Source organism: Nitrospira sp. (genome assembly GCA_005116745.1).
GTDB lineage: Bacteria > Nitrospirota > Nitrospiria > Nitrospirales > Nitrospiraceae > Nitrospira_D.
The window spans coordinates 119930-224316 of the sequence record SWDS01000007.1; the positions used below are offsets into that span (position 1 = coordinate 119930).

At 55.0% G+C, this 104387-nt stretch carries 108 protein-coding genes, 1 tRNA gene and 1 pseudogene; 61 read left to right on the forward strand and 49 right to left on the reverse strand.

From position 1 onward, the window contains the following. Positions 1–590: 590 nt before the first annotated feature. A pseudogene (locus tag E8D52_11350) lies at positions 591–1808 on the reverse strand (IS256 family transposase). Here E8D52_11350 and E8D52_11355 point away from each other — a divergent pair. Next, the gene (locus E8D52_11355; GenBank protein ID TKB67858.1) at positions 1807–2394 is read left to right on the forward strand and encodes a hypothetical protein; all 588 of its coding nucleotides are present in this window, start codon (positions 1807–1809) and stop codon (positions 2392–2394) included. The pseudogene E8D52_11350 and the gene E8D52_11355 sit on opposite strands and share 2 nt — an antisense overlap. Before the next feature lie 159 nt (positions 2395–2553). Here E8D52_11355 and E8D52_11360 read toward each other — a convergent pair whose 3' ends face one another. Next, entirely contained in the window at positions 2554–4728 is a 2175-nt protein-coding gene (locus E8D52_11360) for a radical SAM protein (GenBank protein ID TKB67859.1), read from the reverse strand. Positions 4729–4792: 64 nt separating this feature from the next. Further along, entirely contained in the window at positions 4793–5146 is a 354-nt protein-coding gene (locus E8D52_11365) for a flagellar biosynthesis protein FlgC (GenBank protein ID TKB67860.1), read from the reverse strand. A gap of 211 nt (positions 5147–5357) precedes the next feature. Here E8D52_11365 and E8D52_11370 point away from each other — a divergent pair, with 211 nt between their 5' ends. The 3 genes from E8D52_11370 (at position 5358) to E8D52_11380 (ending at position 8640) form a co-directional block, all read left to right on the forward strand. Then, on the forward strand, positions 5358–7292 hold the full coding sequence (locus tag E8D52_11370; protein TKB67861.1) for a response regulator: 1935 nt from the start codon (positions 5358–5360) through the stop codon (positions 7290–7292). Positions 7293–7362: 70 nt separating this feature from the next. Further along, positions 7363–7935, forward strand: a complete 573-nt coding sequence (locus E8D52_11375; protein ID TKB67862.1) for a hypothetical protein — start codon at positions 7363–7365, stop codon at positions 7933–7935. Positions 7936–8433: 498 nt separating this feature from the next. Then, entirely contained in the window at positions 8434–8640 is a 207-nt protein-coding gene (locus E8D52_11380; protein ID TKB67863.1) for a hypothetical protein, read from the forward strand. Between the two features lie 258 nt (positions 8641–8898). Here E8D52_11380 and E8D52_11385 read toward each other — a convergent pair whose 3' ends face one another. The 4 genes from E8D52_11385 to E8D52_11400 form a co-directional block, all read right to left on the reverse strand. After that, complete coding sequence (locus E8D52_11385; GenBank protein ID TKB67864.1) at positions 8899–10764, reverse strand: transketolase; 1866 nt, start codon at positions 10762–10764, stop codon at positions 8899–8901. Between the two features lie 176 nt (positions 10765–10940). Beyond that, positions 10941–11555, reverse strand: a complete 615-nt coding sequence (locus tag E8D52_11390; GenBank protein ID TKB67865.1) for a fibronectin type III domain-containing protein — start codon at positions 11553–11555, stop codon at positions 10941–10943. 267 nt (positions 11556–11822) lie between these two features. Further along, entirely contained in the window at positions 11823–12671 is an 849-nt protein-coding gene (locus E8D52_11395) for a sulfite exporter TauE/SafE family protein (GenBank protein ID TKB67866.1), read from the reverse strand. Between the two features lie 6 nt (positions 12672–12677). Further along, on the reverse strand, positions 12678–13112 hold the full coding sequence (locus tag E8D52_11400) for an Rrf2 family transcriptional regulator (protein TKB67867.1): 435 nt from the start codon (positions 13110–13112) through the stop codon (positions 12678–12680). A gap of 189 nt (positions 13113–13301) precedes the next feature. Between E8D52_11400 and radA the strand changes: the two genes are divergently transcribed. From radA to E8D52_11445, 9 genes are read left to right on the forward strand one after another with little or no spacing between them, the layout of a single operon-like run. After that, positions 13302–14663: a DNA repair protein RadA gene (gene radA, locus E8D52_11405; GenBank protein ID TKB67868.1), complete on the forward strand. Its 1362-nt coding sequence runs from the start codon at positions 13302–13304 to the stop codon at positions 14661–14663. Further along, entirely contained in the window at positions 14647–15519 is an 873-nt protein-coding gene (locus E8D52_11410; protein ID TKB67869.1) for a hypothetical protein, read from the forward strand. The genes radA and E8D52_11410 overlap by 17 nt, the downstream gene beginning before the upstream one ends. 6 nt (positions 15520–15525) lie before the next feature. Beyond that, the gene (tsaB, locus tag E8D52_11415; protein TKB67870.1) at positions 15526–16317 is read left to right on the forward strand and encodes a tRNA (adenosine(37)-N6)-threonylcarbamoyltransferase complex dimerization subunit type 1 TsaB; all 792 of its coding nucleotides are present in this window, start codon (positions 15526–15528) and stop codon (positions 16315–16317) included. A 9-nt stretch (positions 16318–16326) separates the two neighbouring features. Further along, positions 16327–16842, forward strand: a complete 516-nt coding sequence (gene rimI, locus E8D52_11420; GenBank protein ID TKB67871.1) for a ribosomal-protein-alanine N-acetyltransferase — start codon at positions 16327–16329, stop codon at positions 16840–16842. A 48-nt stretch (positions 16843–16890) separates the two neighbouring features. Then, positions 16891–17130 carry a V-type ATPase 116kDa subunit family protein gene (locus tag E8D52_11425; GenBank protein TKB67872.1) on the forward strand — a complete coding sequence of 80 codons (240 nt, stop codon included), beginning with the start codon at positions 16891–16893 and terminating at the stop codon, positions 17128–17130. A 46-nt stretch (positions 17131–17176) separates the two neighbouring features. After that, complete coding sequence (gene tatC / locus E8D52_11430; protein TKB67873.1) at positions 17177–17953, forward strand: twin-arginine translocase subunit TatC; 777 nt, start codon at positions 17177–17179, stop codon at positions 17951–17953. 44 nt (positions 17954–17997) lie between these two features. Beyond that, on the forward strand, positions 17998–19029 hold the full coding sequence (locus tag E8D52_11435) for a hypothetical protein (protein TKB67874.1): 1032 nt from the start codon (positions 17998–18000) through the stop codon (positions 19027–19029). A gap of 20 nt (positions 19030–19049) precedes the next feature. Beyond that, a complete protein-coding gene (locus E8D52_11440; protein ID TKB67875.1) occupies positions 19050–19562 on the forward strand; it encodes a peptidylprolyl isomerase in 513 nt (170 codons plus the stop codon). Between the two features lie 17 nt (positions 19563–19579). Beyond that, positions 19580–20320 carry a hypothetical protein gene (locus tag E8D52_11445; GenBank protein TKB67876.1) on the forward strand — a complete coding sequence of 247 codons (741 nt, stop codon included), beginning with the start codon at positions 19580–19582 and terminating at the stop codon, positions 20318–20320. Between the two features lie 79 nt (positions 20321–20399). On the opposite strand, the gene E8D52_11450 is transcribed toward E8D52_11445, so the two are convergent. Continuing rightward, entirely contained in the window at positions 20400–21275 is an 876-nt protein-coding gene (locus E8D52_11450) for a polyprenol monophosphomannose synthase (protein TKB67968.1), read from the reverse strand. A gap of 429 nt (positions 21276–21704) precedes the next feature. Here E8D52_11450 and E8D52_11455 point away from each other — a divergent pair, with 429 nt between their 5' ends. After that, positions 21705–23057 carry a hypothetical protein gene (locus tag E8D52_11455; GenBank protein TKB67877.1) on the forward strand — a complete coding sequence of 451 codons (1353 nt, stop codon included), beginning with the start codon at positions 21705–21707 and terminating at the stop codon, positions 23055–23057. Positions 23058–23077: 20 nt separating this feature from the next. Here E8D52_11455 and E8D52_11460 read toward each other — a convergent pair whose 3' ends face one another. After that, the gene (locus E8D52_11460) at positions 23078–23938 is read right to left on the reverse strand and encodes an NAD(+) kinase (GenBank protein ID TKB67878.1); all 861 of its coding nucleotides are present in this window, start codon (positions 23936–23938) and stop codon (positions 23078–23080) included. Between the two features lie 267 nt (positions 23939–24205). Here E8D52_11460 and E8D52_11465 point away from each other — a divergent pair, with 267 nt between their 5' ends. The 16 genes from E8D52_11465 (at position 24206) to E8D52_11540 (ending at position 40882) form a co-directional block, all read left to right on the forward strand. Beyond that, on the forward strand, positions 24206–26632 hold the full coding sequence (locus tag E8D52_11465; GenBank protein ID TKB67879.1) for an ATP-dependent Clp protease ATP-binding subunit: 2427 nt from the start codon (positions 24206–24208) through the stop codon (positions 26630–26632). Positions 26633–26740: 108 nt separating this feature from the next. After that, a complete protein-coding gene (gene tsaD / locus E8D52_11470) occupies positions 26741–27844 on the forward strand; it encodes a tRNA (adenosine(37)-N6)-threonylcarbamoyltransferase complex transferase subunit TsaD (GenBank protein TKB67969.1) in 1104 nt (367 codons plus the stop codon). Between the two features lie 107 nt (positions 27845–27951). Beyond that, on the forward strand, positions 27952–29550 hold the full coding sequence (gene hflX, locus E8D52_11475; GenBank protein ID TKB67880.1) for a GTPase HflX: 1599 nt from the start codon (positions 27952–27954) through the stop codon (positions 29548–29550). Positions 29551–29571: 21 nt separating this feature from the next. Next, complete coding sequence (gene nth, locus E8D52_11480; protein ID TKB67881.1) at positions 29572–30237, forward strand: endonuclease III; 666 nt, start codon at positions 29572–29574, stop codon at positions 30235–30237. Then, entirely contained in the window at positions 30234–31112 is an 879-nt protein-coding gene (locus tag E8D52_11485) for a YicC family protein (protein TKB67882.1), read from the forward strand. Before nth ends, E8D52_11485 begins: the two co-directional genes overlap by 4 nt. Positions 31113–31120: 8 nt before the next feature. Further along, positions 31121–31825, forward strand: a complete 705-nt coding sequence (locus E8D52_11490) for a guanylate kinase (protein ID TKB67883.1) — start codon at positions 31121–31123, stop codon at positions 31823–31825. Then, complete coding sequence (locus tag E8D52_11495; GenBank protein ID TKB67884.1) at positions 31785–32204, forward strand: DNA-directed RNA polymerase subunit omega; 420 nt, start codon at positions 31785–31787, stop codon at positions 32202–32204. The genes E8D52_11490 and E8D52_11495 overlap by 41 nt, the downstream gene beginning before the upstream one ends. A gap of 18 nt (positions 32205–32222) precedes the next feature. After that, positions 32223–33452 (forward strand): bifunctional phosphopantothenoylcysteine decarboxylase/phosphopantothenate--cysteine ligase CoaBC, encoded by a 1230-nt coding sequence (gene coaBC / locus E8D52_11500; GenBank protein ID TKB67885.1) that lies wholly within the window; start codon positions 32223–32225, stop codon positions 33450–33452. Positions 33453–33460: 8 nt separating this feature from the next. Then, the gene (locus E8D52_11505; protein ID TKB67886.1) at positions 33461–34201 is read left to right on the forward strand and encodes a tetratricopeptide repeat protein; all 741 of its coding nucleotides are present in this window, start codon (positions 33461–33463) and stop codon (positions 34199–34201) included. Between the two features lie 107 nt (positions 34202–34308). Further along, entirely contained in the window at positions 34309–34806 is a 498-nt protein-coding gene (gene aroQ, locus E8D52_11510) for a type II 3-dehydroquinate dehydratase (protein TKB67970.1), read from the forward strand. A 46-nt stretch (positions 34807–34852) separates the two neighbouring features. Beyond that, entirely contained in the window at positions 34853–35413 is a 561-nt protein-coding gene (efp, locus tag E8D52_11515; GenBank protein TKB67887.1) for an elongation factor P, read from the forward strand. A gap of 68 nt (positions 35414–35481) precedes the next feature. Next, positions 35482–35973 carry an acetyl-CoA carboxylase biotin carboxyl carrier protein gene (accB, locus tag E8D52_11520; protein TKB67971.1) on the forward strand — a complete coding sequence of 164 codons (492 nt, stop codon included), beginning with the start codon at positions 35482–35484 and terminating at the stop codon, positions 35971–35973. A 43-nt stretch (positions 35974–36016) separates the two neighbouring features. After that, the gene (gene accC, locus E8D52_11525) at positions 36017–37357 is read left to right on the forward strand and encodes an acetyl-CoA carboxylase biotin carboxylase subunit (GenBank protein ID TKB67888.1); all 1341 of its coding nucleotides are present in this window, start codon (positions 36017–36019) and stop codon (positions 37355–37357) included. Positions 37358–37561: 204 nt separating this feature from the next. Further along, entirely contained in the window at positions 37562–38815 is a 1254-nt protein-coding gene (locus E8D52_11530; protein TKB67889.1) for an efflux RND transporter periplasmic adaptor subunit, read from the forward strand. Positions 38816–38935: 120 nt separating this feature from the next. Further along, positions 38936–39646, forward strand: a complete 711-nt coding sequence (locus E8D52_11535) for an ABC transporter ATP-binding protein (GenBank protein ID TKB67890.1) — start codon at positions 38936–38938, stop codon at positions 39644–39646. Further along, the gene (locus E8D52_11540) at positions 39647–40882 is read left to right on the forward strand and encodes an FtsX-like permease family protein (protein TKB67891.1); all 1236 of its coding nucleotides are present in this window, start codon (positions 39647–39649) and stop codon (positions 40880–40882) included. A 25-nt stretch (positions 40883–40907) separates the two neighbouring features. Here E8D52_11540 and E8D52_11545 read toward each other — a convergent pair whose 3' ends face one another. The 6 genes from E8D52_11545 to E8D52_11570 form a co-directional block, all read right to left on the reverse strand. Continuing rightward, positions 40908–42107 (reverse strand): DUF3391 domain-containing protein, encoded by a 1200-nt coding sequence (locus E8D52_11545; GenBank protein TKB67892.1) that lies wholly within the window; start codon positions 42105–42107, stop codon positions 40908–40910. 102 nt (positions 42108–42209) lie between these two features. Next, positions 42210–42767: a RusA family crossover junction endodeoxyribonuclease gene (locus tag E8D52_11550; GenBank protein TKB67893.1), complete on the reverse strand. Its 558-nt coding sequence runs from the start codon at positions 42765–42767 to the stop codon at positions 42210–42212. A 9-nt stretch (positions 42768–42776) separates the two neighbouring features. Then, the gene (locus tag E8D52_11555; protein ID TKB67894.1) at positions 42777–43217 is read right to left on the reverse strand and encodes a hypothetical protein; all 441 of its coding nucleotides are present in this window, start codon (positions 43215–43217) and stop codon (positions 42777–42779) included. A 15-nt stretch (positions 43218–43232) separates the two neighbouring features. Beyond that, positions 43233–43430 carry a helix-turn-helix domain-containing protein gene (locus E8D52_11560; protein ID TKB67895.1) on the reverse strand — a complete coding sequence of 66 codons (198 nt, stop codon included), beginning with the start codon at positions 43428–43430 and terminating at the stop codon, positions 43233–43235. Positions 43431–43536: 106 nt separating this feature from the next. Beyond that, the gene (locus E8D52_11565; GenBank protein ID TKB67896.1) at positions 43537–43878 is read right to left on the reverse strand and encodes a zinc ribbon domain-containing protein; all 342 of its coding nucleotides are present in this window, start codon (positions 43876–43878) and stop codon (positions 43537–43539) included. A gap of 3 nt (positions 43879–43881) precedes the next feature. Further along, positions 43882–44697 (reverse strand): ComF family protein, encoded by an 816-nt coding sequence (locus E8D52_11570; protein TKB67897.1) that lies wholly within the window; start codon positions 44695–44697, stop codon positions 43882–43884. Between the two features lie 147 nt (positions 44698–44844). On the opposite strand from E8D52_11570, the gene E8D52_11575 reads away from it, so the two are divergent. Both E8D52_11575 and E8D52_11580 read left to right on the forward strand, forming a co-directional pair. Then, entirely contained in the window at positions 44845–45543 is a 699-nt protein-coding gene (locus tag E8D52_11575) for an ABC transporter ATP-binding protein (GenBank protein TKB67898.1), read from the forward strand. Beyond that, positions 45543–46469, forward strand: a complete 927-nt coding sequence (locus E8D52_11580; protein ID TKB67972.1) for a dihydroorotate oxidase — start codon at positions 45543–45545, stop codon at positions 46467–46469. The genes E8D52_11575 and E8D52_11580 overlap by 1 nt, the downstream gene beginning before the upstream one ends. A 2-nt stretch (positions 46470–46471) precedes the next feature. On the opposite strand, the gene E8D52_11585 is transcribed toward E8D52_11580, so the two are convergent. Then, positions 46472–46750, reverse strand: a complete 279-nt coding sequence (locus E8D52_11585; GenBank protein ID TKB67899.1) for a response regulator transcription factor — start codon at positions 46748–46750, stop codon at positions 46472–46474. Between the two features lie 144 nt (positions 46751–46894). Between E8D52_11585 and E8D52_11590 the strand changes: the two genes are divergently transcribed. Beyond that, positions 46895–49510, forward strand: coding sequence for an FtsX-like permease family protein (locus tag E8D52_11590; protein ID TKB67900.1), 2616 nt, complete (start codon positions 46895–46897; stop codon positions 49508–49510). Positions 49511–49548: 38 nt separating this feature from the next. Here E8D52_11590 and E8D52_11595 read toward each other — a convergent pair whose 3' ends face one another. The 3 genes from E8D52_11595 to E8D52_11605 form a co-directional block, all read right to left on the reverse strand. After that, positions 49549–49908: a DUF3703 domain-containing protein gene (locus E8D52_11595; GenBank protein TKB67901.1), complete on the reverse strand. Its 360-nt coding sequence runs from the start codon at positions 49906–49908 to the stop codon at positions 49549–49551. Positions 49909–50561: 653 nt separating this feature from the next. Further along, a complete protein-coding gene (locus E8D52_11600; protein ID TKB67902.1) occupies positions 50562–52112 on the reverse strand; it encodes a hypothetical protein in 1551 nt (516 codons plus the stop codon). A 524-nt stretch (positions 52113–52636) separates the two neighbouring features. Continuing rightward, positions 52637–53014 (reverse strand): DUF1566 domain-containing protein, encoded by a 378-nt coding sequence (locus E8D52_11605; GenBank protein ID TKB67903.1) that lies wholly within the window; start codon positions 53012–53014, stop codon positions 52637–52639. A 352-nt stretch (positions 53015–53366) separates the two neighbouring features. Between E8D52_11605 and E8D52_11610 the strand changes: the two genes are divergently transcribed. Beyond that, the gene (locus E8D52_11610; GenBank protein ID TKB67904.1) at positions 53367–54923 is read left to right on the forward strand and encodes a glycosyltransferase family 39 protein; all 1557 of its coding nucleotides are present in this window, start codon (positions 53367–53369) and stop codon (positions 54921–54923) included. A gap of 435 nt (positions 54924–55358) precedes the next feature. On the opposite strand, the gene E8D52_11615 is transcribed toward E8D52_11610, so the two are convergent. From E8D52_11615 to E8D52_11625, 3 genes are read right to left on the reverse strand one after another with little or no spacing between them, the layout of a single operon-like run. Continuing rightward, positions 55359–55718, reverse strand: a complete 360-nt coding sequence (locus tag E8D52_11615; GenBank protein TKB67905.1) for a hypothetical protein — start codon at positions 55716–55718, stop codon at positions 55359–55361. A 22-nt stretch (positions 55719–55740) separates the two neighbouring features. After that, positions 55741–57132 (reverse strand): FAD-dependent oxidoreductase, encoded by a 1392-nt coding sequence (locus E8D52_11620; protein ID TKB67906.1) that lies wholly within the window; start codon positions 57130–57132, stop codon positions 55741–55743. Next, positions 57129–58268, reverse strand: coding sequence for a glycosyltransferase family 2 protein (locus E8D52_11625; protein TKB67907.1), 1140 nt, complete (start codon positions 58266–58268; stop codon positions 57129–57131). The genes E8D52_11620 and E8D52_11625 overlap by 4 nt, the downstream gene beginning before the upstream one ends. 454 nt (positions 58269–58722) lie before the next feature. Here E8D52_11625 and E8D52_11630 point away from each other — a divergent pair, with 454 nt between their 5' ends. Together E8D52_11630 and E8D52_11635 are read left to right on the forward strand one after the other, a co-directional pair. Then, complete coding sequence (locus E8D52_11630; protein ID TKB67908.1) at positions 58723–59205, forward strand: hypothetical protein; 483 nt, start codon at positions 58723–58725, stop codon at positions 59203–59205. Further along, positions 59133–59993, forward strand: coding sequence for a site-specific integrase (locus E8D52_11635; GenBank protein ID TKB67909.1), 861 nt, complete (start codon positions 59133–59135; stop codon positions 59991–59993). Before E8D52_11630 ends, E8D52_11635 begins: the two co-directional genes overlap by 73 nt. Before the next feature lie 17 nt (positions 59994–60010). Here the strand turns inward: E8D52_11635 and E8D52_11640 are convergent. Beyond that, positions 60011–60086 (reverse strand) — tRNA-Met (locus E8D52_11640). 134 nt (positions 60087–60220) lie between these two features. Between E8D52_11640 and E8D52_11645 the strand changes: the two genes are divergently transcribed. Next, on the forward strand, positions 60221–61084 hold the full coding sequence (locus E8D52_11645; GenBank protein TKB67910.1) for an SDR family oxidoreductase: 864 nt from the start codon (positions 60221–60223) through the stop codon (positions 61082–61084). A gap of 120 nt (positions 61085–61204) precedes the next feature. Here the strand turns inward: E8D52_11645 and E8D52_11650 are convergent, their stop codons facing one another. From E8D52_11650 to E8D52_11665, 4 genes are all read right to left on the reverse strand, one after another. Next, positions 61205–61648 (reverse strand): hypothetical protein, encoded by a 444-nt coding sequence (locus E8D52_11650; protein ID TKB67911.1) that lies wholly within the window; start codon positions 61646–61648, stop codon positions 61205–61207. A gap of 49 nt (positions 61649–61697) precedes the next feature. Next, the gene (locus E8D52_11655) at positions 61698–62879 is read right to left on the reverse strand and encodes a hypothetical protein (protein TKB67912.1); all 1182 of its coding nucleotides are present in this window, start codon (positions 62877–62879) and stop codon (positions 61698–61700) included. Between the two features lie 79 nt (positions 62880–62958). Further along, positions 62959–63177 carry a hypothetical protein gene (locus E8D52_11660; GenBank protein ID TKB67913.1) on the reverse strand — a complete coding sequence of 73 codons (219 nt, stop codon included), beginning with the start codon at positions 63175–63177 and terminating at the stop codon, positions 62959–62961. Between the two features lie 350 nt (positions 63178–63527). Next, positions 63528–64250, reverse strand: coding sequence for a chlorite dismutase (locus E8D52_11665; protein TKB67914.1), 723 nt, complete (start codon positions 64248–64250; stop codon positions 63528–63530). 219 nt (positions 64251–64469) lie between these two features. Here E8D52_11665 and E8D52_11670 point away from each other — a divergent pair, with 219 nt between their 5' ends. Both E8D52_11670 and thpR read left to right on the forward strand, forming a co-directional pair. Then, the gene (locus tag E8D52_11670; GenBank protein TKB67915.1) at positions 64470–65759 is read left to right on the forward strand and encodes a competence/damage-inducible protein A; all 1290 of its coding nucleotides are present in this window, start codon (positions 64470–64472) and stop codon (positions 65757–65759) included. Then, positions 65756–66355, forward strand: coding sequence for an RNA 2',3'-cyclic phosphodiesterase (gene thpR, locus E8D52_11675; protein TKB67916.1), 600 nt, complete (start codon positions 65756–65758; stop codon positions 66353–66355). The genes E8D52_11670 and thpR overlap by 4 nt, the downstream gene beginning before the upstream one ends. Before the next feature lie 47 nt (positions 66356–66402). Here the strand turns inward: thpR and E8D52_11680 are convergent, their stop codons facing one another. The 6 genes from E8D52_11680 to E8D52_11705 form a co-directional block, all read right to left on the reverse strand. Next, complete coding sequence (locus E8D52_11680) at positions 66403–66942, reverse strand: ankyrin repeat domain-containing protein (GenBank protein TKB67917.1); 540 nt, start codon at positions 66940–66942, stop codon at positions 66403–66405. Between the two features lie 212 nt (positions 66943–67154). Further along, positions 67155–68381, reverse strand: coding sequence for a hypothetical protein (locus E8D52_11685; protein ID TKB67918.1), 1227 nt, complete (start codon positions 68379–68381; stop codon positions 67155–67157). Positions 68382–68516: 135 nt separating this feature from the next. Further along, complete coding sequence (locus tag E8D52_11690) at positions 68517–69587, reverse strand: alkene reductase (protein TKB67919.1); 1071 nt, start codon at positions 69585–69587, stop codon at positions 68517–68519. Positions 69588–69667: 80 nt separating this feature from the next. Next, on the reverse strand, positions 69668–69922 hold the full coding sequence (locus tag E8D52_11695; protein ID TKB67920.1) for a cytotoxin: 255 nt from the start codon (positions 69920–69922) through the stop codon (positions 69668–69670). A 17-nt stretch (positions 69923–69939) separates the two neighbouring features. Continuing rightward, positions 69940–70194 (reverse strand): hypothetical protein, encoded by a 255-nt coding sequence (locus tag E8D52_11700; GenBank protein TKB67921.1) that lies wholly within the window; start codon positions 70192–70194, stop codon positions 69940–69942. Next, positions 70191–70391, reverse strand: a complete 201-nt coding sequence (locus E8D52_11705; protein ID TKB67922.1) for a hypothetical protein — start codon at positions 70389–70391, stop codon at positions 70191–70193. The genes E8D52_11700 and E8D52_11705 overlap by 4 nt, the downstream gene beginning before the upstream one ends. Between E8D52_11705 and E8D52_11710 the strand changes: the two genes are divergently transcribed. The 4 genes from E8D52_11710 (at position 70312) to E8D52_11725 (ending at position 72716) form a co-directional block, all read left to right on the forward strand. Further along, on the forward strand, positions 70312–70659 hold the full coding sequence (locus tag E8D52_11710) for a hypothetical protein (protein TKB67923.1): 348 nt from the start codon (positions 70312–70314) through the stop codon (positions 70657–70659). The genes E8D52_11705 and E8D52_11710 overlap by 80 nt on opposite strands. Before the next feature lie 195 nt (positions 70660–70854). Next, positions 70855–71571 (forward strand): hypothetical protein, encoded by a 717-nt coding sequence (locus E8D52_11715; protein ID TKB67924.1) that lies wholly within the window; start codon positions 70855–70857, stop codon positions 71569–71571. A gap of 560 nt (positions 71572–72131) precedes the next feature. Continuing rightward, on the forward strand, positions 72132–72416 hold the full coding sequence (locus tag E8D52_11720) for a hypothetical protein (protein ID TKB67925.1): 285 nt from the start codon (positions 72132–72134) through the stop codon (positions 72414–72416). Then, positions 72417–72716: a type II toxin-antitoxin system RelE/ParE family toxin gene (locus tag E8D52_11725; protein TKB67926.1), complete on the forward strand. Its 300-nt coding sequence runs from the start codon at positions 72417–72419 to the stop codon at positions 72714–72716. Positions 72717–73060: 344 nt separating this feature from the next. On the opposite strand, the gene E8D52_11730 is transcribed toward E8D52_11725, so the two are convergent. Further along, positions 73061–73402: a PilZ domain-containing protein gene (locus tag E8D52_11730; protein ID TKB67927.1), complete on the reverse strand. Its 342-nt coding sequence runs from the start codon at positions 73400–73402 to the stop codon at positions 73061–73063. A gap of 204 nt (positions 73403–73606) precedes the next feature. On the opposite strand from E8D52_11730, the gene recA reads away from it, so the two are divergent. The 15 genes from recA to E8D52_11805 all read left to right on the forward strand — a co-directional run bounded on the left by recA (position 73607) and on the right by E8D52_11805 (position 89593). Continuing rightward, entirely contained in the window at positions 73607–74725 is a 1119-nt protein-coding gene (gene recA, locus E8D52_11735) for a recombinase RecA (GenBank protein ID TKB67928.1), read from the forward strand. Beyond that, entirely contained in the window at positions 74703–75230 is a 528-nt protein-coding gene (locus E8D52_11740) for a RecX family transcriptional regulator (GenBank protein TKB67929.1), read from the forward strand. The genes recA and E8D52_11740 overlap by 23 nt, the downstream gene beginning before the upstream one ends. Next, on the forward strand, positions 75227–77860 hold the full coding sequence (gene alaS / locus E8D52_11745; protein TKB67930.1) for an alanine--tRNA ligase: 2634 nt from the start codon (positions 75227–75229) through the stop codon (positions 77858–77860). The genes E8D52_11740 and alaS overlap by 4 nt, the downstream gene beginning before the upstream one ends. 4 nt (positions 77861–77864) lie before the next feature. Next, a complete protein-coding gene (gene ruvX, locus E8D52_11750) occupies positions 77865–78446 on the forward strand; it encodes a Holliday junction resolvase RuvX (GenBank protein ID TKB67931.1) in 582 nt (193 codons plus the stop codon). Next, positions 78361–79443: an endolytic transglycosylase MltG gene (gene mltG, locus E8D52_11755; protein TKB67932.1), complete on the forward strand. Its 1083-nt coding sequence runs from the start codon at positions 78361–78363 to the stop codon at positions 79441–79443. Before ruvX ends, mltG begins: the two co-directional genes overlap by 86 nt. Before the next feature lie 3 nt (positions 79444–79446). Continuing rightward, the gene (deoC, locus tag E8D52_11760) at positions 79447–80124 is read left to right on the forward strand and encodes a deoxyribose-phosphate aldolase (protein ID TKB67933.1); all 678 of its coding nucleotides are present in this window, start codon (positions 79447–79449) and stop codon (positions 80122–80124) included. Between the two features lie 153 nt (positions 80125–80277). After that, positions 80278–81435, forward strand: coding sequence for a phosphopentomutase (locus E8D52_11765; GenBank protein ID TKB67934.1), 1158 nt, complete (start codon positions 80278–80280; stop codon positions 81433–81435). A gap of 34 nt (positions 81436–81469) precedes the next feature. Beyond that, entirely contained in the window at positions 81470–81931 is a 462-nt protein-coding gene (locus E8D52_11770; GenBank protein ID TKB67935.1) for a RidA family protein, read from the forward strand. 255 nt (positions 81932–82186) lie between these two features. Continuing rightward, positions 82187–82522, forward strand: coding sequence for a hypothetical protein (locus tag E8D52_11775; protein TKB67936.1), 336 nt, complete (start codon positions 82187–82189; stop codon positions 82520–82522). Beyond that, entirely contained in the window at positions 82519–83358 is an 840-nt protein-coding gene (locus E8D52_11780; GenBank protein TKB67937.1) for an HDOD domain-containing protein, read from the forward strand. The genes E8D52_11775 and E8D52_11780 overlap by 4 nt, the downstream gene beginning before the upstream one ends. After that, positions 83355–84353 carry a diguanylate cyclase gene (locus E8D52_11785; GenBank protein ID TKB67938.1) on the forward strand — a complete coding sequence of 333 codons (999 nt, stop codon included), beginning with the start codon at positions 83355–83357 and terminating at the stop codon, positions 84351–84353. The genes E8D52_11780 and E8D52_11785 overlap by 4 nt, the downstream gene beginning before the upstream one ends. Before the next feature lie 83 nt (positions 84354–84436). Beyond that, on the forward strand, positions 84437–86155 hold the full coding sequence (locus tag E8D52_11790; protein TKB67939.1) for a hypothetical protein: 1719 nt from the start codon (positions 84437–84439) through the stop codon (positions 86153–86155). Beyond that, positions 86155–87153: a hypothetical protein gene (locus E8D52_11795; protein TKB67940.1), complete on the forward strand. Its 999-nt coding sequence runs from the start codon at positions 86155–86157 to the stop codon at positions 87151–87153. The genes E8D52_11790 and E8D52_11795 overlap by 1 nt, the downstream gene beginning before the upstream one ends. 132 nt (positions 87154–87285) lie before the next feature. Then, positions 87286–87717 carry an IS200/IS605 family transposase gene (gene tnpA, locus E8D52_11800; GenBank protein ID TKB67941.1) on the forward strand — a complete coding sequence of 144 codons (432 nt, stop codon included), beginning with the start codon at positions 87286–87288 and terminating at the stop codon, positions 87715–87717. Between the two features lie 58 nt (positions 87718–87775). Then, complete coding sequence (locus E8D52_11805) at positions 87776–89593, forward strand: efflux RND transporter permease subunit (GenBank protein TKB67942.1); 1818 nt, start codon at positions 87776–87778, stop codon at positions 89591–89593. Between the two features lie 15 nt (positions 89594–89608). On the opposite strand, the gene E8D52_11810 is transcribed toward E8D52_11805, so the two are convergent. The 12 genes from E8D52_11810 to E8D52_11865 all read right to left on the reverse strand — a co-directional run bounded on the left by E8D52_11810 (position 89609) and on the right by E8D52_11865 (position 97435). After that, positions 89609–89815, reverse strand: coding sequence for a hypothetical protein (locus E8D52_11810; protein TKB67943.1), 207 nt, complete (start codon positions 89813–89815; stop codon positions 89609–89611). A 271-nt stretch (positions 89816–90086) separates the two neighbouring features. Beyond that, on the reverse strand, positions 90087–90626 hold the full coding sequence (locus E8D52_11815) for a YaeQ family protein (protein ID TKB67944.1): 540 nt from the start codon (positions 90624–90626) through the stop codon (positions 90087–90089). A gap of 16 nt (positions 90627–90642) precedes the next feature. After that, positions 90643–90873 (reverse strand): DUF2132 domain-containing protein, encoded by a 231-nt coding sequence (locus E8D52_11820; GenBank protein TKB67945.1) that lies wholly within the window; start codon positions 90871–90873, stop codon positions 90643–90645. A 221-nt stretch (positions 90874–91094) separates the two neighbouring features. Continuing rightward, positions 91095–91406: an HNH nuclease family protein gene (locus tag E8D52_11825; protein TKB67946.1), complete on the reverse strand. Its 312-nt coding sequence runs from the start codon at positions 91404–91406 to the stop codon at positions 91095–91097. A gap of 238 nt (positions 91407–91644) precedes the next feature. Then, a complete protein-coding gene (locus tag E8D52_11830; GenBank protein ID TKB67947.1) occupies positions 91645–92166 on the reverse strand; it encodes a hypothetical protein in 522 nt (173 codons plus the stop codon). Between the two features lie 150 nt (positions 92167–92316). Next, positions 92317–92550, reverse strand: coding sequence for a hypothetical protein (locus E8D52_11835; GenBank protein ID TKB67948.1), 234 nt, complete (start codon positions 92548–92550; stop codon positions 92317–92319). Positions 92551–93258: 708 nt separating this feature from the next. Continuing rightward, a complete protein-coding gene (locus E8D52_11840; GenBank protein ID TKB67949.1) occupies positions 93259–93771 on the reverse strand; it encodes a sel1 repeat family protein in 513 nt (170 codons plus the stop codon). A 182-nt stretch (positions 93772–93953) separates the two neighbouring features. Continuing rightward, on the reverse strand, positions 93954–94169 hold the full coding sequence (locus E8D52_11845) for a hypothetical protein (GenBank protein TKB67973.1): 216 nt from the start codon (positions 94167–94169) through the stop codon (positions 93954–93956). Positions 94170–94419: 250 nt separating this feature from the next. Next, positions 94420–94977 (reverse strand): rhodanese-like domain-containing protein, encoded by a 558-nt coding sequence (locus E8D52_11850; protein ID TKB67950.1) that lies wholly within the window; start codon positions 94975–94977, stop codon positions 94420–94422. 51 nt (positions 94978–95028) lie between these two features. Continuing rightward, complete coding sequence (locus E8D52_11855) at positions 95029–95700, reverse strand: hypothetical protein (GenBank protein ID TKB67951.1); 672 nt, start codon at positions 95698–95700, stop codon at positions 95029–95031. A 525-nt stretch (positions 95701–96225) separates the two neighbouring features. Next, a complete protein-coding gene (locus tag E8D52_11860; GenBank protein ID TKB67952.1) occupies positions 96226–96834 on the reverse strand; it encodes a hypothetical protein in 609 nt (202 codons plus the stop codon). 151 nt (positions 96835–96985) lie between these two features. After that, positions 96986–97435 (reverse strand): hypothetical protein, encoded by a 450-nt coding sequence (locus E8D52_11865; GenBank protein ID TKB67974.1) that lies wholly within the window; start codon positions 97433–97435, stop codon positions 96986–96988. Positions 97436–97814: 379 nt separating this feature from the next. Here E8D52_11865 and E8D52_11870 point away from each other — a divergent pair, with 379 nt between their 5' ends. Together E8D52_11870 and E8D52_11875 are read left to right on the forward strand one after the other, a co-directional pair. Further along, on the forward strand, positions 97815–99116 hold the full coding sequence (locus E8D52_11870; GenBank protein TKB67953.1) for a hypothetical protein: 1302 nt from the start codon (positions 97815–97817) through the stop codon (positions 99114–99116). Positions 99117–99137: 21 nt separating this feature from the next. Continuing rightward, complete coding sequence (locus tag E8D52_11875) at positions 99138–99725, forward strand: LemA family protein (GenBank protein ID TKB67954.1); 588 nt, start codon at positions 99138–99140, stop codon at positions 99723–99725. A gap of 232 nt (positions 99726–99957) precedes the next feature. Here E8D52_11875 and pyk read toward each other — a convergent pair whose 3' ends face one another. From pyk to E8D52_11890, 3 genes are all read right to left on the reverse strand, one after another. Further along, positions 99958–101397, reverse strand: a complete 1440-nt coding sequence (pyk, locus tag E8D52_11880; GenBank protein ID TKB67955.1) for a pyruvate kinase — start codon at positions 101395–101397, stop codon at positions 99958–99960. A gap of 466 nt (positions 101398–101863) precedes the next feature. Continuing rightward, complete coding sequence (locus E8D52_11885) at positions 101864–102856, reverse strand: PilZ domain-containing protein (GenBank protein TKB67956.1); 993 nt, start codon at positions 102854–102856, stop codon at positions 101864–101866. 435 nt (positions 102857–103291) lie between these two features. Continuing rightward, on the reverse strand, positions 103292–103633 hold the full coding sequence (locus tag E8D52_11890; GenBank protein TKB67957.1) for a metal-binding protein SmbP: 342 nt from the start codon (positions 103631–103633) through the stop codon (positions 103292–103294). Positions 103634–103785: 152 nt separating this feature from the next. Between E8D52_11890 and E8D52_11895 the strand changes: the two genes are divergently transcribed. Continuing rightward, positions 103786–104262 carry a hypothetical protein gene (locus E8D52_11895; GenBank protein TKB67958.1) on the forward strand — a complete coding sequence of 159 codons (477 nt, stop codon included), beginning with the start codon at positions 103786–103788 and terminating at the stop codon, positions 104260–104262. Positions 104263–104387: the final 125 nt, after the last annotated feature.

Sequence of the window (104387 nt, forward strand, 5' to 3'; positions counted from 1 at the left end):
TATCCCTCAAGGTGAAAGTCCTATGACGTCAATCGCGTCGCTGGAATCGTGATGTACGCCTAAACAAGTCCGATCGGTCACAAGCTGTGCAACCTCATGTGAGTCCCTTCAGCAAAGAACGGACCAACCAGCAAAGAACGGACCAACGATGAGTTCGCAAGAACTACGTACATCCCCAAGCATTGTGTTGTTCCCAGAGATAGAGATCTCGCGAGGTGAATCTTTTTCGATTCAGGGAGTATCTAAATGGATTCACCGTTTGCCTCCGAACTACTTGCCTCCCACGATGATGCTTCAGTCCTCAGGCTCCTCAGACGCATTCGCGGAACTGGTCGCACTCAATCGCGGCGGGATGGTAGCGCCGGAAACGGAGCAAAGAAATAACTCGTTGGTTTAGGGAAATTGAGATCTGTCACGGGGTGCAATAGACTCTATGCTTCAGTAGGGCCAACTGGTGCATCGGTGAGTCTGGGATGGCAGATGTGGATGGGGCTTGGAGCTACCGTCAAGAGGTGTGTAAATAAGTTTCAGGCGGCGGTCCTCTCCGGTTGATGGTTCATGTCATTCCTCTCCTGTCCTGACTGCAGCACGATCCCGTCCTTGAACGTCATGCCGGATGCTACCAGTGGCAGCAGCTCTGGCGCATTGAGTTTTCTCCACGACGTCTCGGCCACCCGGAGCATTTTCCAGATGATGGCCTGAGCGCCCTCCACGCGTTTGTAGCGGCGGGATGCGTCTGTTCGGAGCCGGACGGCCGCGAAGGGCGATTCCACGATGTTCGTCGTCCGTAAGTGGCGCCAATGCTCGCGCGGAAATGCGTAGAAGGTCACCATCCGCTCCCAGTCCCGGAGCAGCGTCTCCACAGCCTTCTTGTCCGTCTTGTGGTACGTCCGCACGAACGCATCGCGCAGGCGCTCGCATTCGACCTGCGTCTCGGCATACGGCATCGCCTTGAGCATCTCGGCCGCCTGTGGCTGAGTCTTCTTCGGCAGCGCATCGAGGACATTGGTCAGTTTGTGGTTCCAACACCGCTGTTCTGCACCGGTCGGATGGGCCTCACTCAAGGCTGCCCAGATCCCGAGATGTCCGTCGGCCACCGTCAGCTGCGGGAAGCGAAGTCCACGGCGCTTGAGATGGCGCAGGAGCGTGAGCCAGCTTTCCTTACTTTCACGCTCACCACTCTCGCAAGCCAGCACGAGCTTCTCTCCTGTGGTGAGGGCACCCACGATCGTGAGGAGTGCGCTCTTGCGATCTGCGATGCCCGCTTTCACGTAGAGGCCATCGGCCCACCAGTAGACGATCTGCACATCCGACAGGTCCCGTTGCCTCCAGGTTGCATATTCGCTCTCAAAGCGGGCCTTCAGCCGCTGAATCGAGCTCGCTGACAGCGGTGCGCCCTCCCCAAGCAGCCCCCTCAGCGCAAGTTCGAAATCCCCGCTTGAGAGCCCATGCAGATACAGCTCCGGCAGCACCTCACCGACTTCCCGGGTGCGGCGCATAAACAGTGGCAGCACCTTGCTCTCAAAGCGATCCGTCAGATCACGAACGCGCGGGCGCCGGACTGTGATGGTCCCGTTCATCATCGTGAACTGCCGAGACTTCCCGTAGCCGTTTCGACTCCCCGCAGGCGGGTCGACCGAGGGCACCGCGTCTCGGCGTGCGTAGGGGGCACGGCCGAGAAACGTGGTCACTTCCTCCTCCAGTAGGTGCTGTAGCTGGGCCTGAATCTTCTCTCGCGCCCACTGCTCCAGCGTGTCGTACCCGACTGCCCTTGACTCGATCGCCTTATTGCGGTTCCTCTCTCCCATGGTGGCGTATCCTTTCCCCTCGGCGGCAACCGAGGCGTTGGTTGATTGCTCAACCGAAAGGCTACGCCGCCTTTCTCCTATTTCCACACCTAAAGATGATACCTCTATCCATCAAAAAGATGGCGCGGGGTCCCCCACGTTGGGACGCAGTGATTTCACCGGGGCGACCGTCGACCTCTTGGTGGAAAAGCTGATGCCGAACAACATGGGCGTGTTCACGTTCAATGCGGAATTCAAGCGGTACTGGGCCAACTATGGGGCCGGAGCCACAGCCGGTGGCGATTGTTTCTGTATGTTCAATGGCCATTCCTGGACCGTGTACGGGTTGTACCTGATTCCTCATGAGGTCGGGATCGGACGGTTCCAGCCCTATCTGCGGTTCGTCAGTATCGATCCGCTGTATAGCTCCCTGCGACAGGAGTGGGAGTATGGTGTGAACTACATCATCTCCGGCCACAATGCGCGCATTTCGGCATATGGCCGGTACGGCGATTTGGAAACCAAGGGGCCATTCAACAACTTTGGGCCGAATGCGACCGGCAACAAGATCGATTCGTTCCACGTCGCCTTGCAGCTGCAGTACTAAGCAGCTGCACGTAAACGAGAAGGGCTCTTCTCAACCGAGGGCCGGAATCCACCTGCTGGGTTCCGGCCCTTTGTTTTATCCTCTCCATCATGCCGCCCCATGGGGATACTGTGGAGTTAGAGTTTTGGTGTAAGCAGGCGAATAGAAAGAAAAAGAGCGCTATACAAGCACGAGGCCTGCGGCTCGGATCTTTTTCCACGAAGGGGTGGCCAGGAAGGCGTTGAACGTCGATTCCGTGCCGGGAAACCGTTGGCAAGCCTCACGCATATGCGGATAGGACTGACATGGTTGTTGCGGGGTTGCGTCTCTCATTAATTGCTCCAACCATCGAGCCTCTGGTGCTCGGAGCGTAATGATGTGATTTTTTCGGTCACTCGCCAAGGTGAGTGTTGCGCGTTTTCCGATCGGTTCACAAATCACGGCTCCACCGAGCCAGACCACACGCCGTTCTAAGTCTGAATGGTCATCGCTCATCCGATTCTTGAGCAAGCGTCCGACCCATGTGGAAGGTACCTGAGGGCGAGGGGCCTCATACTCAAACCACTGACGGACATCGAGATCGAGTCCTCGCCGTTCAAGATAGTTCAAGAGTGATCGTCTGAGCCCTTCACCAAGCCAGGCCGGTGTTTCCGTATGGTCATCGTGATGCAGAAGGTCATTCTCGGCGAAGCCTCGAAATTCAGGCCCGAGAATGCGCACGCCATGGGCAGAGGGATCCAGCCCCACTGGGCTGTGGGCCGTGACCGTGAAGCGATGCCAAAAGGCTGATTGAAGGAGATCTGCTGCGACAAGTTGGCGGACTCGTTCGAGTGAATCGACGGTTTCCTGAATCGTCTCCGATGGACACCCATACATGAGATAGGCGTGGATCAGGATACCGGCATCCTTGAACCCGGCAGCGACCAGTGCGGTCTGATCAACGGTGATGCCTTTCTTCATGTTGTCCAAGAGGCGGTCTGATGCGGCTTCGAGCCCGGCTGTGACGGCAATGCACCCAGAGGCGGAGAGAAGGCGGCACAGGTCCGGTGAAAAGGCGGTCTCGAACCGGATATTGCCCCACCAGGTAATAGACATCCGTCGTTCCAGGAGGGCGAGAGCCAATGCCTTCAGTGCGGCAGGTGGAGCGGCCTCGTCTATAAAGTGAAACCCTGTTCGTCCCGTCTCGGCGACGAGTTGTTCGATCTGCTGGATGAGCCGTTCTGTCGGTGTCATTTCATAGCGACTGATGTAGTTCAGTCCCACATCACAGAACGTGCATTGCTTCCAATAGCAGCCGTGTGCCACGGTCAGTTTATTCCAATGGCCTTCCGACCAGAGACGATGCATGGGGTTGGTGCTGTCCAGAATGGTCAGGTAGCGATCCAGTGTCAGGCCTCGATAGGTTGGACAGCCGATGTCGTTCATCGTGAAGTCGCCTGACGAGGGATCATCCGCATAGATCACATGATCGTTGTGGCGATACATCGTGCGGCACAGCGATTGGCGCGGACGCACGCCGGACAGATGTTCAATTAAGGAGAGGAGCGGCCGTTCACCGTTGTCGAGGGTAATAAAGTCGACATAGTCGAACACTCGTGGGTCAGTAACCCGGCGCAATTCCGTGTTGACATAGCCGCCGCCGATGGCTACCGGCAGATCAGGGCGGAGCTGTTTGAGTGCCTGTGCGATGCGGAATGCCCCATAGAGATTACCTGGAAACGGTATGGAGAGACCGATGAGCGTGGGGTTGACTCGGTTGACGTGTTCCCAGAATACATCTAGCAGCCATTCATCCGTCACACTCGGTGGTTCCATCAGGGCAGCGGCGATGTGATCAAACGATGAGGCGCTGCGCCCGATCTGCTCGGCATAGCGGCTCAAGGCGAAGTGTGGGGTAATCGTGGCTTGCACCAAATCGGTCAGGTCTTCGAGGAAAAACGTCGCCCATTGTTTGGCTCTATCCTCCACTGACATTGCGCGCGCGAATTTCTTGCGCCCTCGGAATCGTGGGCCCTGAGGCAATATTCCAGGTTGAATCAAGTACGAAGCAAGGTCGGGGAGTTTGCCTTGTAAAAAAGCGACGACCGGTCCGATCATGTCCACGTAGGAGTGTTCGGCCCTCATCATGGCGATGGCTTCCCTGGGAAGGGAGCGTTCCAGGCCGTGCAGTTGCCGGAAGATATGTCCTAGTCCTTCGGGACTGAAGAGGCGCAGCACCATCTCGATGCCGAGATCCGCCTGCTCAACGGCAATATTGCGAGACTGAAGAAACCCAGTTAGGTAGGCAGTCGATGGGTAAGGGGTGTTGAGCTGAGTCAAAGGGGGGAGCAATAAGAGGACATGGGGAGACGCCATGGGCTCGACATAGCATAATGATAGCCGTGAATGCTATGCCTTGAGCCCATCGGTACGATCCCTGCTACTTCTTGATGTCCAGGATACTGCCGAGTAGTGCATCTCCTGCTCGTAAGGTTTGGAGGTTTGCTTCAAAGCTCCGTTGAGCTAGGATCTGCTGCACCGCTTCTTCGCCAAGATCGACATTCGAGAGCTTGATCGTGGTTTGATTCCCACCGCTGTCGCGAAGAACCGTTGGGCCGGAGGAGTCATCTTTCTCGACCACAGGGAGGACCCCACCACTAGGTATTTCCACGAAATCCGTTTGGGATTTCTTAAACCCGTCGGTATTGACGTTGGCGACATTGTGCGCAACGACCTCAATCTGCTTGCCGAAGGCTGCTAGGCCTGAGAGTGCCGTGTGTATAGCGGATATCATAGACACCTCCGTTGGATGACCTATTACGCCCCGTCGAGAGTCTTATCGGTTTATCCAGGAGGAACTTAAGCTGTGGAGTGGTCTGTGTATCAACCGATATGAACCGATGCCATCCCATACCGTACTCCAGGAATCGCGTCCATCTATACTACAGGCGCACCCCTGTTCGACCGATAGATTGGAGAACTAGAACAATTCGGACTCGCACAATATGTCTGTCTATAAGACCCCAACCTCTGATTCCAGATCCAAGACTCGGCAATCACATGTCTTGGTGGGAGAGGATACTAGCCTGATTCTGGAAGCCGTTCAGGATGCCATCTTCTTCTTGGATCAGGACAATCGAACTCTATTTCTGAATTCTGTGGCCCAGCAACTTGTTGGGCAAACACGCGATGTGATTGGACTGGGGTTTCACGATCTTATTGGATGCTTCACATCAGGCGAGAGTGAGGCGGCCCAGTGTCCATTCACTCGGATGGTGAATACCGGCGAGCGTGTCGTGATCCCTTCTCACTTTTGGGATCGAGAGGATGGTACTCAGTTTGAGCTCTCGCTCTCGTTCTGGCCCAGAACCCAACAGGGCGTGCTAGTCGGTGGCATGGTCATGGTCCGTGATTTGACCACTGCCATGGAGATTCAGAGAGATGTACAACGCGCCGCACGGCTGGCTGAGGATGCGCCGAATCCTATTGTGGAGTTTGATGCGACGGGTGCCATGCTGTATGCCAACACCGGCATGCTCAATGTAATGGCTCAATGCGGGCTACTCGAAGCCGGGATTGAAGTGATGTTTCCAGCTGTACTATCGGCCATGTTGCAAGAATGTCTCACGACCAATTCCGCTCTATTGCGGGTTGAACATGTCGTGGCTGAACGGGTTATCGCCTGGTCGCTTTTCCCCCTGGAGGAATTGAAACTTATTCGTGCCTATGGGCTTGATATCACGTCTGATGTGGCCTTGCGTCGAGCGAAAGAAGCAGCTGAAGAGTCGACGCGGGCAAAGGGTATCTTTCTGGCCACGATGAGCCATGAGCTTCGAACTCCGATGAACGGAGTACTGGGGTGCACACAGCTCCTTAAAGACACATCATTGACCGACCAGCAGCGGGAGCTCATCGAGACGATGCATCGCTCCGCGGATGCGTTACTGACGCTGGTGAACGACATTCTCGATTTTTCAAAAATTGAAGCCGGCAAGATGACGTTGGAAGTGGCCGATGTGAACCTGCGATCACTGATCTGTGACGTGACAACCTTAACGGAGGGGATGGCCTCCAAGAAAGGTCTCACCGTTTCAGTGCAGATCGATCCTGATGTACCAGAGGAGTTCCGCGGGGATCCGATCAGGTTGAGACAGATCCTTTTCAATCTTGTTGGGAATGCGATTAAGTTTACCGAACGAGGATGGGTGACGGTCACAGTCTCCTTGAAACGGGAACGGACGGAGGGATCGGACTCAGTCGTTCTGCAGTGGCGCATTCAGGATACCGGTATTGGGATGACGCCTGAACAGCAGGTACGCCTCTTTCAGGCCTATGCACAAGCCGATGCATCGACTACAAGAAAATTTGGTGGAACCGGACTTGGTCTCATGATCTGTCATCAGCTTGTCCAGCTGATGGGCGGTGCCATTACGGTCGAGAGCTCGATTGGCCATGGCAGTACATTTGCTTATACCACTAATCTTTTGCCCTCGATACATCGGGATACCTCCGCATCTTCTTTGGGACCGGATCAAGGCAGTATGGGAGAACAGGTTGGACCTCTGCGAGTACTGGTTGCGGATGATAATGAGATCAATCAAGTGGTGGCCTGTAAATTTTTGCAGAAACTCGGTTGTCATGTCGAAATTGCCCGCACGGGCCGTGAAGCAGTGGAAGCAATCACTCGAACAGTGTATGACGTCGTCCTGATGGATTGTGAGATGCCGGAGATGGATGGGTATGAAGCCACGCGAGAAGTTCGTCGTCGTGAGGAAGGGACACCGAGCCATCTGCCCATCATGGCCCTCACGGGGCACACCTCCGCTGAAGAAGCACAGAAGTGTCTCCAGGCCGGTATGGATAGGATTCTGACGAAGCCTGTGACGCTGACCGCACTCCGAACGAGTCTTCACGACCTATCGCACAACGCGGACTCCTGATTCCAACTGGTCCTGTCATTTCTTGTCCTTTGCGGTAGACTCTATCGGCCCACTTCGGTACAGTAGCGTCATGAATTCCAATCCGGCATCCGATCGATTTTTGCTCTTTAGCGATTTTAATTGTCCGTTCTGTTATGCGCTGCACGAACGGTTGCATGACTTGGGTTTGATCGACCGGTGCGAGTGGCGAGGAGTGCAGCATGCGCCGCAGTTACCCCGTCCCATGAAGCCGTGGGATGGCTCGTTGGGGGCGGAGTTGCGGCACGAAGTTGCGATGGTGCAGCGATTGGCGCCGGGATTGCCAATTGCATTGCCGCCTGGGAAGCCGAATACCCTGCCGGCGATTGAGCAAGCGGTTGCGCTCTTGCGAAAGGATCTAGGGTACGGGATGGACTTTGTTCAGCGAACCTACCGTGCCTTTTGGTGCGACGGTCGAGATATTTCCGATCCGCTTGTGTTGAAGCAGTTGGCGGGAGAATATTTCACTGACGATATTGATGGGGAGAACCAGCTCGTTGCGCAGAAATGGGAAACAGCTTGGCATGCAACGGGTCAAAATGGAGTTCCCCTCCTCGTATCTCCGGATGGGGATTTGCTCGTCGGGTGTGTCTCTCAGGAGCAGATTCGACAGTTCTTCACGTAACAGCTTGATGCTACGTCAAGAGTCAAGCGGTTATACCCCTTGAGTTCTAACTCCAAGTGCATCACGGCAGGCCCGAATGGGCTACGGTGTTGTCATGCGAGAACACGGCGATACACACTTGATGGCTGAAGACCGTGACACCGTGAGTCTTGGCCTGCCCCCCATTCACACTCCAAACGATGGCGCGGATCTTGGGCCGAGCGCCCTTCACCGTGAGCCACGAATACGCCCGTAACACGACGCGGGACTGTCCCTATCGGGCCTGCACCGCTCACACGCAGGCCGCCACCCAAGCCCCGTCAACCGCGGTGGGCGTGCACACTGATGGAGTCTTGGCGGTGGCCGTATGTCCAGCCATATCTGGTGCAGGGCTGCTCGCCTGAGCACATTGCTGGGCGGTTTCAGCGCGCGTATCTTGACGACATGCGCGCGCATCTCTCGGCTGAGACGATCTAGGCTGGGCTGTCAGTGTTGCCCCGCGGCACGCTAGTGGAGCGGATGACGCACCTAGCCCTTCCGGTTCGGATGGAGGGGACGGATGCGACGAGTGCCCGCCAGGGCGTTACGAAGACACTCTGGCACGTGCCCGCCGCACTGCGCAACACGCTGACGTACGATTGGGGCAAAGAGATGGCCGAGCACGAGCAGGTGGCCCAGCGGCTCACGATCCAGATCTTCTTTGCCGATCCGTACAGCCCTTGGTAACACGGCACCAACGAGAATACGAATGGCCAGCTGTGCCAGTTTGGCCCACGGGAACGGACTTGTCGGGCTACACGATGCGTGAGTGGAACGCCATGGTGCATCGCCTGAACACGCGCCCACGAACATGTCTTGACTGTGCGACGCCCCTGGAATTCTCTGCGCAGCTACGCCATGATTCACCCGTCGCACGTGGAACGTGAAACCGCCCGGTATTGAACTCGCTCCAATAAATCATGGTCGCTCGTTCTAGAAGACCAGTTACTTGGTGATCCGCTTCGCTGCCTCGACAATGGATCGCACGCCGATCCCGTAGTGATCCACGAGCTCTTCGGGTTTCCCGCTGTGGGGAATTTCTCGAACGGCGAGTTTGTGGACGGCGATGCCTTCGGTGCTGACCGCGCTGAGGACCGCATCACCAAGGCCTCCATGGGCATAGTGATCTTCTACCGTGAGGATTTGGCGTTGGGTTGCGCGGCCACTCTCTACTAAGGTGGTTCGATCAATGGGTGCAATACTATAGAGATCGATGACACGGACGGCAATCCCAGCTACTTTGAGTTGATCATGGGCTTTGAGCGCTTCAAACAGTGTGACGCCTGCGGCTACAATGGTGAGAACATCTGATGCGCTCTCCCGGATGATTTTGCTGCCACCGATGTGGAATCGTTCATCCTGTCCATAAATCACCGTGGTTTTCGGCCTTCCCGCACGGACATAGACCATCCCTTTGTGTTGCGCGGCGGCTTCGAGTAACCGATAGGTCGAGTTGCCATCCGAGGGATAGAGCACCGTCATGTTCGGTTGCACGGCCATCATCGCGATGTCTTCAAGCCCCATTTGTGACGGGCCGTCTTCGCCGATGCTCACGCCGACGTGTGTGCCGACGAGTTTGATATTTGAGCCGCTGATGGCGGCCATGCGAATGAAATCGTACGCACGGCTGAAAAAGCAGGCAAAGGTGGCGGCAAAAGGGATCTTGCCGCATGCAGCCAGACCGGCAGCGGCTCCGACCATGTTCTGTTCTGCAATGAAATTCTCGAAAAACCGATTGGGGAATTTCTTGCCGAACTTGTCCGTATAGGTTGAGTTCTTGACATCGGCATCCAGCGCAACGACCAGGGGGTTGACCGATCCTAAGGCTTCCAGTGCCGCACCAAAGGCCTCACGTGTGGCGACGGCATCGCCGATTTTGTAAGGCGGTGGCGGGATCGTGCCGATGGTGACGGGAGCGGCGCTTGGAGCGGAAGGTGTGTGGATCTGAACGGCGGCACCGTTCGGACTCAATTGTTTGGTGAGCTCATCAATCGCCTTCTGAGTTTCTTCGCCTTTCTTCAGCGGTTTACCGTGCCAGTCTGGTCTGTCTTCCATGAACGAAATACCCTTGCCCTTAAATGTTTGGGCGAGTAACACGGTGGGCCGTCCTTTGGTGCGAGCGGCCTCATCGAAGGCCTTCAGGAGCGCTGAGAGATCATGACCATTGACGACCATCGCATGCCAACCGAATCCGGCCCAGCGGGAACGGTATGCGTCCATATCGTGCTGCAACATCGTGGGATCGCTCTGGCCAAGCCGATTGATATCGACAATAGCGCAGAGATTATCTAACCCGTGCTGCCGTCCGACCTCGGCCGCTTCCCACACCGAGCCTTCGACAGATTCACCGTCTCCCATCAACACATAGGTGCGGTGATCCAGCTTGTCGACGAACTTGGCATTCAAGGCAATACCGACCCCAACCGAAAGTCCTTGTCCTAGTGAGCCGGTGGCCATATCAACAAATGGCAAGCGGGGCGTGGGATGTCCTTCGAGGTCAGACGTGAGGGTACGTAACTTTAAGAGATCGCTTGTCGGAAAGAGCCCGGCTTCAGCCCACGCGGCATAGAGTAGTGGAGCCGCATGTCCTTTTGAGAGGATGAAGCGATCGCTGTTGAGTGCTTTAGGATTCTGAGGATCGTAGCGCATGACGGAGAAAAACAAGGCGGCCACGATATCGGCAGCTGAAGCACAGCTCGAAGGGTGGCCGCTGCCAGCCTCACTGGTGGCTCGCACACTGTTGATGCGGAGTTGGGTTGCCTTGTTGTGTAAGGCGTTGAGTAATTCAGGCGAAAGAGCTAAAGCGGCCATGGACGATCCTTTCAGGATAGAGATCACAACGCGCGTAGGTGTTGGTTGTACGCTTCTGCAGAAGTCGCTAGGGCGTGAGGCTAACAAATCAGCGAGTGGAGGTCAATGAAGAGATGCGCTCCCCTGGCAAGATCCAGGGGAGCGCTGAAGTAGTGATGCCTCAGTGCGCGGTGTGTTTAGCCTTGGGCTGGAGATGAGATCATGAGGACCTCATTTGAGCAGGGACTTTCTGCTTCGCCTTCTTCGCCTCCAAAAGCACTAATGGCAAAGAAATAGGGCGTATTTGGCTCGAGCCCAGTAATAATAGCTGGTGGAGCCTCGACTGATTGACTTGCCTCATAGGAGCATGAGCCTGGTTCTCCGGAAGATTCCTTCCCATAATAGACATGGTAACCGGTTACTGTGGGATCAGGGTTTACAGCCCAGGTCAATCGCGCGGTGGCATCGGTTGGATTCAAGGGTACGCCTTCTCCCTCAGGGCCTGCCACAAGAGGTTCAGGATTTGGCTCTGCAATCTCGCCCGGGAAGGGTTCGATTTCTGTAGGTGCTTCAGAAATCGTCGGATCGTCCTGTTCATTTGCAGCGGTCTCTGTAGAGGGAGTGTCGGCCTCTGTCTTCTCACTCGGTTGATTGTCCGTCGGTGTAGAGAGAGAGGAAATGCTCGGTCCACCCTGTCCGTTGTCGCTACACCCGGCAAGTGGGAGAACGATGGTGCTCAAAGATAACAAGGAGACCAATGCGATAGTGAGATTTCGGAGAACCTGGATAATCGAACGTTTCGGTCTTTGCATATGAAATGCTCCTCACTCATGAAGTGCGATGTGGCCAGCTGGCTTCAGTCAACTAGCAAGTCCACTAAGGACAATGTCCTGCGTATAAAGCAACTGCTGTGCCTGTGATAATTCTCAGATAAATTATTACTAATCAAATAGTTATATATTTTCGAACAATAGAAAATGCTAGGTGTGAATGGTTCACCCTTCAGGTACCTACAACAGTCATAGCCAGGTAGGTTTTTCCAGTCACCAAACTACCGTGCAAAAGACTAATGGGAGATATTAAGAAGGGATCAGTCGGGGATCTGGGCGATCTCGGAAAAATCGAAACAGCAGGTAGCCGTTTATCAGGACTACGATCGACAAGATGCTGTAGGTTGTTAGGGTGGACACAAGATCTAACTCAACTAACACTCGAGACAGACCAAATCCTACTATCAGCCCGTCGAATGCCATGCAAATGCGCCGGAAGGTTTCAGGATCCATCAAACGGATCAGATAGGTACCGAGAGGAATTCCGATAATGACGCTGGGAACGATATAGGGAATAATTTCCATGCTACCAGCGCTGTAGAAACCGATAAACCCGTAAGCAATGGCTGTGAGTGAAGACTCTGTCAGGCGAATGATCCCCAATGCCGCACGGAAGTCTTGTTTTGGATAGCCTTGATTGTTAAAGAGGAGAGCCAAGGGGGGGCCGGAAATTGTCGTCAGGGAATAAAGGGTACCGAGCCCCACCCCAAATGGTACGCCGATAGCTTTTTCAGCACGAATTGGTTTCCGGATGCCCGCTGCCTGGAGAAGAATCAAGGGCAGCAGAAAAAGATAGGTGACGAATTTAATCCAGGCTGGCTGCACCAAAAAGAGAAGATAGCTGCCAATACCCACTCCGACCGCCAGGCCACCAAGAATTGGGGCAACGCGCCAGAAGACATTGGGGATGCTCTTCCGATTGATGAAGAGAACATACGCGTTGATGACGAGTTCGATAAGTACGAGGGCTGGGTTCAAAATGCGATTGGTGAAAAACAAGAGGGCGACAGGAACCGTAATGGAGGAGAAACCGTACCCCAACGCGCCGTTCGCTGTGGCAGCAACAAATGTAATGAGGACAAGAACGATTACGTCCATGAGTGTTTAGCCTTTAGGATGGCCGGCAGCAAAGTCGGCAAGCGAATAATGATCAAGGATCCCAGCAATCGCATCGCGGACTGTGCCCATTACGTGCTGTACGGGACAACGCGTCTTATTCGCATAGGGACAATCGCTGCATTTTTGGTACGCCGTCTTGCTGACGCAGCCGATTGGCGCCAGCGGACCATCCAGGATACGTATGACTTGACCGAGGGTGATATCGTTCGGCTGTTTAATCAGGTCATATCCTCCGTTTACCCCACGTCGGCTGGAGACGAGTCCAGCTCGTTTGAGCGTGAGAAGAATCTGCTCCAAGAATTCAACAGGGATGTGCTGGCGATCGGCAATGTCGCGGCGCTGTAACGTGGTCTTTTCGTGAGCGAGCGTGAGCTCCACCAACGCCCGGAGGCCGTATTCACTTTTCTTTGAGAGTTTCATAATCTAGATTTAGTTTATCAACATTGATTACAATAGAGTAAGCCGCAATGGTTCGTCAAGGTCAAAGTTTCCGAGATGAGCGACCTTCGGTAATCTCACATTTATTCCAGTATCTACTCCCAGCTTTTATTCCCTCCCTGCATCCATTAAGATAGGCGGCGGTTATCTTTCTCCGGCACGAGGCCATTTTTGAAATCCAAGATAGTCTTTTCTTGCCAAACCTGTGGACATCAGGCGCCACGGTGGCTCGGCCGCTGTCCTGACTGCGGCGGCTGGAATACGATGAAAGAGGAGCGGCAAGCGGCGACCGGAAAAGGTCGTCCTGCTGCGATGAAGACAGCTCAGCCCAAGGCCACGCCCATCGGTGACATCGAAGTCGTGGGAGAGGATCGTCGGCTCACCGGGATTGGTGAATTCGATCGAGTTCTGGGAGGTGGAGTCATTCCGGGCTCGGTAATTTTGATCGGGGGCGATCCTGGAATTGGCAAGACGACGCTGCTCTTGCAGGCCTTGCCACGGTTAGCGACAAAGGCAGCGCCGGTTCTCTACGTTTCCGGAGAAGAGTCTCCCCGGCAGATCAAGATGCGTGGGCAACGGCTGGGTATTGAACATCCCCATCTGCTGATCTTGGCTGAAACCTCCCTTGAGCAGATTCTGAAAACGGTGCAGGAAATTGAGCCGGCCGCAGTGGTGGTCGATTCGATCCAAACGGTGTATACGGAACAAATTACCTCCGCTCCCGGTAGCATCAGCCAAGTTCAGGAAGTAGCTGGACAGCTCATGTGGTTTGCCAAGAGGGCTGGTGTGCCGGTTTTCATCATTGGGCATGTCACGAAAGAAGGGGCGATTGCAGGGCCACGGTTGCTGGAACATATCGTCGATACAGTGTTGTACTTTGAAGGAGATAAGGGGCACAGCTACCGGATTCTACGCGCCGTGAAGAATCGTTTTGGGTCGACGAACGAAATTGGGGTCTTCGAAATGAAGGATGTCGGACTCGAAGAGGTGAATAATCCATCGGAGTTGTTTCTGGCGGAACGTCCTCAACGGAGTACCGGGTCGGTGGTTGTGTCGAGCCTCGAAGGGACGAGGCCGATACTGGTTGAATTGCAAGCGTTGGTTTCCTCAACCACCTATGCGATGCCCAAGCGAATGGCGAACGGGGTGGAGGTCACTCGAGTGTCGCTGTTGCTCGCGGTCATGGAGAAACGGCTGGGGGTACATCTTTCCGGACAGGATGTGTATGTGAATATTGTGGGAGGGATGCACGTCGACGAGCCGGCGATTGACCTGGGGATCGTAGCCGCTGTCACATCGAGTTTACGGGAAATGCCTGTCGAGCCGAGGACGTTACTGTTGGGGGAGGTCGGTTTGGGTGGAGAGGTACGTGCCGTCAGTCAGGCTGAACTGCGTATTCGTGAGGCCGCGAAGATGGGGTTCAAACGGTGCATTCTGCCTGAACGAAATCTGGCGAAGCTCGATCCCATCGACGGCATGGAGCTCATTGGTATTCAGGAAGTGCGAGAGGCATTGGATGTGGTGTTGGCGTAGAAAGCGCGAAGCAAGCGGCAGACCAGGCTCGATGCTCGCGCACTGTATTGTCGTTTGCATCGCGATCTTTATGTTGGCTGGTTGTACTCTCATCACATCAAAAGACGAACCACTGCTCAAGCAGGTGACGGCGCAGGAATTGACGGCTCTTTTGCGCCATCGTGAAGCTGCTATCCAATCCCTGAAGGGATTGTTCAGCGCGAAAGTGCGGGGTGGGCTCATTCCCATTGCCTCACGAATGGAGGGCACGGTCTACTATCGTCGTCCGAACGCGTTGCGGCTGAGAGGATTTACTTCTCTTGGAAACGAGCTGTTCGACCTTGTTCAAGCGGATGATCTGTACAGGCTCCGCTTGCCTTTGGAGGGAAAGATCTATACTGGTCACCAGTCCGACATGAAAGATGCAGGGAAGCTGGCTCGATTCTCTCAGCTGAGTGTTTGGGCGGTCGGTGGCGTGTTGGGGACGAATGCCATTGCTAGGGATGAAGTGGTGAAGGTCGTGGAAGACAGAGGCCGATATCGTCTCGACGTCTATGCGCCAGCAACCGGGGGAACGAGCCCCTCGCGTCTGCCGATCCGCCACCTCTGGTTTGACCGCCGACTTCTCGTAGTACAGGAAGAGTGGCTTGGGTCGAGCGGGGAGGTCGAGGCGACGATTCAGTATGATGATTTTAGGCCGCTCGAGGAGTTGAAAAGTATTCCAGCACAAGCCATCGGCGATCAGGATGTTCGGCTATTTCGCCCGTTCAGGATTTCTCTCGAAGATGGTCGCGGACAAGGCTCTGTGCAAGTCATTTTCCACGAGATGCATCACAATCACGCGATACGGGCAGAAGACTTAGGTCAGATCTCATAATTGTCGATGAAGATCCTTGCGGTTGAAACAGCCACGACGTGGCAGAGTGTCGCGATTCTTGAAGACGACTGCATTCTAGCGATGCATGAGCAAGAGGCCGGTGGTGCGCAGGGCTCCCTCCTTTTGCCCACGATCGATCGATTGTTCTCTCAGTCCGGATTGCGGCTTGGCGATCTCACTGGTCTTGCCTGTTCGATCGGGCCAGGCTCGTTTACCGGTATCCGAGTGGGTATTGCCACGTGCCTAGGACTTCGGGGAGCCACTGGTCTTCCTCTCACGCTCGTACCGACACTGGAAGCCATGGCGAGGAATGTTGACGCGGCAACCGTTCCCGTCTGTCCAATACTGGTCAGTCGTCGTGGGGAAGTGTACTGGGCGATTTTCCGTTGGACAGGGAATGGGCAATTCGATCGTGTTGTCAGTGAACAGGTTGGCCCCCCAGGAGCCCTTGCGCAGAGTCTCACCGAACCTACATTGGTATTCGGGGCTGGCTGGTCGTCGATGGAATCAGAGATTCGAGCGGCATTGCCTGTATCGGTCACTGTGACGGTGGGATCACACGACGTCTTCAAACCGTCGGCTATTCACGTTGCGCGCATCGGGCTGGAACGACTTCGATGTGGTGAAATTGCCGGAGATCTGGTGATGCCGCTGTATGTCCAGCGGACCGAAGCAGAAATCCAATACGAACGGTCTGGAGGTGTGTCATCTGTTGCGAGACGCCGACAGCGGGTTGAAACTAAAGTTGCCGAACGATTGGCTCGTGGGCGTCGGCGGTCGGATCGGCAGGATATGTGAGCCGCTACGGTGATGTCTGAATTCCAGATTTTCCCAGCGACACCGGATGTGTTACCGGATATTCTTGCTTTGGAAGAGGCTTGCTTCTCATCCCCGTGGACGCGCAAAATGCTCGAGGCTGAGTTAACAAACAATCAATTTGCACATTTTCTTGTTGCAAGGTGGCGAGAGGAGTTGATACCACAGGCCGAACCCACGATTATCGGGTACCATTGCTTCTGGATTGTCTTTGAAGAGCTGCGATTGATGAATTTGGCGGTACGAGAGTCGATGCGGAGAAGAGGGGTTGGAAAAGCGCTTGTCACCGAAGCCCTTCGTCTGGGATTAGAACAAGCGGCTACTCGAGCCGTCCTCGAAGTCAGAGCCTCGAACGATCCAGCGTGTTCTCTCTATGCTCGTCTAGGTTTTCTCAAGATTGGTCATCGCCCTCGTTACTACACGAATCCCATTGAAGATGCCGTGCTGATGGAAATGCATCCGCTCGTGATATCGAGTGGCCAGCAGCTGGCAAAGGTTTTACCTTAGGGAGGTGGATCAGCTTCAATAGAGTCAATTTAACCAGGAGGTGTCGTTATGTTGACGGAAGATGCGATTGTTGAACAACTTCGCCACTCCAACACCGAATTTCGCGAACTCGAAGCGTCCCACCATCGCCTGGACCTTGAACTGAACGAGCTGCAGAAGCGCCATGTCTTGACCCCGTCGGAAGAAATCGAGAAAAAGCGGATGCAAAAGGAAAAATTGGTGAAGAAAGACAAGCTTGCAGAACTGATTCGTCTCCACCGTGAGCACAGGCTCGAACCGGCGCGGTAGATAGGTTGATCGGCCACCGATTCTGCAGGCGGCTGAATCTGTCGATATGGAACAGGCCATTCATCCGCTCGCCTCCCACATCCAAGGCGTCAAGAGACGACTGATCATCATTGGTGCGACGGTCTTGGGTGCGCTGGTGCTGACCTTCTCTTTTTCCGCTGAAATGGTGGCATGGCTCAACCGGCCCTTTTCAAACCAACTGGCTTTTTATGGCCCAACGGAGGCGCTGTTCGCTTCGATCAAGGTGTCGTTGTTGGCAGCCCTCATTCTCAGTTTGCCGGTCATTTTCTATCAGTGTTGGAAGTTTATCGAGCCCGCTCTGTTGCAGAAAGAACAGCGCTGGGCGATCCCGTTATTCATGGTGGCTGGGGGGCTGTTCGCGGTAGGGCTGGTCTTCTGCAATGTCGTGATTTTGCCGCTCGTGATCGATCTGTTCGTGAGTTTCGGACTCGATCGTGATATCACTCCGCAGCTGAGCGTGGGTACCTATATTGATTTTAACGTGAAATTTCTTCTCATCTTTGGCTGTGCGTTTGAGCTACCCTTAATCATGAGTCTTGTGGCAATGACTGGAGTGGTATCAGCGGACATGTTCGCTCGATACCGCAAACATGCCATTTTGTTGTGTCTCATTGTCTCTGCCATCGTGACTCCTGATGCCACGCTCTTTACCATGCTGTTGATGGCGGTTCCGCTGATGACGCTGTATGAGATCGGGATTCTCGGCGCTCGAATTTTCGGGCGAAAGCCGGACTCAGGGGGGATCGATTTGCCGCTTGACCCGGATCTGCCGATGAATACCGCTGGAACGAGGCTACGATGAGGCATCGGACTGTAAAGGCTCCGTGCATTCGCACGATGGTCTCTGTGATCGCAATGTGGGGTGCTTTTTTCTGCCTGGGCGGCGGGGAGAGTCTCCAGGCTTCCGATCCGCTGAGGATTGCAGAGACTTCGACGGCCTCGGGGCCATCTGAACAATCTGCAGCCAGCGTGCAGGCTCTTGTGATAGGGAGCGATGGAATTCTCTATGCCGGATCCTTCGGGCATGGGATTTTTCGAACCGTGGATCGAGGCGCGACGTGGGCTCCAGTAGGGGGTGGCATCACTGATCCATTTATCTTGAGTTTGGCCTCCGCGAAAGACGGAGCCGTCTATGCCGGTACGTTTCGTGGTGGAGTGTTTCGCTCACGAGACAAAGGGAACAGCTGGCAGCCGGTGAATGTGGGGCTCAAACGGCTTGAGGTCAAGTCCTTATTAGTGGTGGACCACGATCTGTTTGCCGGTACTGGAGATGGCGTGTATCGCCTGCATGGCTCCGAGGATCGTTGGACGCCTGTGACGTCTGGGTTAGACGATATTCTCGTTCATGCACTCGCTCGCTCTGCCGATGGAACCTTATTCGCAGGGACTTCCGGTCAAGGTCTCTTTCGGTTTAGCCCTCGCTCTACTGGTTGGGTACGCATGCGGCATGGATTGAAGGACCATGAAGGAATGATCGAAAATTTCATTCGTGTTCTCGTCATCGATCAGGATCAAAGTATTTTGGCTGGCACGTTCGACGGCGGAGTCTTTCGTAGTACCGACGGCGGACTCACGTGGCGACCAATCAGCCGGGCCCTGCCTAACGACTCTATCCGGGGTGTTGTATTCAGTGACGAAGGAGTCGTCGTGGCAACCGGGAATGGAATTTTTAAGACCATCGATAAGGGCAAGCAATGGATTCCCCTCAATAAGGGCCTGACGAGCCTTGCGGTGCAAGTGTTGATCGGATCGGGTGATAAAGGTCTCTACGCGGGGACGAGTTCCGGGGTGTTTCGTAGCGACGATGGCGCCTCCTGGATAGCCGTCAATCAGGGGTTGGAGGTAGGAATCGCGCCCCCGCCATTTCTCTTTCGCTAAACTTAGAAAGGACGACTGTAATGGCTGAGATAGGCGAGAAAATACGGGCAACAATAGCCGTGACAAGTAAGGGACAACCCATGGGAGAAATCGTACTCAGGTTTTTCTCGGATGTGGCGCCTGGTCACGTTAATAACTTTATGAAGCTTTCCAAGGATGGGTTTTACAATGGGACGACGTTTCACCGTGTTATTCCTGGGTTTATGATTCAGGGAGGGGATCCCAACAGTAAGAATTCAGACCGGTCATCCCACGGAATGGGTGGACCTGGTCATAAAGTAAAGGCGGAGTTTAATAGTACGCCACACAAGCGAGGTATTGTCTCGATGGCCCGTTCGAACGATCCGGATAGCGCTGGATCACAGTTCTTTATTTGTGTCGCAGATGCCAATTTTCTCGATTGGCAATACACGGCCTTTGGGGAGGTGGTCAGCGGAATGGAGGTAGCCGATAAGATTGTCACGATGAAGCGTGACGGGCAAGACAATCCGCTGGAGCGAGCCGAGATGACCGTCACGATCAGTGAGGGGTAACAGAGAGGGAGTAAGAAGTGAGCTGTAAGGAGACCCATAATCGGACAGGGTGGATCATTGCCGGCCTCCTCACTGTGTGCTCTATCCTATCGGCCGGTTGTGCCGCTCCGCATGTGCCAGCGCGAATTATTTACGAGGATCCGGTCAATTTTGTACGATTGGAAGAGGACTCGGAAGTGCTCGCGGAATGGCCACCGAGTCACCATACGCATCCGTTTATAATCGAACCGGATAAATTGCGGACGATTTTGTCGGGTTTGAAGGTGCAGGAGCATTGGATTGCGCTGCAGCGGTGGATGCGGGGGGAGTCTCCCTTGGTTCCAGCCTTCACGGAGGAGGAGTTGGCTCTCTTGTCTATGCGTCTATCCGAGGCGCTGGCTGAGGCGAAGGACAACGAACGAGTGACCTTTTATTTGAGCCAGCCGCAGACCTTCGCTCGGCGCATTATCACGACGGGTGGATTCTACGTTCATGGGACGGAACTGCACATTATTCTGGGGAATTGGAAAATTATTTACGGCATCCCGGCCTATGGGATGATCTATGATCGGCGTTATCCGATGCGACCGACCGCCGCGAAAGGCTTTGATTTAAGGTTTGAACCAGCTGAGGCCGTTGTTCCGATGAAGAGTAGCCTGCTGGATGGGATTTTAGCTAATTCTAAGGACGAGCTCATCATCGATCTGACCAAGCTTGATCCACCTGATCCAGAGGTTTCTCTTATTCGATCGTGCTTGAATCATGAGTCTCTGTGTTAGTACCAGCAGGTGACACGGTTCACGCTCGACTTGATGCAGGCAGCGTTTGCTGGAAGACTCGAAAAATGAAGCGAACGTCTTATCGACTGCTTAGGCCAAAAAGATACATATGGGGTACTTCCATTAGCGCTTCGGCGATGGACTGCCAGCCGAGCTTGCTTTGACCTTCAATGCGATCACAAAAGCGTATGGGTAGCTCATCCACATCCGCACCCAGCTGCATGGCCCGCCAGGCGAGCTCCACTTGAAAGATGTACCCTTTTGCTCGGACGGTAGCGAGGTTCATCCGCGTCAAGAGCTCACGACGATAGCAGCGGAATCCTCCTGTCCAGTCGTGGATGGTCGAGCCCAGGAAGAGGCTGACGTAGCTATTCCCGCAGCGAGAAACGAAACGACGGCGGGCGTTCCAGTTCTCGGTCCCGCCGCCAGGCACGTAGCGACTTCCGATCACCAGGTCGGCAGTGTGGCTTCGGTGTACCAGGCGGGGTAGGTCCCAGGGCGCATGGCTGAAGTCACAATCCATTTCAATGATGAGACTATAATTCCGCTGCAGTGCCCACGTGAATCCCGCGAGATAGGCTGGCCCAAGTCCTTCTTTGTGTGGCCGGTGCAGGACGTGTACATGCCCATATCGACCACTGAGCTGATCGGCTAATTCTCCAGTCCCGTCTGGGGAGTTATCATCAACGACTACGATATCAGCGACAAGATATTGACTGATTGCCCGAACAAGCGCCTCAAGATTGCCGCGTTCATTGTATGTTGGGAGGACAATGAGAATCGATTGTTTGAAATCGAACGGTGAGTCGGGGATGAGAGGTGTACCTGCCCCCACTTGGGAATATCCTAGAGACTGGTTTTCAGTAGAATGAATAGCAATGCGTGCGCTGTCAGCGCCACGGGTGATTAGCGCTTCAGCGAGTTCAAAGTTGGGTACAGCGTAGGCTTCATCCATGCCCAGCTTCCGGAGAGGCGTTGCACCATCCTCCTTTCCGATGTGATGGAAATGTATGAACGGTGGGGGAGTTTCATCGAACAGCGGAGCGATTGATGGGCTACTGGACATGGCGTTGTTCAATGAATTGTTCGCCTAGGGCATGGCATAGTATGGTGAAGGTTGACCGGTCTGCACACGAAAGATATGAGAAATAGTGGGTGTACGATCCGTGACGCTAAAGAAGAAGTGGTGGAACGACAGAGGACTCTCCTTGTTGAAATCGGCGGTATTCTAGTCGAGAGCAGAGAGGTGCGCAAGAAGAGATTCAGTCAGCTATGTCAGAGCGCTGGTTACGCGTTTTGACAGTGCGGGAACGGCTATGCTACAGTCCGCGATCCGTTGATATTGCAGGCTTTTCTATCGCTTAACCTCTGAAGGAACACTGTTATGAGCGGGACACAGACGCACGTGATTGTTGTGGCAGGAGCAGGACCGGCTGGGCTGGCTGTTGCCAGCACGCTCTCGAAAGCCGGCCACGAAATCATTATTCTCAATCGTGATATCAAATTCGGTGGATTGGCTGAATACGGGATCTTCCCCTCTAAGCTGAAACTCCGCGGCGGGCTCAAGAAACAGTACTGGGAACTTCTTCAGCAGAAGAACGTCCATTATTTTGGGAATGTCTCCATCGGGACCGGAAAAGACCTCACGGTCGAAGATGTGCGCGAGCTGGGTGCGAACGCGGTGGTTTTCACGATCGGTGCGCAGGGGACCAAGGCCATCGGAGTCGAGGGGGACTCTGCTCAGGGCGTGTTTCACGCAAAAGATGTGGTCTATCACTTCAATCGTTTGCCGGGCTTTGGCGACCGTCCATTTGAAATGGGACAACACGTCGCTGTGATCGGGGCGGGAGATGTGATGGTAGATATCGCCCACTGGTTGGTCCGCTACAAGAAAGTTGCGAGGGTCACGGCCATCGTAAGACGGGGCCCCGTGGAACGTAAGTACAATCCAAAAGAGATCCGCAGCATTTGTGCCAACATGGACCTCGAGGGGATCAAAGCTGAGTTTGAGCGCATCAAGGACCGTCTTGCCAAGGTTGGCCAGAATCCCGATGAGGTCTTGAAGGCGCTCACAGACGAATTTACCAAATGTGAGGCGAAGGCATCCGAGACAAAGATGGGCTTCCGTTTCCTTGCGTCGCCGAAGCGTATTCTGGTTGACGGCAATAATCGGGTTCGTGGACTTGAAATGGAAGAGAACAGACTTGATCCGAAGGGTGAGGATACGGTTGCAGCGGGCTTGAAGGCGTATTACGAGTTTCCTTGTGATTCCGTTGTCTTTGCCGTCGGCGACAAGGTAGATGAGACGGTTGGTCTACCCTATAAGAATGGCATGTTTACTACCAACCCCAACAAGACTAGTAATGATCCTGATGATGCGCTCTTCCAGGCCTACGATGAATCTGCAGGCAAGGTGATGGACGGCGTATTTTTGGCTGGTTGGGCTCGAAAAGCCAGCGAGGGCCTCGTCGGCGTCGCAAAGCGCGACGGAGATTGGTGTGCAGAGGTGGTTGAACGGTACCTTGCAACTAAGGCGGGAGAGGGAGACGCCAACATTGTTCTGGATCGCTTGCACGCGCGCTTGCGGCAACGTCAGAGTCGCCCGGTCGACGTGAATGGGTTGCGGGCGTTGGAGATGGCAGAACACTCATTCCTCGAGAAGTCCGATTGTATCGGGGAGTTCAAGTTTTCAGCCAATCAGGAGATGCTCAATTATATTGAGCAGAGGAAAGTGTGAAGTATCGGGAGGCTTCATCTTCACGCATGTCCCCATTTGAGTTTTTCCCGCAACACTTCGTAGTAGTGACTTTCTGGAAATCTGATCAATTGGGTCCGATAGTCTGAAGTTTCAATGACTGCGGTGTCTCCTTGTGTGATGGAGACACCGACCTGCCCATCAAGTGTGGCCATCGATCCCTCATCCTTACTCGTGAGCGTCACTTCAATGACGACGTTGCCCGGTACGATTAATGGGCGATGCGTCAGTGTGTGTGGGCAGATTGGCGTCAGGATGAGCGCCTGCAGGGCGGGGTTCATGATAGGCCCTCCGGCTGAGAGCGAGTAGGCTGTTGAGCCTGTCGGTGTGCCAATGATCAGGCCGTCCCCTCGCAGATTCGTCACGAACTGGCCATCAATGGCGATGTGGAGTTCAATCATGCGAGCCAGGGTCCCTTTGCTGATGACGACATCGTTGAGTACGATGCCTCTCGCAACGGTTTCCCCATGCCGATGGACGTGGGTGGCCAGCATCAGTCGTTCATCAAGAGTAAAATCGTTGGCAAATACCCGTTCGAGGGAAGGATAGAGGTTGTCCAATCGGACTTCCGTCAAGAAGCCCAGGCCTCCCATATTGACACCCAAGATGGGAATGCTCCGTTCTGCTGCGAGCCGTGCAGCATTGAGAATAGTGCCGTCCCCTCCGAGCACCAAGAGAACATCGGCTTTCTGAGCCAGTTGAGTCTTGGGAATTCCTCCGACCTCGTTCAAGAGTGCTGCAGATATAGTATCGAGCAAGACATCAATGTTACGGGCACGGAGCCAGGCAGCCACGCCGAGTAGCGTGTCTCTTACTTCGGGGAACTTGGGCTTGGTTAAGATTCCTATGCTTTTACTTTTCATGGATACCAGGCATATGGTTGGGCAAAGAAGGAGTGTGATTGTATCGGGATGCTGATTTTCATGTCAACGGAAAGTCCATTGAGGTTCTGGTCCTGTTGACACAGCAGAACAAGAGAAGGGATAGAAGTGAGGTGGTCTTCAACGCGCTGTCTTGTTCTCCACTCAATCTTGACTCTCAATCATACTGTGGTTAGAATCACAACAAGGTTTTTCAAGGGGTTTGCTCGAACGCGGCCAGGAGTTTCTACTCTCTGAGAAGGAGGCAGGATGTTCGAACGATTCACGGACAAAGGTCGAAAGATCATCATCCTCGCACGCGAGGAGGCCGAGCGGCACCAAAATGACTATCTAGGGACTGAACATCTCGTCCTGGCCATCCTCCGTGAGTCTGATGGCATTGCCCTTATGATTCTGAAAAAGATGGGGCTTTCTACTGAGCAGATCAGGTTGGAAATCGAGCGAAATCTGCCCGGTGGTGGAACGACGATGACGTTTGGGGAAATCCCATTTAGCCCACGCGTGAAGAAGGTCATTGAATATGGTGTTGAAGAGGCTCGCCTGTTGGGCCACAACCACATCGGTAGTGAACACCTGCTTCTTGGACTGTTGCGGGAAGAAGAGGGGATCGGTGGGAAAATTCTTCGGAGTTTGGGCGCGAATCTTCTGACGGCGCGTCAGCTGACCGTCACATTTTTGCGGAAATCTGCTCCACGTGAGCGTGATCGAAAGAGCAATACCCCGGCGTTGGATGAGTTTGGCCGTGATCTGACACAGATGGCTCAAGAAGGTCAATTGGACCCGGTGATTGGTCGAGCTGATGAAATCGAACGTGTGTTGCAAATTCTCAGTCGGAGAAGTAAAAACAATCCCGTCCTTATCGGCGAGTCTGGTGTGGGAAAGACCGCGATTGTCGAGGGACTAGCTCAACGCATCATTCAATCTGAAGTTCCTGACAACCTGCTCTCTCGTCGGGTCATCGCCTTGGATCTAGGGTCGCTCGTGGCAGGCACAAAATATCGTGGACAGTTTGAAGAACGCCTCAAGGTGGTCATGAAGGAGATTGTCCAAGCGGGCAATATCATTATCTTCATCGATGAACTTCACACCCTCGTTGGGGCTGGGGCTGCGGAAGGGTCTATTGATGCTTCCAATATGTTGAAGCCGGCCTTATCGCGCGGCGAGATTCAATGCATTGGGGCTACGACCTTGGATGAGTACCGAAAGCATATTGAAAAAGACGGTGCCTTGAAACGGCGATTCCAACCCATCCATGTTCAGCCGCCCAATCTCGATGAAACGGTCCTCATTATCCAAGGGCTTCGGGATCGATACGAAGAGCATCATGGAGTGGAAATCACGGAAGATGCCATTGTTGAGGCTGTGAAGTTGGCGGATCGGTACATCACCGACCGGTTCCTTCCGGACAAGGCGATTGATTTGATCGACGAAACGGGCTCGCGTGCCAAACTTCAGACCTACGCCCTCCCTTCTGAATTGAAAGCAATGGAGCAAGAGCTGAAGAAGGTGTCGCGAGAGAAGGAGCTCTCGATCTCCATGCAGAATTTCGAAGAGGCCGTACGGCATCGTGAGGAAGAGGAGCGGCTGCGCAAGCTGCTCGACGAATCGAAGCGAGAATGGAAGAAGAATCAGGAAAAGAACAAGCCTGTGATCGGTAAAGAGGATGTCGCCTATGTTGTCTCAAAAATGACCGGTATTCCGCTCTTTAAGTTGGAAGAAGAAGAGTCCAACAAGCTCTTGCGCATGGAGGAGTTTCTCCATAAACGAGTCATCGGTCAAAATGAGGCGATCTCTGCGGTTGCTCGTGCCATCCGTCGTTCTCGTGCCGGTTTGAAGGAAGCCAAGAAGCCCATTGGCTCGTTCATCTTTCTCGGGCCCACAGGTGTCGGAAAAACGGAATTGGCCAGGACATTGGCAGAGTTTCTGTTCAACAGCGAAGATGCGTTGATTCGTGTCGATATGTCTGAATACCAGGAAAAATTTACAAGTTCGCGGCTCTTCGGTGCGCCTCCCGGCTATGTGGGGTATGAAGAAGGAGGGCAGCTGACCGAGAAAGTCCGCCGTCGGCCTTATTCTGTCGTATTATTCGATGAAATTGAGAAGGCGCATCCGGATGTGTTCAATGTTCTCCTTCAAGTATTAGACGACGGCGTGCTGACCGATAGTCTTGGACGAAAGATTGACTTCAAAAATACGGTTGTCATTATGACGTCCAACATCGGGACGAAAATGATTCAGAAGGGTGTTTCTCTTGGTTTTCAGAGCACAGAGGGCGAAGCCGCGCGTCGGAAGAAGGAAGAAGTACTCGGAGAGCTTCGGAAGTCGTTCAGTCCAGAGTTCCTGAACCGGATCGACGAAATCGTGATCTTCCATCAGCTGGAAAAAGAGCAGCTCTACAGCATCTTGGATATCCTGCTCCGTGAGTTGAACCTCCGCCTATTGGATAAAGGGATTGAGATTGAGGTCGATGATGAAGTCAAGCAATGGCTTATCAAAGAGGGTTATGAGCCGTTGTACGGAGCGAGGCCAATGCGTCGGGCGATTCAACGTGCCATCGGTGACCCGCTCTCCGATGAGCTCATCAGAGGACGCTTCAAAGAAAGCCGCAAAGTGAAAGTGGTTCTGCGGGATGGAGCCCCGGCTTTCATCGAGCAGGAGGCCATGGCTGGAGTCTAGTGCCCTTTGTGATCGTTCACGTTCCCAGGCAATCGTGAGCGGCCTCTGTGGCGGATCGCTGCAGGGGCCGTTTTGTTATTCAATCCCATCTGGTCCATTCGTAACGAGATGTCTTCCTTCCCCAATCAGCCTGGATTTCAACCTGCGACTCAATGGCGTCCGTGCCCGGTCCTTGGAATCGAGTCTTCATGCGATGAAACAGCTGCTGCCGTACTCAGTTGTGCCGGAGAGGTGCTTTCCAACGTTGTATCTTCACAAGTGACCGTCCATGAAAAGTTCGGAGGCGTCGTTCCAGAATTAGCCGCACGGGCCCATCTTGGGATGATCAATTTGGTTGTCGAAGAAGCCTTGGCGACCGCCCACGTCTCAAAACATGCTCTCGGTGCTGTGGCCGTCACCCAGGGACCTGGATTGGCTGGGGCGCTTTTAGTGGGAGTGAATTACGCCAAGGCCTTGAGCTACGGCTTGGGGATTCCGATCGTCGGAGTCAATCATCTGCAAGGCCACATCGCCTCCGCATGGCTTGCCGATCCGACATTCCCGTTGTCCTGCATTGTGCTGGTTGTATCGGGTGGCCACACTCATCTCTATCGCCATGAAGTCGGTGGTCGGTGTACCCTGCTGGGACACACTCGCGACGATGCCGCCGGTGAAGCGTTCGACAAGGGAGCCCAAATGCTTGGCTTGGGGTATCCAGGTGGACCGGCCGTTGATCGAATCGCACGTTCCGGAGATCCAGAGGCCATTCGATTTCCAAGATTCCACCGGGCAAAGAACAGTCTTGAGTTCAGTTTCAGTGGTCTGAAGACGGCGTTGTTGTATAAGCTACGAGAAATGGATGGTTCTCTGCGACCTGATCAGACCGCCGACTTAGCGGCCAGTTACCAAGAGGCTATTGTGCAGGTCTTGGCCACGAAGGCTTTTGTAGCCCTCAGGCAGTCAAACCTGACTGCGCTTGCAGTTGTAGGAGGGGTTTCAGCTAATTCACGGTTGAGGGTTTTGCTGAGCGAGCGTGCGGCACGTGAAGGCATTCGCCTATCGTTGCCGGCTATCGAGTATTGCACCGACAACGCTGCCATGATTGCCTCGGCGGGGCACCAGTTGCTGATGAATGGAGAACGACCATATGCAGATCTTGATATCAGCCCGACTGAGAGATTCGAGACGATTCATGAGGAAAACCAATCGCATATCGGTTTCTCTAAGGGATAAGGAGAACGCCCATTCCTGATATCCGAGGTCAGATCACAGGACTGCGTACCAGCCAAGTCGCGTCGGTTGAACGACTCTACCGACGTCGTGTCTCACCCGACAAGGTCATGACCCCGGAGCTCGCAAAGGCAATGGCCCAACTGACCATTGAGCTTCGTCGCCCGATTGGCGTGCTGTTGACCAGGCGTGGACAAGTTCAGGATGTGATTGTGGGAACGGAATTGACGTTGTCTTCCACCACGTTGACCCTGTTCCGTACTGGCGCACGATCGCTCCGTGGCTTGAGGTTCATTCGAACGCAATTACACGATCAGCCCATCAGTCAAGAAGTGCTGACAGACCTCGCTTTCTTGCGACTTGATTTGATCGGCCTACTCTCTGTCACGGAGTATGCTCAACTAGGCAATCTGTATCTCGCTCATCTGCTGGCACCCAATTCGACCGGGGGATTGTTCAAAGTGCTCAAGGCTGTCCCATTTCACAATCTTACACTGATGTTCGACCAGTTCATTGAAGAGCTTGAGGCAGACCTTCAGCAGGCGCGAGCTCATTATGCCATTGAGAGTGGGAAGGAATCGGCGATACTTGTCAGCGCTTCTGTCAAAAGCCGGTCCGAGCAGGAAGAGCGTTTAGCCGAATTGGCGGAGCTGGCAACTTCCGCCGACGTCAGGGTGGTTGACCGTGTCGTGCAAAGGACGCCGGACGGGCATCAGCGCTATCTCTTGGGCCGCGGCAAGATGAAGGACGTTCTGATTCAGACCCTCCATCGGGGCGCCGACATGGTGATCTTTGATCAAACATTGTCACCGGCTCAATTGCGAGCCATTTCAGAGATGACTGATATCAAGGTGATCGACCGGACACAACTGATCCTGGATATCTTTGCCCGCCGAGCCCACAGCCGTGAAGGCAAAGTGCAGGTGGAACTCGCGCAGTTGCGGTACCTGCTTCCACGATTATCTGGGAAGGGCACCCAACTCTCGCGGCTGGGTGGCGGGATCGGTACTCGAGGGCCGGGTGAAACCAAGCTGGAGACTGATCGTCGCCGTGTGCGAGACCGCATCACGCATTTAGAACGAGAGCTGACACAGTTTGGGCGCCAGCAAGACCAACGTCGGTCCAGGCGAGACCGGCACGGACTCCCTGTCGTGTCCCTCGTAGGCTACACAAACGCCGGTAAGTCTACGTTGCTCAATGTGCTAACAAACAGTCATGTGTCAGCTCAAAACCGGTTGTTTGAAACTCTGGACACAACGAGCCGTCGCCTGCGGTTCCCGGAGGATCGCGAAGTTATCATCACCGATACGGTAGGATTTATCCGGGATCTTCCGCAAGAACTGGTCGGCGCCTTTCGGACAACGCTCGAAGAACTACGAGAGGCTGATCTCCTGCTGCATGTTGTCGACGGCAGCGCCGCAGACATCGACATTCAGATTACCGCGGTCGTCGCCATTCTTGAGGACTTGCATTTGAACGCGATACCGAGATTAGTGGTGCTGAATAAGTGTGACCAGGTGTCCCCTGCGCGCGCGGAGTTGCTCTGCCGACGGTATGGAGCCATTGGTCTGTCGGCGCTCCAGCCCACGACACTTCGTCCTCTCTTCGCTCAGCTGGAAGCATACGTGAGATCTCTGCCAGTCGATGAACGTCAGATTGCTGGCCTGCCGCTGCAGGACGATGCGCTGGTGCTTGCATCTCGTCGGTAACCTCTGCACAATCGGGCCGCCATGAAGAAAGTCAAACCCACGAGGATGCCGTCCGTTCTCGACCGTCCAGCGCAGATTGCGAGGAGTCTCCGTCACGCCATGCCGGTGGCTGTGATGGAATTAACTCATCGTTCTCCATGGGAACTGTTGGTTGCCACCATTCTATCCGCGCAGTGCACGGATCAGCGAGTGAATCAGGTCACGCCGGCTCTCTTTAAGCGGTATCCCACACCTCACGTGATGGCGAACGCAACGTCGACGGAACTGGAGGCGTTGATCAGATCAACTGGTTTTTACAAGAGTAAAGCGAAAAACTTGATTGGTTGTGCGCAGGTCGTTACGGCGCAGTTCAAGGGGCACGTTCCCGATACAATGGAAGAACTCACAGCGATACCTGGTGTTGGGCGAAAAACAGCGAATGTACTTCTTGGGGCCGTATTTGGGAAGCCGGGTATTGTGGTCGATACACATGTGCGACGGGTGGCCAACCGACTCGCCCTGACCCATTCGAGTGATCCCGAGCGAATCGAACGTGACCTGCAAGCGGTGTATCCGGAAACCCAGTGGACGGGTGTATCTCAGCGGTTGCTCCTTCATGGTCGGTATGTGTGCCTTGCTCGAAAGCCTCGCTGTCTTGTTTGCCCGATCTACGATGTCTGTGAGTGGGAAGGAAAACTACCGACATGATTAAGAGTATGACAGGATTCGGCCAGCGACAGGGACTATGGTCCGACGGGACTGCCAGCGTTGAAGTGAGATCGGTGAACCATCGTTTTCTTGAAACCTCCATTCGTCTGCCGAAGTCAATGAGTGGGCTAGAAGAAAGCTTCAAGAAGACGATCCAACAACATTGTGTACGTGGAAGGGTTGATCTCACAGTGTTGCTACAAGGGAGTCGGGGAAGTGCTCGCGTAGTGCAACTTGACGTCGGACTAGCGAAGCAGTACCATCAGGCTCTCCGTACACTCCAGCGCACGCTGAAACTTAAAGGCTCCATTGACATCGGACTGATGGCGAGTTTTCGCGATGTTGTCGCGCTTTCTGAGCAGGCGGTCGACGATCCTAAGCTCACAAAAGTGGTGGAGAAATTGGGGCTGCTCGCGGTGTCGGATATGGTGAAAATGCGGGAGAAAGAGGGAGCCTTGCTTGCGCAGGATATCCTGGCTCGGCTGGAGCACGTGCGTGAGTGCAGGAGATCGGTCTCGTCCCGTGCTCCCTTCATTGCACAGGAAACCTTCGACCGTATGAAGCAGCGAGTGGAGAAGTTGTTGGCAGACGCTATCCCGGACATCCCTCGGCTCAATCAAGAGTTGGCCCTGTATGCGGATCGGTGCGACATTACAGAAGAATTGGTCAGACTAGACACGCATATGATACAGTTTGAGCGTGCGCTCCAAGGGACCGAGTCGGTGGGAAAGACATTGGATTTTCTTCTCCAGGAATTAGGCCGGGAGGTCAACACCATTGGATCGAAATCCAACGACGCGGAGATCAGGGCCGATGTGGTGAGAATGAAAGCCGAGCTTGAGCGTATACGTGAGCAGATACAGAATGTCGAATGAGTACCACGATGCCCACAAGTAACCTTCCTTCGGGTGTGACGGAGGCTCGGCAAGCTCCTGAACGTCGGGGCATTCTCTACATCATTTCAGCTCCGTCAGGCGCAGGGAAGACGACTTTGTGTAAACAGGTTGTGGCGTCGGTCCCAGAGCTGTGGCATTCGGTGTCGTTCACGACCAGAAAACCGCGTCCAGGAGAAGAACACGGACGCGAGTACTTCTTTATCGATGAGAACGTCTTTCACGATATGGTTGCCAGGAATGAATTCTTGGAGTACGCCCACGTATATTCCAATTGGTATGGCACACCGCATAAGCCATTAATGGATAAGATGGAGCAGGGTATCGATGTCTTACTGGAAATCGATGTCCAGGGTGCGCTTCAGATTAAAAAGAAATTTGGTGATGCCGTCTATATTTTCATTCTCCCTCCATCGATGGACATTCTGCGTGCTCGACTCCAAGGTCGGGGATCCGACTCTCAGGAGGAGATTGTCCGCCGATTGCAAAAGGTGAAAGAAGAAGTCTGGTGTTTCAGGGAATATTATTACATTGTCCGCAACGATGACCTGATGCAGTCTCTCCGTGAGCTGCAAAGTATTTTCATTGCGGAACGTCTGAAGACCAAACGGATGGACCTGCATTGGCTTGAGCAAAGCTTTATTCTTGAGAAAGATGCAACATCGCCGGGAACGGAGCCGTCATCCACTTTATAACGAGGGAGCTAGACCGACTATGATCGACATGCTGAGTTTGTTGCCGCAATACACGCCCAATGAGTTCGATTCACGCCACCGCCTGGTGATCGTCGCGTCACAGCGGGCAAAGCACTTGACTCAAGGCGCGAAGTCAACCTGGTCCTCTCGTTTCACAAAGGAAACAACCATGGCACTCGACGAGGTGTTGAGAGGTCATGTCAGGTATATGACCGGCAAGGAAGCCCGCGATGCCATGAAGGAAGCCAAGCGAGGGAAAGAGGGTGAAACCGAGCGCATTGCGATGATGACCGGAGAGGATGCCCGCGAAATCAAGAAGGAACTCAGTGTTTACGTCGATGATACGGTACCGCCGACAGTGGTTCCGGCTGAGGAGTAGGCATTGGAGGAAGCACAGGTGCCGACCAATCCGCAGGGCAAGCGGCTTGTTCTTGGGGTAACGGGCAGCATCGCCGCGTATAAAGCGGTCGGGTTGCTTCGATCTCTTGCGCGTGATGGTGCCACCGTGTCAGTGGTCATGACTCAGGCTGCCACGAAATTTGTGACTCCTCTTACGTTTGAAGTCCTGTCAGGAAGACGAGTGGCGACGGACCTCTTTGAATCTCATGAAGAAATGGTTCATCTCGCTGTCCCAGAACAAGCCCAGGCAATTATCGTGGCGCCGGCGACGGCCAATTTTTTGGCAAAATCGGCTCTTGGTCTGGCGGATGATCTGTTGAGCACGATGCTGTTGAACGCTCGGTGTCCCGTGATTGTCGCTCCGGCCATGGATGGGGACATGTGGACACACCCCACGGTTGTTCAACATGTGCAGGTGCTCCGAGCTCGTGGCGTCGTTGTGCTTGATCCTGAAGTCGGTCCGCTGGCCTCAGGACAAGTCGCACAAGGGAGGTTTCCGGCAGAGTCACGAATCATGGATGCAGTGCATGCCGCACTGAACCCTCGGCGGGATTGGCACGGACAACGGGTGTTGGTCTCCGCGGGCCCGACTCAGGAGCCTATTGATCCGGTTCGATTTATTTCGAACTATTCTTCTGGGAAGATGGGGTATGCCATTGCAGAAGCCGCGCGGGATCGAGGTGCAGAGGTGGTCTTGGTAACAGGGCCGTCCTCTCTCACGCCTCCTCCAGGAGTGGCGACGGTTTCAGTCAATACAGCGAGCGAGATGACCGATGCGTTGAGTCAACATTTCTCTGCTGCTACCGTTCTGATCATGGCTGCAGCGGTTGCCGACTTTCGTCCAAAAAATCAAGCTGCTCAGAAGCTCAAGAAGCAGGGGAAGTCTGAGCTCGTGCTTGAGTTGGAAGCGACCCCGGACATTCTCGCCATGCTGTCCGCGCGTCGGACATCGCAAATTGTGATTGGGTTCGCGGCGGAAACGGAACACGTAGTGTCGCATGCGAAAGACAAGTTGAGAGGGAAAGGGCTGGATCTCATCATTGCGAATGATGTCACGCAAGCAGGAGGTGGGTTTGGCAGTGACGACAATGCGGTTGTCATGCTTTCGGCCGCGGGTGAACAGCGAGTCCTGGGTCTGATGCCCAAGCGGCGTCTGGCCGACGAAATTTTGACTGTTGTGCATGAGCTCTGTCTCATCTCGCCTCGTCGCGAGTCCCTGGTGGAGTGAGTCAATCTATGGCGTCAGAATCAAAAAAAATAGGGAATGCCGCTGAAATTGATCGGTTGGCCTTAGTCTTTGCTAAAGATCCAGGGTCCAAGGTGTTTATTCCCCTGGCAGAAGAGTACGGCAAAGCTGGCATGTGGGAAGAGGCGGTTGCTGTTCTTGAAGATGGGCTGAAGGCCTATCCAGGTTTTATCACGGCCATGGTGGCCTTGGGTCGCGCCTATGAGCAGATGAACCAACCGGTCAAGGCGAAGGCTCTTCTTGAAGAAGCCATCAAGGTGAGTCCCGACAATCTTCGTGCGCATCGAATATTGGCTAAGCTCTACACGGCGCAAGGGTCTAAAGAAGCGGCTATCCGGTCGTGCAACGTCATATTATTGATAAATCCGCATGACCAAGAAGCCTTGTCGCTTTGTGCCGGGCTCAGTGTGCCGACGACTCAGGGAATGGAACAATCGCAAGAGGCATTGCCTGAGAAACCTGTGGAAACTGCGAGTCTTGACTCTGACCGTCTTCACGGCGAGGGTATGACATCCGTCTTCGATAGTGCGGCGATGGCACCGAAAGATGGAGCCAACGGATTGTCCAGTAGTGTATCTCGTTCAGAAGAAACGCCTATCCCTATAACGGGATCCACGGCTTCGGCTGCACAGAAAACAAGAAGTCCAGCGATCGCACGGTTCGAGCAGTGGCTCAACTTGATCCAAGACCGCCGCCGAGATCCCCAAGCCTCTTCTTCACTCCCCTCTTGAGCTTTCCCATGACTTCACTGGTTTGACCCCCTGAGAGGGGACTGCTAGAATGCCCCCCTTGACGTGGTAGGGTGAGGCTGGTGGAAGGGGGTATTGCACACGACATGTTGCGGATCCTGGTCCTTCACGGTCCCAATCTGAACCTGTTGGGTAATCGAGAGGAGTCCATGTATGGGACGACGACTCTTGATGAGATCAATGCGTCATTGGAAAAGCTGGGTAGTGAGCTTGGAGCTGAACTGGTTATTCGTCAGTCGAATTTTGAAGGGGAATTAGTGGGCTGGATTCAGGAAGCACGACACGGGTATCACGGCATTATCATCAATCCAGCGGCCTACACGCACACCAGCATCGCGATACGCGACGCCCTAGCCGCCGTTGAGTTGCCCACTGTTGAGGTTCATCTGTCTAACATCTATCGGCGTGAAGAATTCAGGCAGCATTCATATGTATCGGGGGTTGCATTGGCACAGATCGCCGGGTTTGGTGCCAACGGGTATCTCTTGGCCTTGCGAGGATTGTGCGAGCACATATCTGCTACCGGATCTACGGGGTCCTCTGGTGGTCGCACCTCAGTAGACGGAGCGAAGATAGAGCGGCATTGAGGAGATCACCGGGCCGGTTGTGTTCTTCATAAGAAGGGAGTTGCGAGTGATTTCTACGGTGGATTTTCGTAGCGGCGTACGCTTGATGGTCGAAGGCGAGCCCTTTCATATCGTCGACTTTCAACACGTCAAGCCTGGCAAAGGTGGTGCCTTCGTACGGACGAAGTTGAAAAGCTATCTCTCCGGAAATGTGTTGGACCGAACGTTTCGCTCAGGCGAACGGTTTGAAGAGCCTGATTTGGAAGAGCGTGATATGCAGTTCCTCTACGCGACCGGAGCGTCCTATACGCTGATGGATACAGAGACGTACGAGCAATTGACGTTTGAGAAGAGTCAGTTGGGAGAGAACGTCGATTTATTGAAAGAAAATATGGTCGCCAAGATCCTCGTCTACGAGCATCGCCCGATCGCCGTTGAGCTGCCAAACTTCATTGAGCTCAAGGTCGTGGATGCGGATCCTGGTGTGCGGGGGGACACGGCAACTGGAGGAACCAAGCCGGCGGTCGTGGAAACGGGGGCGACGATCAAAGTTCCGCTTTACTTGGAGGTCGGCACCGTCATCCGGATCGATACTCGAACCAGATCCTATGTGGAGCGTGTTCGGTGAGCCGTCGTCGACCTGCTCATTCAAAGACTAAGGCTCGTCGGATTGTGTTGCCGCAGCCTGGGGAGGAGATTGGTCATGAGCTCTCACTCACAGGGGGGGCGCCCAAGCAAATCCAAGAACTGATCGACCTGCTTCGGCGTAATAATTTGACCGAGCTTGAGTTTGAACAACAAGGCATGCGTATCCGCGTCCGCCAGGATGTCGCAACCAGACCGCTCGCGACATCGGTGCAGGAGTTTATTCCTGCTCCGCCTCAACAACCGATGCATGCCACTTCAGCCACGACATCCGTATCAGACGCAAGCACGGGTTTTCTGACCGTCACGTCGCCCATCGTCGGCACGTTCTACCGATCGCCCTCACCCGATGCTGATGCATACGTTGAAGAGGGGGATTCTGTGAAGAAGGGACAAGTGTTGTGCGTCGTCGAAGCGATGAAACTTATGAATGAAATCGAGTCGGAAGTGGACGGTCGCCTTGTGAAGATCTTGGTAGAGAATACAAAGTCAGTGGAATATGGGCAAGCACTGTTTCTGATCGATCCCACATCCGCTTCATAGGTCATTCTAAAGGCGGTTCTCGCCATCGTATCGGAGCCGAGACGTGTTTAAGAAAGTTCTGGTCGCCAACCGCGGAGAAATCGCGCTGCGAGTGATTCGCGCCTGTAAGGAGCTTGGCATCAAGACCGTGGCGATTCATTCTGAAGCGGATGCGCTTGCCCTCCATGTTCGAGCAGCCGAGGAAAAGATATGTGTGGGGCCGGCTGAATCGGCATTGAGCTACCGAAATATTCCCAATGTCTTGAGTGCCGCAGAGATTACGGGTGCCGATGCGATCCATCCCGGGTATGGATTTCTGTCGGAGAACGCCCATTTTGCTGAAGTCTGCGAGTCAATCGGCATCAAGTTTATCGGACCGAGCTCGGAAAACATTGCCATGATGGGGGATAAGGCGAAGGCACGTGAAATCGTGGCGAGGCGGGGCCTTCCGGTCACACCCGGGAGCCCAGGCGAATTGCGCAGCGAGGAGGATGCCTTGCAGGCGGCGCAGACGATTGGCTTTCCGGTCATTATTAAAGCGACGGCCGGAGGGGGCGGTCGAGGTATGCGTGTCGTCAACAAGGCCGAAGACCTTAGCCGGGCCTTTCAGGCTGCGCAGGCTGAAGCGAAATCGACCTTCGGTAACGACGGGGTCTACCTCGAACGGTACTTCCTAGAGCCGCGTCATATTGAAGTGCAGATCTTGGCCGATCAACATGGTCGGGTGGTGCATCTCGGGGAGCGGGACTGCTCGATTCAACGACGACATCAAAAACTGGTCGAAGAAACACCATCCCCGGTGGTCGATCACAAACTGCGTCGTGAAATCGGTCGGGTGGCCGTAGAGGTGGTCAAGGCTGCCCATTACCGAAACGTGGGCACCGTCGAATTTTTGCTCGATAAAGACCGAAATTTTTATTTCATGGAAGTGAATACCCGCATCCAGGTCGAGCACCCCATCACTGAAATGGTCACTGGCATCGATTTGATTAAGGAACAGATTCGTCTGGCCGCAGGTCATCCTCTCTCCATTCGACAACAGGATGTCGTGATGACTGGGCATAGCATGGAGTGTCGGATTAATGCCGAAGATCCAGAGAAGTTTACGCCATCTCCCGGGATGATTACCAAGTACAGTCCGCCTGGAGGGTTCGGAGTGCGAGTCGATTCCGCCATGGAGTCAGGCTCGGTGGTCGTCCCGTACTATGACTCGATGATTGCCAAGCTGATTACTCATGGCCGCGATCGCCAGGAATCAATGGCTCGTATGAAACGTGCGCTCGGCGAGTTTGTCATCGAAGGGATTAAGACCACTCTCCCTCTTCACCGTCGGATCCTCGATGATTCAGACTTTCAGAAGGGCCATGTGTCGACGACGTTCCTGGACCGGTTCTTGGCCGGATAATCCTACGAATTTTTCCCTCCTCAATTACTACCTTGACCGCGCTTCGCCATCAAGAGATCTCATCCCTTGGTGGGCCGTTGGGCTTGTGTTAAGCTAAATACCTGGGTTTGAAAGGGAGAGCCACCGCTCGCGTGAGCCGAGAGGTGCATCGATTCTTGTCTTCCTGTTAGGATAGAGAGACCTCGGGGACTATCTGTAGGATATATGCGACGTATCGCCTTGATTGTCGGTGTTGTAGCCATTGGACTTGCCATCGGTGGCTACGTGTTTTTTAACGGGGAGCGGAAGACCCCTGTTCGATACCGAACAGCAGCGATTGAGTTAGGCCAGGTTATTTCTACTGTCAGTGCCACGGGGACGATCAATCCGGTTGTATCGGTTCAGGTAGGTACGCAAGTGTCAGGCATGATCAAGAGCCTCCATGCGGATTTTAACTCGCGGGTAAAGGCTGGGGATACGGTCGCAGTCATTGATCCTGAACCCTTCAAGGCTCGCCGAGAACAGGCTGCCAGCAATCTAGAGATGGTGCGCTCAAACGTTGCGCGATCCAAAGCCGACCTGGCGCAGCGAAAACGAGAACTGGAGCGCGTGGAATCCTTGTTGCCTCAGCAGTTTGTGTCACAAAATGACGTTGATGTTGCATTCACAAATTTTCAAAGCTCGGAAGCACAGTTAAAGGTTGCTGAGGCGCAGGTCAAGCAAGCGGAAGCGGCGTTGAATTCGGCTGAGCTGGAATTGAAATATACCGTCATTCGGTCGCCCGTTGATGGCATCGTTGTGGCGCGTAACGTAGAGGTTGGCCAGACGGTTGCGTCCAGCTTTGCCACGCCTAATCTGTTTCTGATCGCCCTCGATTTAACCAAAATGCAGGTTGATACCAATGTGAGCGAGTCGGACATTGGAGGGATGGCCGAAGGGAAGGAAGCCGTCTTTACTGTAGACGCCTACCCCGGTGTGACCTTTACTGGCACTATCAGGCAGGTACGACTCGCACCCATCAACGTTCAGAACGTCGTCACCTACAATGTGGTGGTCGGAGTGGATAACAAGGACCTACGGCTCAAACCCGGTATGACGGCCAATGTGTCGATCATCGTGGCACAGAAAGACCAGATCCTGAAGGTTCCTAATGCGGCTCTCAGATTTGCGCCTCCGAAGGGTGAGGGGAGTCGTCGGGAGGCCGATGGGCACGTACCAAGCAGGCATGGAGGAGGTCCGACTAAACTAGATGCTGGTACGCTGCCGTCGAAAGTTATCTGGAGGCTGAGCGGGAGCGGTGACCTCACTTCTCTGACGGTTCAAACTGGTATTTCGGATGGCCTCACCACTGAATTACTCTCCGGCGGTCTCAGTGAAGGGGATCTCGTTGTTGTCGGTATTGAACAGCCGTTCGGCGAACGAAAAGGGAGTGACTTGCCGCCGGGGTTCGGGAACCAGCAACGCCCTCGCTCTCGATGAGGCCGCTGATATCTCTCGATCGCGATGTCGAATGTCGCTCGTCGGCGGATAAGGCATATGTCACCCCCATCATTCCATTTTCATGATTTGCGCTGGCGGCGCATAGGGTGAGCTAGGTCTGTGAATCCATTGATCGTCGGCGAAGATATCTGGAAGGTCTATCGAGTCGGTGATGTTGAGGTGCAGGCTCTGCGTGGGGTGAGTATCACCATCGAACGGGGTGAGTTCGTCGCGATCATGGGGTCAAGCGGATCCGGGAAGTCCACGTTGATGAATATTCTCGGTTGTCTGGATCAACCCACCAAGGGACGGTACTGGTTGAACGGCGTCGAGGTCGGACAATTGCGGCCCGACCAGTTGGCAGAGATTCGGAATCAGCAAATCGGTTTTGTGTTCCAGAGCTTCAACCTCATTCCCCGTACCAGTGCCCTGGAGAACGCTCAGTTACCTCTGTTCTACAGAGGACTGTCTCTAAAAGAACAGCGTACGCTTGCTTCCGCTGCGCTCCAACGCGTTGGATTGAAGGGGCGCGAGCATCATTCCCCCACGCAACTTTCAGGTGGCCAACAACAACGGGTGGCGATTGCTCGGGCGCTGGTGACCTCACCCTCTTTGTTGTTGGCCGACGAGCCAACCGGAAATCTTGATACGGAGTCCAGTCAGGACATCATGGGGATTCTTGAAGGATTGAATCGTGAGGGTATGACAGTGATCCTGGTCACGCACGAAGTCGATATTGCCGCCTATGCGTCGCGTGAAATTGTCGTCAAGGATGGTCAGATCCTCAGCGATCGAGCAACCAAGGAGCGGTCGCATGCAGTGGGTGCGTAAATGCTAGCGTTCATGTGGCTAACCGTCATCACGGCGTTGAGAGTACTCGGGCGAAACAGACTGCGCGCAGGCTTGACCATGCTTGGGATTATTATCGGAGTTGGAGCGGTCATTGCGATGGTCAGCATTGGAGAAGGGGCGAAACAGGCGGTGCAGAAGCAGATCGCCACGATGGGGACCAACGTCATTATGATCTTTCCCAGTTACATGACCATCGGCGGCGTGCGGGGCGCACAAGGCGGTGCCGTCACACTGACGGTTGCCGATGCACTGGAACTAAAGAAAAGGATTCCCACTCTGTCTGAAACGGGGTGGCTCATACGAAGCACCATGCAAATCGTGAATGGGAACCGCAATTGGAATGGGTCGGTTCAGGGAGCGTCACCCAGCTATGTCACGATTCGAGACTGGTCCTTCAGCAGCGGAGGATCCTTTACTCAAACAGATATGGAGAGTGCGGCCAGGGTCGCGCTCCTTGGACAAACCGTGGTCGAAAACATCTTTGAACCGGGTGAAGAACCAGTTGGCGCGATCATTCGGATTAAAAATGTCCCGTTCCGAGTCATTGGTGTTTTATCTCCTAAGGGCCAGTCTGTTCAGGGAACCGATCAGGACGATGTCGTTTTTATCCCCTTCACAACTGCCGAGCGAAAGGTCTTTGGAACATTGTTCCTGGGATCGGTCGGAGGAGTGTTTGTTTCGACGGAACGAACCGAGGATCTGGCAGATGCCGCAGAGCAGATCCGTCAGGTGATGAGGGCTCGACATCGCTTGCAGGGTGAGCAGCCGGATGATTTTACCATTCGTACGCAGGTCGAAATCGGAAAGGTGCAGGAAGGGACGAGCGAAACCTTGACGGTCATGTTGATGATCATCGCGTCCGTCTCGTTACTTGTCGGCGGCATTGGGATCATGAACATTCTGCTTGTCTCCGTCACTGAGCGGACGAGAGAAATTGGAATTCGGATGGCGGTTGGAGCCAAACGCTTCCACATTCTCATACAGTTTTTGATCGAGGCGCTGACGCTCAGTGTGGTCGGTGGCTGTATTGGCATCCTGTTCGGAGTGCTTGCGGCTCGCTTGACGACGGTGATTGCCGGTTGGCCAACCATTATTTCAAGTGATACCATCGCCGTTGCGTTTGTATTTTCCGTTGTGGTGGGCCTATTCTTTGGTTTATATCCCGCCAATAAGGCTGCTCGGCTTAATCCCATCGACGCATTGCGCTACGAATAGGCGAATCACTCACCGGTGTCCCTTCCTACGCATTCATGTCTACTATTGTTTCAATGGCCCGGACCTGGGGATCGCCGTCCTGGTGCGCAAGATCGATGACAAATGGCGCTGGGTATTCCGTGCCCCCTGGCTGGTGGGTGATGGTGATGATCGGTTGGTGCAGTTTTTCTTGATGGAGTTGCGTGACTACTGCCACCTCTTGCGTATTCAGCCGCACCTGACTATGGATGGGGTAGATACCGATTCGTGCGATGAATAATGACACAATTCGTTGATCAAGCGTGCCTTGTCGAGCCTCCTGATACAGGCGTTGAAATGTGTGGTGAGAAGTCAGTGGGGCAGTCCCGCCGAATCCAGTGGTTAATTCATCGTATCGATCCACGACCATCAGAATGCGTGTGGGGTCGGAAGTAAATTGTCCTCGTGACTCTTTCGGATAGCCGCTGTCATCAAGATAGGCATGATGATTCGCGATAAGATGAAGCGTGGCGGCTTCAATTCCCCTTTTCCCCTCCAACATCAGAACGGCACGGCGGGGATGGGTCTCAAATTCCTGTCGGTTGGCCTTGGAAAGGTCTGACGAGACATGCGTATGGCGGACAATGGCAGGTCGGATCTGTAAGAGCCCAATGTCATGTAAGAGAGCGGCGGTTGCAAGCTCGTGCAGCTCCAGGGGGTTGAATTGGAAGGCTTGTCCGACCACCAGTGACAGCGTACAGACTGCCAGTGCATGCTGGCTGAGCGTGGAGTCGTCGGTCCGGTTTTGACTCAAGGCCATGAAAATAGCAGAGTCGGTGAGCGTTCTCATGGCGATCGTGATTTCTTGGACCGCTTCGGCTGCCTGCTCAGGGTTGACCGTTCCTGTCTTCGCAATGGTTGTAAAAACGGATTGGACCGCTTGATCCATCTGTTGCTTGGCCAGCTTTGCCTGGGCATATTCTTCGTTCAGCTGGGCTAACGGCTTGGGGTGTGTCAGGCTCGAAGTCGGTGCTGTCGTGGGTGCAGCCTGCGTGATATCCGTTGCGTGATGGGGCTGAGAAGTGATTCCACGGTCGAGGTCGATGTCGACCATCTTCACTCCTGCACGCACTAATTTGTCGATCTGGGAAGACTGTTCAATCAGGAATGAATGGCGGAGTAAGGGGGAGCGGAACCACGACAGGTCCAGACGGGCGACGTACATTCCGATCTCAAGTTCACTGACGGGAACACGTGTTGTTGCCATCAGAAGGTCCGTCCAGTAGGAAGCAGGGCTGTAGATATAGTTCTCTCAGATATCGGCGTGAATCAGAAAGAACTGTAGCCGAGCGAGTGCTGGAGTGAGTGGTTAGCCTGAGTGAGAAGGAGGGGCAATGAACGAGAGCGAGACTTCGATGCGAGGGTCGGCTTTGTCAACATGCTTATACAGATGAGTTTCGATAATGCGGTTATCGTTTAAGCCAAGCCCTTCACAGACCGCATCTTGGGCGATCTTCAGACCGCCATCCAGGTCGCGCCGTAAGGCGGATGCGAAAAAGAATCGGATCGAGAGCGCGAGCGGCTCCGATCGAAGTCGATTGTGCAAAGAGGATTTAACGGGGGACTGGGCCAATGCCAGCCATACGCACTGGCCGACGTAGGTCTTGTACGTCCGTCCGGCGGAGGATAGCAACCGACGTCCATTTACCGTTGCATATTGATGGTTGATGCTGGGGGGGACGGGCAATGTGACTTTGATCGTGTCCGATGTCACGACTGGGAGATGCAATGGTGTCCGTAGTGCAGTCTCTGGGTTCGATGGACCAGATTTGGGTGACTGAGTCGTACCGCTGATCGGCAGTAACTTTTTGGGGATGGATGGGAACCGTGATGAACGGAGGTTGTATCGAGATCGGTCGGATGGCATGGAGCCGAGCTAGAGGAGATTTACGATCTTTGCCATATTCTGTTCAAAGCGATCTTCAGTACGCGCAAGATACCGACGCCATTCGCTTGGGTTCCAAATTTCCATGCGGTGATACAGGCCGACGAGTATGATTTCTTGATCCTCATCGACAGGAACCAGTTTTCTCAAGCGACCAGGAATTAGAATCCGCCCGGTCTTATCGATATCCGATGAGCCTGCCTCGGAGACGACAAAGTGCATAAACAGACGACTCTGGTCTTCATCCAGAGACGTCCGGGTCCGTTCAAGGACCTTTTCCCACTCTTTCGTGGAATAGATCAGCAAGGACTGTTCCGGACCCTTCAGGAACATGACGGTCTGACCGTCAGCTTCGATCTGTTCGCGGATCGGTGAGGGGACGATGAATCGTCCTTTTTCATCAACCTTGCAAAGGTATTCACCTGCAAACATTGTGATGTCCTGTAGTTAGGAATTCACGGCAGTTCTGGTTCGGTCGCGAATCCATCGCTCTAGATCCGAACGGACGAATCGCCATTCCTTTCCCAGCTTGAAGGCGGGAATCTGTCGACTCTGAAGATAGCGATAGAGGGTACGTTGAGTAATCTTGAGATATTGGGATGTTTCCATCGCGGTCATCAGTTCGCTCTTCGGGGCCCTGCTCATCACTCCACCTATGGCCAGATCGAAAAATCCGCATTCTGCCTCCAGCACTCACGTTATTCTAGAGGCGACCCTGAGAATGTCAAGCGAAAATATATGACAGTGCATGTCAAAGGCCATCACCGCCTCCTGGCATTCCCTCACCGTCATTGGATTGATCCATCATCGCTTCAATATCGTCGACGTCCTCGCCCATTTCCTGTCCCATTTTCTTCATCAAACGGGCGACGCTCCGAGGATCATTCTCATCAATCCCTCCGAGGTTCGCTGGATCTGACAGTGATTCGAGTCGAGCTTCCTCGGACTTGGGAGCGGCAAATCGAGATAGGAGACGCTCCATCCGCGAGCCGCCGCAATGCCGACAGGTGGCCACGCTAGGATTGCGCGGATTCAATACCAAGACCGAGGATTTCCGGTGACAAGCCTGGCAAGTGTACTCATAAATCGGCATCGATCAACCTCCCAGGAGCTTCAGCGATGGTGGGCGCTGAGCCATGATGCGGTCGGGAATCATAGTGGGATCCATTGTGCGCCCTAACGTTATCACAAACACGTCGCCAGACCCGGCCTTCCGGAGGGTCTTGGCGCACTCATTCACCGTCGTACCAGTCGTGAAGACGTCGTCGATCAGAAGAATGCGTTTCTTCACAATGGCATCGGGGTGTCGGAGGGCAAATGCTCGACGAAGGTTTTTCAGACGGCTTTTGCGGGATAGTGTGGTCTGGGCTGGAGTAGGAATGGCTCGGATCAAATTCGTGTACGCGATGGGAATATTGAGGGTCCGTCCGATGTCACCGGCAAGCAGGAGGGACTGATTAAATTCTCGTTGACGGAGTCTCTCAATGTGCAGGGGTACTGGCATGATCACATCAATGGAATCGAGGGGAGGGAGTCGGGCGATCATGAGGGCAGCCAGTGGAGCCGCCAGGGAAACTTTGCCCCGATACTTAAAGAGGCGGATTGCATGCTGGAGTGGAGGTGTATACGGGTACAGAGTCCAGGCCTTGGTATACGAAGGTGGATGTTCGGCACAGGGTTGGCAAACATGGTGTGGGCTGTAGGTCGTGGCAATGGAAGAATGGAAGGGGTGATCACAACGGGCGCATCGAGAGTCAGGCATGAGGGAAATCTTACTCCAGCAGTCCGAGCAAAAATGGGGGATCGGATCATCTGCTAGAAGCGAGTTACAGCTCGAACAATGAACGGGAAGAAAGAATCTGAGCGCGCGGCGCAGGAGACCTGCGGCCGACTCTGTGACAGGATTGGCCATGGACAGCCTTTCGTTTGTGTGTATTCCACTTCTCTTTATGGCGGCGAGCCTGCCGGTGTCAAGGTTGTCGGCCTTCGATTTATTGTGCTATACGAATGAGAATGACCGTACACCGGTCGACCCGTCATTGGAGAGAATGGACCACCGATGGTGACATTGAAACAACTCTCCAAAACCCATTCGCGTGGAGAAGCCATGGTCACGGCGTTACGCGATGTCAATTTAGAGATTCGACCTGGAGAATTCTGTGCGTTCGTGGGCCCCAGTGGCTGTGGGAAAAGTACTCTGCTGAACCTCGTCGCGGGTTTGGACCTGCCGACTTCAGGAGAGATCCTGCTCGATGGGCGATCCACCCACAATCTGACCAGTTACGAATGGACGAAGATCAGGCGTGAAACGATCGGGATTGTTTTTCAAGCCTTCCACTTGGTGCATGGGTTGACGGCTGAAGAGAATATTGCACTGCCTTTGATGTTGCGCGGGGAGAATGGGCGGGAGATAACAAAACGGGTCGGAGGTATGTTGGAGTGCGTGGGCATGAGTCACCGGCGCCGACATCGACCAGCTGAATTATCCGGTGGAGAGCAACAGCGAATAGCGATCGCGCGGGCGTTGGCACATGGGCCCCGTCTCCTCTTGGCCGATGAGCCGACGGGCAATATCGATTCTCAGCAAGGAGCAGGCATTATGGCGCTTATTCGTGAGCTCGCAATGGCTGAAGGGCAGACGGTCCTGCTGGTGACGCACAGCCTACAGGCTGCGCAAGCAGCCGACTATGTATGGACCATGCGAGATGGACAGCTGATCGCACGCACTGAACGTATGACTGAACTGGCAACTTCGTGATCGATCTTTCTACAACGATCGCGGGCATCACCTTTCCCAGCTGTTTCATGAATGCATCGGGAGCGCTCTGCGTCACACGGGACGAACTCGAGGCTCTGGGGAAATCCGGCGCGGGGGCGATCGTCACGAAGTCGATGACTATTGAGTCGCGCCAAGGCAACCCTACGCCACGGTATTATGGATTTCCCGGAGGATCGATCAACTCGATGGGCCTTCCCAACCTCGGCTATCGAGCCTATGCTGAGTTGATCCCTCACCTCAAGCGGTTTGGAAAGCCCGTGATCGCCAGCGTGGCCGGACTCGGGGAGGAAGATTTTCCGACCATCGCGGAAGCGATCAATGCAGCCAAGCCGGACCTTATTGAGGTCAATCTCTCTTGCCCCAATATTCCAGGGAAGCCCCAAATTGGGTACGATCCGGAAACGTCTGAGCGCGTCCTCAAAAAGGTTCGGCCTCTCATCACAGTTCCGATGGGCGTGAAGTTGCCACCGTACTTCGATCCGGCCCACCATGAGGCCATGGGGAAGGTCCTTGGGCGTTGCGGAGTCGACTTTCTCAATATGATCAATTCGGTGGGCAACGGCTTGGTTGTGGATTCGGAACGCGAAGCCGTCGTTATTAAACCAAAAGGCGGATTTGGCGGGTTGGGTGGGCGACTGATCAAGCCCGTAGCCTTGGCGAATGTTCGCGCTTTCTATAAGTTGTTTGATGGGAAGATGCCGATCATCGGAACCGGAGGAATCGTTGAGGGGATGGACGTGTTCGAACATTTCCTGTGCGGTGCGTCGGCAGTCCAAATCGGGACGGTGTTGGTGGAGGAAGGGTTGGATGTGTTCGGACGACTGGAAGCGGAATTGACCGAGGTTTTGACGAGAAAAGGATACCAGTCGATTGTGGAATGTCAGGGACGGCTTAAGGAATTATGAGCCTATTTCATGCCGAAGTTGCGAGGGAGCAAGTTTTGTTGCAGCGCCTGACGCAGGAGCTGGGCGACGTTCCGAACATTGAGTCGGCGCATCAAGTTGAAACGATGGACTTCGACCGTCCGGACGCTGATGTCCAGTGTCCCGCCGATCTCACGATTGGTATGGCCCAGCGCGACCAATCGAAGAATCTCGCGTTGACGGGGCGTAATATGCAGAGAAGGTTTGGAACGGTGTCCCACCCGATGGGGCGGGCGTGCGGTGGTGTGTTTGCTTCTAGCCATCTGTCCTCCTCTGGAAAAAGTCTGAGGTCAGTCTAGCAAACGACCGGATACGTGTAAACGAAATGACTGATTTGTGCCGAGCGCGCGGATGTCTAGATCGGAACTGATGAGACGTTTCCCAGCAGAAAGCTTATCTCACGTTCAATGCCTGCCTTTGTAAGGGTCTTACTCCTTCTTCTTACCGCGCATGTCCGGCAATGGCCGTTACGCACGCTGCTGACGATCGTCGGAGTGGCGCTCGGCGTGTCGGCTTCCGTCGCCGTGCGGACTGCCAACGTTGACGTGTTGAGGTCCTTTGAAGAGGCGGTCCTGACGGTGGCTGGTCCCACGACTTTGGAAGTGTCAGGAGGGGAGACCGGGCTTGATGAACAGGTCATTAGACAGGTCAGAACCATCGCCGGCGTAAGATCTGCATCGCCGGTGATTCTACAGACGGCCGTTCGCATAAGAGGAGAGCACGTCGACCACGCGGTGCAAGTGGTGGGGCTGGATCTTCTGGTCGAATTCAATACACGCGGGTTCCGCATGAACCAGCCGTCAACGGAACGTCAGTTGATGGGGATGATCGAGCCACAGGCGGTGTTCTTGGGAGCCAATTTGGCCACAGAGTGGAACCTGTCGGTCGATGAGGAGGTTGATCTTCTCCTTGGATCCAGGCGTCTCACCTGCCGGGTTGCAGGGATTCTTCAAAATGGGCAGGACCGACCTTCCTCATGGGAACGCATGGCTGTGATGGATATCGCTGCGGCACAAATTACGTTCGGGATGGTTGGGAAGTTAGATCGAATCGATATCGTGACCGACCAACAAAAGACCGTCGATGAGGTCGCACAGGATCTACGGGCTGTTCTACCTCCCTATTTGACGGTGGAACGGCCGGCCAACAGGACGAGGCAGGTTGAGCAAATGGTGCGCGCCTTCCGTCTCAATCTGACGGTGTTGAGCTGGGTTGGCCTGTTAGTTGGGATGTTTCTGATCTACAACACGATGGCATTCGCCGTCGCCCAGAGGAGACGAGAAATCGGAATCTATCGAGCCATTGGGATGACTCAGTCTCGGGTGGCAGTATTGTTTTTGATGGAAGCCGGGTTCTTTGGATTGTTGGGAGGAATCGCCGGAAGTACAACCGGAATGGTGCTCGCGCAAGAGCTGGTGGCTTTGCTCAGTCAAACGATTTCGGATCTCTATGCTCCAGTCGGGGTCGGCGAAGGAGGGCTATTCCAGAGCGGCCAATTCTGGAGCATGATGCTCGAAGGCATTATGATTGGGTGCGTCATGTCCATGATTGGTGCCGTTGGTCCAAGCCTTGATGCCAGCCGCACCACGACGGTACGAGCGTTGGCTCCTGGTGATTATGAAGCGAGCCAGCAGCTACGAGTGGGGATGCTCGCCATCATGGGACTGAGTGTGCTCGCCGTTGCGGGGCTCTTGAGTCTGCCAGGCCCCATCAATGGGGTTCCTATTATGGGGTACGCGGCAACGCTCTGTCTGCTGGCCGGTCTTGCTTGTCTGGCCCCGATCTGTGTCACTGGATGGCGGCGTCCGCGACAGTATGTGGGACGTACAGGGGGAGCAGGGGGAGTCATGAGGGGGATTGCCGTGGAGCATGCCTCGCGCAGTCCAGGCCGAAACGGAGTGACCGTCTCTGCCTTAATGGTGGGATTAGCCATCATGATCGGCGTGCTGGTCATGGTGCGAAGTTTTCGACATACGGTCGAACTCTGGGTCACCGATACGGTCTTGGCCGATCTGGTCGTGGCACCCTCACTGTGGCTGCGGGGCACGGAGATCGGAGGCGCCGGTCGGAGTCTCCCACCGACCTGGTTGACCGTCTTGTCTTCCATCCCTGAAGTAGCCGCAGTCGATAGTTATCGCGATGTTCGAGTGGAGGTGAACGGCCAACGGGTGGCTATCGTCTCACGAGATCTGCGATTACATGCCCAATGGAGCCGGTATCTTGTCCGCCAGGGTGATTCTTCAGAACAGCTCGTACGGGCAGCCGATACCCGTGGTCTCCTCGTCTCTGAGGTATTGGCTAATCGGCTTGGGGTGGAAGAGGGATCAACGCTTGAAATTCTGACGCCGAGCGGCCCCGCGCGATTCCCGATCGTGGCCGTGTTTTATGACTATTCGACGGATGGGGGGAAGCTGCTCATGGATCGGGCACTGTACCAGTCGCTCTGGCATGATGATTTGGTCACGGTATTTCCCGTGTACATGAGCGCTGGGTCAAGTATTGATCGCGTGAGAGAACGGATCCTAGAAAAACTGAGCGGCGCAGCCGGCGGAGGGCTTCCGCCGCTTGTGATCAGCAACATCGAGTTACGGAAAGAAATTCTCGACATTTTTGATCGCACATTTCTGCTGACCTATGTTTTGGAGGCCATCGCGATCGTGATTGCCATGCTGGGGATTGTCAATACACTGGTCACGTCTGTCCTTGAACGTCGCCGGGAATTTGCGACGCTACGGGCCATCGGCGGCAGCCCGGAACAAATTCAACAGCTCGTGTTATGGGAGGCGGCCTACCTCGGCGTAGTGGGGATTGCCTTGGGCCTTGTTGGTGGCGGGCTACTCTCGCTGTTACTGATTAAGGTCATCAATAAGCAATCATTCGGTTGGACGATTCAGATGATTGTTCCGATCGGCGCACTGGCCCAGGCCGTGGCTCTCGCGGCGGTTGCTACCTTGGTGGCGGGCTACTTCCCGGCCCGGTGGGCGGCACGACAACCGGTGGTGGAAGGCTTGCGGGAGGAATAGGGGCTACGACCATGTTGAACGTGATCAGCAGGGACTGCTTACGTGTTAGAGCCCCGTCCGTACTTATCTAAGAGGGTTTGAAGGTCTTCAGGAATGGGCATGGGCTGAAACGGAGAGACCCGCGCCCCGCCAGTATTGCCTATCGGCACCCACATTCGTGAGAACAGCAGAGCTCCCAGGATCCGAAACAGTTGACCGGAAATTTCTACGCAATCTCGACGTCTCCAACCAACCTTCAGCATCCACCAGTGTGTCCGCGCATGGGCAACCGAAAATGATTGTCCTAAGATGTGTGCCCGCTCGAGATGGGAAAATGCCTGGTCCAGTGCATCCGCATGATATCGCTCCACTGCCGCCTTCATCTCGGCACAATAGGCTTGTTGCAAGACCGGATGCATGTTCATCTTTCAGGGGCCGTCACTGCGCACTGTACGCGACGACATGGTTTCAAAACCAGGATGTCGGCGGAATGAAATGATCAGAAACGAATGGTTTTCGTCTGAGCTTAACTTGAAAGATGGCAGTATAGTCCGAGAGAGAAGCTAGATCGAGATACTCAAGGGATGCGTGTCCACCCCAGTGGACGGCGGAAAGGCCATAAAATATCCCTGGCACCAGCAGACTTTGTTTGGTGGCGGTGGGCCGGATTGAACGGCCGACCCGCGGCTTATGAGTTAAAGTAGTAGGTCAAGCAACGTGAGATTTACAGCATAATTAGAGGGGATACGTGGACAGGAAGTGACACAGATAGCCCATATGTTCGTACCTTTCGTACCCAGGACCTACCCGCTATGTAAATCGTTTCGGCTCCCTGAACCAACCGGGGGGTATCCTTGCGCCAAGGTACGTGGGGGCGGCTACGGTTACTAAGGTACCGCGTGCTCCGGCTTCGCCTAGAAGCCAACGGTCTCTCCTTCTCCGGTAGGGGGGTAGGCTTGTTTCGAGTAGTGTGCGAGGGTTCGTCTGGAGATTTTTGAGAATTAAGAAAAAGCCACCTTGACATGGCGGGGGGGGATTTGAAGCCCCTTTATCGAAAGCCCAAATAGCATTGTCAATAGGGAATGACGGACTTCTTATATTGCTCGGCGGTCCGATTCACGCAAAAGCAGAACAGCGCGCCCTCCAGTTTCATCCAGAGGAGTGGGAATTTGTACGGGCGTCTGAGCAGTTTCGATACTGCCCGCTCACCATAATGGAGCAGCGCAAAGCGTCTTGCCGTTTTCACTTGCATGGTGGTATTCCACCAGCGCACAAGCGGCCACAATCTGACCTCCAGGCTGCTTAGGAGATGCTGCTGGACCAGCGAGGCAAAGAAGGACCGGCGCAAGCCCTCACCGTAGGGCACGGCGGGATGGCAAAAGAGGACCACGGACCCTAGTTTCGACTGACCAAAGAGCTGTCTCGGCACGCCCGCCTCTTCCGCGATGCGTCGAGGGATCGGGCGATCATATTTTGTCCACATGCGCCAGGGGTTCATCTCGGGTGATTCGGTCATCGCCAGAATATCCGCTTTCCGTCGTGCGCCGATATAGGGCAGTGGGAGATGGATCAATCCTACGACCAGCCGCCATTCAGACAGGCCATGTCCTCCAAGATCCCACCGCCGAATGTCCGTATCGACGTGGGCGCGGTCTCCTGAAGTCGATCGTGGATACCAAATCTCTCCGAGTGTCCCGGTCAGCAAGAGACTCACCGTCGAAACATGCGGTTTGACGCCCAACAAATTGGCGTCCTGCGAGAGATGCAGGGCCGTGTAGAAGAGCGATTCATCGTCAAAGTTTCGGGTGTAGACATCGCGAGCAAGCTGCGTATAGCGCAGCCCCAGCACGTCACAAATGGCGCTCCCATCATCATCCTGGAGTGGGCCAGTCTGTTGGTGGGCCAGATGCGCGGTACTCTTGGCCTGTGTCACGGTAAACACACGGTCAATCCCATAGGGTGCGGCGAGGGCATTGACGGCGGTGGAGTCATAGCCCTTTGACTGGGTGGAGAGGATCGGCAAGGGCCACGTCCGCGCCCCATCGCGGGCATTGGCGACGATGCTGGCGTACCGCTCGCGGAGATACTGTCTATAGTCCTCAAAGTGATGAAAGCGCGGCGGCATCCGCTTCTCGGTTTCCAGGATCTTGTCACTGGAGACCTCAAGATTGCGATACATCAGCCGGCGCACGCTGCCCTTCACGGTCTGCATCTCCCGTTGGTAATCGTTCAGACCGTTCATAATGGAATCGCAGGCCCTCGCGTAGGTCCGGCACTGTAGGGGATCGAGGCGATCATTAATCGTTGTCAGCAAGAGTGGGAGAGAATTGGAGACGGTCACGCGCTCCGCTTCAGTCCTATAATAGAGGTAGTCGGTCGTGGAGGCGCTACTGACGAAGCGCACGGACTCACCGGTCATCCTGCCACCGGTCCCAAACACACAGTCCGTCTCTCCGAAGTCGCCCTTCTCGAAAGGTCCATCCCACACGCCTTCGATCCAGAGGGAGTCACGGACTTCGACCTTCGCGCCGTGACGGAGCGTCACGATGCCGTTTACCTTGTCAACAACAGCGACCCAGGCCAGTTGCGGGAGTGAGGGATGGCAATGTGTGGTGAGGCGCATGGCGACTGACCCGTCCCGAGAATGTAAACCGATGGTTCATCTATTGGTCAGGTTTGGTACCTTAACGTGGACCTATGAAGGTTGGCAAGTACCACCTAAAGAAAGGGCGATGGATGATGATTGAGTGTGTATGGAGAGAGATATCCCTCTGTCGATCCAGCGTGTTTTGCTCTCAACACTGGGATGGAGTGCGATTGAGTTGGACCTGGAATCGGGAGCAAAACCGGGAGTAGAAAAACTCGAACCCTGGGCTCACACGGAATAAGACTAATCTCCGACTCCCCTTCCATCATCTGGTCCTTCACGTCCATTTAAGCCCTGAGAGGGGTTTGTGGACAGAGGTGACAGACAATGGTCGCTCTCGCAACCCCACACGCTGCTGAGAACCAATCCTACGCCAGGAAATACCAACATTTTATCCACTCAATTCTTGCGCCTAGTTGGTGACCCTCCTAGAATAAACCTCCCTGCGAGGCCCCTATGCCCTTCTCGATTCGTTTCTGGTGGTCGAGAGAGCAGGGAGCCTACGCCCCCTCATGATTCTGGCCACCGCGCACACACCAGACGTGGGCGACGTTGACCTTATTGCTGTTGGCCACGGAGCCAGTTAATAAATGCCCCAACCACGCAACTGTAGGATCTTCCGCATTTGTCGTCGCCGACCAATAGTCGGCAGACCCGACAGTCAGAAACGGCTGGCCCGACTGGAGGGTCGGGCCTGGGGGAGGTACGGAGGGGTGCGCCAGGCTCGCCAGTTCGTGCACCGAGGGCAGCCGCCAGCCTTTGCGGTTGCCGGTCGTGCGGGCTGTGCATTCGCCCCGCACCTGAAACAGAACGAGCAGCAGGGCAATGACGTCAAACACCGCCATGCTCAGAGCAAAGTAGTCCGGGTAGTGCTCCACACCACCCACCAGGTAGGGAAACAGGAACACCGGTAGAGCGCCCAGCGGATATTCTGGCTGAAAGTCCACGTAAGGAGCGCCTCCAGCTCCCTAGAGCTGGGCGGAGGTTCGGTATATGCCTACGTCGAAGCCAGAACCCCATCCGGCGTAGTAGACCTGGAGCAACCGCACGATCGCCCAGAAAATCAGGCTCGCAGCCACCAAGAGCGGCGCTTGTGATGTGGCGGATCGAAGCCGTGGACATGCCAGAACTGATCGCTCAGAAAGGTGGCGATAATTTGCCGACACCGGCGTTGTGGTCAAAGCATTTTTTCGTGACACCATTGACGTTGATTGTTTCGCGTCAGGCCATATGGTTTGCGTCTTATCACAGGCGTCTGCTACCCTCGGCTCCGCTGCGTATCTCTGGTTGGATCTCTGTCTCAGCCTCAAGAAAAACGGTACGGATATGACGAAGGTGGACGCTAGACTGCGTATGATGGACTGGGTCGTACCGCTTGGATTCGGGACGATTCTGTTCTTTGCGGTGCCTTTGCAAACGGCTCTGGAATTGAGTTGGGATGAGGGATACGAGCTGATGAAGGCACTACTTGTGAGCCGCGGCTATGCTCTCTACCTCACCGTATGGAGCGATCAACCTCCGGTCTTCACTGAGCTCCTGGCCCTGCTTTTCCGCGTTTTTGGAGCATCCGCTTTCGTCGGTCGGCTGCTGACCCTCTGTTTTGCCATGACCCTCGTGTGGATGTTATGGAAGCTCGTCAGCAACAGCTTCGGATTAGCAGCCGGTCTGATCGCGACAGCATTGCTGGTGTCGTCCTCATCATTTCTTGAACAGAGCGTCGCGCCCATGACCGAGCTGCCGGCAACGACGCTGGCTCTCGCGTCATTACTATCAGCCTCACGCTACAACTCCACGCGCAGAATGCGGTGGCTTGCGCTTTCGGGCGTGCTATTCGGTTGCGCATTGCAAGTGAAACTTACCAGTGCGATCTTTCTGCCGGCGATGGGTGTGGCATACCTGGACAGGAATGGCCGGAATCTTCGCACCGACCTTCTCCGCGACGTTGCGGTTTGGTTCGGAGCGGTCCTCGTGACGTGGGGCCTCATCGTCCTGAGGTTCTACGGAACGGATACCGTGTGGGAGTTCTGGGCGTCTCACTTCTCCGGATCGACGAACGCCGCTGTGCCCGACAAGCACACATTCAAGCCCGCTGCATTTTTCTTGCGTGCACCATCGCTATCGGCTGCGACCGCATTGGGCATTGCGTTGCTCGCCTCGAAACGCCGACGGGACGTGTTGTGTCCGGCCACGTTGTTTGCCACCGTGCTGGCGATCCATTGGGCACACCGGCCTTACTGGTATTACTACAACCTGCATTTCGCCATCCCGATGGCCTGGTTGGGAGCGTCAGGTATTGTCGGCTGGTTCGGGTTGCTCCGAGATCGAGCCGCGGCTTGGGGGGAGCGCAGGTCTCTGAACCGATTGGCTTGGCTCGTCTACGTGCTTGTGATCTCCCTGACGCTGGCATACACTCCTCGGCACATATGGAGCCACATGCGGGGGTTACAGACTGCTCCTCTCGCGAGTGAGAATGAACTGGTTGTCGCGTTGCGAAAGCGGGCCTCGAGCACAAGCTGGGTATTCGCCGATCGACCGCTCTATCCATTCTGGGCAGGGCTGCTGGTGCCACCCGAAATGTCAGGGATTCCGTACAAGCGTATCTGGTCGGGCAGTGTTACGGAGTCAACAGTGTACCAATGCATCGCACAATACAGGCCTGAGGAGATCCTGTTTATCTACACCCTCTCTGGCTGGGAAACCAGAGAGGCGTTGGCGGCGTATATTCGGGATCATTATGAGCACGATCCTGCTGGGGGCGGCACAAAGCTGTTTCATCGAACGCACTGACGACATCAGTGCGCGCCGACTCGGTTCTGGCAGTACAAAAGAATTGATATCCGCAGCCGGTGCCGCCGTGGGAGTTAGTAGGAGCGGAAGTTACTGACACTCGCAATGGTTCACGACAACCGGAAGGCATGTCTTCGTTGACATTTCATCACATACTTTTCTTGGTTTCCTAAGTCCAAGAACGCTACGGGCCACTAATCGCACTGTCCCCAAAGCTCCCCACCCCCAACCTTGCTTGAATACATGATCATGACAACGAATAGACAGATCAACAGGGATGGACAGCAAGGCCGCCTACGCAATCCCTTCTGCCATGGCATGTTTTCTGCTGATACTAAAGAGTGCCGGACTGAAGATTAATCACCACTACAAGCAGAGGTACTGCCATGAGGGCCGGTGGAGGGGGGTATACGCCCACGCTCCGCGCCACCCATCTTATGTCCCTTCGGGTAATTTCAGTCCTTTGAGCTCGAAGACTTGTTTTAACACGTCCGCTTCCAGCGCTTTCCGTCCTAGCGCCCGCTCCAACTCCTCGACACACTTCCGCAAGCCCAGCACCTGACTCTTGGGAACCATGTCGCCCGATTCCTTGAGCCCCTGAGCCAGGCCGCGCTTCCAGCTGTACATCCACGCGGCATTCACCGCATACTTCCGACAGATCTCCTCGAGCGGGATCCCCGTCTGCCACTCCTGCAACACTGCCAGCCTCTGCTCACTACTCCACCGCCGCCGCCCACGCCCAGTTTGGACCGGTTTCATCACAGTGTCCATTAAGCCCTCTCGCTTATGAGACATGTCTACAATTTAAGTGGGGGGCTCAACACCCTTTCTTTCTTCTGTGGCTGGACACGCGTCCTTCCGTCAAGAGAGGTGGCGCATTACCTTCTTCACGACCATCCAGACTAGTCAATAACAGCTCGGCCATCCGGTTGCCGTCACGCACGGCATAGTTTGTACCGCGATCCATAGGAAAGATTTGCGAGAAATTGCACAAGTAAACGCCTGGGCAAGGGGTGTTGTGTGGGAGGAGCTTTGCCTCCTCGAAGCCGATGTCGACGATGTGCTGTGCGTGACGTAATCGAAACAGCGCATCGTCCACAACCAACGTCGGATCGAACTCGGGGAAGATCTTCTGCAGCTCCTGGTACCAGAGCCGCTTCAGTTCCCCCGCATCCATCGACATGTACTTGTGCTCAGAAGGCACATAGTCGCCGATGTAATACACGTTGAGTCCGCCGAACTTTTCACTCCCGACGAGATTCGTCAGGCTCAGAAAGACCACAAACGGCGAGTTAGGCGTATTGATGTTGTGCCAATAATACGGCGTGAACTTCTGCCGTGTTGCGAATACCTGTACGCAGGCATCCAGATAGTCGATGCTCCGCAAGCGATTGAAGTATGCAGGATCATTTCCTTCGTAACCGGCAATCAATTTCGCGAACACGCTGCTCGGAACCGTTGCCAAAACACGGTCGAAGCGTTCTTCACCAGATGCGGTTTCGACCACCACCTGACCATTCTCATTCTTCAGGCTCGAAACTCTCGTGCTCAGGCGTAAATCGACGCCCTGCAGCCGCTGCATCAATGCATCGATGATTACTTTGAAGCCGCCATCTGCGTAGCCAAGCGCTTCGCCACCAGCCTCGGCGTCCCTGCTATCGACGCGCTGTTTGATGCGTCCCCACAACCAGGACATCGTGACCTTGTCGTAGTAGCGGTCAAACTTGCCACGTAGCAGCGGTTCCCAAATCACATCGGTGACCCGGCTGCCGGCCCACCTACGCAGCCAATTGAGCGCAGTAACGCGACTGAGTCGCCGCCAGTTCTGTACACGCTGGAGCGCTAACACCGTTACTCCCGCGCGGATCCGATCAACAAAGCTGAGGGGTGTAAACTTAATGAGATCGATTGGCGTCATCATCGGGTAGAGGACGTCGCCGTAATAGGTCGAAACAGAAGAAGGGAAATATTTCAGTTTCGGGCCTAATCCGAGTTCATCAATCAGATCGAGGATATATTCATCTGTTTTGTACAAAAAATGGTAGGCTTTCTCCACCGGGAATCCCGCCAATGTAAATCCGGATGCAAGGCCACCGACATCCGGCGATGCCTCGTAAATTGTCACATCACAGCCTGATTGAATCAACCGATACGCGGTAGTTAAGCCCGTCAGTCCCCCACCGATGATGCCGATCCGAGGCCTGATCACTCGGCGACTCCGGCTGAATCTGAATCAACCACCGAAGTCTTTTTGAACGTAATGCGTGAATTGAGGAAATATTGCAAAACAAATACTACCGGGAGTGAAAGGATTTTCCCAAAATTAGCGCCGAGTCCGATCGACCTGCAAAGTTCGATGATGCCGTAACCAGCCGCGTATCCGATTGTCGCGACAATGGCGAACGAGGTCAAACGCCATACGATGTGGTCTACCGTGTGAAAGTTATGGCGGGCGTTGAGGGTAAAGCTGAACAAGACGGACGTCGGTACCGAGATCGAGTGCGCCATCAGCGGCGTGGTGTGGGCGACGTTGAACAACACCATAAACAATGCGACGTCGATTGCGGATGCAGTTGCGCCGATCACGAAGTACTTCACCAAATGTTTGGCCATCCAGGGGAACCGAAACTGATACAGTCGCCAGAGATGCTGTAGATAATAGAGCTGTTGCTGAAAGGTCAGTTTGCTTTCGCCTCTTGTTCGATCCAAAAAAGTGATAGGTATTTCGATCACCCTTTGGCAATTCCCTTTGACGAGGATCTCTAGCCCGATCTTGTAGCCTAACGGCATGAGTGGTGGTGCTGCTTCTAGGATTCGCCGTGGGAAGGCAAAAAACCCAGCCATTGGATCTTTAATGTCGGTCAGTCCTCTCGCGAGAAGGGTTGCGACCTGTGAATTCAACCAGCGAAATACTCCCCATGTTGCATCGGTGGCGCCACCTTCCACATATCGCGAACCAACCACAAAATCGGCGCCCTCTCGAAGGTGCTGAAGGAATCGAGGAATGTCTTCGGGAGGATGGGACAGATCAGCATCCATGACGAGCACATACGCACTTCGTGATTCCCGAATCCCATGGATCACCGCACTCGACAGCCCCCGATTGGAAAACCTGGTGATAAGCCTCATCGGATAGTCCACTGACAGTTCCTTGCAGACTTTGTCTGTCCCGTCTTGGGAATTGTCATCGACTACGATAATTTCTGCGCTAATGCCGGCCCCGTTCACAGCGTCATGTATTCGCCTAGTAAGTTCGGGGAGGTTATCGACCTCGCGATAAGTTGGGACTATAACCACCAACTCGGCAAATATCTTGGTCCGGGGTGTATTCAATTCACCCACCATGATCTCCTGATTTGATCCACGCTACACAATAGCTCAGCAACGAGCGCCACACGGGTGGTCCAAAGGATGCGTTGTGAGGAAAAGTTCCGCCCAACCTTACCCCATTTGTGCAAGAGAAATCGCCATGCTTTTACTCAAAAGAAACCATCTTGTATCCATTCCTGAAGTGGCTATTGATGGTCGGCGGGAAGGGGTGGAGCCTAGCACGCTTCCTTAGAATGCGTCAAACATCACTTGACATACTTAGCTATCAGATAATAGTAAGCTTATCATGCAAGAAAAGGAGGTGATTGGAATGAAGATGGTACTGTTGTTGATTCAAGTGCTGGAGCCGGTCAAGGCGCGATTGGATGCCTTGCGGCAGGAAGGTACGACGGCCAGCGGGTTTATTCGGTACTTGCTAGAAGACCATTTCAGCCGGGCTCCAAGGGTGAGCCAGAAAGGACGGTGAGCGATGGCGCGAGCAGGGAGAAGGGATCGGGGCTTGCTGAGTAAGTTGGACTCGACCGGTAAGCCTGTCTGGTATGTCCGGCTGTATCACGACGGACGGGAACGACGGTTCGGCAGTTTTTCCACCAAGACGAAGGCGCGAGAGTTCTACGAGAAGGCGAAGTTGGAGCAGAAGGAAGGCCGGTTCTTCCCGGAGCGGTTTCAGATCGGTGGGTATGCGAAGCTGGCGGAGGTGCTGGAGGAGTACTTGGCAGCCTTTACAGGTCGATCGGAACGGGATGAACGGCGGTACAAGAAAACCTGGTTGGAGCTGCTGCCGGGAGTGCGCCTCAACGCGATTACGCCAGCCCTCTTGGAAAGTGTGCGAGGGAAATTGTCGGAGGGGGCCGTAGTCCCCAGACCGCGAACCGGTACATGCAGTTTTTGCGGCAAGTGCTCAGCAAGGTGGTTCGGGATGGCAAATTGGCGAATAATCCAGTCAGTCTGATCAAGATGTTTAGGGAACCGGCAGGCCGGTTGCGATTTCTGTCCCCAGAAGAGGAACAAACGCTTTGCTTGGCGGTGGGTCCTGAATGTGCTCCCTGGGTGCGCTTGGCCGCTCTTACCGGTATGCGCCGAGCGGAACAGTTTCGTTTGCAGTGGAAGGATATCGATTTTGAGCGAGGCCTGATTACCTTGCCTGTAACCAAGGCTGGGAGGGTGCAGTATGTGAAACTGAATGGAGAAGCCAAGACGATTCTGCGCGAGTTGGACTCCATGGCAGCCAAGGCCCAAGCCGTGACGGAAGCTGAGGCCATCGCCGGAAGACAGAAGTCGGCTTCTTGTCGGTCTCAATGGGTCTTTCCTAGCGAGAATCCTGACACGCATGTGGACCCACGGGACTTCTATCGTCGGGTGCATCTTCCAAAAGTAAAACAAGCAGGGCTGGACGGCGTGACTCGGCACACGCTGCGGCATACTTTTGCGAGTCGGTTGGTCATGAGCGGGTCTACGGAGGGCACGATTGCCGCTCTGTTGCGGCACAGCTCCACGGCCTTGGTGAGACGGTACGCTCATTTAAGTCCATCCCACTTACAAGAGGCTGTTGAGAAGGTGACGAGGTTTAGGAAAACCGAACAACCAGTCGAGCCTGAGAAACAAGTGCCCAAGGCCGTGGCGAAAGGGGAAGGGGAGTCAGCAGAGCGACGTTGTGAGACGGGACTCAACCCGTTAGGGTCAGTTCAAACCGTGACAGAAACCGTGATGGGTGGGTACGGCCGATGGGCAGCCGAGTGATAAGTTGCGGGATTTATTGGTGGCGGTGGGCCGGATTGAACGGCCGACCCGCGGCTTATGAGTCCGCTGCTCTGCCAACTGAGCTACACCGCCACGTTGAAGAATGCAGATGATAGCCGAAGACGACGGTCACTGTCCACCGACTGGACAGGACATAGCCATGCCATGTCTGGCTGAAGTTGTTCAAAACCTGTTATGGTTTTAAGGGACTGTTTGAGAGGATGAAGATGTCGATCGGAGACAATCGTGCGGTGGTCATCACGGGGGCTTCCACTGGAATTGGAGCGGCCTGTGCGCTTCATCTGGACCAGTTAGGGTTCGTGGTATTTGCAGGGGTGCGAAAATCGGAAGACGGCGTAGCCCTTCAAGAATCAAGTTCCGATCGGCTAGTGCCGGTGGAACTCGATGTGACGGATCTCGCAACCATTCAGAAGTCCTGCACAGTGGTTTTGGAAGCGACGAGAGATCGTGGACTCTTTGGACTGATTAACAATGCTGGGATTGCAGTCGTGGCGCCACTCGAAGTCGTACCGATCGCCGACCTTCGTCAGCAGCTTGAAGTGAATGTCATCGGGCAGGTGGCCGTCACCCAAGCGTTTCTTCCATTGGTTCGGCAGGCACGAGGACGAATTGTCAACATGGGTTCCATCGCGGGACTCGCAGCGATGCCGCTGATGGGCCCCTATTCGGCCTCGAAGTTTGCGCTGGAAGCCATGACAGACGCCTTGCGTCTTGAAGTCCAGCAATGGGGGATCCATGTCTCGATTATCGAGCCGGGTGCAATCACGACGCCTATTTGGAACAAGTCGGCGATCGAGGCAGCTGAGCGAGAGGCTGCCATCGAGACGGAACTTCGAACCCTTTATAAGCCTGTTATAGCTGCGATGAGGAAGGTCGTGGGAGAAGCTTCAAAGCGAGCGATCGCGCCTGATGCGGTCGCAAAAGTGGTTGAAGAAGCCCTAACCGCTCCGACTCCGAAAACGCGGTATCTCGTTGGGACTGATGCCAAGCTCCGCGCACTACTGGTGAAACTGCTTCCCGACCGGATCTCCGATCGGCTGTTGACCTGGATCCTCAAATTGCCTCACTGACCCGCTACGGTCGGTTTGGCCACTCCGATGCCAAGATCCTGTTTCAAAATGTCGAATGGAGGAAACGTAACTGTTTGTGGGTTCGTCGTACGATACAAAATCTAAAGAAGCTGGGAGTAGTTAGCCGACGAGATCTGGGTTGAGACGGGTCAGGGGTTTGACAGACAGGGCTTTGATCTCATTGTAAATGATTGTACGGCCAACTTGTCTGAGGCGACTGAAGACACCCTCGACAATCACTTGATCACCTTCGTGGACTTCTAGCTGCCCAAGGCTCACAACTTTCAATGTGCCAGCCTGGTCTTGCAGCAGAAATCCATAGGCTGGTTGCCCTTGACGATTGGTGGCTAACTGCACGGTCATGACCTTTCCAGTGACCATGACGTCTTGATGATCGTACTGCTCTGGGTGGGCCAGGAGCTCCGAAATCTCAATCAGGCTAGCAGCTGCTGCTGGGGTCGCCGTGCCCAGTCCTCCTGGCAGGCAAGGGCAGATCAAGAGGAGCAGGAGGAAGACAGCCACTGATGTGATAAATGGTGAGGGAGTGGAAGATTGTGTTGTCATTGTTGAACATAATTATACCGAACTGCTGGTAATTGGCAACTGTGAAAGTTTACCATTTGTCGGAGGCTCGACCGCTGACATCCTCTCCGATGAAATTGTGGAGAATGTGGTGCTGCAGCTCCGTGAGTTCTGCAGGGCTGGCCTCGTTCTGCGGTGCGAGCAACTCCGGATCTTTCGATCTTGGCGCCGTACGTGTGAGGAGCTCTTCATCCAGCGCCTCGTTGCTGGCGTCTACGTCCTTCTGTATGGCGACTAGCCGTTGGAGTCCGAACAAGGTGCGGGTTGATTCACTGTGCATGGCGTTGGAACTGGCTCCATACACAAGCGAATTCCAAAATTTCGTTTCAGTGGTCTCCGGTATTCGAATCACGGCGTAAGCCGCCAGTTTCTCAAGTAACGCTGACTCAGTCTGCTCGAGCCCATCGTAGGTCGCGATCGATCGTTCGATGGAGGTACGAGAAAGTATCTGCAGGGTGTCCTTCCAGAGCTCCAGGGAGGGAGTGCCTCCTGGTACCGGACGGATCCCTGAGCTTTTGGCCTGCAGTGCGGTGAGATATTGAGACAAGAACTTGACCTTGCGCGCGGCCAACGTACTGGCTGGAATTCCCCAGATATGGCCGATTTCATGATCGAGTAAGATTGTCTGATCCGATGTCCGCTGCTCACGCTCGGCTAGGTCGAGACGTTTCTTGAACCGTTCAGCAAACCGGAGCAGTGTTTGCATTTCAATGGCCAGCCGTTGCCGTTGATATTCCTCCGCTGTCACCTCGTTGTGTTCCCAATGCTCCTCCAGCAGCCGGAGTGTCGCCGTGGGGACGGCGGACCGAGCCTGGGATTTGAGCGTGCCGATCGTTTCGACAGATACACCACGGTCGGCGAGCAGGAGGGCGGCTCGAGAGACGAAGGCCTCTGCCATGTGGGCCTGATGTTTCAGGACTATGCACTGAAGCCAGGTTCGTTCTCGTCGAAGTCGAGCCCGTCTGCGGTATTCGTTCCGGCGATCCATCATTGCGGTGATCGATTCCTGGGTCATCGTGGTGACGGGCTTCTTGCCGGAGACACATCGAGGATCCGGTCGATCCGCCACCATAAACAAGATTTCCTCGTGGGTGACGTCGAGATACTGGATCAGCAACAGTCTGAGAATGATGCGACCTTGGATCGGCAAGCCGGCGACGACATCTTCAATCATCTCGGCGGTCAGCGGCGATGCCATGACTGCGTGTGTCATATGTTCTTTCAGGCGGTGAAGGCCAAGGTTCTAAGGTGTACGCAGGGCTGAGACGGTACGACTCATATCTGATGGCTGACTAGGCTGTGCCGGTCCGTTGCTCACGTTGTTCGAGTTGAAGTGCGACATATTCACGGATGTCTTGTATGCTGCCGCTCAGGAACATTTCCCGTGGGATTTCTACCCGCACAAGCTGGGAGGGGTCGATCCCTCGGTCTTGGGCATAGAGTTCATCGATATACAGGCTCACCGAGCCATCAGGAAAACGCAAGGCATAGAGAGCGGTGGTATCAGCCATGAGATCCCAACGAGTGACAGTGTAGAGGTAACACAGGCCTCGTCGGACTGTCAAAGCCGCAGAAACGTGTGTGAGTGGTAAACCGTCATCGGTAGGCACTCTTCATTTTCATGGACCTATCGCAGTATCCGGCTTCGTGTGAGAACGGAGATTGTGGAGAAGATCATGACAACCCTCGCAGGGAGTTTCTGATGCGGGAAGGCTTGAGCCATATGTCCTTGCGAGAGCTGGCTGAGTCCTGGGAGGACTATCGAATACTGCAGGGCCCAGGTTGACTACTTTCCCAAGCCAAAAAAAGGGCCTTCGATCGTTATGATCGAAGGCCCTAGGACTCACTCTGATCCAGATATCTAGCCGCCGAGGGTGTCGAGGGTTTCCTTGAGGCTCTTCCGAATGCACGTGAAGATGGGGGTATCCCGCAGCGTATAGCGTGAGCCCTCTGTCTCCCGTAGCGCCATCACTAAGTCCAGAAAATCCTCCGGCTTGTCGCTTTCAAACGCTACGACCCATTCCTGATCGTCCAACCCAAACGAATATGTCGTGTTCAGCTTCACGGAGGGGAATCGATGTCCCACTTCGATGTGCTCGTCCATCATGCCTTGCCGTGCCGCCTTCGTCAGCAAAAACCATTCCCTGGTCTTCAAAAACGGATAGACGAAGATGTACTTGCTTTTCCCTGGGACCACCGTCAATCGTTTGCCTTCCTGGCCTGCATGCGAGTGATGATCGACGTACACGGATCGTTTGGTGATCGCCAGATAGGAGTAGGGGGTCGTGAGGTACTGCCCTAAGCCGGAGGCCAGCATTTTGGTCGTCATGTCCTGGAACAGGTCGAGATCATAGCTGATACGCCAGAGCATGAAGTCGCAGTCGCCGCGAATACCGATGGTCGAATAGGGGACCAGGAGGACTTGTCCGTTATACTCCTCCACCGCGCGGAGGAATTCCTGCTTGCCCTGCGTCCGCACATCTTCTGGCAACCGCCGCCAAGCGGGATCGACTTTATAGAATGCAAAGTTGACGTACTGACGTCGAGGGGCCGCCGGGGTAGAGGGTGTTTCAGGGGTCGACATTACCAAACTCCTTTAGTATCAAGTAGCATCAATAGAGGAGCGCCTCTCCTCAAGTCTTCTTCGTTTAGCACTTCCCCTTCTGTCTTGTCAACGGGAGGCCAGACCCGAACTGTTCGTTGACAGGATGCCGAGCTTCTGGTACTGGCAACCGCATGCAATCAGTGGAGCGGTTCGCGTTGTGATCAACCCGGCTCAGATGGAATAGACTGCGTATCGCGTATGGCAACAGCGTCGCCGCATAGGTATCTCGCAGAAACAATCGCCATTGGGTCAGAACTGCTGGTGGGTGGACGGACCGACAGCAATTCTCTGCTCATTGCAGACGCACTGGCCACGATCGGTGTTGAAGTCAGGTTCAAAACCATCGTCGGAGATGATCAGTCGGACATTGCCGGGGTCCTGACGACAGCTTGTCGTCGGGCAGGAATTGTAATTATGACGGGGGGCTTGGGTCCGACGGTTGATGATTGCACCAGGGAAGCCGTCGCGTTGGTCACGGGCTTTCGATTGGCTCGCCGCAAGGAAGCCTTCGAGAACATGAGGGCCAGGTTGGCTCAATGGGGGCGAACACCCAATAAGGGGCAATTACGACAAGCGTTGATTCCGTCCAAGGCGACCGTGTTGCCGAATCCAGTTGGGTCGGCCCCGGGGTTTGCGATCACCTGGCGGGGGACTCACATGATCGCGCTGCCTGGTGTTCCCAGCGAAATGAAAGCCATGACGGAGCAATCGGTTATTCCACTATTGGCCGCTCAATTTGACCGATCGGCGCAAGCGCGTCCCTCTCCCATCTCACGATTGATCTTTCATACCTGGGGATTACCGGAGTCTGATGTGGATGCCAAGTTGAAGGGATTGATTCCCAAACGGACGCCGATTGCCCTGGGGCTGCTGGCCTCGCCGACAGGCGTACTGGTGTCGCTGACGACCAAGGCTCATCGATCGATCAAGGAAGCCGTGCTTCAGTCATTGGCGGAAGGGGTTCGTACGAGGTTGCGTGAGTGGATTTATGCCGAAGGACAGGAGACGTTGGAGGAAGTCGTCGGTCGTATGCTCAGACAACAGAAACTCACCGTTGCCGTAGCTGAATCGTGCACGGGAGGATTGATCGGACATCGACTGACACAGGTGCCGGGATCATCCGCCTATGTCGACCGTGGGGCGCTCTGCTATAGTAATCGATCCAAAACAGAGATGCTCGGAGTGTCAGCGGGTCTTTTTGCGCAGCATGGGGCAGTCAGTCGGGAAGTCGCGGCGGCGATGGCGCGAGGGATGAGGGAACGGGCAGGAGTGTCCGTGGCCGTGAGTGTCACGGGTATCGCGGGACCTGGCGGTGGGACTGACACAAAACCAGTCGGACTGGTCTATATCGGACTCGACGGAGGCAAGGGCGATACCGTGATAAAGGAGTGTCGATTCCACGGAGACCGGTTTGTGATTAAACAGCGGGCTGCACAGGCAGCGCTCGATCTGCTTCGTCGTTGGCTGATTGGAAGGGGAGAAGTATGATCCGGACCTTTTTAGCCGTCGAGGTCAGTGACGAGGTCCGTACCGCGATCTCCCAGGCACAGCACGATCTCAAGGAACGGCTCGGCGCCGATTCTTCTAAGGAGATCCGCATCACCTGGGGACAAGCAAATTCGTTTCATCTCACACTGAGGTTTCTCGGAGAGACGGAGAAGCACCTCATCGACCAACTCCGTGAAACGATGGCGCGTGTCAGGCGGTCTCATCCGACCATTCAGATCCCGATCGATCGGCTCCAGGCCTTCCCAAGTTTCGAGAAACCGCGGGTACTGTGGGTCGGTCCATCTGAAGCGTGGCTTAAAAGTGAACCAGCCAAGCGGTTGGCGGCGTTGCATCGGGAGATAGAATCTTGCTGCCACTCGTTTGGTGTTCCAGCAGACGAGAAGCCCTTCAACCCACATCTGACACTGGCGAGGATCAAACTCGGTGAACGACAGGTCGGGGAGCTGCTCGCCACAAGTGGCGTCTGTGAGCAGGCACTGCCATTAGGGTCGATGACAGTTGGGCCGATTGTGCTGATGAAAAGCCATTTGCGTCCAACTGGCCCCGTCTATACGAAACTCTGGGAAGTGGTGTGAGGGGGCAGACCATGTTGTTTGGAGGATCGAAAACAGCCAGATGAACATCATGGTTCGAGGAGCGGGATCAGTGCCGTGTGGCCTTGCGTCTGGGCGAAATCTACCGGACGCTCTCCGGATGTCATTCTGGCATGCTTGGTCGCTCCATGCTGAAGCAGGAGGGTGATGAGCTCCTGATCGCCTCGATAGGCCGCCACATGCAAGAGTGTGACGTCCCCGATTCCTGCCCTGGTGTTCGCATCCGCTCCGTTCTTCAATAAGAGAGCCACCACCTCCCGCTGTCCTTCTTGTGCCGCGATGAAGATCGGGGTGACACCATCCTGCCTCATGGGATTCATGGCTGCTCCTCGTTCCAGTAGGAGCGCCACCACGTTCCGATGTCCATTCTTTGCTGCCAGGAAGAGCGGGGTCACGCCGCGCCCATCGGCCGCCTGAGCGCTAATACCTTGTCCAAGGAAAGTCTGTACTCGCAGCAGATTGCCCTCCGCGGCGGCCATTCGCAGCTTCTCCTCCGGCGCTGTCATGCAACTGCTTAACAGCACCAGTGGATAGAGGCCGAGTGCCCAGTGCGAGGCAACCGGCGTCATCCTATCGTCTCCTTTTTCTGTTGCCACAATTGACGAGTGTTGCGCCGAAGGCTGTTCGTGGTTGTCATGGCGTGTTCCGTTACACTGCCGAAACTTCACAGATTAACAGTGAGGTGAACTCTCGTTCTTTGGTAGACAATGGCTCTTCAATTGGGCTGATCTGGTTGGGATCCGTTGTCGTGTGTTCGAGAGGAAGGACATCGACGCAGCTCCTACGGTTTCAGGAGAGGAAAGAGTACGCGGTGGCTTTGTTCGCGAGCGATGTCAATCGGACGTTCACCAGATAATGTTTTTGCCCGTTTCTTCCCTCCCTGCTTGAGCAAAAGCTTCACGACTTCCAGATTGCCCTGATAGGCTCCCACGTGCAACGGGGTTTTGCCGTCTGCCGTCTGTGCGTTCACGTCTGCTCCTTTTTTCAGGAGGAGTGTCACCATGTCTCGATGGCCTGCCGCCACCGCAATGTGGAGTGGTGTGGCACCATCAGGTGCTGGCTGGTTGACTAGCGCACCCTGGGTGAGTAACAGAGCGACCACGTCCCGATGGTCATTTTGTGTGGCGAGCAAGAGCGGTGTGGCATGGTTTCGTGCTTTCCGATTGATCGCCGCGCCTTGCTTCAGGAGGAGCGCGACGATTTCTCGATGACCGTTTTGTGCAGCGACATGAAGCGGGGTCACACCATTGTGGACGGCTTGGGTCACGAGAGCGCTTTTTTCGAGTAACAGCCTCGCAACGTCGAGATGACCGTTCTGTGCGGCGACAAGCAGTGGTGTTGCCCCATCTGTCATGGTCTGGTTCACGACTGCGCCTGCATTCACGAGGAGCGACACGGTTGCGACATGACCATGCTGGGCTGCGACGAAGAGTGGCGTCGAGCCATCAGGCAAGGTCAGATTCACGGCGGCTCCCTGTCGAATCAGCAGCTCGACCACATCGTGATGGCCTTTCTGTGCGGCCATGAACAGTGCCGTGACCCCGTCTTCCGCAACGTGATTCGCATCGGCTTTGTGTTGGAGTAAAAGCGCCACGATCTCTCGATGGCCGTTCTGTGCGGCGATGAACAGTGGCGTCACACCGATGTTGGTGGCCTGATTCACCGCTGCCCCGTTATTCAGCAAGAGCGCGGCCACTGCCGAATGACCATTCTGTGCCGCAATGTAGAGCGGGGTGGCTCCGTCGCTGGTGGCGCGATTGACCGGAGCGGATTTGCGCAGCAAGAGCGTGACCACGTCGCGATACCCATTCCAGGCTGCGGCATGCAGCGCGGTCGTCCCCTGCTCATTAGCAGCTTGGACGTTCGCTCCTTCGTCAAACAGGGTCTTGATCTGGGTGAGATTGCCATCTCTTGCGGCGATCAGAAGTTTCTCATCTACGGGGCGCATGGCCAGGAGCAGCGGCAGCAGGGCACAGAGGACGCAGAGTCTTATCCATCGCGAGATCATGTCAGTCTCCAATTTGGTGCGAGTAGGTGCCGGGGATTATGAACCGATCCAATGGCGTCCTTCCAGTCTTTCATGCCATTGCGGAGAGCCTGGCACGCCGATACACAAACTAGGTTCCATGGAAGTGACTGGGTGTTATCCGGCCAATGCCGGGTAGTCGCTGTAACCGTCTGAGCCGCCTCCGTAGAGGCGATCGTAGTTGACGTCGTTGAGTGGAGCCTGTTTGGCAAAGCGTTCGACCAGATCTGGATTCGCAATGTACGGCCGTCCGTAGACAATCGCATCAGCTGCTCCACTTGCAATCGTCGATTCGCCGGTCTCACGGGTATAGCTTCCGTTGGTCATCAATGCCCCCTGGAAATGTTTGCGGGCGATTGCCAAGATGGCTCGCTCTTCAGGCAATGCGTGGTTCTCGTGCCGAATTTCCAGAAACGCGATCGCACGCCGATTTAATTCCTGTGCGACATAGGTCACCAGAGCTTCGGGCTGGCTATCCCCCATATCATTGAAAGGGACCAGCGGTGATATGCGCACGGCGACACGTCCGGCGCCCCAGACGCCGATGGCGGCATCAGTTACCTCCAGCAGGAATCGAGCACGGTTGGGAACAGAGCCTCCGTAGGCATCCGTGCGCGCATTCACGCCGTCGCGCAGAAAGTTATCGATCAGATAGCCGTGCGCACCATGGATTTGCACCCCATCAAATCCGGCCAGCTGTGCGTTCTGCGCGGCAGATTTGAACATCTCCACATAGCGTGGGATTTCGTCAGTGCGGAGCGCCCGAGGGATTTCGTAGGGCTTGGCACCCTGCGGGGTATGGGTCGTTTCATTGCGGATCGCCTTGGCACTGCTCGAAACTGGCTGCTCACCCTCATTCAACAGCGAATGCGCGGCACGGCCTGGATGCCAAATCTGCATGAAGATCCGGCCACCCTTGGCATGTACCGTATCTGTCACGCGTCTCCAACCGGCTACGTGCGCGGGGCTGTAAATCCCGCCCTCCCCCATGAAGGCGCAGGCGTGGGCATCGACCATCGTGCATTCCGTCATGATGAGTCCGCTCGACGCGCGTTGGGAGTAATAGTCCATCATCATGTCGTTGGGAATGTGGGTGGCCCCGGCCCGCACACGGGTGAGGGGAGCCATGACGATGCGGTTGGGCAAGAGGATGTCTCCAACTTGGAGCGGGGTAAACAATGTGGGCATGGGTGGTCCTTTGCGTAACGGGTGAATCGTGAGTGGGAGAACTTATAAGTGAGATGGTGGGGGAGTCAAGGCACGAATCGCTATTCTTGGAGCCTTCGGCGAAGCCGATCCGTCAGCTCTTCATACACAGATCGACGGTGACCCACGGCCATCAGGCGAATGATTCGTCTCTTCTGATCAACGCCATAGACGATGCGAAACCGGCGAACGCGATATTTCCGTAGTCCGTCCAGCTCACGTTTGAGCGGCTCTCCACATTCGGGATCAGCTGCAATGGCACGAATGGCTGACTTGGAGGAGATGTGGTCGTCCGTCAGTAGAGAATACTGCGGCATCGCATGGCGAAGTGGAGCTAGCGGATGAGCTTATCGTATTCTGAGTGCGTGCCGATCCAGAACCAGACGATTCCATCCGCTGCCGCGACTCCGACCGCTCGATAATGAAGCCCGACGCGAGCAGACCAGAAGCGCCCCACCATCTTGAAATGCAAGGACGGATGCTGCGGGTTGGCTTTGAGAAGCTCAAATGCTTTATCGGCTTGTTCACGGATTGGGGCGGGGAGTGTGTTGTAGCAGGACCAAAAATCGGGAGAAGCGTGGTGGTTCAACGTTTAGTCGATTGGCCGGAGGTGTGAGCACGAAGCGCCTTGTCGGCCATCCCATCAAGCCTGCCGGCCTTCACGTCGGCTTCGAACTGACGGTCCCATGCCTCGGCATCAAACGCGGTGTACCAGGAGCGGAATGCTGCGAGTTCAGCGGGGGAAAGCTCTTCAATCTGTTGTTCGATCGCTTCAACTTTGCTCATACATCACCCTGGTGCCAAGTATACCAACGTCAGGAGCAGGTGTCAGCTACTTCAGGTTACAGTGTCATGCGCAGGGGACGAACAGCCGGAGCATTTTCAGCTACATCATGCACAATATTCGTTTTACACATACCTCCTTGAAAGCGGCTCTGACATTCGAACGGTTCAGGCGTTGTTAGGCCATCGCGATGTCACAACGACGATGATCTATACGCATGTCCTTCATCGAGGGCTGTCCGGTGTCCGCAGTCGGTTGGATGGGATGTGAACCCAATACGGGAAGAATGTTATGTAGATCCGTATAAGACCCCGTGATAAATGGGCCCGTAGCCGCAATTCATTGAACGAGTGTGGATTATGGCGTATTGTTCGCGAACGGTCGCTGCGTGTTATACGGACAGGAACCGGTCGATCCGGTTCTTATGCGGATCGGCCTAAACATAAACATAGTTAGGCGTCACAAATGCAACTTCCCTACTCCGTCGGACTCAGTGAGCACGGCTCACGCATGCGAGCTGCTCATTCCACAATGTCCGCAGCTACCTTCGAGGCAGCATCAGGGGAATTAACTGACATTCTTGAAGCTTATCGCCTAGTGATTGAGATCATTACATCAGCAGCGTCACGAACACAGGGGACCTACCAGCGCAGTAGCGCCGATACAGCTCAAATCGAGGGTGTTCTTTCCGGGTTCATCGTAGGTTTAACCCTAGTTGAATGCGCGATTCTCTCTGGCTATACGGCCCAGGCCGCCGCGTTAGTAAGACAAGAACTAGAAGCAGTAGCGGCACTTGAAGAAATAAAAATAGGACGTCGCATCGACGGGAAGACTCCGAACATTCGCCACCTCCCGGACATTCCAGGGCGCGTCTACTCCGAACTCAGTGAACTGACTCACTTTTCTCGATCGTCGGCGCTTCGATTGGTCGGGCAATATAGGGGCGAGGACCCAGATGCGCCAGAGAATACTGAACAGTGGCTACTATCTCCGCAGCATGTACCAAACACGACCAAGCAACTATTTGCGTTGCATACAGTACTTCTCTTGCATTTTGCGCTACATCAGTCAGCACACTACGCGTCGCTCCAAGGTACAACGTCAGCAGCCCAAGACGCACCAGAGTTTCAGCAAGCAGTCAAAATTCTTAAGCACGCTGGCGTCATCGAGAGTGACGCCTAACCAAGCGCTCAAGCTGAGGGGGAAAAATGGGGTCATTGCTTGATTTTACATCTGATTATCGCCTGGGATTGTTGTGGTGTAGGACAAAATATAGGGCCAGGCTGCATTTCTGATGAGTGACCCAATTAGAGATAGGGGTTAGCAATTTCGAGGATGATTGAAGGGGGCGGACCCCACTGATTTGTCCCAGACGATAGGTGGATTGATATGGGAAAGGGGTTTGCTGGTTGGCATAGGAACCTATGAGACATGGTCCCGTCGTCACGATTCATTGAGACAACAGCATGGGCCATTGTTCACGAACCGCGCTCAGAAATTACACTCTGAGCCCAATGGTAATTGAATCCGCATTGGTCTCGGGTGTCCAGCGGTCATACAAAGACCCCGCCCCAGGTATTTCTTCGACCCATTTACTTCTTGAGCGCATGCGGCCAGGACGTAAAGAGCCGCCACGCGCCACAAAACGGTTCTGAGCTCGCCCGCTATATCCTAATCATGCCCTTGCGAGACCATGGCGAACCTGCTATTGTCTATACAACTGCAATACAGCAAGAGGTGCGATGGTGAGTTCGTCATCCCTGCTTCGGAACGCCAGGCCGGTTAATGTGCGAGAGGCGCAAGCACAGCTCTCGAAACTGATTCATTCGAAGTCTCCTTCCATGGTCCTTTCCCACGGCAAACCGGTGTCCTTCCTCGTGCCCTACGAGGACATGCTGGATTTGGTCGAGGCCCTTGATGAGTTGAAAGATAAGAAGTTACTGGGGGAAATCAAGCGAGCCCGCACAGAGTATGCACAGGGGAAAGCCGTTCCTGCTGAACGTCTCTTCAAGAAGATGGGGCTGTAGTTGCCCTACGAAGTCGTGTTTCCTAGTGAACGGATTGAGCACTCCTTTCAGAAGGCACTGGAGAAGATCCCCACCGATTACCGGGCATCCATCGTCGCCGCCATTCGGTCGCTCACTGCCAATCCGAGGCCCGAGGGGAAACGGACAAAACAACTCGCTGGCCAGCTCATCGTGTCCCAATTCACCGCACAATATCGCCTCCGCATCGGTCCCTATCGCCTGCTGTACGATGTGGACGACTCACGCCGGAAGGTCATTCTTCTGAAACTCGCCAAGAGAGACGAGCACACCTACAGCTGATGCCGCGTGCCAGGGCCATATCGGCCAAACACTTCACAACGGGTTGTTGGACTGGCAACAACATGGCCGGAATTGTTCGTGCTGATGTTAATGCCGGAAGAACTACAGGATGCTCAAAAAGGTCTACATCTAACCCGCCCAGCCCCGGTGCGCCAAGACGCACTGTTCCATGGGCAAGGCCGCAGCGAGCGAAGAGGCGAGGAGGTACATACCAAGATTCGCTTGAACCGCTCGCTTCGATCTCATGCGAGCGGATAGGTTCCTTGCATTCGCCTTCTCCACGCTGAGTCTCTGAGCGATGCGAGAACGCCGCTGGCGGACTTTTTGAGCATCCTGTATAGGGGTTACTGCACTCTGAATTTCTCGACCAGCTGGCGCAGCCGTTTCCGCTGGACTGGCCGCAGATTTAGGAACTCCACGCCGAACACCTGTCCTCGGACCCACCGAACGACAGCATAGTTAATGTGCATGCGCCAGTTATAGTTTGGGGAGAAGATCCATAGGTCGAGGCTCATGTCTGTCCGGACGGTGGTCTCGGACTCGGCTGCACATCCAGTGCTGGACAGGTCGAGGAGTGTCGCATCAGCCTCTACCAGGTCGGTGCTTGAAAAGAAGAGGCGGCAGTCCAATGGAATACGAGGAGAGGTTCGTAATTCTTTTTTGTCGGTGTGATCATCACCGCGCATGAGGCGTCCTCGCAAGATTTTGACTTCCTATAAATGAATCACCTCAGGCAGTTTCCCGCTATTGATTTCGCCCTTCTAGCATATCGACTTGGCCTGCCTCGCACAGTGTGTCTCACTTCTCTTCGATGAGATGAGGCTAGGCTTTGCCACGTGGCTTGGGTATAATCGGCCGAATTCTTTCCTCTCATCTTGTAGGAGATTCGCATGTCTGAAAAAGACGACAAGAAGCGCGCGCTCGACTTAGCCCTGTCCCAAATTGAGAAGCAGTATGGGAAGGGCGCCATCATGAAGCTGGGGACTGAGGAGAAAGTCGACGTACCGGCGATTTCCACTGGCTCGCTGGGACTCGACATCGCCCTCGGGGTCGGTGGGCTTCCACGAGGACGAGTGATTGAGATCTTTGGTCCGGAGGCGTCGGGCAAGACAACGATGACGCTGCATTGTATCGCTGAGGTGCAAAAAACGGGAGGTGTGGCCGCATTCATCGATGCCGAGCATGCGTTGGATGTGACCTATGCCAAGAAGCTGGGTGTGCAGGCTGATGATCTGCTGGTTTCGCAACCGGATACGGGTGAGCAGGCCTTGGAGATCGCCGAAACCTTGGTGCGAAGTGGCGCGATTGATTTGATTGTGGTCGATTCGGTCGCGGCGTTGACGCCTCGTGCAGAAATCGAAGGCGAAATGGGCGATGCCCATATGGGGCTTCAGGCACGGCTCATGTCACAGGCATTGAGGAAACTTACGGCGGCGATTGCGAAGTCGCTGACGACGGTGATCTTCATCAACCAAATTCGCATGAAGCTGGGCGTCATGTTCGGGAATCCAGAAACGACTACCGGCGGCAACGCACTCAAATTCTATTCATCCGTTCGCTTGGATATCCGCCGAATCGAATCCATCAAAGAAGGCCAGGAGGTGATGGGTAGCCGCGTTCGTGTCAAAGTGGTGAAAAATAAGATGGCGCCGCCGTTCCGCCAAGCAGAGTTCGATATCATGTTTGCTGAAGGGATTTCCAAGACCGGCGAACTGGTCGACATGGGGGTCGAGAAAAAGCTCATCGATAAGTCCGGTGCTTGGTATTCCTATAAGGGAGAACGGATTGGTCAGGGCCGTGATGCTGTGCGAGATTTCATGAAGAGTAATACGGCGATGGCTCATGAAGTCGAAATGAATCTGCGTGAACTGGCTGGGGTACCCGCGCGCGGCGAGAAAAAAGCAGACGTCAAAGACGACAAGAAGGACGACAAGAAGGACGACAAGAAGGACGAGAAGAAGGACGAGAAGGTGGCAGCACGCGGTGATGAAAGGCGGGCGAATCGATAAACCCCGGAGCATACGTCCTCGTATCAGAGCACGCGTGACGTCCGTGGATGATGTGGCTCGGCTTGCCGTTGGCTTTCTTGCGCGGAGGGATCGTACCGTTGCGCAAGTCCAGCAGTTTCTGATCTCGCACGGCGTGTCCTTGCTTCTGGCCAAGCAGACCATTCGTCGATTGTCCAATCTCCACTATCTCAACGATTCCGCCTATGCCCAGCGATGGGTGGAACGGAGGTTGGTCTCTCGGCCGATGGGACCAGCGCGGATCAAGGTGGAGTTGCAGGCCAAGGGAATCGCCGAAACGGTGGCGGACCGAGTGATTACCGACGTGTTTCATGATGTGGGGGAAGAACGAATGGCTCGTCGAGCGCTGAACGCCAGGCAGCGCCATGGCAGCCGGTTGACACCGGCGCAATCGGTGCGTCTCCTACGTCAGCGGGGTTTCGACGAAGAGACGATTGATCGTATTGTGATGGTCGCTTGCGATAGCGATGAAGGAATGGACGCATGACTCAGACTGCGCAGGAACTTAGGCAATCGTTCATCCGGTATTTTGAACAGCACGGCCATCAGGCCGTGCCCAGCTCGGCCTTGATTCCACAGGCAGACCCGACGCTGCTCTTTACCAACGCGGGGATGAATCAATTCAAGCGGGTCTTCCTTGGAGAGGAACCTCGTCCCTATACCCGAGCTGTGTCTGTGCAAAAGTGCCTGCGCGCCGGCGGCAAACACAACGATCTTGAAAACGTGGGGTACACCAGGCGGCACCACACGTTCTTTGAGATGCTCGGCAACTTTTCGTTCGGCGATTATTTCAAAGATGATGCCATCCGATTTGGATGGGAGTTTCTGACGCAGACGGTTGGGCTGCAGAAAGATCGGATGTGGGTGACGATCTTTCGCGAGGACGACGATGCGGAGAAGCTCTGGAAGAAGATCGGCGTCTCGCCGTCGCGCATTGTTCGGTGCGATGAAAAGGACAACTTCTGGCAGATGGCCGATACCGGTCCCTGCGGCCCCTGCTCGGAACTTCACTTCGACCAGGGTCCGTCCGTACCAGGCGACGACCGGCCGAACGGTGAGGGAGACCGGGTGATCGAGATCTGGAATCTCGTCTTCATGCAGTACAACCGTGACGCCTCCGGCACCCTTCATCCGCTGCCAAAACCAAGTATCGATACTGGGATGGGGCTTGAGCGGTTAGTCGCCGTGGCCCAGGGTGTCTCGAGTAATTACGACAGCGACCTCTTTACGCCGCTGCTTGCGGCGATCGCCGGACGGGCCGGCATCGAGTATGGCAAGCAGGACTCCTCGAACCGTTCGATGCGTGTGATCGCGGACCATTTGCGCGCCATTACGTTTTTGATGACGGATGGCATCCTGCCGTCGAACGAAGGGCGCGGGTATGTGTTGCGGCGGATCCTGCGCCGCGCGGCCCGTCATGGCCGGCTGCTCGGTATTGTCGAGCCCTTTCTGCACGAACTCGGTGCGACTGTCGTGGACCAGATGGCCGCCACTTACTCGGAAGTGCGCGCGGCATCCGGCACGATCGTCGAAGCGACGAAAGGCGAAGAGGAGCGGTTTATCGCGACGCTCGACCAGGGCTTGCCGATTTTGAACGACATGATCGAGCGGGCGAAGGCAGCGAGACAAACGGTGTTGGCAGGGGACGATGTCTTCAAACTCTATGACACCTACGGGTTCCCTATGGACTTGATCACCGAGGCCTGCCGGGAACAGGCCATGATGGTCGATGAACCTGGTTTTAATGCGGCAATCGACGAGCAGCGGACTCGTGCGCGCAAGACCGGTGGATTCGAACAGGAAACGGCCAGGCCGGCTGTCGCGGAGCTGGCCAAGCGGATCGGGGCGACGACTTTCGTCGGCTATGAGCATCTGGAAAGCGACGGCGTCTTGCGAGCGATTCTGAAAGGCGAGCAACTGGTGAAGGAAGCCGTCGAAGGGGAGACGGTCGAGCTGGCGCTGGATCTCACGCCCTTCTATGCCGAAGGCGGTGGGCAGGTCGGAGATCAGGGAATCTTGACGGGTCCTGAAGGGGTGGTCGATATCAAGGAGACGACGAGGCCGGCGCCGACGGTCATCTTGCACAAGGGAACGGTTCGCAAGGGGTGTATCCGAGAAGGTGAGCGCCTGCATATGACGGTGCATGCGTCCACGCGTCTGGATGCCGCGCGCAATCATACGGCGACGCATCTCGTCCATGCGGCTCTGCGTGATTTACTGGGGCCGCATGTGAAGCAGTATGGATCGCTGGTCGGACCCAACCGTCTTCGGTTTGACTTTGCCCATTTTCGACCGCTGTCGTCCCGCGACATCGACGACATTGAATCGACGGTGAATGAAGAAATTCGCAAGAACGAGACGGTGCGCACTCAGGTGATGAGTATTCAGGAGGCTGTGGCGAACGGCGCCCTGGCGTTCTTTGGCGACAAGTACGGTGAACAGGTCCGCGTGGTGACTGTGGAGTCGTTCAGCAAAGAACTGTGCGGCGGTACCCATTGCCGACAGACAGGTGACATCGGACTCTTCCGCATTGTTTCAGAAGGGGGCGTGGCGGCTGGTGTGCGCCGGATCGAAGCGCAGACGGGCACCGGTGCGTATGTCCTCATGAAGAAACTGGAAGCCGATGTTCGCGAGTTATCGGATCTGTTGAAGGCGGGGCAGTCCGAGCTGGTTGCTAAGACCCGCAAGCTGATGACACAGCTGAAGGACAAGGAGCGGGAACTGGATGAGTTGAAATTGAAAATGGCCAGCGGCGCCGCGATCGCCTCGACTGCCAGGACAGTCGCCGGGGTGGCGGTGCACGTGCAGCGGACGGATGGTCTGGATGGGAATGGTATGCGCGCGTTGGCGGATCAGCTCCGGGACAAGATGAAAAGTGGTGTCATCGCACTGGGCGCAGCGACCGGCGGTGACAAGGTCTCGTTGCTGGTTGTGGTGACGAAAGACTTGATTGGGACGATCAAAGCCGGTGAGCTCATCAAGGCTCTGGCCACCGAGGTGGGTGGAACCGGAGGCGGTAGGCCAGAAATGGCTCAGGCCGGGGGAAAGGATCCGGCCAAGCTCGACGCGGCGTTGGAAAAGGTTTTTAGCCTGGTTGAAACCACTCTCCAGCGGTAGAATCATGCCTAGTCGAATTCTTGCGCTCGATTACGGTACCAAACGAATCGGCGTCGCGCTCAGTGACGAATTAGGCTGGACGGCACAGCCATTAGAGACGATTGAGCGTCGGACGCTCGTGCGTGATCTCGCCCACATCGAACAGTTGGTGCAGGAACATGAGGTCAAGGAAGTCTTGATTGGGCTGCCGTTGCGGCTCAATGGTGAAGAAGGGCCGGCGGTGCAAGCGGTTCACGAGTTCATCGCCCATTTAGGAGAGGCCCTTTCGGTTTCGATCGTGACGTGGGACGAACGGATGACGACGAGGTCAGCGGAGGACCTCTTGATTGCCGCCGATGTCAGTCGCAGGAAGCGCAAAGGAGTGATCGATCGTGTGGCTGCCGCCATTTTGCTGCAGAGTTACCTTGAGTCTCACACTCCAGCGAAGACTCACGACGGTCAGACCTCTGCGGAGGAGATCGTAGAAGAGTGGGGGGAGTCTCTCCAGGATAGTTCAGCCTATGACGCTTCGTCTCATCCTCATCGTGGTCCTCGTGATCGTCGTACTCACCGGATTGGCCGGGTACCAGATGATTCGATGGGCTGAGGCGCCGGTCGTGTCCAATTCGGATCGCGCTCCACAGAAAGTTGTGGTCATTCCCGAAGGCGCGACGTTTCAACAAGCTGCGACTGTGCTTGAGCGGGAGCAGCTGATCAGGAGCCGTTCCGCGTTTCTGTTGCTGGGGAAGGCCCAAGACGCTGACCGAAAAATTCATCCTGGAGAATATGAGCTCAATGCAGCCATGGCTCCGGCGGACATCCTTTCGAAGCTGGTCCTTGGCCGAGTGGTCCTTCATCCCGTCATGATTCCCGAAGGCTATACATTCAATCAAATCGCCGATGTGCTCGCTGAGCATCGGATTACGGACCGTGCGGAGTTCATCAGGCTGGCCACTGACAAGTCCTTTCTGAAGACTCTTGGGATCTCAGCTGAAACGGTAGAAGGGTATCTCTATCCCGATACGTATCGATTGACTCGTCCGACAACCGCCAAAGAGGTCATGCGAGTCATGGTTGGCCAGCTTGCTCAGGTGATGACCCAAGAATGGCAGGCACGGGCCAAAGACATTCACTTGACGGCCCATGAAGTGTTGACCTTGGCGTCAGTGATCGAAAAAGAAACTGGTGCGAGTGAAGAACGCCCTCACATCTCGTCCGTGTTTCATAACCGACTAAAGAAACGCATTCCGCTGCAGAGCGATCCAACCGTCATCTACGGCTTGCCAAATTTCGATGGAAACCTTCACAAAAAAGATTTGTCCCACCCCAGTCCGTACAATACGTATCGGTGGGCCGGTTTGCCCCCCGGGCCGATTGCCAATCCTGGGGCACAGTCGATCCGTGCCGCCCTGTATCCCGTGCCTTCCGCGTATCTCTATTTCGTCTCGAAGAACGACGGAACGCATCAGTTTTCCGCGACACTCGTGGAACATAACAGAGCGGTGGAAAAGTACCAGAAGCGCCCCTTCCGGCGAGGCAATCGTTCGCAGACCTTGATGTCTCCCGATGGCAGACAGACACACGACGAAGAAGGAGTTTCGTAAACGATGCCAGGATGGAATCTCTCGGTGCTGATCGACCATACGATCTTGAGGCCAGACGCGACGAAAGTCGAGGTGCTTCAGTTATGCCAAGAGGCGAAGGCGAAAAGGTTCACGGTGATTTTTGTTCCACCCTGCTACATTGATGAGGCGGTGGCGGCGGTGGCTGGCACCAGCATTCGCGTCGGCATCCCCATCGGCTTTCCATTAGGATGGCATAGCATACAGACGAAAGTGGCTGAAGCGGTTGACGCAGTGGCTCACGGCGCGCAGGTTTTGGACATGGTCCTGAATGTCAGCCGACTAAAATCAGGCGATCACGACTATGTGCGGACGGATATCGCAGAGGTCGTGCAAGCGACCCCGAACGTCGAGCACAAAGTCATCCTCGAAACGTGCTATTTGACGCAGCAGGAGAAACGGTCGGCGTGCAATTTAGTCATCGAAGCCGGTGCGGATTATGTGAAGACCTCGACCGGATTTGGGGCCGCTGGCGCAACGGTGGAGGATGTCCGACTCCTGAAAGAGACTGTCGCAGGACGGGTGAAGGTGAAGGCATCGGGTGGCATTCGCGATTGGAAGACCACGCTGGCGATGCTCGAGGCCGGAGCTGATAGAATCGGAACCAGTGCCAGTCTCAAAATCCTCGACGAGTGGTGGATGGCCATCTACAAACGCACATAGCACCATGAAAGATAGGCCGTGAATTCCTCTGCTCTCGGTGGGGATTGTCCGGCCTAACAGTTAGGATATCTCTCTCCTAGGTCCTTCTGGGCCCAGCTTTCAGTCCCATACGCCCCTATGTCAGGCCTACGGTGAATTGAGTATAGTGCACGGATGATCAAACGAGTCATTCTTCTCATCATCGATGGGTTGGGAGTCGGGGCGTTACCCGATGCGGTCGACTATGGCGATGCTGATGCAAACACCCTCATGCATCTGGCTGAGACGGTCGACGGCCTGAGTGTGCCCAATTTGGAGATGCTGGGTCTAGGGCAGATTACTCCGATCAAGGGCGTACGGACCATGGTCCAGCCGAACGGATCTTTTGGCCGACTGGGATTTGCTTCGCCGGGTAAAGATTCGGTTGTCGGATACTGGGAAGTCAGTGGGGTGATTCAGAAAGAAGCCGCGAAGGTCTGCAGCTCTGGCGTCCCGACCAAGGTCGTTGATGTCGTGGAACAGCTCTTAGGCAGAAAGTCGATCGGCCGAGGTCTCTCGCCCATGGGGGTGATGCTCCGCCGACATAGTATGGAGCATATGGCGACCGGAGCGCCTATTCTATGGACGGACGGATGGAATACGTGTTGTATTGCCATGCATGAATCACTCATGGCCCCGGTGGAATTCCAACAGCGATGTCGCGAGATTCGGAAAGCGGTGAAGGATGCGGGGATGCTCATCCGTGTCGTCGGGCAGCCGGTCAGCGGTGGGCATGATGTGCTTCGGCCTCAAGTTGGGCGCAAGGACTATGTGAGCGAACCGCCGGGTGTGACGATGTTGGATGTCTTGAGCCGCTCCGGCCAGATCGCGATGGGGGTCGGAAAGGTCTATGACCTCTTCAGCGGGCGCGGGTTTACCAAGGCCCTCTCGGTAGCCTCGGCGATGGTGGCGGTGGATGAAGTGATCGGCATGTTGAATAAGATGCCTCGCGGTCTCATCTGTGCCAGTCTGGATCTGCTGTCGGAAGATGCTGGACAGTCGGCCACTGCCCTGCAAGAATGTGATCGCCGCCTGCCAGATTTGTTCGAGAAGTTGCGCCTCGGCGATATGGTGATCGTAACGGGTGATCATGGACGAGATTTCTCATTACCGGGACGGACCTCCACTCGAGAGTATGTGCCGGTCTTCGTGACCGGCCCCAAGTTGGCCCAAGGCGTCGATTTGGGAAGTCGATCAACCGCCGCCGATGTGGGGCAGACCATTGTGGAGGCGCTTCAAGCCGAACGATTGCCGATTGGTGAGAGTTTCTTGGATGCGCTCAGACTAGGGTAATAGCAATGGGTGAGGAGTAGGGGGCAGGCGAGCGATGTCGTATGAACAGAAGTTAACACAGCTGGGTCTTGCATTGCCGGCTCCTCCAAAGCCCGTTGCGAACTATGTGCCGGTCGTTAGGACGGGTGACTTGTTGTTTCTCTCCGGTGTGTTACCCTCGCGAGATGGCCAACTCATCATGACGGGCAAACTTGGACAGAATTTGTCCATCGAGCAAGGGATGGAAGCGGCACGAGTGGCGGTGTTGAATGGGTTAAGTATCATTCAACAGGAAGCCGGTTCTCTCGATCGGGTGAAGCGGATCGTGAAAATGGTCGGCCATATCGCCTCTGCACCTGGGTTTACGGATCAACCGCAAGTGCTTAACGGCGCATCAGATTTGCTCGTGTCACTATTCGGAGACGCAGGCCGGCATGCTCGTGTTGCCGTCGGTGCCGCTGAACTTCCCCGCCAGGCTCCCGTGGAAATTGAATTGATCGTGGAACTTACCAGGTAGTCCTGCTGTCGGCTCTACCCGCGCGTGATAGTCGGTTTCATAGACACATTTTCACCTATTTCCTCGTTGCACCAGCGCACATCTCGCTGCTCCCCTTTCTGGCATAGGATCACCTCAATCGAAGAATCCCTTTAGAAATAATGCAGTGAGTCCGATAAGAGGATGACGGCCGGCAGACTCTCCTGCTGCAGTCGTTCGGTTGAGATAATTCGCAACCGCTTGGAATATAAACAAATTGTCAGGGAACTAAGATTGATGAAACGAGTGGTCCTCCATGAGCTGTTGCCAGACATGGTTCTGGTAAGACCGGTGACGAATGCTAATGGACTCCCCATTGTGGCGGCTGGAACGATCTTGGATGCCGCGATGATCGAACGACTTCGACAGATGAAGTTGGTTTCGGTCTATGTGGAGGGCGATGCCCTGGATTCAGGCGGAAAAACCATGGCGGAACTTGAAGTCGAACTGGAGCATCGATTTCGACAGGTCGTTCAAGATCCCATTCAGCAACTGATCCTCCGGACTCTCCGCACGCATGTGCGTGCCACTCATGGCATGGTCTCCGTGACCCAGCCACCTCAGGCAACATGACGAGCTTCAATCCGACAGACCTGCGCAATAGGATTGAGAAGCTCGGGGACCTTCCCACGCTTCCTCATGTCGTGCAACGGCTTGCCGCCATGATCGGTCGGCCAACTGTCTCGACTGAGGAGATCGGCTCCATCATCGAAAAGGATCAAGTGCTCGCGGCGAAAGTTCTGAGGCTCGCCAATTCACCGTTTTACGGGTTTCCCTCCCGTATTGGTTCGGTCACCCACGCCGTGATCGTGCTGGGCTTTAATGTGGTCAAGGGGCTGACGCTCTGTGCCTCGGCTCTCAGCATCATGAAAGAGGCCGGCATGGATCAGTTGTGGCGACATTCTCTGGGCGTGGCCATTACCGCCAATCTCCTGGCTACCAGGCTGGAGATCAAGAATCCTGAAGAACTTTTCGTCTCAGGCCTGCTCCATGACATCGGGAAAGTCGTGCTCTACGTCAAATGGTCTGATGTGGGAGACAGCATCAAAGGTACGCTGAAAACTAGAGCCGACTGTTCACTCTTCGAAGTCGAGCAGGAACTCACGGGCCTCTCTCATGCGGATATCGGGGGCTGCCTGGCAAACGCTTGGCATTTGCCGGTCACGCTCCGCGAGCCGATCCTCTTCCACCATGACCCGACCCTCGCGAAGGAAGCCAAGCTGCAGACAGCCATCGTCCATGTGGCCGATATCTTAGTCAAAGGGCTGGCCTGTGGAAACCCGGGAGATGATCTGATTCCACCGCTGTCGAGGGCGGCCTGGGATATGGTCGGACTCGATGAGCCGCGGCTGGCGGAATGCATCGACAAGGCAGCAAACGAGTTCTCGACCATTGACGACTATTTATGAACCGCTCTATGGCAGGCCGGAGAATTCTGCTCCTCCACCACGAGCTCACTCCTGCCCTAACGATGACCGCCGCATTGGAGAAGGCCGGTTTCCAGGTTGTGGAAGGCAATCTACCCGATCTCGCGCTGCATGAACTTGTCCACGATCCACCCTGTCTCATTCTGGCTGCCGAAGGAACCGGGGGCCATTCAGTGGAAACACTCACACGAAATCTCAAACTCGATGCGTTCCTGGGTCGCCTGCCTCTCATCGTGTTCGTCCGGGACTGCCGACTCAACGATATTGACTGGAGTGCATTGGGAGTGGACGATTTCATCACGATCCCCTATCGTGTGGAAGACGTCGTGCATCGTATACGCCTCTGTCTCAGTCGTCTGACCCGTTCGCTCGATGCGAATCCGCTCACCCGCCTTCCGGGTAATACCACCATCCTGTTTGAAACGACCTCCAGGATTCAAAGCAAACAGCCCTTTGCGCTTGCCTACGTTGACATCGACAATTTCAAGTCTTTCAACGATCGTTATGGCTATGGACGTGGAGACGAAGTGCTCATCGTGGCCTGTCGCATCCTCACGACGGTGGTGGGAGAACTGGCTGGCCCGGAAGGGTTTGTCGGTCATGTTGGGGGAGACGATTTTGTCTTCATGAGTCGGCCGCAGACCATCGATGCGATCTGCCAAACCGTCATCAAACGATTTGATCTCGTGATTCCTGATTTCTACGACCGTGAAGATCGCCTCAAGGGTTACATCGATTCCGTGGATCGTCGGGGAAATAAAGAACAGTTCCCGATCATGAGTCTTTCAATTGCCGTCGTCACCAATGAGCGGTCCCAGATTGCCCATCCCGGCGACGTGAGCAAGATTGCCTCGGAACTGAAGAAACGAGCCAAGGCCTTGAAAGGCAGCGTCTATGTCAAAGACCAGCGAGGCCAGGCCGTCGATGCGTTCTCCACCTCGACAGATCCCCCCCAGCATCCCGCCTCGCACACTTGACTCTTAAAAAAAACGCTTGTTAAAGTCGGTTATGCCTTTGATGTGGTCCCAAGCTTGTCTCCCTCCTTCCCAGTAGGCTATCGATGAATCGAGTTGTCATCACGGTACTCTTGCTCTCGTGTGTCATCCCCGTTGGGGGAACGATCTCTCTCTCTCATGCCGGGAAGACGGGTATTGAGCTGTCCACTCGGTCTGTGACGCCTGGCGCGACGTTGGTGCTGAGTGGAAAAGGATTTGGCACGTTCAAGTCAACCCAATTCAATAGGGTCACTGTGAATGGGGTATCGGCGTTGGTCCAGCGATGGGACCGGGAAGTGATCGAGGTCAAGGTTCCCTTCAAGGCGACCAGTGGGTTTGTCGAGGTGCTGATCGGAAAGAAGAAATTGCTCGCCGGATTTGTGAATCTCGAGATGCCACGGATCGAGACCATCACGCCGGCGGAAGCGGAACGGGGGATGACTCTTCAGATCACCGGTCATCATTTTGGTCTCTCGGCTGGCGCGCGCGATCCGAATACCATGTTCGGTGTCAATGATGTGCTAGTTGGCGGGGTGGTAGTGCGTCCCAAGCGGTGGAGAGATGACAAGATTGAGCTTGAAATTCCGACGAACGCGGTGAGCGGGGATGTGGTAGTCCGACTGGCCTCTTCTGATCCGCTTCCGGACGGATCATGTTGTGCTTCGGTTGAGTATGCCGTGAGCAATGCTATTCCGCTGACCCTGATTCCGTCCATTCGAGTGGACCCGGTCAGTGGACCGGTTGGTACGAAAGTGGTCTTATTCGGCCAGGGGTTTGGGAATACCAAGGAGCTGATGGATGATGCGGTCCTGATCGGGGGACGGCCGGTGACCATTGATCAATGGAAAGACGACATCATTGTCTTCCATGTCCCGCTCGATGCGGAGTCGGGTCCGCTTGTGCTGAAATATCAAGGACGGGAACGGGTGCTCGCACCGTTTACGGTTCACGTTCCTCGCGTCATTTCCATGAGTCCTGCCAGCGCGCCCATTGGGACCTTGTTGCGTATTAACGGTGAGCACTTTGGGTTTTACTCAGAAGGCGGGGCGACGCCCTACAACTTCATGGATTTCAATACTGGTGAGAATCGCGTCGAAATCGGCGGGGTGCCGGCGGTGATCTATCGCTGGAACGACGACCGAATCGATGTGTGGGTGCCGTTCAGTGCGAAAAGTGGCAAGGTCGTGGTGTATCGGAGCGCCAACACCCCAAACATCGGCGGGCTTTGTTGTGCCGAGCGGGGTACCCTCGCCATCGAGGCCGGGGACTTCACGCTCGTGACGCCGGTTATTGAGTCGTATGCCCCTCAAGCCGCCGGGTTGGATGCCACGGTGACGATCAAAGGCCGAGGGTTCGGCACGTTTCTCAAGACCGCTGAACATGCCGATTTGGGATTGAATCAGAAAGCCTACAAACGGCGAGCTGATGTCGAAATCAACGAACCAGGCGAAAGTCAAAATGTCATCTCCAACGTCTCGCGGACTGAAGTGTTGTTTAACGGCGCCGCCGCGCTGGTTCAGTCGTGGACCGATGAGGAGATTGTCGTGAAGGTCCCACACCGCAACCTCTACGGGATTGGGAAGAAGGGTGAGTTTTTTGATAATCTGGCGACCGGCCCGTTGGTCGTGCGCCGGGGATCATGGGATCTGCTGCTTGATGGAACGTGTTGTTCACCGAAGAAGTGGATCACGCTTGAAGCCGGACCGTTTACCATCGAAGCAACAGGGCTTCCTGATACAGGCTACTGGAACAACAACAGGCCTGACGCGAGTACCAATCAATAATGCTGGTGTGTTTTTCTCTCGGTCGTGCTCATCGTCGGAACAGTGTCGCGACACTGTTGTTCCTGCTCGGTATGATTGTTCTGCTTCCTCAATCAGCCGAGAGCACAGACTCCAACAATTTCGTCACCGCCCAGGCGAGTAACACAAAATCAACCTTGATGAGTATTCAATTCCCTACACCCCAGAATGGGTGGGTGGTAGGAACTGGAGGCACCACCCTGAAAACCACCGATGGCGGGAAGAAATGGAAGCGGGTGGTGAGCGGAACGTCTACGTTGTTAACGTCGGTATTTTTTGCCGACTCCTTGAAAGGATGGGTGACGGGAGCTGGGGGATTTCTGAGCCGCACGACGAATGGGGGAGAGTCCTGGCTTCCACAACACCTGGATACTCAGCAGGCATTGTACGCAGTCTACTTCACGTCCTCAGATGTCGGATGGGTGGTCGGGGGAGCCGGCACGATCCTTCGTACGACGGATGGCGGCCAGCATTGGGCGGAACAGGCGAGCGGCACGACGGCGACGCTCTATGCGGCGCACTTCCTCAATGACCAGCAAGGCACGGTTGTCGGAGCCTTGGGTACTGTCCTTTCGACGGACGATGGGGGCGCCACCTGGACTTCGCAAGAAACACAGCACGCGGTGACCTTGTTCGATGTCTTTTTCACCGATTCCACGACCGGTTGGGCGGTCGGAAATGCGGGAGCTTTATTTCAGACGACGGATCGTGGAGCCAAATGGGTTGATCTGACCTTACCCTGCGGAACGACCTGTACGAGGCTTACGGATTTGTTAAAAGTGCGTTTCACCAACCCGCAAGAAGGCTGGATCGTCGGCGAGCGTGGGATGCTCTATCGGACGAATGACGCAGGTCTTACCTGGAGCGAGGGGAAATCGATCGCCTCATCCTCGCTCTTTGGCCTCAGTTTTCCAGACGCCATGCATGGGTGGGCGAGCGGCGAAAACGGGACCATCGTCCATCTGCAGCCGGGCCGGTAGGTTTTTCTCCACTCTTGTCATTTCTTCTCCCATAACAAATCACGAAAACTCGCATTTGGATGCCCCGCCCGGCAGGGCGGGGATGAAAAATGCGTGCTGCCGAAGGCAGCAAGAATCCGGTAGAGTCGTGGCATGGCCATCAGGCGAGGCAGCCACTGTGTGTACGACACCCGCTACCATGTGGTCTGGGCTCCCAAGTATCGGAAATGGGTGTTGCAGGGGGCGATTCGGGAGCGAGTGCGGGAGTTGTTTTGCGAGATTGCCGCGCATCATGGATTTGAGATGGAGGAACTGGAGGTCGACAAGGATCAGGTCCATCTGTTTCTGAGTTTTCCACCGCGGTACTCGATCAGTGCCGTGGTGGGGCGGCTGAAAGCGGTCAGCGCCAAGGAGATTCGGGAAGAGTTTCCGGAGGTTCGGAAGCAGTTGTGGGGCGGGGAGTTTTGGGAGGATGGCTATTTTGTCCGGACGGTGGGGGATAAGGTGACCGCCGAGGTCATCCGGAAGTACATTCGGTTTTATGAGGCGAAGAAGCGAGGAGTTGACCAATTAGACCTCTTCTAGAAAGCCCCGCCTGGAAGGGCGGGGTTCTTTACTCTTTGTCGTCGTCGCAGTCGCTCTGATGGCTTCGTGGCTTATTGCAGTACTGTTCTCGCCTTTAATTGGAACGATGGTTCTGTCGACACAACGTGAAAATAAACATGCGGAACAAGCGGTTTCCTACCATGTGTTCCATCGCATTCTTCTCTATAGCCTGCGCCATCCAAAGGGAATAATTGCAGTGACAGGTGGCCTATTGTGTCTTTCGCTGGCCTTGCTGCCGTTGGTTCCTAACCAATTTTTCCTTTCTTCCGATCGTCCCGAATTGATCGTCGATTTGCGTCTAAAGCAGGATGCGTCGATTTACGCGGCCGACAAGGTTTCACAAAGACTTGACGAGATTCTTCGCGATCACAAGGATATCGACCATTGGAGCTCGTACGTCGGTCGGGGCGCCGTTCGGTTCTATTTGCCGCTCAACGTTCAACTAGACAACGAGTTTTTCACCGAAACAGTGGTCGTCACGAATGATCTTGACGCGCGCGAACGCGTACGGGCGTATCTCGAAAACGCGCTACAGCAAAAATTTCCAGAAGTCATCGAACGCATTTACCCACTTGAATTGGGGCCTCCTGTCGGGTGGCCGATCCAGTATCGTGTCAGCGGAGAAGGAAATGCCAAGGTTCGTGACATCGCCGACAAAGTCGCGGGTATGTTGGCGGCTAATCCTGGTTTGAACAACATCAATTTCAACTGGATGGAACCGATCCAGAAATTCAAAATTCAAGTGCACCAGGATGAGGCGAGGCTCTTAGGCCTCACCTCATCGGATGTTGCACAGGCGATCAACATTGTGGTGTCCGGCGAAACCGCCACGCAAATTCGCGATGATATTTACCTGATCAATGTTGTGGCCAGGGCCCAAGAAACGGAACGGATGTCATTGGATCGAATGCGAGTGCTGGAAATTCCGCTACCCAACGGGAAAACAGTGCCGCTGTCAGAACTTGCCAGCGTCAATTACGAGCAGGATTTCCCCCTGATCTGGCGCAGAGGCAGATTGCCGACGCTTACGGTGCAAGCAGATGTTACACACGGCGTCATGCCGGCGACAGTCATGGAACAGATGTATGCAGCGATCTCGTTCCTTCGACAACAGCTTCCTTCGGGGTATGAAATAGCCGTGGGTGGGAGCGTTGAGGAGAGCATGAAATCGCAGGTATCGGTCGCCGCAGTTTTTCCGATTACAATTGTGCTGATGATCACGGTACTCATGGTTCAAATGCAGAATATCAGCCGTCTTGTTCTTGTTCTCAGTGTCGCGCCGCTCGGCGTCATCGGTGTTGTCCTGGCACTGCTTGCCGTGCAGAAGCCCATGGGGTTTGTCGCGTTGCTGGGAGTCATTGCGCTTGTCGGCATGATCGTGCGCAACTCGGTCATACTTGTGCACCAAATTCAAGTCGAGCAAGAAGCAGGTCGCTCTGATTGGTCGGCCGTTGTTGAAGCGACACTGTTGCGTGTTCGCCCGATCATGCTAACTGCGGTGGCCGCTATTCTGGGTATGATGCCCATTGCCTCGACTGTCTTCTGGGGCCCCATGGCTGCTGCGATTATGGGGGGGGCTGACCGTGGCAACCATGCTTACTCTGATTTTTCTGCCGTCGCTGTATGTTGTGTGGTTTCGGATTCGCGAAGAGGCGTCAAAACCTATAGAGGTAGCTGTGTCATGACACACTGTGAATTGAAGCTTGTAGTGCACCACTGCCGGTCTGGGCGAAGACTACTGTCGGCATTGAGGGGAACGAAACGGGACAGGGTGCAGTATGTACGCACAGAGGAGGTGCCCCATGCGTCAGGGGGGCGGTCATTTCGTAGGTATTGCAACGCTCCTGGAGCTTGACACGGTCAGTCGCGGCTATTTCATCGGTGCCAATTTTACCATAAATACGCCGACCCCTCTCGTAATAGTCACCTGCCCAGCCCGGCTCAACCGACCCACTTCCTGAAAGAGATCGTTCCAGGTGAGATCGGGACATTGTGTCACGAAGCGGTCAAAGTCACACTCCGGCGAGTCTTTGAGCATGGCCATGATACGGTCGGTGATCGGTCTGTTGGTAGTCATCGGCGACTCCTCTTGTGTAATGGTGGCGTCTGGTGATGGACGGAGTGTCCGACGGGGAGACCCCTGGGATCAATCCCGTTGAGAATCGGCCGAATACGCGAGGGATAAGACAATCGGCCTGCTGAAACGTCGTAGGTCTATGCTACGCGGTAGACAACTGGTCCGTCAAGCGAGTTCGCGGGCCTACAGACTTGCGATGTTCTTCGCACGCCGGAGCAATGGGACAGATGCTCGTCTCTGGTTTGGCTCCAGCACGGAGTCGCTCGTGGTGTCAGCTCTTCAATCGCTGTAATTCAAGGTGGAGAGTCTGCGTCCCATCTGCAATCCAGATATGCCCGTCCTGGATTGTCCATTCTAACTGCATGGTAGGTTTTGTCATTGCAGCCAGGGCATGAACGTTTTCCATGGGGAGCAGCGTCACCGTAAGGTTCTTCAGCCGGTCGAGCGACGGGCCTTGGTTTGCCCACCAGACTTCGGCGCTGCGGGCTCCATAGGCATAGACGATGACTTGTTTGGAGCGGCCGCACGCCTGGCGCAGGGTCTTCTCGTCGGGCTGGCCGATCTCGATCCAGCAGTTGATGCTCCCGGTCAAATCACGTTGCCACAGTGCCGGCTCATCTTCGGTGCCTACCCCGCGGCCGAATGACAAGGCTTCATCCGCATGGAGCGCGAAGGCGAGCACTCGTACCATCATGCGTTCTTCCGTCTCAGATGGATGGCGCGCAAGTGTGAGCGCATGATCCTGGAAGTGCTGGCGATCCATATCGGCGATCTGCAGCAGAGCTTTATAGATGGTTGCGTTGGAAGCCATCGTTCCAGGGTGGGCGCTAGGGGAGTTCCGCCACAAACATCTGTTCAACTCGCTTGCGCGCCCACGGTGTCTTACGCAGGAACGTCAGGCTCGACTGGAGTGTGGGATGATGGCGGAAACAGCGGATGGGCACGCGGGCACCCAATGTTGCCCATCCGTGTCGTGCGACCAAAGTCGTGACAATGGTTTCTAAGGTGATCCCGTGCAAGGGATCGCGAGGATGGGTTATGGCATGCGGCTGGTTCATAGCTGAACTGGACCTGAGTGGATGCAGAGTACCGATTGCGGCTGAATTCCACAAGTGGGCTACGCGGACGCGGCGGGCAAGATCGGAGCCGAATCGATGATCAACACGAGGGCCAGTGGGAGGCAGGAGAGCATCTAAGAACGCGCACGCGTTCGTTTCACACATCTCAGGCCCGCACCCTTGTTTTGGTGCAGTCGGTCCTGACTTCAGGCCGGCTTCGATCAGGCTGCGGTGTTGCGCTTGAGCAGATTGGCGAAAGGGGTGAAGGGTCGATCTGGCTCACGGCTCGCCAGAGATTCATTCGGTCCGCTACCGACCTGATCGCGCTGATGCTCATTGTCGTGACAGTAGAGGCAGAGCAACTCCCAGTTGCTGCCATCTGGTGGATTGTTGTGATGGTTGTGGTCCTTGTGATGGACTGTGAGTTGGTTCAGCTTCTTCCCATCAAACTCTCGTCCACAATGGGCACAGACCCAGGGGAATAATTTCAGCGCCCGTGCCCGGTAGCTCTGCTCTTGGCTCTTCTGCATCATACGATGCCTCCGAGAGAAGGATGACTCAGCTCAGAGATATTCTACAGTAAGTCTACCAGACCCCGCCACTTTGCCATGAAACGCTTCCTGATTCGATGCTTCACCACTCGACGAGTTCAAGGCTTGGCAGACACCGCGAGATGGCTCGCCATTGCCCTTGAACTTCACTCAATCCACATTCTTACCTGCTTCACACTATCCGCGCGCTTGCTCGTCGCGCGCCAAATCCATTCGATGACTAGCGTATCCGGACTGCCGTTCCAGAGGCACCACAGAGATATTCAGACGAACCTCTTCCTGGTATGGTGACCGTTTCTTTCTCTGGAGGGATGGCGGCGCTGAAGATTAAGACGGAACCGTGAGAATCGATGTGCCCATTTATTTTAACACCCGTCAGGGTATAGGATTTATCCACTGCGTGGAACGTGCCCTCTTGGCTAAACCCTCCATGCGGCTTCACGGTATAGGTGAGGTCAGCAGTCTCTTTAAATGACGTGGAGGTCGGGCCAGGAAGAATAAGTGTACCCTCTTGGGTGAGCTGGGCAGAGCCGTGACCATCGTAGACAATGGTTCCATCGAAGTAGAAGTGAGCCGTGGAGCCTGTTGCGCTATCAGTACAGGTCTTGACCGTGCTGAACCAAAATGTGCCTTTGAGAGATGTTGCGGAGTCGCTGCGATTGTCTTCGGCAAGGGCCGAGAAGGCGGGCAGTGTAGCAAGACCTGCTGTGAGGACGAGTGCGGTGCAGGTCAGTATACGCATGATGAGTCCTCCTTGGTGCACGGACGTACATGCCGAACGAATTCATGAGAGCAGACACGCACAGGCCAGCAGGACAGACAGCTCGTGGTCCAAGCGAAGTCTTTCTTGGTGCGGCGACGGTGGAAGGCCACCGTCGCCGGGTCTGGTCGCTCAGTTCGTCGTGGTGATGGTCAATTCCCATCCGTTCGCAATGGAACCCCGATCTTGGGCGTAGTCGTCTCTCAGGAATAATTGCCATGTGTTGTTTGGAGAGATGCCGCCGGCATCAGACATGAGCAGGACTTTTTGTCCTCCCGGACCCACCAGCAGGATATCAAGATCATCGGGATAGGTATGGCTCAAGTCTTTCAACTTGACGACCACCCTGCTGGTAGCACCAGGCATCTCTGACACATTTCTTGCGGAAATCTCGCTGCCCCGTTTCCTTGACCGAATTGATGTCATCGGAGTCAAAGTAATAAGCCTGTAGCGATATATCGGAAAAGAGCTTGTTGTTAACATGTGGAAAGTGTGATCGGTTTTCTTCGGTCTAGAGCGAGGCTGCAGATTCTATCTAGGTTACTGCGCCATGAGATATCCTACATAGGTAGGGGAGGAATGCTGTGAGTGCATTTCGTCAACGTGGATCGGTGTTTGGCGCTTGAGTCAGATGCCCTGGAACGTCAAGTAGACATGGATCTATTCCGGTTCGGTCTCTCCACGGTCATGACAGGATGCCTGGTGTTGACTCATTGAAAGATGCCGCCATGGATATTGGCGACATGGGTGTATTCTTGTCGGAGCAGTCGTACGGCAATACGTGCACTGCGGTACCCTACTGAGCAATAGATCGCCACTGTTGCGTGTGTAGCAATTCCAGCCAGCTGGGCTAGATCAACATCGTCGTAGCCGACCCAGGTGGCTGCGGCAATATGATTTACTTCAAATTCTCGGGACGCATGGGTACCGCGTACACGATATTGCCTCGATTAACATTGGCGGTTTATCCGGTACTCCGGAGCGATGAGGGAGTGGTGGGGAAGAGAGGACAGAGCCAGGCCGCTTGAAGTCACTCCGCTTGGTTGTCCTTTTTTCTGGTGGAAGGATCCTGATCTAGTCGCATTGCTTAAATTGGGACTGCTGACAACGCCGCGCCATCTCCTGCGCCTGCTCGATCTGCTCGGCGGTCATGCGTGAGCTCAGATAGTCGCGACGCTTCACGGCTGCCTTTCCCTCATCGCCATGTAACAGGGTGTCAGCGATGTGGTACCACATGAGCGCGCGCACCACGTCTTTCCGGACACCCCGTCCCCTCTCGTACATCAGGCCGAGATGGCTCTGCGGACCAGCGTAGCCCTGCGCCGCCGCCTTACGAAACCACGTCAGTGCCGTTAGGTTGTCCTGTCGGACGCCCCGTCCTTTTTCATGCATCAAGCCCAGATAGAACTGAGCTGATGCCACGCCTTGCTCCGCCAAGGGACTGAAGAGGCGAGCTGCCTGCGTATACTCGCCACGCTCATATGCAAATTCTGCCTCCTCAAGAGACGCTGCAGCCGCAACGAGCTGTGGACTCGCGCTTGCTGCATAGGTCAGAGCCAAGAGTAGTGCACAGAAAACACGCCGCATTGATCACCAACCTTTCAACAGAATCGTTAAGCCATGAAGGTCTGGAATCTTCTTTCAGCAAGGTCTCATTCGCAGCTTGAACTACTGACAAGTAGGCCAAAGCAGCCAGATGCATGAGTTCCACACTAGCAGCTGAGACATGATTCCTGACACACCCTTTTTCGGACCAGGCTTCGTGTAGGTCATGGAGCATCGTTGCCCCCCTGTTGAAGTTGGACAGGGGGGCATTGAACGTTGGCGAAGGAACAAAATATACAACAGTCGCCGGACTTCGGTCGAAGAACAACGCGGCACGAGTCGCATTCAAAGATGACGATGCAGGCATCGGTTGGCATCTCTCTTTGTGCATTCGCACCACAGCGAGGGCAGGTCACGACCGATTGCCTGATGACATCCATACCCTTTCTGTGATCCTTACCCATATTTGTCGGTTGTGGCAAGTGTACTGCAAAGGTGGAATCCAATCCATCCTTCCTCATTCGATGAGGGAGCCGAGAGGGAGAGGCGAGGAAGGCATTTGCTCATTACGCGTCGAGAGATTCAGAATAGTCCCGTTATCGTCCTCTTGCCGGGTCATGGCTCAACAGAAACGACTCCTGATCCCTGTTCTTCAAACCCCAGCCAGCTGATCGGGACCCATTTGCCGTGCTATTCGTAGGTGAGTTTTCCTCGTGTGAGCCAGATGCCCCATGATTTGGAGTAGGCGTGTATCGCGTCTGTTTCAGCACCGTCCTCAGTCACAACAGGGTGCCTTGTGTTAACCCATTGGAAGATGCCGCCATAGACATTGACGACATGGGTGTATCCTTGCTGGAGCAGTTGTTCTGCAATTCGTTCACTGCGGTATCCCACCGAACAATAGACTGCCACTGGTGCGTGCGTATCAACTCCAACCAGGCGGGCAAGGTCAAAATCATCGTAGCCCACCCACGTTGCTCCTGCAATATGACTCACCTCAAATTCTCGGTATGCACGGGCATCGAGTAGGCGATATTGACCCGATTCGACCTGGTTGACCGACACTTCGGGTACGCTGTGCGACAACAGGGTGGACAGCAGCAAGTCATAGGCCGTATCACTCACATGGGTCGGCGCGTGGAGGTGACGTCCCCACAAAATGAGGAGCACTCCCAGCACGACCATTCCAAGAATCATGGGATAGCGCATCGGCAACCATCGCTGGAATAGGATCGAGGTTTCCGCCATGGGGGCATGGTACAGTCAAATGTCGAGGATGAACTGCAGCGGCGTCAGTGTTCAAGAGCCTTTCGGGCGTCCCCGAGGGCGCAAGGTTGATTCCATGCCAAATCGTTTGGCCATCCGTTGCACCCAGCCTTCTTCACCGAAGGGGCGACCACGCTGCACGCTCAACCGGAGCGCGTCCAATTCCTCGCCGGTTTCAGGACGATTCACCCGTGCCACCCAATTGCGTGGTAGGTCCACCGGCCAGTCACTCAGCCAGGTCGTGAGTTTGGGGTCGCCTTGGGCTCGCCTCCACAAACTGGACCAGCGCCAGTTCTCAGCCTGCCTGACCAACTTGGCTCGCAGCGCATTACGCTCCACGTAGCGGGCAACCGTCAAGAAATGCGCATCGGTTTGGACTGGAAACGATCTGAAGCGGCCTTGATAGACAGGGCCAGTGCCGGCAGTGTCATGGTGTGAATGCCAGCGTTGGGTGTGGGTGACGGTAATCCAGCGGAGCACTTCGGAGAGTTCTCCGTCCTGCCGAGGCCAGAGCAGGAGATGCCAGTGAGTCGGCATCAGGCAATAGGCGGCAATGCGAATGCGAGAATTGGCCTGGGCTTCGGCCAGAACCTGTTCAAATGCGGCATAGTCGGCAGGTTCCTCGAACAGGGGGAGGCGTCCCACTCGACGATTCAGGACATGGTAGGCGAGGGCGCCGGCAACGAGTCGGGGACGACGTGGCATAGGGAATCTTCTAACGGACCCATGACGAGGCTGTCAAGTTAAGACTCCCGACCCGGTTTCTATACGATTAGCGCACGACAGCGGTCTGAGATTCTCGGGCCGCCAGGCTTTTGCGGCGGTTGTTGGAAATGGTGCGGTCAATAATCGCACCACAGTTCATGCATTTCCATGCATAGAACACGAGAAAGAAATCCGAAAACCGCTCCAACATCATCATCCCTTTGCACTTCGGACATTCCATGGATCCCTCCCAAGGTGGCTACGTTCACAGCTGGTGGCAAATCTAAGCAAAAACCACACCAGTTCAACATACTTAAGTATTTCAACGCTTTAGTACTTACGTAGTTGACCAGGATAGACTATTTCCAAAACATTGACGGTGCTCAAGAGATCAACTTGTCAATCTTTTGTCACCTTGTACACGTAAGAAGAGGGTCGGGAGTCTTTATTAAAGAGTTGTTATGAAGCAAGCTAGCGGCAATAAGAAAAGAGTCCCGACCCTTTTTAATCATCCCATGGGTGGATCTAGCGGTCTGGCGCGAGGGTGTTCTGGCCAGCAGTACATGCCAGGCGTGAGGGGATCTCAAGCTGGCCGGCTGAGCGGAAGCCCCAGGCGGTAGCGAGGGCTTGGCAAGTCAGGTGCCGAATGGTCTGCTCGTTACGTTCGATGCAGTGCGGGTAATGAGCACCGCCTCGTAGGACTCTTGCTCCTCGTTCTACTGAAAGGCCCTGAACATCGACGGTAATGTTGAAGAATGCGCCACAGCTCGCTTGGATCAATGCCCCGTCCTTTCGTTCTTCCCGCTCCAGGATGAGCACAAATGCGGCATTCACCTCTGCCGCGGCCACAAGCGCCACCTGGCGATCCGATGGAGGATAGGGAATCTGAGAGGGCATGAAGATGTTGGAATAGTGATGAGACCGGAGCCATTCGTGAGCTACATGGGCCAGGAGCGGGTCTCCCCAGATCAGGATGCGCTGCTGCGCACTTGGCAACAGTGTATGGGAGCCGTTGGTGATGGGAAAGTGGACGCCGGAGGGAGGTGGTGTAGAGGAGCATCCTTCCAGAATGAGCAGGATGGAGGGGAGGCACGCGAGTGTGATGGCTAAGCCGATGCGATATCGTCGTCCCACAGTCTCGGAGTATAACAAACAAGAAGGGTGGGGCAGGTGAGTGAAGATGGTAAGAGAAGCTCGGTTATTTGGATTCACCAAGCCCAGGCAGCTCACCACGGCCCCCCGTACTTGACTCTGAAGCATGTGTAGCTAAAATGTCTTCTGGCCTTTATCGGCCTGGCCAGGATTGGATCGGTACGGTAGAGATGGCATTTTGTGGCGATCCCTCAATCACTCGATCGCTATAGGCAAGATAAATGTAGGTCTGGCGCTTTTTGTCAAAAAACCGGACAACCTGGAGGCTCTTAAAAATCAGGGACCGACTCTCACTGAACACCCGTTCCCCTTCTTTCGGCTCACTCACAACGCGAATAGGACCGACTTGACGACAGGCCAGTGAGGCATCAGAGGTTTCCTCTGCCAATCCGACCATGCCTTTCAGGCCACCTTTTTTGGATCGACTCAGATAACACGTGATGCCTTCAATTTTAGGGTCGTCAAATGCTTCCACCACAATTTTGTGATCGGGTCCCAACCATTTGAATTCCGTGTCGACGCTCCCAATTTCCTCAGCCTGACTTGCCGCAACGATCATGGCGCAACAGAGCAAGGTGGTCATCAATATCTTTGTTTTCATCGACGTATTCTCCTGTCATGGTTTCGCGTGATTCTCCAGGTAACGTATCTCTCAGAAATGCTCGAATGCAAGGGTTTCTGATGTGGGCCGCTCTCGCGCAGTGAAGGAAAGAACGGTCGAGGGGAGCTAAATCACGCTCGTAGTTTGTCCGCCGAGCATGGAATGGCCGATCAGCCCAGTTTACACAGGTAACTGAGGCTAAAGAAGTAGTCTCTGCTGATGCTGTTGATGCGAGAGCAGCCCACGACGCCATGAGAACAGCAGCCTCTCCCATGTGCTTTATCCTGATTTGTTGAGTAGTTACAAGCCGTTCAAATTGACAGACCCTCGAATCTTGCTACAGTTGTAAGACCTCTTTCCTATGAAATGTCTCGATTGCGACAACGACCTTATCAGGCTCCCAACGGCCCAAGGTCCCGATCTTGATGTCTGCCCCTCAGGCCATGGGTTGTGGCTCGATGCCGGAGAAGTCAATTGCTTCGTGGAAGATTACCTGTCTCTCAAGCAAGCAGTGGGTAGTAGTGGAGGTGTGGCGGTCCGCACGCAGACGAAATGCCCTCGATGCGCCATTCAGATGGAATCTGAGGCGATAGCCGGGACCACGATCGCAAGTTGCAACGTCTGTCAGGGATGGTGGCTTTCTTGTGGATGCCTGACTTATCTCAACGAGACGTACAAGGGAGCCGCAGTGACGATCCGGATCGATGAGCAAGAGCTCTATGCCCTCGCTGTCGCTCGGATGAACACTCTCCAGCCCAGCTCTCATGATCAGCTCACGTGCGGAAGAACAGCCATAGAGAATATGTGGTTTTGGGGACTTTTTTTCGGATTAGCGCTGGCCATAGCGGGGCTCATCTTTATCGCGGGAGTCCAGAAATCCCTCCACACCACTCGCTGGATCCGACCACCGGATACCATGTTGTTCTACTTCATAGGGGGCGTGGTTGGAGGCCTCGGGCTGTTCTGGTATGGCTGGACGGTTCAGCAGCGCAAGCGCCTTATCGAAAGCATCCCGACGTCGCCCATCCGTTCGCTAGCCCTTGGCTTGGTTGAAATCAGTGGACGGGCAGAGGCCGAGGGTGAGCTTCTGACCTCGCCGTTTAATGAACTGCCCTGCGTATTTTACTCCTACGTGGTCGAAGAGCGGGTCCGTTCAGGGAAAAGCACCCGTTGGAAAACGATTGCGAGTGGCACATCGGAACGACCGTTTTTCGTACGTGATGCAACCGGACGGGTGCTCGTGGTTCCTGCTGGCGCCACATTAATCTTGCCGGACGAGCGGATTTCCAAAGCCAATTGGCTGGGAGAATTGCCTCCCCTCGCTCTCGCCGGCTTACGGCGATTAAGGATTGCCACTCATGGATGGATGGGCAGCAAGACCTTGCGGTGTCGGGAAGCCCTTATCAGGCAGGACGAATCCATCTATGTCCTAGGGACCGCCCTTGCGCCTCACGGGATGAGCCACCACATCGCCAACGAGTCCCGACTCTTTATCGGCAACAGCCGTGACCATGCCTTTATCATTTCCGATCGCAGTGAAAAGGACTTACTGTCCCGATTGACCTGGCAGATGTGGGCCGGTTTCCTGGGTGGGCTGGTGTGTGTGGCGGCCTGCGCGGCATTGTTCCTCAATCGATACGTGAGAACCCTTGACCCCTCGTGACCTTGGCAAAGGAGCATATCCATGAACGGCACATTAGTCGTGGGATCGCTGTTGGGCATCGGGCTGGTTTTGCTGATTGCCTATGTAGTCGGTGTCTATAACCTGCTGGTTCGGCTGTCGAACAATATCGACAAGGCCTGGTCGAATATCGACGTCATTTTAAAACAGCAACATGACGAACTGCCCAAACTCGTTGAGGTGTGCAACAGTTACATGGTGCACGAACGGGAGACGCTTGAAGCCGTCATCAGAGCCCGTAATGCCTATGGCGCAAGCCGCGATATCGATGATAAGGCGAAGGCAGAAAATCAAGTCGCCGGCGCGTTAGGGCAGCTCTTCGCGGTCGCGGAACAGTATCCGGATCTCAAGGCCAATCAAGAGTTTCTGGCTGTTCAGCAACGCATCTCCGTCCTGGAAAGCACCATTGCCGATCGTCGTGAGTTCTACAATGAGTCCGTCAACCTCTACAACATCGCCATTCAACAAATTCCAGCGGTCTGGGTCGCGCAGCAGACCAGCTATACTGCACGGCCATTGCTGACCGTTGCTGCGTCAGACAGAAAGGCAGTGCCGCTCGCATTTGCCAATCGTATGCGCCCAGCGGCCTAATTTCCGTCGAGCATGGTTCCGCAGAGCGGTTCAACCGCCAAGAATTATGGCCGAAGGGTGCGGCGTTTGCTGGGGCTGTCGGAGGGCTAGACCTGCCTTAGTCTAGGCCGCCAAGTAAAGACTCCCGACCCCTTTTAGTTCAGTAGAGATATGAGTCCTGTTACCGTTTCATGTTCAACCGCAAGGCGCTCTTGTATCCCCTTTGCGAATGTCCTCGAAAGTGGGGGTTAGCTCATTGTGGCTCATGGGATGCTTCGGACGCGATGTCGTCGGAGGGGATATCACGAATCTGAATCGAGTCGACCCGTTGCTCAGCCAGGACGTCCGAGATAATCACGACCTTGTCCCCGACCTGAAACTGTTCACGGTCCTTGAGGATCCGGAACGCCGTTTGCAGAGTCTTTTCAGGGTCCGAACTGAAATCGATCTTGAACGGAAAGACACCACGGTTGAGCATCATGGTCCGTCGCGGTTGGCTCATGTTGGTAAACGCGTAGATGTTGGTAGAGAAAGGACGGCAGTTTGAGACGAGATCAGCCATGATTCCCCGTCTAGTGATCACGACGATTCCCTTGGCTTTGACCCCCTCGGCGAGCTGAACGGCGGCCACTGCCAGTTGCTGCTTATTTCCCGCGTTGCGCAAGTGTTTCGCAAACTGCAATCCGGGTATCGTTTCGGATTTGAGTGCAATCTTGCGCAGGAATTCGACACACTTCACGGGATACTTCCCAACCGTGGTTTCCCCGGACAGCATGACGGCGTCGACTTCTTCATAGACCGCATTGGCGACGTCCGTGACTTCGGCGCGGGTGGGGTGCGGATTATGGATCATGGATTCGAGCAGATGGGTCGCCACGATCACGCGTTTTCCGTACTCGGCGCACATGTGTACGATCGTGCGCTGGACATTCGGCAGATCTTCCACGTTGATCTCCACCCCCAGATCTCCACGCGCGACCATAATGCTGTCGGATTCTTTGATGATCTCCTCGAGGTTCCGGACCCCTTCCTGGTCCTCGATCTTCGCGATGATCTTCACCTTCCCGACCTTTTCGCCCATGAGGGCCTTGAGTTGCTGGATATCTCTGGCCTCGCGCACGAAAGACAGGGCGATGAAGTCCACATCCCGTTCCAGGCCGAACAGGATATCCTTGGTGTCCTTGTGCGTGATTGCCGGCAGATTGACCCGGATCCCCGGGAGATTCACGTGGCGCTTACTCTTCAAGAGGCCGCCGTCCAGAACACGGCATCGCATGTGGCGCTCCTGCTTCTCCAGCACCTCGAAATTGATCAGCCCGTTGTCCACGGTGATTTTATCCCCGACGTTGACCGCCTCAAGCAAATCCGCATAGTCGATATGGATGGAGCTCTCTTCCACGTCCATCGATCCGCGCGTGGTGATGGACACAATGGCGCCCTGCCGCAGATCGAGCTCGTTGGAGAGGTTCCCGGTGCGGATCTCAGGGCCTTGAGTATCCAGGAGGATGGCGATGGGAAACTTCACCTTCCTGTTGAGTGTCTTGATGTGCTGGATGACCTTGGCGTGGGAGTCGTGGTCGCCGTGGGACATGTTCAGCCGCACGATATTCATGCCGGCCTCGTACAGCTTCTGCAACATCTCGTAGGATTCTGTGGCCGGGCCGATCGTGCAGATGATGCGGGTCTTTTGCATGTATGCTCCCTGGGATACTACCCTATCCCCGCTAGCGAGGTGAGGCCCATAGATTGATGACGACGTCATGTGACGGGATTCGGAGAGGAACCGAGACCATTCTACGTTGTATCGTCGGCCTAGTCCATCGCATGTGTGAGGGGAGGACGATCGCGAATGATGAGCGTTGAACGTGGAGCGATGAATTGTTTGGGAGCGCAATGAACGACGAACCTTGCCGGCCTGATATGCACCGCGAAGTGATTTCGTGGGCTGGCTCACTTCTCGAAATTTAGAATGCCCCTGTGTTTCTCCTGTCAAACAAGGGGAGTCGCCCGACTCGGCAGTTCAGGACATGATAGGCGAGGTCTCCAGCAGCGCGGCGTGGACGGCGCGGCATGCGAGTCTCCTACTAAAAAAACAATACGATCCTGTCAATAGAAAGACTCCCGACCCCTTATTTCGACCACTTTGTTTTCCCTCGCTATCAGAAGGGTTTTGCCCTGTAACCATCATCGTGGCCTGACTCGTCCTCATGTCGGCTCCTCTCTCGCAGTTCTCTTTCGACTTCCACACGGCGTCGTTCTGCCACAATCATTCGGTCAAGCTCTGCCATGTGCTCCTCAGCGAACGTTCTGACCGCCTGTCGTTCGTCTGTCAGCCAGGGCGTCAGCGCCTCTTTCTTGACCCGCCATGCTTCCGCCAGCCTGAATTCACCGGAGACTGAGGCCATGCTGGGGCTATTGATGAGGGTCCGGACTGCTCCTATTTTGTGATCGTCATGGGAAAAACGCGACACAATCTCTTTCAAGACACCGTCGATGGATGTCGAACCGAGATAGTTCTGGAGAATCGCCAGAGAGAAATCTGCCTCCCTGTCGCCGCCAGCTTTGACCAACTTGCCAAGCGCTGCTGCAAACTCGGGAGTGCATGTGGGAAACGCTCTGTTGAGCAGGCTCCCTCCTCGAAAGCGGAATTCCGCTCGGTCTTGAGCGAACCACGCCAGTCCCTTGCTCATGGCGAGTTCAGGATCTTTTGCCAGCACCGCTTCCAAGCCTTGGAACTCAACCGGTGCCAGGTCGACCTGTTCTTTGTCGCTGTCCTCAGACTTTCTTGCGAAGAGAGTTGTCATCACGTGGTTGAGTCGCTGCCGTTCCGTCTCTCTGATGCGAACAAACGCCAGCCCGGCACGGTCCTCGTCCGCCCACTGCACATCGGCCCCATCAATCATCAGCGCCCACTCCAGGCCGGGAACTGCGATACGCAGTTCTAAGGAGAGGCCAGGCAACATGAGGAGTTGGCTTTCCAGCCGGCACCCATTTCGTGAGAGATTGAGAACCATGCCTGTCCCTTCCGACTCCACAGAGCCGGACGCCATAGCCTGAAATTGCACTGCAACTCGGGGTTCAGTCCGCTGTTCCTCTCCCTTTAGATTCATGACTGATCGACGCTCCACCTTCCCATCAATGGGACATATCATTTCCCTCTCAGCACGAAATTAGGGGAGAGGAGAGGGTACGTGTTCTTGATCTCTGATTGATCCACGGCGCGTTGTTCGTTCAGGGACGCATTATCCCGCGTAGAAGAGTCAACCGGCAATAGCACTTTGAGCGGAATGAAACGAGTCGGGAACTTCTGTCTAGGAGGGCGGTTTAGGATGTAATAGGGGAGGTCTTCAACAGCCAGCCCCCTTCAGAAGATGTCTTGTTGCCTATTCCTTGGGCGGCCACGTGATAGAGCGCCCCAGGAAATTCGATGTAGAGTGGTTGAGCCATGGGTATTGTCTAGGTCACAAGCGATACAAGAAACAAGATCTGAACTCATTGATTACGTACAGATGGCCACTGCTCGGCTGGCATACACAGAATAAGACGCAACCCCCATACTTAGTCGCATGCACTCGGGATCATGTCCATCAATTGATCTCGGACAAATGCTTGAGGGCGGCCTCAAGGTGTTCGACTCCCACGTCAGCGTGACCAGCTTTACTATGTGCGATGGCTTCTTTAAGGTGATGAATCCCTTCTCTCACCTCTATGCCCTTGCCACCCATCTCCGCAAAATCAAGCGCCGTCTCCGCATGCTTCACAAGCTCCTCAACATGCCCCGCTTTACCATGGGCCACTGCTTGCTTCGCGTGATCGATGGCGTGGCTCACGTTACCCGCTGCGGTCGGATAGGCATTCACCATGGGCACACTCACGAACGCTCCAAGCGCAACTACGATGAGGATGGCACGGTAGTATCTACTGATCATATTGTTTCCCCCGACATGGTTAGAATGCACGGCCTAAAAAGACTGTAGAACAAATCAAACTCTACACAGCGTTTTCGCAAGCTGTCAAGAATGGTATGCCTCACTTCCGAGTGGGTGAACCTACAGAAACTCTATAAACTAGAAGGAGGGGGATGGTAAAATATATACTCCCGAAAGGCGAACGGTGCTTTCTAGTGGTCCATGCAGGTCTTTTCACTTCTCTTGGGAAAGGGAGCATGCCGATGAAACGATCTACGACGCAACGAGCTGTTACGCTGGCCGGAGTCCTAGCCGTAGTCGCCACCACCGTGCTGCCGATGCAATCGGTATTCGGAGGAGGAGGCGGGGCGCGGCGTGACGTTCTGCGTCAAGAAGCGCAGAACCGCACGGACGCCCTCGATCACGCGACAGAAGTGGTGGACCATAGCAAGCAGGGTCACATAGCGGAACTCGTGGCACAGGCGGAAGCTGCGCTGCAACATGCTTTGAATGGTGGCATGGATCGCCCGCATGTGGACGAAGGGATCGCACATCTGAAAGCAGCCATTGAGCATGGGAAAGCGGGCCATGCAGACGTGGCCACAAAACACGCAGAAACCGCTGTCATGCACCTGTCTCAGGGAAGGTAAGATAGCAAGGCAACATCGCATCCACGTATCACTCCGCCTACCGCGGCACATTCGCATAAAGACTCCAGACCCGAATGGCACTTACTTAACAGCTCCAGCGGTGAGGTGACGCGCAAAAGGCCGAT

Excerpts from the sequence above, each read along its gene's own strand:
- E8D52_11355 (TKB67858.1), top strand. The coding sequence starts at position 1,807 with ATGGTGGCGTATCCTTTCCCCTCGGCGGCAACCGAGGCGTTGGTTGAT.
- E8D52_11360 (TKB67859.1), bottom strand. The coding sequence starts at position 4,728 with ATGGCGTCTCCCCATGTCCTCTTATTGCTCCCCCCTTTGACTCAGCTC.
- E8D52_11365 (TKB67860.1), bottom strand. The coding sequence starts at position 5,146 with ATGATATCCGCTATACACACGGCACTCTCAGGCCTAGCAGCCTTCGGC.
- E8D52_11370 (TKB67861.1), top strand. The coding sequence starts at position 5,358 with ATGTCTGTCTATAAGACCCCAACCTCTGATTCCAGATCCAAGACTCGG.
- E8D52_11375 (TKB67862.1), top strand. The coding sequence starts at position 7,363 with ATGAATTCCAATCCGGCATCCGATCGATTTTTGCTCTTTAGCGATTTT.
- E8D52_11380 (TKB67863.1), top strand. The coding sequence starts at position 8,434 with ATGACGCACCTAGCCCTTCCGGTTCGGATGGAGGGGACGGATGCGACG.
- E8D52_11385 (TKB67864.1), bottom strand. The coding sequence starts at position 10,764 with ATGGCCGCTTTAGCTCTTTCGCCTGAATTACTCAACGCCTTACACAAC.
- E8D52_11390 (TKB67865.1), bottom strand. The coding sequence starts at position 11,555 with ATGCAAAGACCGAAACGTTCGATTATCCAGGTTCTCCGAAATCTCACT.
- E8D52_11395 (TKB67866.1), bottom strand. The coding sequence starts at position 12,671 with ATGGACGTAATCGTTCTTGTCCTCATTACATTTGTTGCTGCCACAGCG.
- E8D52_11400 (TKB67867.1), bottom strand. The coding sequence starts at position 13,112 with ATGAAACTCTCAAAGAAAAGTGAATACGGCCTCCGGGCGTTGGTGGAG.
- E8D52_11410 (TKB67869.1), top strand. The coding sequence starts at position 14,647 with ATGTGGTGTTGGCGTAGAAAGCGCGAAGCAAGCGGCAGACCAGGCTCG.
- tsaB (TKB67870.1), top strand. The coding sequence starts at position 15,526 with ATGAAGATCCTTGCGGTTGAAACAGCCACGACGTGGCAGAGTGTCGCG.
- E8D52_11425 (TKB67872.1), top strand. The coding sequence starts at position 16,891 with ATGTTGACGGAAGATGCGATTGTTGAACAACTTCGCCACTCCAACACC.
- tatC (TKB67873.1), top strand. The coding sequence starts at position 17,177 with ATGGAACAGGCCATTCATCCGCTCGCCTCCCACATCCAAGGCGTCAAG.
- E8D52_11440 (TKB67875.1), top strand. The coding sequence starts at position 19,050 with ATGGCTGAGATAGGCGAGAAAATACGGGCAACAATAGCCGTGACAAGT.
- E8D52_11450 (TKB67968.1), bottom strand. The coding sequence starts at position 21,275 with ATGGATGAAGCCTACGCTGTACCCAACTTTGAACTCGCTGAAGCGCTA.
- E8D52_11455 (TKB67877.1), top strand. The coding sequence starts at position 21,705 with ATGAGCGGGACACAGACGCACGTGATTGTTGTGGCAGGAGCAGGACCG.
- E8D52_11460 (TKB67878.1), bottom strand. The coding sequence starts at position 23,938 with ATGAAAAGTAAAAGCATAGGAATCTTAACCAAGCCCAAGTTCCCCGAA.
- E8D52_11465 (TKB67879.1), top strand. The coding sequence starts at position 24,206 with ATGTTCGAACGATTCACGGACAAAGGTCGAAAGATCATCATCCTCGCA.
- tsaD (TKB67969.1), top strand. The coding sequence starts at position 26,741 with ATGTCTTCCTTCCCCAATCAGCCTGGATTTCAACCTGCGACTCAATGG.
- hflX (TKB67880.1), top strand. The coding sequence starts at position 27,952 with ATGACCCCGGAGCTCGCAAAGGCAATGGCCCAACTGACCATTGAGCTT.
- nth (TKB67881.1), top strand. The coding sequence starts at position 29,572 with ATGAAGAAAGTCAAACCCACGAGGATGCCGTCCGTTCTCGACCGTCCA.
- E8D52_11485 (TKB67882.1), top strand. The coding sequence starts at position 30,234 with ATGATTAAGAGTATGACAGGATTCGGCCAGCGACAGGGACTATGGTCC.
- E8D52_11490 (TKB67883.1), top strand. The coding sequence starts at position 31,121 with ATGCCCACAAGTAACCTTCCTTCGGGTGTGACGGAGGCTCGGCAAGCT.
- E8D52_11495 (TKB67884.1), top strand. The coding sequence starts at position 31,785 with ATGCAACATCGCCGGGAACGGAGCCGTCATCCACTTTATAACGAGGGA.
- E8D52_11505 (TKB67886.1), top strand. The coding sequence starts at position 33,461 with ATGGCGTCAGAATCAAAAAAAATAGGGAATGCCGCTGAAATTGATCGG.
- E8D52_11530 (TKB67889.1), top strand. The coding sequence starts at position 37,562 with ATGCGACGTATCGCCTTGATTGTCGGTGTTGTAGCCATTGGACTTGCC.
- E8D52_11540 (TKB67891.1), top strand. The coding sequence starts at position 39,647 with ATGCTAGCGTTCATGTGGCTAACCGTCATCACGGCGTTGAGAGTACTC.
- E8D52_11545 (TKB67892.1), bottom strand. The coding sequence starts at position 42,107 with ATGGCAACAACACGTGTTCCCGTCAGTGAACTTGAGATCGGAATGTAC.
- E8D52_11550 (TKB67893.1), bottom strand. The coding sequence starts at position 42,767 with ATGCCATCCGACCGATCTCGATACAACCTCCGTTCATCACGGTTCCCA.
- E8D52_11555 (TKB67894.1), bottom strand. The coding sequence starts at position 43,217 with ATGTTTGCAGGTGAATACCTTTGCAAGGTTGATGAAAAAGGACGATTC.
- E8D52_11560 (TKB67895.1), bottom strand. The coding sequence starts at position 43,430 with ATGAGCAGGGCCCCGAAGAGCGAACTGATGACCGCGATGGAAACATCC.
- E8D52_11565 (TKB67896.1), bottom strand. The coding sequence starts at position 43,878 with ATGCCGATTTATGAGTACACTTGCCAGGCTTGTCACCGGAAATCCTCG.
- E8D52_11570 (TKB67897.1), bottom strand. The coding sequence starts at position 44,697 with ATGGCCAATCCTGTCACAGAGTCGGCCGCAGGTCTCCTGCGCCGCGCG.
- E8D52_11575 (TKB67898.1), top strand. The coding sequence starts at position 44,845 with ATGGTGACATTGAAACAACTCTCCAAAACCCATTCGCGTGGAGAAGCC.
- E8D52_11585 (TKB67899.1), bottom strand. The coding sequence starts at position 46,750 with ATGGCTAGAAGCAAACACACCACCGCACGCCCGCCCCATCGGGTGGGA.
- E8D52_11590 (TKB67900.1), top strand. The coding sequence starts at position 46,895 with ATGCCTGCCTTTGTAAGGGTCTTACTCCTTCTTCTTACCGCGCATGTC.
- E8D52_11595 (TKB67901.1), bottom strand. The coding sequence starts at position 49,908 with ATGCATCCGGTCTTGCAACAAGCCTATTGTGCCGAGATGAAGGCGGCA.
- E8D52_11600 (TKB67902.1), bottom strand. The coding sequence starts at position 52,112 with ATGCGCCTCACCACACATTGCCATCCCTCACTCCCGCAACTGGCCTGG.
- E8D52_11610 (TKB67904.1), top strand. The coding sequence starts at position 53,367 with ATGGTTTGCGTCTTATCACAGGCGTCTGCTACCCTCGGCTCCGCTGCG.
- E8D52_11615 (TKB67905.1), bottom strand. The coding sequence starts at position 55,718 with ATGTCTCATAAGCGAGAGGGCTTAATGGACACTGTGATGAAACCGGTC.
- E8D52_11625 (TKB67907.1), bottom strand. The coding sequence starts at position 58,268 with ATGGTGGGTGAATTGAATACACCCCGGACCAAGATATTTGCCGAGTTG.
- E8D52_11630 (TKB67908.1), top strand. The coding sequence starts at position 58,723 with ATGGCGCGAGCAGGGAGAAGGGATCGGGGCTTGCTGAGTAAGTTGGAC.
- E8D52_11635 (TKB67909.1), top strand. The coding sequence starts at position 59,133 with ATGCAGTTTTTGCGGCAAGTGCTCAGCAAGGTGGTTCGGGATGGCAAA.
- E8D52_11645 (TKB67910.1), top strand. The coding sequence starts at position 60,221 with ATGTCGATCGGAGACAATCGTGCGGTGGTCATCACGGGGGCTTCCACT.
- E8D52_11650 (TKB67911.1), bottom strand. The coding sequence starts at position 61,648 with ATGACAACACAATCTTCCACTCCCTCACCATTTATCACATCAGTGGCT.
- E8D52_11655 (TKB67912.1), bottom strand. The coding sequence starts at position 62,879 with ATGACACACGCAGTCATGGCATCGCCGCTGACCGCCGAGATGATTGAA.
- E8D52_11660 (TKB67913.1), bottom strand. The coding sequence starts at position 63,177 with ATGGCTGATACCACCGCTCTCTATGCCTTGCGTTTTCCTGATGGCTCG.
- E8D52_11665 (TKB67914.1), bottom strand. The coding sequence starts at position 64,250 with ATGTCGACCCCTGAAACACCCTCTACCCCGGCGGCCCCTCGACGTCAG.
- E8D52_11670 (TKB67915.1), top strand. The coding sequence starts at position 64,470 with ATGGCAACAGCGTCGCCGCATAGGTATCTCGCAGAAACAATCGCCATT.
- thpR (TKB67916.1), top strand. The coding sequence starts at position 65,756 with ATGATCCGGACCTTTTTAGCCGTCGAGGTCAGTGACGAGGTCCGTACC.
- E8D52_11680 (TKB67917.1), bottom strand. The coding sequence starts at position 66,942 with ATGACGCCGGTTGCCTCGCACTGGGCACTCGGCCTCTATCCACTGGTG.
- E8D52_11685 (TKB67918.1), bottom strand. The coding sequence starts at position 68,381 with ATGATCTCGCGATGGATAAGACTCTGCGTCCTCTGTGCCCTGCTGCCG.
- E8D52_11690 (TKB67919.1), bottom strand. The coding sequence starts at position 69,587 with ATGCCCACATTGTTTACCCCGCTCCAAGTTGGAGACATCCTCTTGCCC.
- E8D52_11695 (TKB67920.1), bottom strand. The coding sequence starts at position 69,922 with ATGCCGCAGTATTCTCTACTGACGGACGACCACATCTCCTCCAAGTCA.
- E8D52_11705 (TKB67922.1), bottom strand. The coding sequence starts at position 70,391 with ATGAGCAAAGTTGAAGCGATCGAACAACAGATTGAAGAGCTTTCCCCC.
- E8D52_11715 (TKB67924.1), top strand. The coding sequence starts at position 70,855 with ATGCAACTTCCCTACTCCGTCGGACTCAGTGAGCACGGCTCACGCATG.
- E8D52_11720 (TKB67925.1), top strand. The coding sequence starts at position 72,132 with ATGGTGAGTTCGTCATCCCTGCTTCGGAACGCCAGGCCGGTTAATGTG.
- E8D52_11730 (TKB67927.1), bottom strand. The coding sequence starts at position 73,402 with ATGCGCGGTGATGATCACACCGACAAAAAAGAATTACGAACCTCTCCT.
- recA (TKB67928.1), top strand. The coding sequence starts at position 73,607 with ATGTCTGAAAAAGACGACAAGAAGCGCGCGCTCGACTTAGCCCTGTCC.
- E8D52_11740 (TKB67929.1), top strand. The coding sequence starts at position 74,703 with ATGAAAGGCGGGCGAATCGATAAACCCCGGAGCATACGTCCTCGTATC.
- alaS (TKB67930.1), top strand. The coding sequence starts at position 75,227 with ATGACTCAGACTGCGCAGGAACTTAGGCAATCGTTCATCCGGTATTTT.
- ruvX (TKB67931.1), top strand. The coding sequence starts at position 77,865 with ATGCCTAGTCGAATTCTTGCGCTCGATTACGGTACCAAACGAATCGGC.
- mltG (TKB67932.1), top strand. The coding sequence starts at position 78,361 with ATGACGCTTCGTCTCATCCTCATCGTGGTCCTCGTGATCGTCGTACTC.
- deoC (TKB67933.1), top strand. The coding sequence starts at position 79,447 with ATGCCAGGATGGAATCTCTCGGTGCTGATCGACCATACGATCTTGAGG.
- E8D52_11765 (TKB67934.1), top strand. The coding sequence starts at position 80,278 with ATGATCAAACGAGTCATTCTTCTCATCATCGATGGGTTGGGAGTCGGG.
- E8D52_11770 (TKB67935.1), top strand. The coding sequence starts at position 81,470 with ATGTCGTATGAACAGAAGTTAACACAGCTGGGTCTTGCATTGCCGGCT.
- E8D52_11775 (TKB67936.1), top strand. The coding sequence starts at position 82,187 with ATGAAACGAGTGGTCCTCCATGAGCTGTTGCCAGACATGGTTCTGGTA.
- E8D52_11780 (TKB67937.1), top strand. The coding sequence starts at position 82,519 with ATGACGAGCTTCAATCCGACAGACCTGCGCAATAGGATTGAGAAGCTC.
- E8D52_11785 (TKB67938.1), top strand. The coding sequence starts at position 83,355 with ATGAACCGCTCTATGGCAGGCCGGAGAATTCTGCTCCTCCACCACGAG.
- E8D52_11790 (TKB67939.1), top strand. The coding sequence starts at position 84,437 with ATGAATCGAGTTGTCATCACGGTACTCTTGCTCTCGTGTGTCATCCCC.
- E8D52_11795 (TKB67940.1), top strand. The coding sequence starts at position 86,155 with ATGCTGGTGTGTTTTTCTCTCGGTCGTGCTCATCGTCGGAACAGTGTC.
- tnpA (TKB67941.1), top strand. The coding sequence starts at position 87,286 with ATGGCCATCAGGCGAGGCAGCCACTGTGTGTACGACACCCGCTACCAT.
- E8D52_11805 (TKB67942.1), top strand. The coding sequence starts at position 87,776 with ATGGCTTCGTGGCTTATTGCAGTACTGTTCTCGCCTTTAATTGGAACG.
- E8D52_11810 (TKB67943.1), bottom strand. The coding sequence starts at position 89,815 with ATGACTACCAACAGACCGATCACCGACCGTATCATGGCCATGCTCAAA.
- E8D52_11815 (TKB67944.1), bottom strand. The coding sequence starts at position 90,626 with ATGGCTTCCAACGCAACCATCTATAAAGCTCTGCTGCAGATCGCCGAT.
- E8D52_11820 (TKB67945.1), bottom strand. The coding sequence starts at position 90,873 with ATGAACCAGCCGCATGCCATAACCCATCCTCGCGATCCCTTGCACGGG.
- E8D52_11825 (TKB67946.1), bottom strand. The coding sequence starts at position 91,406 with ATGATGCAGAAGAGCCAAGAGCAGAGCTACCGGGCACGGGCGCTGAAA.
- E8D52_11830 (TKB67947.1), bottom strand. The coding sequence starts at position 92,166 with ATGCGTATACTGACCTGCACCGCACTCGTCCTCACAGCAGGTCTTGCT.
- E8D52_11835 (TKB67948.1), bottom strand. The coding sequence starts at position 92,550 with ATGCCTGGTGCTACCAGCAGGGTGGTCGTCAAGTTGAAAGACTTGAGC.
- E8D52_11840 (TKB67949.1), bottom strand. The coding sequence starts at position 93,771 with ATGCGGCGTGTTTTCTGTGCACTACTCTTGGCTCTGACCTATGCAGCA.
- E8D52_11845 (TKB67973.1), bottom strand. The coding sequence starts at position 94,169 with ATGGATGTCATCAGGCAATCGGTCGTGACCTGCCCTCGCTGTGGTGCG.
- E8D52_11850 (TKB67950.1), bottom strand. The coding sequence starts at position 94,977 with ATGGCGGAAACCTCGATCCTATTCCAGCGATGGTTGCCGATGCGCTAT.
- E8D52_11855 (TKB67951.1), bottom strand. The coding sequence starts at position 95,700 with ATGCCACGTCGTCCCCGACTCGTTGCCGGCGCCCTCGCCTACCATGTC.
- E8D52_11865 (TKB67974.1), bottom strand. The coding sequence starts at position 97,435 with ATGACCACCTTGCTCTGTTGCGCCATGATCGTTGCGGCAAGTCAGGCT.
- E8D52_11870 (TKB67953.1), top strand. The coding sequence starts at position 97,815 with ATGAAATGTCTCGATTGCGACAACGACCTTATCAGGCTCCCAACGGCC.
- E8D52_11875 (TKB67954.1), top strand. The coding sequence starts at position 99,138 with ATGAACGGCACATTAGTCGTGGGATCGCTGTTGGGCATCGGGCTGGTT.
- pyk (TKB67955.1), bottom strand. The coding sequence starts at position 101,397 with ATGCAAAAGACCCGCATCATCTGCACGATCGGCCCGGCCACAGAATCC.
- E8D52_11885 (TKB67956.1), bottom strand. The coding sequence starts at position 102,856 with ATGATATGTCCCATTGATGGGAAGGTGGAGCGTCGATCAGTCATGAAT.
- E8D52_11890 (TKB67957.1), bottom strand. The coding sequence starts at position 103,633 with ATGATCAGTAGATACTACCGTGCCATCCTCATCGTAGTTGCGCTTGGA.
- E8D52_11895 (TKB67958.1), top strand. The coding sequence starts at position 103,786 with ATGGTAAAATATATACTCCCGAAAGGCGAACGGTGCTTTCTAGTGGTC.